The sequence below is a fragment of the Planobispora longispora genome (genome assembly GCF_016863135.1).
In the GTDB taxonomy this organism is placed as follows: domain Bacteria; phylum Actinomycetota; class Actinomycetes; order Streptosporangiales; family Streptosporangiaceae; genus Planobispora; species Planobispora longispora.
Window position 1 is genome coordinate 112325 of sequence record NZ_BOOH01000023.1, and the last position, 115343, is coordinate 227667.

The 115343-nt window shown below is 72.2% G+C and carries 102 protein-coding genes and 1 riboswitch (2 of these 103 running past the window's edge); of the genes, 36 read left to right on the plus strand and 66 right to left on the minus strand.

Annotation, left to right across the window (positions count from 1 at the left end; genetic code table 11):
- Both Plo01_RS16325 and Plo01_RS16330 read left to right on the plus strand, forming a co-directional pair.
- Positions 1–993 carry the 3' portion of a 6-phospho-beta-glucosidase gene (locus tag Plo01_RS16325; protein WP_203891439.1) on the plus strand. 267 nt of this gene lie to the left of the window's left edge, so the window shows 993 of its 1260 coding nt (coding positions 268–1260); its start codon lies beyond the left edge, outside the window; its stop codon occupies positions 991–993.
- Positions 990–1961 (plus strand): N-acetylglucosamine kinase, encoded by a 972-nt coding sequence (locus Plo01_RS16330; protein ID WP_203891440.1) that lies wholly within the window; start codon positions 990–992, stop codon positions 1959–1961. The genes Plo01_RS16325 and Plo01_RS16330 overlap by 4 nt, the downstream gene beginning before the upstream one ends.
- A gap of 107 nt (positions 1962–2068) precedes the next feature.
- On the opposite strand, the gene Plo01_RS16335 is transcribed toward Plo01_RS16330, so the two are convergent.
- Positions 2069–2431 carry a VOC family protein gene (locus Plo01_RS16335; protein ID WP_203891441.1) on the minus strand — a complete coding sequence of 121 codons (363 nt, stop codon included), beginning with the start codon at positions 2429–2431 and terminating at the stop codon, positions 2069–2071.
- 103 nt (positions 2432–2534) lie between these two features.
- Positions 2535–3686 (minus strand): FAD-dependent oxidoreductase, encoded by a 1152-nt coding sequence (locus Plo01_RS16340; protein ID WP_203891442.1) that lies wholly within the window; start codon positions 3684–3686, stop codon positions 2535–2537.
- Between the two features lie 86 nt (positions 3687–3772).
- On the opposite strand from Plo01_RS16340, the gene Plo01_RS16345 reads away from it, so the two are divergent.
- Positions 3773–4369, plus strand: a complete 597-nt coding sequence (locus Plo01_RS16345; protein ID WP_203891443.1) for a TetR/AcrR family transcriptional regulator — start codon at positions 3773–3775, stop codon at positions 4367–4369.
- 4 nt (positions 4370–4373) lie between these two features.
- Positions 4374–4814, plus strand: a complete 441-nt coding sequence (locus Plo01_RS16350) for a YkvA family protein (RefSeq protein WP_203891444.1) — start codon at positions 4374–4376, stop codon at positions 4812–4814.
- A 113-nt stretch (positions 4815–4927) separates the two neighbouring features.
- On the opposite strand, the gene Plo01_RS16355 is transcribed toward Plo01_RS16350, so the two are convergent.
- Positions 4928–5269, minus strand: a complete 342-nt coding sequence (locus Plo01_RS16355; RefSeq protein ID WP_239316455.1) for a DUF5713 family protein — start codon at positions 5267–5269, stop codon at positions 4928–4930.
- Between the two features lie 447 nt (positions 5270–5716).
- Here Plo01_RS16355 and Plo01_RS16360 point away from each other — a divergent pair, with 447 nt between their 5' ends.
- The 3 genes from Plo01_RS16360 to Plo01_RS16370 are packed head-to-tail and all read left to right on the plus strand — an operon-like array spanning position 5717 to position 7805.
- Positions 5717–6334: a TetR family transcriptional regulator gene (locus Plo01_RS16360; protein ID WP_203891445.1), complete on the plus strand. Its 618-nt coding sequence runs from the start codon at positions 5717–5719 to the stop codon at positions 6332–6334.
- Positions 6331–6522, plus strand: coding sequence for a ferredoxin (locus tag Plo01_RS16365; protein WP_203891446.1), 192 nt, complete (start codon positions 6331–6333; stop codon positions 6520–6522). The genes Plo01_RS16360 and Plo01_RS16365 overlap by 4 nt, the downstream gene beginning before the upstream one ends.
- 11 nt (positions 6523–6533) lie before the next feature.
- Complete coding sequence (locus Plo01_RS16370) at positions 6534–7805, plus strand: cytochrome P450 (RefSeq protein ID WP_203891447.1); 1272 nt, start codon at positions 6534–6536, stop codon at positions 7803–7805.
- A 120-nt stretch (positions 7806–7925) separates the two neighbouring features.
- Here the strand turns inward: Plo01_RS16370 and Plo01_RS16375 are convergent, their stop codons facing one another.
- The 5 genes from Plo01_RS16375 to Plo01_RS16395 all read right to left on the minus strand — a co-directional run bounded on the left by Plo01_RS16375 (position 7926) and on the right by Plo01_RS16395 (position 12469).
- Positions 7926–8915 (minus strand): RNA polymerase sigma factor, encoded by a 990-nt coding sequence (locus Plo01_RS16375; protein WP_203891448.1) that lies wholly within the window; start codon positions 8913–8915, stop codon positions 7926–7928.
- Positions 8916–8978: 63 nt separating this feature from the next.
- Positions 8979–9449, minus strand: a complete 471-nt coding sequence (locus Plo01_RS16380; RefSeq protein ID WP_203891449.1) for an Lrp/AsnC family transcriptional regulator — start codon at positions 9447–9449, stop codon at positions 8979–8981.
- A 46-nt stretch (positions 9450–9495) separates the two neighbouring features.
- Complete coding sequence (locus Plo01_RS16385) at positions 9496–10221, minus strand: response regulator (protein ID WP_239316457.1); 726 nt, start codon at positions 10219–10221, stop codon at positions 9496–9498.
- Positions 10191–11309, minus strand: coding sequence for a hypothetical protein (locus Plo01_RS16390; RefSeq protein ID WP_203891450.1), 1119 nt, complete (start codon positions 11307–11309; stop codon positions 10191–10193). Before Plo01_RS16390 ends, Plo01_RS16385 begins: the two co-directional genes overlap by 31 nt.
- On the minus strand, positions 11306–12469 hold the full coding sequence (locus Plo01_RS16395; RefSeq protein WP_203891451.1) for a sensor histidine kinase: 1164 nt from the start codon (positions 12467–12469) through the stop codon (positions 11306–11308). Before Plo01_RS16395 ends, Plo01_RS16390 begins: the two co-directional genes overlap by 4 nt.
- A gap of 233 nt (positions 12470–12702) precedes the next feature.
- On the opposite strand from Plo01_RS16395, the gene Plo01_RS16400 reads away from it, so the two are divergent.
- A complete protein-coding gene (locus Plo01_RS16400; RefSeq protein ID WP_203891452.1) occupies positions 12703–13467 on the plus strand; it encodes a PP2C family protein-serine/threonine phosphatase in 765 nt (254 codons plus the stop codon).
- A gap of 175 nt (positions 13468–13642) precedes the next feature.
- Positions 13643–13963 carry an STAS domain-containing protein gene (locus Plo01_RS16405; protein WP_203891453.1) on the plus strand — a complete coding sequence of 107 codons (321 nt, stop codon included), beginning with the start codon at positions 13643–13645 and terminating at the stop codon, positions 13961–13963.
- Between the two features lie 45 nt (positions 13964–14008).
- On the opposite strand, the gene Plo01_RS16410 is transcribed toward Plo01_RS16405, so the two are convergent.
- From Plo01_RS16410 to Plo01_RS16425, 4 genes are all read right to left on the minus strand, one after another.
- On the minus strand, positions 14009–14932 hold the full coding sequence (locus Plo01_RS16410) for an SMP-30/gluconolactonase/LRE family protein (protein WP_203891454.1): 924 nt from the start codon (positions 14930–14932) through the stop codon (positions 14009–14011).
- 112 nt (positions 14933–15044) lie between these two features.
- The gene (locus tag Plo01_RS16415) at positions 15045–15359 is read right to left on the minus strand and encodes a hypothetical protein (RefSeq protein ID WP_203891455.1); all 315 of its coding nucleotides are present in this window, start codon (positions 15357–15359) and stop codon (positions 15045–15047) included.
- A gap of 116 nt (positions 15360–15475) precedes the next feature.
- Positions 15476–16630 (minus strand): acyl-CoA dehydrogenase family protein, encoded by a 1155-nt coding sequence (locus tag Plo01_RS16420; RefSeq protein ID WP_203891456.1) that lies wholly within the window; start codon positions 16628–16630, stop codon positions 15476–15478.
- Positions 16631–16787: 157 nt separating this feature from the next.
- On the minus strand, positions 16788–17903 hold the full coding sequence (locus Plo01_RS16425) for a M24 family metallopeptidase (RefSeq protein WP_239316459.1): 1116 nt from the start codon (positions 17901–17903) through the stop codon (positions 16788–16790).
- 361 nt (positions 17904–18264) lie between these two features.
- On the opposite strand from Plo01_RS16425, the gene Plo01_RS16430 reads away from it, so the two are divergent.
- Entirely contained in the window at positions 18265–19155 is an 891-nt protein-coding gene (locus tag Plo01_RS16430) for a PP2C family protein-serine/threonine phosphatase (RefSeq protein WP_239316461.1), read from the plus strand.
- Between the two features lie 137 nt (positions 19156–19292).
- Positions 19293–20219 (plus strand): 5'-3' exonuclease, encoded by a 927-nt coding sequence (locus Plo01_RS16435; RefSeq protein WP_239316463.1) that lies wholly within the window; start codon positions 19293–19295, stop codon positions 20217–20219.
- A 58-nt stretch (positions 20220–20277) separates the two neighbouring features.
- Here Plo01_RS16435 and Plo01_RS16440 read toward each other — a convergent pair whose 3' ends face one another.
- From Plo01_RS16440 to Plo01_RS16455, 4 genes are all read right to left on the minus strand, one after another.
- On the minus strand, positions 20278–20532 hold the full coding sequence (locus Plo01_RS16440; protein WP_203891457.1) for a hypothetical protein: 255 nt from the start codon (positions 20530–20532) through the stop codon (positions 20278–20280).
- A gap of 155 nt (positions 20533–20687) precedes the next feature.
- Entirely contained in the window at positions 20688–21446 is a 759-nt protein-coding gene (locus Plo01_RS16445; protein ID WP_203891458.1) for an ANTAR domain-containing protein, read from the minus strand.
- Between the two features lie 165 nt (positions 21447–21611).
- A complete protein-coding gene (locus Plo01_RS16450) occupies positions 21612–22691 on the minus strand; it encodes a cellulose binding domain-containing protein (protein ID WP_203891459.1) in 1080 nt (359 codons plus the stop codon).
- 219 nt (positions 22692–22910) lie between these two features.
- On the minus strand, positions 22911–23879 hold the full coding sequence (locus tag Plo01_RS16455) for a S41 family peptidase (RefSeq protein WP_239316465.1): 969 nt from the start codon (positions 23877–23879) through the stop codon (positions 22911–22913).
- A 126-nt stretch (positions 23880–24005) separates the two neighbouring features.
- Here Plo01_RS16455 and Plo01_RS16460 point away from each other — a divergent pair, with 126 nt between their 5' ends.
- Positions 24006–25412: an RNB domain-containing ribonuclease gene (locus Plo01_RS16460; RefSeq protein ID WP_239316467.1), complete on the plus strand. Its 1407-nt coding sequence runs from the start codon at positions 24006–24008 to the stop codon at positions 25410–25412.
- A gap of 327 nt (positions 25413–25739) precedes the next feature.
- Here the strand turns inward: Plo01_RS16460 and Plo01_RS16465 are convergent, their stop codons facing one another.
- The 6 genes from Plo01_RS16465 to Plo01_RS40280 all read right to left on the minus strand — a co-directional run bounded on the left by Plo01_RS16465 (position 25740) and on the right by Plo01_RS40280 (position 33056).
- Complete coding sequence (locus tag Plo01_RS16465) at positions 25740–28469, minus strand: DEAD/DEAH box helicase (RefSeq protein ID WP_203891461.1); 2730 nt, start codon at positions 28467–28469, stop codon at positions 25740–25742.
- A gap of 131 nt (positions 28470–28600) precedes the next feature.
- A complete protein-coding gene (locus Plo01_RS16470) occupies positions 28601–29473 on the minus strand; it encodes a diacylglycerol kinase (RefSeq protein WP_203891462.1) in 873 nt (290 codons plus the stop codon).
- 17 nt (positions 29474–29490) lie between these two features.
- Positions 29491–30405 (minus strand): twin-arginine translocase subunit TatC, encoded by a 915-nt coding sequence (gene tatC, locus Plo01_RS16475; protein ID WP_203891463.1) that lies wholly within the window; start codon positions 30403–30405, stop codon positions 29491–29493.
- A 48-nt stretch (positions 30406–30453) separates the two neighbouring features.
- On the minus strand, positions 30454–30777 hold the full coding sequence (gene tatA / locus Plo01_RS16480; protein ID WP_203891464.1) for a Sec-independent protein translocase subunit TatA: 324 nt from the start codon (positions 30775–30777) through the stop codon (positions 30454–30456).
- Positions 30778–30998: 221 nt separating this feature from the next.
- Positions 30999–31958, minus strand: a complete 960-nt coding sequence (locus Plo01_RS40275; protein WP_239316471.1) for a helix-turn-helix transcriptional regulator — start codon at positions 31956–31958, stop codon at positions 30999–31001.
- Between the two features lie 138 nt (positions 31959–32096).
- Positions 32097–33056: a helix-turn-helix transcriptional regulator gene (locus tag Plo01_RS40280; protein ID WP_239316473.1), complete on the minus strand. Its 960-nt coding sequence runs from the start codon at positions 33054–33056 to the stop codon at positions 32097–32099.
- A 40-nt stretch (positions 33057–33096) separates the two neighbouring features.
- Between Plo01_RS40280 and Plo01_RS16490 the strand changes: the two genes are divergently transcribed.
- Positions 33097–34206, plus strand: coding sequence for a DUF3866 family protein (locus Plo01_RS16490; protein WP_203891465.1), 1110 nt, complete (start codon positions 33097–33099; stop codon positions 34204–34206).
- Here Plo01_RS16490 and Plo01_RS16495 read toward each other — a convergent pair.
- The 8 genes from Plo01_RS16495 to prcB form a co-directional block, all read right to left on the minus strand.
- Positions 34110–34628, minus strand: coding sequence for a DUF3291 domain-containing protein (locus Plo01_RS16495; protein ID WP_203891466.1), 519 nt, complete (start codon positions 34626–34628; stop codon positions 34110–34112). The genes Plo01_RS16490 and Plo01_RS16495 overlap by 97 nt on opposite strands.
- Before the next feature lie 32 nt (positions 34629–34660).
- Complete coding sequence (locus tag Plo01_RS16500) at positions 34661–35311, minus strand: helix-turn-helix transcriptional regulator (protein ID WP_203891467.1); 651 nt, start codon at positions 35309–35311, stop codon at positions 34661–34663.
- Positions 35312–35432: 121 nt separating this feature from the next.
- A complete protein-coding gene (locus tag Plo01_RS16505; protein WP_203891468.1) occupies positions 35433–36338 on the minus strand; it encodes an FKBP-type peptidyl-prolyl cis-trans isomerase in 906 nt (301 codons plus the stop codon).
- Between the two features lie 188 nt (positions 36339–36526).
- Positions 36527–37477, minus strand: coding sequence for an FKBP-type peptidyl-prolyl cis-trans isomerase (locus Plo01_RS16510; RefSeq protein ID WP_203891469.1), 951 nt, complete (start codon positions 37475–37477; stop codon positions 36527–36529).
- Between the two features lie 72 nt (positions 37478–37549).
- Positions 37550–38908: a Pup--protein ligase gene (gene pafA / locus Plo01_RS16515; protein WP_203891470.1), complete on the minus strand. Its 1359-nt coding sequence runs from the start codon at positions 38906–38908 to the stop codon at positions 37550–37552.
- A 125-nt stretch (positions 38909–39033) separates the two neighbouring features.
- Positions 39034–39546 (minus strand): hypothetical protein, encoded by a 513-nt coding sequence (locus tag Plo01_RS16520; RefSeq protein WP_239316522.1) that lies wholly within the window; start codon positions 39544–39546, stop codon positions 39034–39036.
- Between the two features lie 222 nt (positions 39547–39768).
- Positions 39769–40560 carry a proteasome subunit alpha gene (prcA, locus tag Plo01_RS16525; RefSeq protein WP_203891471.1) on the minus strand — a complete coding sequence of 264 codons (792 nt, stop codon included), beginning with the start codon at positions 40558–40560 and terminating at the stop codon, positions 39769–39771.
- A 27-nt stretch (positions 40561–40587) separates the two neighbouring features.
- Positions 40588–41406: a proteasome subunit beta gene (gene prcB / locus Plo01_RS16530; protein ID WP_203891663.1), complete on the minus strand. Its 819-nt coding sequence runs from the start codon at positions 41404–41406 to the stop codon at positions 40588–40590.
- Between the two features lie 214 nt (positions 41407–41620).
- On the opposite strand from prcB, the gene Plo01_RS16535 reads away from it, so the two are divergent.
- The 7 genes from Plo01_RS16535 to Plo01_RS16565 all read left to right on the plus strand — a co-directional run bounded on the left by Plo01_RS16535 (position 41621) and on the right by Plo01_RS16565 (position 51347).
- Positions 41621–43003, plus strand: a complete 1383-nt coding sequence (locus Plo01_RS16535; RefSeq protein WP_203891472.1) for an extracellular solute-binding protein — start codon at positions 41621–41623, stop codon at positions 43001–43003.
- Between the two features lie 242 nt (positions 43004–43245).
- On the plus strand, positions 43246–44196 hold the full coding sequence (locus Plo01_RS16540; RefSeq protein ID WP_203891473.1) for a carbohydrate ABC transporter permease: 951 nt from the start codon (positions 43246–43248) through the stop codon (positions 44194–44196).
- Entirely contained in the window at positions 44193–45017 is an 825-nt protein-coding gene (locus Plo01_RS16545) for a carbohydrate ABC transporter permease (RefSeq protein WP_203891474.1), read from the plus strand. The genes Plo01_RS16540 and Plo01_RS16545 overlap by 4 nt, the downstream gene beginning before the upstream one ends.
- Complete coding sequence (locus tag Plo01_RS16550) at positions 45014–46084, plus strand: ABC transporter ATP-binding protein (protein ID WP_203891475.1); 1071 nt, start codon at positions 45014–45016, stop codon at positions 46082–46084. Before Plo01_RS16545 ends, Plo01_RS16550 begins: the two co-directional genes overlap by 4 nt.
- 76 nt (positions 46085–46160) lie before the next feature.
- On the plus strand, positions 46161–47390 hold the full coding sequence (locus Plo01_RS40980; protein ID WP_203891476.1) for a CehA/McbA family metallohydrolase: 1230 nt from the start codon (positions 46161–46163) through the stop codon (positions 47388–47390).
- Positions 47381–48493, plus strand: a complete 1113-nt coding sequence (locus Plo01_RS16560) for a Gfo/Idh/MocA family protein (protein ID WP_239316478.1) — start codon at positions 47381–47383, stop codon at positions 48491–48493. The genes Plo01_RS40980 and Plo01_RS16560 overlap by 10 nt, the downstream gene beginning before the upstream one ends.
- Positions 48465–51347 (plus strand): glycoside hydrolase family 38 N-terminal domain-containing protein, encoded by a 2883-nt coding sequence (locus Plo01_RS16565; protein WP_203891477.1) that lies wholly within the window; start codon positions 48465–48467, stop codon positions 51345–51347. Before Plo01_RS16560 ends, Plo01_RS16565 begins: the two co-directional genes overlap by 29 nt.
- Positions 51348–51655: 308 nt before the next feature.
- Here Plo01_RS16565 and Plo01_RS16570 read toward each other — a convergent pair whose 3' ends face one another.
- Complete coding sequence (locus tag Plo01_RS16570) at positions 51656–51865, minus strand: ubiquitin-like protein Pup (protein WP_203891478.1); 210 nt, start codon at positions 51863–51865, stop codon at positions 51656–51658.
- A gap of 206 nt (positions 51866–52071) precedes the next feature.
- On the opposite strand from Plo01_RS16570, the gene Plo01_RS16575 reads away from it, so the two are divergent.
- The 4 genes from Plo01_RS16575 to Plo01_RS16590 all read left to right on the plus strand — a co-directional run bounded on the left by Plo01_RS16575 (position 52072) and on the right by Plo01_RS16590 (position 57346).
- Complete coding sequence (locus tag Plo01_RS16575) at positions 52072–52476, plus strand: hypothetical protein (RefSeq protein WP_203891479.1); 405 nt, start codon at positions 52072–52074, stop codon at positions 52474–52476.
- Between the two features lie 124 nt (positions 52477–52600).
- Entirely contained in the window at positions 52601–53395 is a 795-nt protein-coding gene (locus Plo01_RS16580) for a serine/threonine-protein kinase (RefSeq protein ID WP_203891480.1), read from the plus strand.
- A gap of 279 nt (positions 53396–53674) precedes the next feature.
- On the plus strand, positions 53675–54514 hold the full coding sequence (locus tag Plo01_RS16585; protein WP_203891481.1) for a serine/threonine-protein kinase: 840 nt from the start codon (positions 53675–53677) through the stop codon (positions 54512–54514).
- A 111-nt stretch (positions 54515–54625) separates the two neighbouring features.
- Positions 54626–57346 (plus strand): putative bifunctional diguanylate cyclase/phosphodiesterase, encoded by a 2721-nt coding sequence (locus tag Plo01_RS16590; protein WP_203891482.1) that lies wholly within the window; start codon positions 54626–54628, stop codon positions 57344–57346.
- Positions 57347–57448: 102 nt separating this feature from the next.
- Here the strand turns inward: Plo01_RS16590 and Plo01_RS16595 are convergent, their stop codons facing one another.
- The 10 genes from Plo01_RS16595 to Plo01_RS16640 all read right to left on the minus strand — a co-directional run bounded on the left by Plo01_RS16595 (position 57449) and on the right by Plo01_RS16640 (position 69966).
- The gene (locus Plo01_RS16595) at positions 57449–58798 is read right to left on the minus strand and encodes a cobyrinic acid a,c-diamide synthase CobB (RefSeq protein WP_203891483.1); all 1350 of its coding nucleotides are present in this window, start codon (positions 58796–58798) and stop codon (positions 57449–57451) included.
- A 236-nt stretch (positions 58799–59034) separates the two neighbouring features.
- Positions 59035–59637 (minus strand): cob(I)yrinic acid a,c-diamide adenosyltransferase, encoded by a 603-nt coding sequence (cobO, locus tag Plo01_RS16600; protein WP_203891484.1) that lies wholly within the window; start codon positions 59635–59637, stop codon positions 59035–59037.
- Positions 59638–59678: 41 nt separating this feature from the next.
- Entirely contained in the window at positions 59679–61943 is a 2265-nt protein-coding gene (locus tag Plo01_RS16605) for a VWA domain-containing protein (protein ID WP_239316480.1), read from the minus strand.
- A 155-nt stretch (positions 61944–62098) separates the two neighbouring features.
- Positions 62099–62713, minus strand: a complete 615-nt coding sequence (locus Plo01_RS16610) for a histidine phosphatase family protein (RefSeq protein ID WP_203891485.1) — start codon at positions 62711–62713, stop codon at positions 62099–62101.
- The gene (locus Plo01_RS16615; protein ID WP_203891486.1) at positions 62710–63507 is read right to left on the minus strand and encodes a CbtA family protein; all 798 of its coding nucleotides are present in this window, start codon (positions 63505–63507) and stop codon (positions 62710–62712) included. Before Plo01_RS16615 ends, Plo01_RS16610 begins: the two co-directional genes overlap by 4 nt.
- A 7-nt stretch (positions 63508–63514) precedes the next feature.
- Entirely contained in the window at positions 63515–63709 is a 195-nt protein-coding gene (locus Plo01_RS16620) for a CbtB domain-containing protein (RefSeq protein WP_203891487.1), read from the minus strand.
- A 2-nt stretch (positions 63710–63711) separates the two neighbouring features.
- Positions 63712–63856, minus strand: a riboswitch (adenosylcobalamin (AdoCbl) riboswitch).
- 224 nt (positions 63857–64080) lie between these two features.
- Positions 64081–65595 (minus strand): depupylase/deamidase Dop, encoded by a 1515-nt coding sequence (gene dop / locus Plo01_RS16625; RefSeq protein ID WP_203891666.1) that lies wholly within the window; start codon positions 65593–65595, stop codon positions 64081–64083.
- 86 nt (positions 65596–65681) lie between these two features.
- The gene (locus Plo01_RS16630) at positions 65682–66836 is read right to left on the minus strand and encodes an acyltransferase family protein (protein ID WP_203891488.1); all 1155 of its coding nucleotides are present in this window, start codon (positions 66834–66836) and stop codon (positions 65682–65684) included.
- A 255-nt stretch (positions 66837–67091) separates the two neighbouring features.
- Entirely contained in the window at positions 67092–68855 is a 1764-nt protein-coding gene (gene arc / locus Plo01_RS16635; RefSeq protein WP_203891489.1) for a proteasome ATPase, read from the minus strand.
- Between the two features lie 226 nt (positions 68856–69081).
- Positions 69082–69966 carry a tRNA (adenine-N1)-methyltransferase gene (locus Plo01_RS16640; protein WP_203891490.1) on the minus strand — a complete coding sequence of 295 codons (885 nt, stop codon included), beginning with the start codon at positions 69964–69966 and terminating at the stop codon, positions 69082–69084.
- A gap of 170 nt (positions 69967–70136) precedes the next feature.
- On the opposite strand from Plo01_RS16640, the gene Plo01_RS16645 reads away from it, so the two are divergent.
- Positions 70137–71255, plus strand: coding sequence for a GNAT family N-acetyltransferase (locus Plo01_RS16645; protein ID WP_203891491.1), 1119 nt, complete (start codon positions 70137–70139; stop codon positions 71253–71255).
- A gap of 78 nt (positions 71256–71333) precedes the next feature.
- Positions 71334–71885, plus strand: coding sequence for a hypothetical protein (locus tag Plo01_RS16650; protein WP_203891492.1), 552 nt, complete (start codon positions 71334–71336; stop codon positions 71883–71885).
- A gap of 118 nt (positions 71886–72003) precedes the next feature.
- Here Plo01_RS16650 and Plo01_RS16655 read toward each other — a convergent pair whose 3' ends face one another.
- Positions 72004–73239, minus strand: coding sequence for an aminotransferase class III-fold pyridoxal phosphate-dependent enzyme (locus tag Plo01_RS16655; RefSeq protein WP_203891493.1), 1236 nt, complete (start codon positions 73237–73239; stop codon positions 72004–72006).
- Positions 73240–73295: 56 nt separating this feature from the next.
- Positions 73296–74204, minus strand: coding sequence for a carbohydrate kinase family protein (locus Plo01_RS16660; protein ID WP_203891494.1), 909 nt, complete (start codon positions 74202–74204; stop codon positions 73296–73298).
- A 93-nt stretch (positions 74205–74297) separates the two neighbouring features.
- On the opposite strand from Plo01_RS16660, the gene Plo01_RS16665 reads away from it, so the two are divergent.
- Complete coding sequence (locus tag Plo01_RS16665) at positions 74298–75038, plus strand: TetR/AcrR family transcriptional regulator (protein WP_203891495.1); 741 nt, start codon at positions 74298–74300, stop codon at positions 75036–75038.
- On the opposite strand, the gene Plo01_RS16670 is transcribed toward Plo01_RS16665, so the two are convergent.
- Positions 75020–75811: a serine/threonine-protein kinase gene (locus Plo01_RS16670; protein WP_203891496.1), complete on the minus strand. Its 792-nt coding sequence runs from the start codon at positions 75809–75811 to the stop codon at positions 75020–75022. The genes Plo01_RS16665 and Plo01_RS16670 overlap by 19 nt on opposite strands.
- A 118-nt stretch (positions 75812–75929) precedes the next feature.
- Here Plo01_RS16670 and Plo01_RS40985 point away from each other — a divergent pair, with 118 nt between their 5' ends.
- Positions 75930–77921 (plus strand): cation:proton antiporter, encoded by a 1992-nt coding sequence (locus tag Plo01_RS40985; RefSeq protein WP_203891497.1) that lies wholly within the window; start codon positions 75930–75932, stop codon positions 77919–77921.
- 62 nt (positions 77922–77983) lie between these two features.
- Here the strand turns inward: Plo01_RS40985 and Plo01_RS16680 are convergent, their stop codons facing one another.
- The 4 genes from Plo01_RS16680 to Plo01_RS16695 form a co-directional block, all read right to left on the minus strand.
- Entirely contained in the window at positions 77984–79507 is a 1524-nt protein-coding gene (locus Plo01_RS16680) for an FHA domain-containing protein (RefSeq protein ID WP_203891498.1), read from the minus strand.
- On the minus strand, positions 79504–79941 hold the full coding sequence (locus tag Plo01_RS16685) for a hypothetical protein (RefSeq protein ID WP_203891499.1): 438 nt from the start codon (positions 79939–79941) through the stop codon (positions 79504–79506). Before Plo01_RS16685 ends, Plo01_RS16680 begins: the two co-directional genes overlap by 4 nt.
- Before the next feature lie 9 nt (positions 79942–79950).
- Positions 79951–81486 carry a hypothetical protein gene (locus Plo01_RS16690; protein ID WP_203891500.1) on the minus strand — a complete coding sequence of 512 codons (1536 nt, stop codon included), beginning with the start codon at positions 81484–81486 and terminating at the stop codon, positions 79951–79953.
- Positions 81487–81655: 169 nt separating this feature from the next.
- Positions 81656–82750 carry a site-2 protease family protein gene (locus Plo01_RS16695; protein WP_203891667.1) on the minus strand — a complete coding sequence of 365 codons (1095 nt, stop codon included), beginning with the start codon at positions 82748–82750 and terminating at the stop codon, positions 81656–81658.
- 212 nt (positions 82751–82962) lie between these two features.
- Here Plo01_RS16695 and Plo01_RS16700 point away from each other — a divergent pair, with 212 nt between their 5' ends.
- From Plo01_RS16700 to Plo01_RS16720, 5 genes are all read left to right on the plus strand, one after another.
- Positions 82963–83832, plus strand: a complete 870-nt coding sequence (locus tag Plo01_RS16700) for a RecB family exonuclease (RefSeq protein WP_203891501.1) — start codon at positions 82963–82965, stop codon at positions 83830–83832.
- Between the two features lie 169 nt (positions 83833–84001).
- A complete protein-coding gene (locus tag Plo01_RS16705) occupies positions 84002–85333 on the plus strand; it encodes a sensor histidine kinase (protein WP_203891502.1) in 1332 nt (443 codons plus the stop codon).
- Between the two features lie 9 nt (positions 85334–85342).
- Positions 85343–86026: a response regulator gene (locus Plo01_RS16710; protein ID WP_203891503.1), complete on the plus strand. Its 684-nt coding sequence runs from the start codon at positions 85343–85345 to the stop codon at positions 86024–86026.
- Between the two features lie 432 nt (positions 86027–86458).
- Entirely contained in the window at positions 86459–87280 is an 822-nt protein-coding gene (locus Plo01_RS16715) for a GNAT family N-acetyltransferase (protein WP_203891504.1), read from the plus strand.
- Between the two features lie 249 nt (positions 87281–87529).
- The gene (locus tag Plo01_RS16720; RefSeq protein WP_203891505.1) at positions 87530–89080 is read left to right on the plus strand and encodes a GGDEF domain-containing protein; all 1551 of its coding nucleotides are present in this window, start codon (positions 87530–87532) and stop codon (positions 89078–89080) included.
- Between the two features lie 38 nt (positions 89081–89118).
- Here the strand turns inward: Plo01_RS16720 and Plo01_RS16725 are convergent, their stop codons facing one another.
- The 13 genes from Plo01_RS16725 to metH all read right to left on the minus strand — a co-directional run bounded on the left by Plo01_RS16725 (position 89119) and on the right by metH (position 106445).
- Positions 89119–90159, minus strand: coding sequence for an ABC transporter ATP-binding protein (locus Plo01_RS16725; protein WP_275415398.1), 1041 nt, complete (start codon positions 90157–90159; stop codon positions 89119–89121).
- A 74-nt stretch (positions 90160–90233) separates the two neighbouring features.
- Positions 90234–91247, minus strand: coding sequence for an ABC transporter ATP-binding protein (locus Plo01_RS16730; RefSeq protein WP_239316482.1), 1014 nt, complete (start codon positions 91245–91247; stop codon positions 90234–90236).
- Positions 91248–91268: 21 nt separating this feature from the next.
- Complete coding sequence (locus Plo01_RS16735; RefSeq protein ID WP_203891507.1) at positions 91269–92171, minus strand: ABC transporter permease; 903 nt, start codon at positions 92169–92171, stop codon at positions 91269–91271.
- Positions 92172–92229: 58 nt separating this feature from the next.
- A complete protein-coding gene (locus Plo01_RS16740; RefSeq protein WP_203891508.1) occupies positions 92230–93234 on the minus strand; it encodes an ABC transporter permease in 1005 nt (334 codons plus the stop codon).
- A gap of 3 nt (positions 93235–93237) precedes the next feature.
- Positions 93238–94914, minus strand: coding sequence for an ABC transporter substrate-binding protein (locus Plo01_RS16745; protein ID WP_203891509.1), 1677 nt, complete (start codon positions 94912–94914; stop codon positions 93238–93240).
- Positions 94915–95164: 250 nt separating this feature from the next.
- The gene (locus tag Plo01_RS16750; RefSeq protein ID WP_275415396.1) at positions 95165–96262 is read right to left on the minus strand and encodes an ABC transporter ATP-binding protein; all 1098 of its coding nucleotides are present in this window, start codon (positions 96260–96262) and stop codon (positions 95165–95167) included.
- Positions 96259–97314, minus strand: coding sequence for an ABC transporter ATP-binding protein (locus tag Plo01_RS16755; protein ID WP_203891510.1), 1056 nt, complete (start codon positions 97312–97314; stop codon positions 96259–96261). Before Plo01_RS16755 ends, Plo01_RS16750 begins: the two co-directional genes overlap by 4 nt.
- Positions 97311–98324 carry an ABC transporter permease gene (locus tag Plo01_RS16760; RefSeq protein WP_203891511.1) on the minus strand — a complete coding sequence of 338 codons (1014 nt, stop codon included), beginning with the start codon at positions 98322–98324 and terminating at the stop codon, positions 97311–97313. The genes Plo01_RS16755 and Plo01_RS16760 overlap by 4 nt, the downstream gene beginning before the upstream one ends.
- Before the next feature lie 80 nt (positions 98325–98404).
- Positions 98405–100183, minus strand: coding sequence for an ABC transporter substrate-binding protein (locus tag Plo01_RS16765; RefSeq protein ID WP_203891512.1), 1779 nt, complete (start codon positions 100181–100183; stop codon positions 98405–98407).
- Positions 100184–100242: 59 nt separating this feature from the next.
- Positions 100243–101253: an ABC transporter permease gene (locus tag Plo01_RS16770; protein ID WP_203891513.1), complete on the minus strand. Its 1011-nt coding sequence runs from the start codon at positions 101251–101253 to the stop codon at positions 100243–100245.
- Between the two features lie 295 nt (positions 101254–101548).
- Positions 101549–102088: a cellulose synthase gene (locus Plo01_RS16775; protein ID WP_307837383.1), complete on the minus strand. Its 540-nt coding sequence runs from the start codon at positions 102086–102088 to the stop codon at positions 101549–101551.
- A gap of 146 nt (positions 102089–102234) precedes the next feature.
- Complete coding sequence (locus tag Plo01_RS16780; protein ID WP_203891514.1) at positions 102235–102888, minus strand: HAD family hydrolase; 654 nt, start codon at positions 102886–102888, stop codon at positions 102235–102237.
- Between the two features lie 92 nt (positions 102889–102980).
- Entirely contained in the window at positions 102981–106445 is a 3465-nt protein-coding gene (gene metH / locus Plo01_RS16785) for a methionine synthase (protein ID WP_203891515.1), read from the minus strand.
- A gap of 112 nt (positions 106446–106557) precedes the next feature.
- On the opposite strand from metH, the gene Plo01_RS16790 reads away from it, so the two are divergent.
- From Plo01_RS16790 to Plo01_RS16800, 3 genes are all read left to right on the plus strand, one after another.
- Positions 106558–107016, plus strand: a complete 459-nt coding sequence (locus Plo01_RS16790; RefSeq protein WP_203891516.1) for a universal stress protein — start codon at positions 106558–106560, stop codon at positions 107014–107016.
- Positions 107017–107081: 65 nt separating this feature from the next.
- A complete protein-coding gene (locus Plo01_RS16795) occupies positions 107082–107936 on the plus strand; it encodes a PAC2 family protein (protein WP_203891517.1) in 855 nt (284 codons plus the stop codon).
- A 364-nt stretch (positions 107937–108300) separates the two neighbouring features.
- Positions 108301–108918 carry a hypothetical protein gene (locus Plo01_RS16800; RefSeq protein WP_203891518.1) on the plus strand — a complete coding sequence of 206 codons (618 nt, stop codon included), beginning with the start codon at positions 108301–108303 and terminating at the stop codon, positions 108916–108918.
- Here Plo01_RS16800 and Plo01_RS16805 read toward each other — a convergent pair.
- The 5 genes from Plo01_RS16805 to Plo01_RS16825 all read right to left on the minus strand — a co-directional run.
- Positions 108863–110068 (minus strand): uroporphyrinogen-III synthase, encoded by a 1206-nt coding sequence (locus Plo01_RS16805; protein ID WP_239316484.1) that lies wholly within the window; start codon positions 110066–110068, stop codon positions 108863–108865. The genes Plo01_RS16800 and Plo01_RS16805 overlap by 56 nt on opposite strands.
- Before the next feature lie 58 nt (positions 110069–110126).
- Positions 110127–110492, minus strand: a complete 366-nt coding sequence (gene nirD / locus Plo01_RS16810; protein WP_203891519.1) for a nitrite reductase small subunit NirD — start codon at positions 110490–110492, stop codon at positions 110127–110129.
- A gap of 124 nt (positions 110493–110616) precedes the next feature.
- A complete protein-coding gene (nirB, locus tag Plo01_RS16815; RefSeq protein WP_203891520.1) occupies positions 110617–113064 on the minus strand; it encodes a nitrite reductase large subunit NirB in 2448 nt (815 codons plus the stop codon).
- A gap of 29 nt (positions 113065–113093) precedes the next feature.
- Positions 113094–114506: an FAD-dependent oxidoreductase gene (locus tag Plo01_RS16820; protein ID WP_203891521.1), complete on the minus strand. Its 1413-nt coding sequence runs from the start codon at positions 114504–114506 to the stop codon at positions 113094–113096.
- Positions 114503–115343 carry the 3' portion of a molybdopterin oxidoreductase family protein gene (locus Plo01_RS16825; RefSeq protein WP_203891522.1) on the minus strand. The gene runs 1280 nt beyond the window's last position, so only the last 841 of its 2121 coding nucleotides appear in the window; the start codon falls outside the window, past its right edge; its stop codon occupies positions 114503–114505. The genes Plo01_RS16820 and Plo01_RS16825 overlap by 4 nt, the downstream gene beginning before the upstream one ends.

Sequence of the window (115343 nt, forward strand, 5' to 3'; positions counted from 1 at the left end):
CGGAACGTGGACGAGACGCTCCCGCTGGAGTGCGGCTGCGTCGGCCAGGAGACCACCGGCGCGGGCGGCCTCGCCAAGGCCCTGCGCACGGTCCCGGTGGTGCTGGACATCGCCGAGAAGGTCCGCGAGCACGCGCCCGGGGCGTGGATCGTCGACTTCACCAACCCCGTGGGCATCGTCACCAGGGCCCTGCTGGAGGCCGGGCACCGGGCCATCGGCCTGTGCAACGTGGCCATCGGGTTCCAGCGCCGATTCGCCGCCAAGCTGGGCGTCGCGCCCGAGCGGATCTCCCTGGGCCACGTCGGGCTCAACCACCTGACCTGGGAGCGCTCCGTCCACCTCGACGGCGAGGACGTGCTGCCCGCGCTGCTGGAGTCGCACGGCCAGGAGATCGCCGACGACATCGGCCTGCCGGTCGATCTGATCCGCCGCCTGGGCGTGGTGCCCTCCTACTACCTGCGCTACTTCTACGAGCACGACCTCGTGGTGGAGGAGCAGAAGGCCAAGCCGTCGCGGGCGGCCGAGGTCGCGGCGATGGAGGACGAGCTGCTGAAGCTGTACGCCGACCCGTCGGTGACCGCCAAGCCCGAGCTGCTGGGCAAGCGCGGCGGCGCGTTCTACTCCGAGGCCGCGGTGGCGCTGATCGCCTCGCTCGCCGGCGACCGGGGCGACACCCAGGTGGTCAACCTCCGCAACGGGGGGACCCTGCCGTTCCTGGCCGACGACGCGGTCATCGAGGTGCCCGCCCGGATCACCGCCGCCGGGGCCGTGCCGCTGGCCGTACCGGCCGTGGAGCCGCTCTACGCCGGGCTCATCGCGCACGTCACCGCGTACGAGACGCTGGCCCTGGAGGCCGCGCTGCACGGCGGCGAGGAGCGGGTGGCCGACGCCCTGCTGGCCCACCCGCTGGTCGGCCAGGCGTCGCTCGCCGGCGACCTGGCCCGCCGCCTGATCGACGCCAACCGGCGGCACCTGCCCTGGGCGGGCGCGTGAGGACCGTCCTGGCCATCGACGGCGGCAACAGCAAGACCGACGTCGCGCTGGTCGGCGAGGACGGCTCCGTCCTGGCCACCGGCCGCGGCGCGGCCTTCGAGCCGCAGCGGGCGGGGGTGGGCGCCGCGATCGACGTGATCGCCGAGACGGTGCGGCGGGCGCTCGGCGAGCGGGCGGCCCCGCCGTACGCCGACCACGTGGCCGCCTACGTGGCGGGCGCGGACCTGCCGGTCGAGGAGGAGGCCCTCCGCGACGAGATCCTCGCCCGGGGATACGGGCGGGAGGCGGTCGTCGGCAACGACACCTTCGCGCTGCTGCGCTCCGGGGCCTCGGGGCCGTACGGCGTGGCCGTGGTCTGCGGGGCGGGGATCAACGCGGTCGGAGTCTCCCCCACCGGCGAGGTCGCCAGGTTCCCCGCCCTGGGGAAGATCACCGGGGACTGGGGCGGCGGCATGGGACTGGGCGAGGAGACGCTCTGGCACGCCGTGCGGTCCGAGGACGGCCGCGGCCCGGCCACCGGGCTGGAGCGCGCGGTGCGCGAGCACTTCGGCGCCCGCACCGTCGAGGAGGTCTCCCTCGGCCTGCACTTCGGCGACCTGCCCCACGCCAGGCTGCACGAGCTGGTGCCGGTGCTGATGACGACGGCCGCCGCGGGCGACGCGGTGGCGCGGTCCCTCGTGGCGCGCATGGCGGAGGAGGTCACCGTGCTCGCGGTGGTCGCCCTGCGCCGCCTGGACCTGCTCGGCGTCCCCATGGAGGTGGTCCTGGGCGGCGGTGTGCTGACCGCCCGCGACCCGCTGCTGAACGGCATGATCGAGGAGCTGTTCACCGAGCGGGCCCCGCAGGCCAAGCTGGTCGTGGCCGACGTGCCGCCGATCGTGGGCGCCGCCCTGCTCGGCCTGGACGCCCTGGACGCGAGCGAGGAGGCCAAGGCCCGCCTGCGGGCCCGTTTCTCCGCCGAGGTCTGAGTGCCGAGGACGCCCGGCCGCCGGGAGCACGGACCGAAGAGCGCCGGGGACGTCAGGGCCGGGAACGTGGGGCCGGGGACGTGGCGGCCGCTCACGCCCCGGCCGGCTCACGCCTCGGGCTCCCAGTAGGTCTCCACGCGATGGCCGTCCGGGTCGGCGCACTTGAACGCCACGTAGGCGGGTTCGTCGTAGTGCTCGCCGACCCCGACGCCGTCGGCCCGCATCCGGGCCAGCAGGGCGCGCACCTCCTCCGGCTCGCCCATCCGGAAGCCGAAGTGCAGGAAGGCGGGGAGCGGCCCCACCTCCTGCCCGCCGTGCAGGGCCAGGTCGAAGCCGTCGGCGTTGCGGACGATGACGGTGCCGTCCTCGTAGCGCCGGGCGGTGGCGGGGTCGAACCCGAAGTACGTCTCGTAGAAGCGCAGGCTGCGCCGCGCGTCGCGCACGGGCAGCCCGAGATGGCTCAGGTGCATGGGCACAGCGTGCGACTCCGCCCGCCGTGCCACAAGGTCTTTCTGCACACCCGTTCCTCCCACCGCCTCCCGGAGGCTTCTCCTCGTCCTCCCCGGACGATTCTCATCGCCCGCCCGCCCCGGCGGCGAGGTAGTCGCTGATCAGCCCGAGCCAGCGGGTGTAGGCCCAGCCCGCCAGCCGGTCGGGGAGGAGGCGGCTGAGGTTCGGGCGGTACTTGTCGGTGGATTCGGCGCCGGCCGCCCGGGTGACGCGGGCGGCTCGCGTGGAACGGCCGCGTTCGTATCGGCGCAGGGCGTCCGTCAATTCGGTGAGGTCGTGTCCGGCGACGTCGCGCAGCGCGCGGGTCAGCGCCCAGGCGTCTTCGAGCGCCTGATTGGCGCCCTGGGCCTGGGTGGGGGGCATGGTGTGCGCGGCGTCGCCCACCAGCGTGCCGCGGCCCCGCCCCCAGACGCGCGGGACCCGGTGCCGGTGGTGGGGGAAGAACTCGATCTCCTCGTCGCCGATCGCCGCCAGCACGTCGGGCACGGGAGCGGCCCAGTGGCCGAACCGCCGGCGCAGGTCGTCGGCGGCGGAGGCCCGCGCGGGCTCGCCGGGTTCCCACCGCCGGTCGAACCACCACTGGAGCAGGCCCTCGCCCGCGGGCATCAGCCCGCACACGCCCTCCCTGCCGACGATCAGCAACCCCTCGCGCCCGCCGGTGACCCCGATCGGAATGCGGCTCAGCCCCTGCCAGGTGGCCCAGCCGCTCGGCTCGGCCGGGTCCGCGCCCCACAGGCGCCGCCGCACCGCCGAGCGGTGACCGTCGGCGCCCACGAGCACGTCGCCGGTCGCGTCGCCGCCGTCGGCGAAGTGGGCCACCACCCCGCTCTCGTCGTGGGTCATCCCCGTGCAGGCGCGGCCGAAGGACACCGTCCCGCCGGGCAGGCCGTCGGCGAGACGTTCGATCAGGCGGCGGCGCGGCAGGGAGACGTGCGGCCGTCCGTAGCGCCGGGCGGCCCGCGCGACGTCGACGCGCAGCAGGCGCCGGCCGGCGGCCTCGCGCTGCTCCAGGATCTCGATCGGGCTGCCCGCGCCGTCCAGCGAGACCCCCAGCTCGGCGAGGATGCCCGAACCGTTGCTCCACAGCGTCAGGGCGGCGCCGCTCGTCCGCGGCGCGGGGGCCTTCTCGAAGACCTCGACGTGATGACCCGCGGCGAGCAGTCCCCGGGCGGCCGCGAGCCCGCCGACTCCGGCCCCGATCACGAGCACCCTCATCGCCACTCCTTTCACTACGATCGTTGTACTACTGGAACCGTAGCACTACGGCAGTTGTACAACCACAGCAGCGATAGGATCCGAGGGTGGCGCCACAGAACACGGAACGCCGCCGCGTCCTGGCCGACGCGGCGATCGACGTCCTCGGCCGGCAGGGCGTGCACGGCCTCAGCCACCGCGCCGTGGACGAACGCTCCGGCCTGCCCGCCGGGACGGCCTCCAACTACTTCCGCAGCCGGGACGCCCTGCTCGCCGCCGCCATGGACCGCGTCGCCGACCTGCACCACGCCGAGATGGAGGCCGCCGCCGCCCTGGAGACCGCGCCGATCGGACGCGCCCGGCTCATCGAGATGCTCGGCCTGTCGCTCCTGGCCGCCGCCGACCGGAACCGGATCCGCTACCTGGCGGTCTGCGAGCTCAGCCTCGAGGCGACCCGGCGGCCCGCCCTGCTGGAGACGCTGACGGCGATGAACGAGGCCTCGGTGCGGTTCACCTGCGAGCAGCACCGGGCGCTGGGCCTGGACACCTCCGTCGAGGACGTCCGGACCCTCATCCTGCTCTACGGCAACGCCCTGTTCGGCCTGCTGACCGGCCCCCCCGAGCGGATCACCCGGGAGACCGCGCTGACTCTGGCCAAGGCCCTCGTCGACGGCGTGCTCGGCCCCTCGCGATCCGAGGGCTGAGCCCATGACCGGATCATGGGCGTGGGACGTGGCGATCGGGATCGCGGTCGCGCTGCCGGTCACCTGGCTGGCGCTGATCGCCGTGCTGGTGATCGTCCGGCCGCGGGGCGGGCTGCTCCGGGAGGCGCTGCGGCTCCTGCCCGACGTGCTGCGCCTGGTACGCCGCCTGGCCGCCGACCGGGAGCTGCCCCGCGGGGTGCGCGTGCGGCTGGCGCTGCTCCTCGCCTACCTGGCCTCCCCCATCGACCTGGTGCCCGACTTCATCCCCGTCCTGGGCTACGCCGACGACGCCATCATCGTCGTCGCGGTGCTGCGCTCGGTGGTGCGCCGGGCCGGCCTGCGGGCGGTGCGCCGCCACTGGCCCGGCACCGACGACGGCTTCGCCGCCCTGACCCGCCTGACCGGCCTCGACAGACCACCCCCCGCCGCGCCTCCCACCGCCTGACCGGGCCCGTCGGACGCCTCCGCGCCTCTCGCCACCCGACCGGGCCCGCCGTTCACGCGCCGTCGCCCGAACCGGTGTCCGGCCTCGGCGAAGTCGGCGGCGGGACCGGCCGATCACCAGTCGCGGGTGGCGATCAGCTCCTCCACGTCCGCGTCCGTGAACCCGTAGGCCGAGGCCACGAACCAGAAGTCCTCGGCGATCACTTCGCGCGCCACGGTCTCGATCCCGCTGCCGGCCGCCTCGAACTCGGCCTCCAGCTCGTTGAACTCCTCCGTCGCCGCGTGCGTGAGGGCGTACAGCGCCGCGAGACCCGACGGCCGATCCGCCTCGATCCGCTCGCACAGACGCAACAAGATCTCTTTGCCCCTGTCGACGACATGATCGGGGTAGTAGCCGTCCCGGTACATGCCCTCGAGGAAGCTGTGACCGGCTATCTGCTGGTTGCTGGGGGGCACCCTGTTCTCCTGTCGCCGCCGTGACTCGATGTGCCGATACTGCACGCCACCACCGACAATCGCCCGAATGAGACGGGTGGTCACCGGCGAGTGATCCCGGCGGTGACGGCCGGGCCTCCTGCCGTATCCACGCCTCGGCGCGGGGCAGCCGGTCCTTCGCTCCCTCGTCCCAGATCAGAAAAGGGCGCCGGGTATGGCGGCGCCGAGAACGGGACGGCGGAGGTGCTGGGGGCCGATCATGACGCCGGTGACGCGGAGGGGGGTGAAGTCGGCATCGGACATGATCAGAAAGCTACCGGCAGGTGTGATGCCCTGTCTGCCCCGTCCAGGCCCCGCGCTTCCGCCGGCAGGCCGGCCCCGGGGCGACGCATCCCTCCCAGGGATGTGGTCATCGGATGCTTACTCCCACCTATTGACGAATCAAATGAACGATCTTTTAATTCGTTCATGGGACGCATCGCGGGCGTCACCGCCGCCGAGACGCGTGAACGGCTGCTGCGCGCGGCCGCCGAGGTGTTCGCCGAGCGCGGGTACGACGGCACGCGCGTGGCCGACATCGCGGCCTCGGCCGGGGTGAGCAACGGCGCGCTGTACGCGCACTTCGGCTCGAAGGCCGAGCTGCTGGTGGCCGCGCTGCGCGCGCACGGGCCGCGCCTCCTGGCCGACCTGCTCGCCGCCGATCCCGACCGGCGGATCTCGGATCTGCTCGTCGCCGTCGGCCGCAGGCTGCCCCACCGCCGCGAGGCCTGCGGACACCTCATCGTCGAGGCGCTGGTCGCGGCCCGCCGCGACGAGGAGGTCGCCCGCTCGATGCGCGGCTACGTCGGCGAGCGCGCCGACTGGCTCGCCGGGCTCGTACGGCTCGCCCAGCGCGACGGCGAGCTCGACCCCACGCTGCCGCCGGACGCGCTGGCCCACTTCTGCCTCCTGCTGGCGATGGGCAGCGCGCTGGTCACCTCGGATCTGCACGCGGTGGACGACGAGGAGTGGGCCGCCCTGCTCACCCGCGTCGCGGGCGTCCTCGCCCCCACCGACACCACAGCACAGAGGGGAGCACCGCGATGAAGGTGCGGATCGACTCCGAACGGTGCCAGGGACACGGTCGCTGCTACGACCTGGCTCCCGAACTGTTCGGCGAGGACGACGAGGGCTACGGGCACGTCCTCGGTGACGGCGCCGTACCGCCGGACGGGGAGCGCACGGCGCGCCTGGCGGTGTCCAACTGTCCCGAACGGGCGATCGAGATCCTCTAGGGAGATGTAACATGACCGTCGATGAACGCTTCAGCCGGGACCTCCGGGAGACGTTGAAGGACCGCCCCCTCGGCGTCCGCAACGAGATCGTCACCGGTCCGGTCTCCGACTGGGCGGCCGACTTCTCCCACACCGAGCCCGAGTGGGCGGCCGACCCCTACCCCATCCAGGACGAGCTGCGGCAGCGCTGCCCGATCGCGCACACCGAGCGGTTCGGCGGCGGATGGCTGCCGACCCGCTACGAGGACGTCGCGGCCGTCGCCTACGACACCGAGCGCTTCTCGTCCCGGGCGATCATCATGAGCAACTTCCGGCCGCCCCGTGAGATCGCCCCCATCGGCGGCGCGCCGCCCATCTCCTCCGACCCGCCCTTCCACCACCACGCGCGCAAGCTCCTGCTGCCGGCCTTCACCAAGGCCGCGGTCGCCAGGCGGGAGGCGGCGACCAGGGCGTTCTGCCACTCGCTCATCGACTCCTTCGCGGGACGGGACGTCGTCGACGCCGCCCACGACTACGCCCAGCACATCCCGATGCGGGTGATCGCCGACATGCTCGGATTCCCGCCCGAGGACGGGCCGCGCTTCCGCGAGTTCGTCGAGAACGCGCTCGAGGGCGTCAACTCCCCGCCGGAGGAGCGCGTCGCCCGGATGGAGAAGCTGTTCGACTACCTGTACGCGCAGATCCGCGACCACGTCGACAACCCGCGCGACGACCTCACCACCTACCTGATCAACGTCGAGCTCGGCGGCCACAAGCTCAGCCCGGAGCACGTGGCGGGCACGATGGGGCTGCTGCTCATCGCCGGCGTCGACACGACGTGGAGCGCGATCGGCGCCTCCCTGTGGCACCTGGCGAAGACCCCCGCCGACCGCGCGCGCCTGGTCGCCGAGCCCGGGCTGCTGCCGACCGCGATGGAGGAGTTCCTGCGGGCCTACGCCCCGGTCACCATGGCCCGGCTGGTCAAGGAGGACATGCGCTGGAACGGCGTCGACATGAAGGCCGACGACTGGGTCCTGCTCTCGTTCCCGGCGGCCAACCGCGACCCCGCGCAGTTCGACCGGGCGGACGAGGTCGTCATCGACCGAGAGGTCAACCGGCACGCCGCGTTCGGCCTGGGCATCCACCGCTGCGTGGGCTCGCACCTGGCGCGCATGGAGCTGCGGGTCGCGCTGGAGGTCTGGCTGGAGCGGATCCCGGACTTCGGCCTCGCCGACCCGGCGGCGGTGACCTGGTCCACCGGCCAGGTGCGCGGGCCGCGCACCCTGCCGGTCCGCATCGGCTGACCGCGGCGGCCGGAACAGGCGGGCAGGCGGGGCAGGCGGGGCTCCGCTCCCCGGCCGCCCGCCGCGGTGCGCGCCGCTCCCGGTCCCGCCCCGGTGTACGGCGGGACCGGGAGCGGCGGATCAGCCCTCGGTGAAGTCGAGGTTGCGCGGCCCTTCGGCCAGCGCCCGCCCGTAGTCCCCGGTCACCGGCACGTCCGGGGACACCTCCTCCAGGCTCACCCCCGCCACGAGCGCCTCTCCCCCGCCGGTCAGCAGCACGCCCAGCGCGACCGCGGTGGCCTCGGGGGCCACGTCGAGGACCACCTCGGCGTGGACCCAGCCGGTGGTGCCGGTGATCGGCCGGTTGCTCATGTTGTCGAAGGCGAGCGGCTGGTCCTCGGTGCCGTCGACCCGCATCCACAGCCCCATCTGGTCCGTGACGCCGCGGGCCTGGAGCCAGGCCGACACCCGCATGCGCCTGCCCTGGTACTTCTCGGGCCGGAACATCTGCATCGCCGTACCGAATCCACCGGGTTCGTCCACGGCGCACCGCAGGGACGCCACGGGCAGTCCCTCGTGCTTGTCCCCGGTGAGCTCGAACGTGTACTCCTGCGGGTGCGTCCCCGCCAGCATCCAGCCGATCACCACTGAACTCCTCGTCGTCTCGTAGGGTCGGAGAAGGCGGGCCAGCGTCCGGCGTCCCCGGTGCAGGGCGCTCTTCACCGTTCCGGGACTGATCTCCAGCAGCCGGGCGATCTGGGCGACTTCCAGGTCCTCGTAGTAGTGCAGCCTGAGGATCTGCCGCTGCCGGGGCGGCAGCGCCTCCATCGCCTCCGCGACCGTCGCCGTGCGGTGCCCCTGCCCGGGGCGCAGGGAGGCCAGGGCCGTGACGGCCCGCTCCTCCGCCAGCCGCCGGCGCACCTCCATCCGCGCGGCGTTGGTCGCCACGACGGCCAGCCAGCCGTCCCACGACTCGATGACCGCGCCTCCACGGGTGTGCTGCCAGGCCCGCACGACGGCCTCCTGCACGGCGTCCTCGCCGGACGCCCGCCCGGCGAAGCGCCGCTCCAGCCCCGCCGCGAGCCGTGGGAACGACTCACGCAGGTAACGTCGGATCTCCTTCTCGTCCATCGCACTGGAGATGCGCGGCGCACTCCCCCAGGTTGCCTCGGGCCGAAAATATCCGAAAAACCCTTATTCCTTCTCCACCGAGGTCTCCGCCGCCAGCAGCTCGGGGGGCCGGTGCTCGTACGGCGTGCTGAGGACGACGGTGGTCCGGGTGGAGACGTTGGCCGCGACGCGGATCTGGCTGAGCAGCTCCTCCAGCGCGCTCGGCGAGGCCACGCGCACCTTGAGGATGTAGCTCTCGTCGCCCGCGACGCTGTGGCAGGCCTCGATGGCGCTCAGGTGGGCCAGCCGGTCGGGGGCGTCGTCGGCGGCGGCGGGGTCGATCGGTTTGATGGAGACGAACGCGGTGAGCGGCAGGCCGATCTCGTCATAGTTCAGCAGCGCAGCGTAGCCGCGCACCACCCCGCGCTTCTCCAGCCGGCGCACCCGCTGGTGCACGGCCGACACCGACAGGCCGGTCTCCCTGGCCAGGTCGGTGAAGCTCATCCGGCCGTCCGAAGCCAGCAACGTCACGATCCGGCGGTCGATCTCCTCCACCCGCCCAAGGTAGCGTGATCCCGGCCGCCCCGTTACCGCGCGACGGTCACGATCCGGCTCCGGCGCCGGGTCCCTCTCCTGACCGCGCGGCCAGGGAGGTGTAGACGGTCACCTCGTCGGGACGGATGAGCCCGTCCTGGATGGCGCAGATGAGCAGCTTCTCCTTGGTGGGCGCGGGCCGGCCCGCCGCCGCGTACTTGATCCGGGCCCGGTCGATGTACTGGCGCACGGTCCGCTCCTTGATCCCCATCCGGGCCGCCACCGACGCCTTCGACATCGACTGGAACCAGAACAGCAGCGCGGCCCGCTCCTTGTCCGACAGCTGCGGCCGGTGCGGGCGCTCGTCCGTCGCGATCGCCTGGGCCATCGGCGGCGTCACGTTCGGCCTGTCGGCGGCCACGTCCATGATGGTCTCCAGGCAGGAGTCCCGCGTGGCCCGTCCCTTGCCGATGAACGCCGAGGCCCCCGCGTCCAGCACGGCGCGCACCGTCTCCGGCTCCTCGTGCTCGGAGAAGACGATGACCCGCTGCCCTCCCTGGCACAGCTCGGCGACCCGGCCGACGACCATGGTGCCGTTGAGGTTGAGGTCGAGCAGGAGCACGTCGGCGGCCGTGCCGAGGACGGACTCGATGGTGGGCCCCTGCGCGACCAGCTCCACCGGACCCGGCGGGGAGAACCAGGATCTGACCCCGTCGACCACGACCTGGTGGTCCTCCACCAGGGCGACCGTCACGGGCCCGGTCACGGGGCCTGCCAGATGCTGTTGACCCATACCTCTCCTCCCTGCCGCTGATAGGTCACGACGACGCCGCTGGGCTCGCGCACCGGGGTCGCGCTGACGGGCAGGTCGTCGTTGTCGGCCACGACGGCCACGCTCACCATGGTGGACATCGCGGACACCGTGACCCGGGCCCGCGATCTGGCCCCGTCCAGGGCCCGGACCGGCGCTCTGAGCAGGTCCTCCCGTACGGCCGCCGGCAGCTCGGGCAGGTTCCCGCCGAACGGCGGCGCCGTGACCAGGATCCTGCGCCGCTCGGCCGCGTCGATCCGCTCGCGCAGCACCGCCACCAGCGCGTCGGGCACCTCCTCCCGCTCGGTGATGAGCCGGCGCAGCCGCATGGCTCCGGCCGTGCAGTCCCGCCGCACGCGGTGGTCACCGGGGTCGGCGCCGTCGGCGAGCTGCTTCAGCAGCGATTCCGCCGCGTCGCGGATCGCGTCGTACCTGCGGAGCCGGTCGGCGTGGATGCGCCGGGCGGACTCCCGCCAGGCGTCGTCGGCGGCGAGCCTGCGGGCCAGCACCACGGCGTCCTCGGCGCGGGCGCGCAGGGTGTGGCAGCCCGCCGTGTAGCCGAGCTGCATGGTGATGCCGCCGACGATGACCACCAGGTACTTGGCGATGGAGACCCGGTCGAGCGTCCCGGTCACGACCATCGCCGCCAGCATGATGCCGGCGTTGGCGGCGAGGAACGCGATCAGCTCGGTCCGCCAGCGCGGCCGGTTCCACGCCAGCATGACGCCGAGCCAGCCCACCGATCCCCATCCCCAGTCGCTGACGCCGAGCAGGTCCCCGGGGCGGCAGGCCACGATCACCGCGACGTCCACGGCCAGCGCGGCGACGGCGAGCTCCCGTATCCTGGCCGGCCCGCGGGAGGTTCGCGCCAGCGACAGCGTGGCGATCACGGCGATCGCGGTGTAGACGATCCAGGCTGCCGCCGCCGCCACCGGCCAGCGGAAGTCCCGCCAGCCGGCGACCGTGACCGTCAGGTCGTAGCCGACGTGCCAGAAGCCCGCGATGACCGCGGCGCCGAGGGCGGTGTACCGGGCGTAGCGCTGGGCCACCTGCTCGATGTCCTCGATCACGGCCGCCACCACAGGCGCACCCGGGTGCCCTGCTCGCCGGAGGAGATCTCCGCGCCGCCGTTCGGCAGGGAGCGCATCGTGTCGAGGATCGAGCCGCGGACGCCGAACCGGTCGGGCGGCAGCCGGTGCTGGTCGAACCCGCGGCCCCGGTCGGCGACCTCCACGCGGATCCCGCCATCCCACCTGCTCGACACCAGTTCGGCCTCGCGCACCCCGGAATGCAGTGCGATGTTCGCCAGGGCCTCGGTGACGGCGCGGGCGAAGTGCTCCGCGACGTCCTCGGGCACGGTCTGCGGCGTCAGGCGCCTGCGCACCTCCAGGCCCGCGGCCCGCCCGGCCACCTCCTCCAGCAGGGAGTCCAGGGCGATGGGCCCGGTGACGGCGCGCGGCGCGTCGCGCAGGCCCTCCAGCGTCGCCAGGTCGGCCTCCGCCTGACCGCGCAGGACGGGCGAGGGCTCGTCGTAGACGCCCAGGCCGACCATCGTCAGCGTGTGCAGCGACGTCTCGTGGATGCTGCTGACCTGCCTCAGCTCGTCCTCGCGCCGCCGTCTCTCCACCATGAGCGCGATCCCGGCGTGCGCGCTCTCCCGCAGGAAGGCGTCGGCCGAGGCGGCGGAGCGGCGCAGCAGCGTCATCAGCACCGTGATCGCGAGGATCTGCACGAGGTGGATCGCCAGGGTGCCGGTCACGTCGTGGGAGGGCGAGGCCAGCCGTACACCGGCCAGATACGCGCCGGCCACGGCCAGCCCGGCGGGGACGGAGATCTTCGGCAGCCAGGTGGCCCCGGCGACGACGACGGTCATGGTGACCAGTCCCGCGATCCAGCTCGATCCCGTGTCGAGCGCCTCCCGCGCCACGAGGTGACGCTGCGCGAGGCACAACACGACGGTGGTGGCCACATCAGCGGCCACCAGCCAGGACGGCAGCGGTTCCCGCCGCCAGGCGAGGCGGAGGAACAGCACGGTCCACGCGAGATCGACCGCCAGCATGGGCGCCAGCCACAGGGCGGAGACCGGCGGGACGGCGCCGAGCACCGCGGCGACGACCGCAACCAGGCCCACCGTGCCCCGCGCGGCCGCGCCGGTACGCGCGACGGCCTTGTCCAGCTGCCTGGCCGCCGAGTCGTACCTCGTGGAACTCGTGGAACCGGGGTGAGCCATGTGCCGTCCGCCCGCAATAAGAGCACAAGACGGGTTTCACCCTAACGCGTCCGACATGAATGGGCAGAGTGGGAAAAAAGAAACAGGAATGGATTTCCCTACACTCTGGGCCGCCCACGGCCCCGCGGCACGACGGCTGATCGGCCGTCACCCCGGACGACGGCCGATCAGCCGTCAACCGCACCGCCTCGCGCGGGCGTGTACTGGGCTCGTGTCTCAGCGAGAGGGGAGCCATGACCTTCATCGTGATCACGATCCTGATCGGCTGTCTGTCCACGATGGCGGTCTACGGCCGGCGCGGGCCCTGGCCGCCCGGCACGCCGGCGGCCCGGCCGCGGCTGGTGGTGGCGGGCGGCACGTACGAGGGCTCGCAGGGCCGCCCCTCCGACGTGTACGTCCTTCAGGAACGACTGATCGCGGTGGCCGACGGCGGGGGCGCCACCCGGTTCGGCCACACCGCCGCAGCCCTGACCCTGGGCGCCGTCGTCGTCGCCCGTCCCCAGTACACGGCGCGGCGGGAGCAGGACATGGAGGACTGCGTCCAGGAGGCGCACCGCGCCGTGCGCACCACCGCGCTGCGCAACCCCGCCGTGTCCGGCCTGATCAGCACCCTGGACATGGTCGTCCTCGACCCGGGCGAGAACCCGTTCCTGCGCTACGCCCACGTCGGCAACGGCGCGATCTGGCACTGCCCGAAAGGCGGGCGGCCGAGGTCGCTCACCACGCCGCACTCCTTCGAGGGCGGCCCGCCGCTGCGCGCGATCGGCCTGGAGTCCGACCTCGCCTCCGACCTCGGCACGGTGCCGCTCCACCCGGGTGACCGCGTCGCCATCGTCACCGACGGCGTGATCAGGGCCGTCGGCGCCGCGCGCCTGGCCGAGTTCTTCTCCCGGGGCGCGTCCCCCGCCGCCTGCCTGGACGGGCTGTACGACGAGCTGGCCGCCGCGGAGCCCAAGGACGACGCCACAGTGGTCATCGCGGACTTCGTCACCGTATGACGTCGCCGCACGACGTCCACCGCATGAGGAGGCGGCCGACATGAGCCGGGGAACAACTCCGCCCCCGAATGCGTCATATAGAGATAGTCACGTAGACGCCGCCGCAGCGCGGCGCACCACCACAGGATGCCGGGGCGCAAGGACGCCCGGCGTTCCCCTTGATAGGAGGTCCCGCGTGGGCCTGTCCGTGACCGTACACGGCAACTCCACGATCCACCGGGTGACCGGCGACATCGACGTCTCCACCGCGCCCGCGCTCCGCACGCGCCTGCAGAACGCGCTGACCGCCGGCGGCGGGCTCCTCGTCGACCTGTCCGGGGTGACGTTCATGGACGCCCGCGGCCTCGGCGCGCTCGTCGCCGTCAACAACAGGGCGCGCGAGCTCGGCGGCACCGTCCAGCTCATCGGCGTGCCCGTCGCGGTCCGCCGGCTGCTCAAGCTGACCGGGCTGAACCGCCTGCTTCTGGGCGCGGAACCCGTCCCGCTCTGCGCCTGACGGGCGCGCACGCCCGTCAGGCGCGGAGCCCGGCGAGACGGACGATCACCGCCGGATGGACACCACGTCGTACGGGGTCGTCGGCGTGGGCGTGGTGGTGAAGCGGGCGTTGGGCAGGTAGAGCCGGTCCCCGAACACCGCGACCGTGGTCGGCACGTCGAAGTCCGGGTCGGTCAGCCGTTCGACGACCCGGCCCGACGACCCGTCACGGCTGATCTTGATGACGGCCACGGTGTTGAGCCGGTTCTGCACCACGTACAGGGTGCGGCCGAGCAGCAGCAGCCCGTCCCCGTTGGCGAGCGTCTCCCCGCCCAGGTCCACCCGCGTGGCGGCGCCGGTGGCGGGGTCCACGCGGAACAGCGTGCCGGTGTTGGACTGCACGATGAGCAGCGACCTGCTGTCCGGCGTCTCGACGATGCCGTTGGCGTTGGTGCCCGTGCCGTACACGATGTCCCCGGTGAGCGGGAGCGTCACCGCCTGGTCGGGCAGGGCGCCCCGGCGCCCGAGGGGCAGCCGGTACAGCACGGGGCTCCTCGAGTCGGTGAACCAGGCGGCGTCGCGGGTCAGGACGACGTCGTTGACGAAGGTCGTGCCGGTGGCGAGGGCGTAGGACTTGATCACCTCGCCGGTCCGGACGTCGACGACCCGCGCGTCGCCGCCGGTGCCCCCGGCGACGAACAGCCGCCCGCGCCGGTCGGTCTTCATCCCGAGCGACGGCGTCCCGGGTCCCTCGCTGACGATCCGGCCCTCGCCGGTCCTCAGGTCGGCGCGGTAGATGTCGCCGGTGGCGCGCGATCCGAAGTAGGCCACCGGGCCCGGGCCGATCGCGATCCCCTCCGGCTGGAACCCGTCGGGCAGCGGGAAGTTCTCCGGGAAGGGCGCCACGCCATCGGCCTGCGCGGGCGCGGCCACGCCCATGAGGGCGACAAGCAGCGTGAGCAGCGCGGTTGTAACGGCTCCTGGTCTCATACGATCACCATCCCCGTCCCCCCTGCGCCGGGAAAGATCTGAATCCTCTCTCCCAGCACTTTCCCAGGATCCTGCGGAGCATCCGGCCGCCGCGTCAGACGCGGCCGGGACGTCAGACGGTGAGCCAGCGGTTGCGCGGGCGGATGGCGCCGCGGTGGTACAGGGCCTGCGCGGCGCGGCGGGCCAGCAGGCCGAGCTGGTCGTCGGTCAGCGAGACCGGGGTGGCGGCCAGCTCCGCGCGGAGGATCCGGGTGACGTCCTCCAGGAGGGACGGATCGTCCGGACCCCGCGGGGCGGGCGCGATCTCGCCCCGGTGCAGGGACCGGTCCGCGGGGTCGACCGCCACACCGCAGACCCAGCAGACCGTCTCGGCCTCCAGGGCGGAGTCGATGCGAGGACGATGGTTGAAGACGAACGTTACGGACATCTCGGTCACACCTCACCATCAGGGTAACCGGGTCGCCCGGAAATCTCCCGGCCCGCGGCCGCGGACCGGACGTCCGCACCGGGCCGGGTCCCGGGCGGCCGCCCTGGACCGGAACCTCAGAGGCGGTCGTGCTTGGCGATGGCGCGGCCGATGACCAGGCGCTGGACCTGGTTGGTGCCCTCGACGATCTGCAGGACCTTGGCCTCGCGCATGTGACGCTCGACCGGGAAGTCCTCCACGTAGCCGTAGCCGCCGAGCACCTGCACGGCGTCGGTGGTGACCTTCATGCACATGTCGGTGGCGAACAGCTTGGCCATCGCCGCCTGCGTGCCGTACGGCCGCCCCGCGTCGCGGGCGCGGGCGGCGTCGAGGTAGAGGGCGCGCGCGGCGGCGATCTGGGTGGCCATGTCGGCCAGCATGAAGCCGACGCCCTGGAAGTCGACGATGCGGGAGCCGAACTGGCGGCGCTCCTTGGCGTAGGAGGCGGCGGCGTCGAAGGCGGCCTGGGCCAGGCCGACGGCGCAGGCGGCGATGCCGAGCCGGCCGCCGTCCAGGGCCGCCATCGCGATGCGGAAGCCCTCCCCCTCCGCGCCGATCAGCGCGTCCGGCGCGAGCCGTACCCCGTCGAAACGGACCTGGGCGGTCGGCGAGGACTTCATGCCCATCTTCCGCTCGGGCTCGCCGAAGGACAGCCCGTCGGCTCCGGCGGGCACGTGGAAGCAGGAGATGCCGCGGGCCCCGTCGGCGGAGGTGCGGGCCATGAGCGTGTAGAAGTCGGCGGCGCCGCCGTGCGTGATCCAGGCCTTCACCCCGTCCACGGCGTAGCCGTCGGCGTCACGGACGGCCTTGGTGGTCAGGGCCGCGGCGTCGGACCCGGAGTGCGGCTCCGACAGGCAGTAGGCGCCCAGCAGCCGGCCGCCGAGCATCGCGGGCAGCAGGCTCTCGCGCTGCGCGTCCGTGCCGTAGGCGGCGACCGGGAAGCACGACAGCGTGTGCACCGACAGGCCGAGGCCGACCGCCAGCCAGCCCGCGGCGAGCTCCTCGATCACCTGCAGGTAGACCTCGTACGGCTGCGCCGCCCCGCCGTGCTCCTCGGGGTAGGGCAGGCCCAGCAGCCCGGCCGCGCCGAGAGTGGCGAACACCTCGCGCGGGAAACGCCCGGCGGACTCGTCGGCCGCCGCCCGGGGCGCGACCTCCTTGCCGATCAGGTCACGGACCAGGTCCAGCAGGTCGTGGGCCTCGGGGGTCGGAAGGACACGCTCGACGGGCATCGCCGCACACTCCAGATCATGGCGTGGAACAAAGAGGACGGGGTGACCGGGATCGCCGGTCACCCCGATTGTGGCATCCGACCCGATTGTGACATCTGCCAGACGTCGCGGGCGTCACGGAACGCTCTCGGGCGCTCCCCCGGAACGGTCCGGGATCTCAGATGACGACGAGCTCCCGGGGACGGTGGTTGACCCGCTCGCCGCCGCCTTCGGTGCAGATCAGGATGTCCTCGATGCGGGCGCCGTGCGTTCCGGGCAGGTAGATTCCCGGCTCGACGGAGAAGGCGAAGCCCTCCTCCAGCGGCTCGGTGTTGCCCGCCACGATGTACGGCTCCTCGTGGCTCTCCAGGCCGATGCCGTGGCCGGTGCGGTGGATGAAGTACTCGCCGTACCCCTCGGCGGCGATCACCTCGCGGGCGGCGGCGTCGATCTCCTCGCACGGGACGCCGGGCCGCACGGCGGCGCAGGCGGCCTCCTGGGCGCGCTGGAGCACGTCGTAGTACTTCTGGAAGCCGGCCGGCGGCTCCCCGACCGAGTAGACCCGGGTGGAGTCGGAACGGTACCCGCTGGGCATCCGGCCGCCGATGTCGACCACCACCGGCTCACCGGCCTGGATGACGCGGTCGGACAGCTCGTGGTGCGGGCTGGCGCCGTTGGGCCCCGAGCCGACGATGACGAAGTCGACGGTCACGTGCCCGGCGGCGAGGATCGCCTCGGCGATGTCCGCGCCGACCTCGCGCTCGGTCCGCCCGGCCTTCAGGAGGTCGGGGACCTGCGCGTGGACGGCGTCGATCGCCGCGCCCGCCTCGCGCAGGGCGGCGATCTCGGCGGGACTCTTGCGCATGCGCAGCTCGCGCAGGACCGTGCCGGCCAGGACCTGCTCGGCGCCGGGGAGCGCGTCACGGAAGCGCAGCGACTGCATCGCCCACATCAGGTCGGCCAGCCCGACCTTGCCGACCTTGCCCAGGCGGGCCGCCACGACGGCGTAGGGGTCGTCGGTCTCGTCCCAGGCGACGAACTCGACGCCGAGCCGCGAGGCCGGGGAATGCTCGGCCGCCGGCAGTTCCAGCCTCGGCACCATCATGAAGGCGTCGCCCCGCGCGGGCAGCACCAGGCAGGTGAGCCGCTCCAACGGCAGCGCCTCGTAGCCGGTGATGTAGCGCAGGTCGGGGCTGGGGGTGAGCAGCAGGGCGTCGAGCCCGGCGGCGGCGGTCGCCTCCTGGGCGGCGGCCAGGCGGGCGACGGGGTACAGGTCAGAGGACTCCTTTGTCACGTGGACCAATCTAGTGCCGCGCCGACGGCTCCGGGATCACCATGAGCCGGACCGGTGATCCCGGGCGGGATCCCCAAGGGTTGGCAGTTGAGCGAACACGTCACTACACTCCGTGTAATGGCGCTCACGTTTTGTCGGCCGTCCCGCCGGCAGAGCGTCCGATCAGCCCGCAATCCCTCCCGCCCCTCCCTCAGGACGGGACCACCACCCCCATAGGCGAGCCGCAGGCATCCTCCACCGGTATCCCGCTTCTCCGGCGTGCCGGCGGCCACGCCCCCCGGTACGAACGAGGAACGACCATGCAGACCGTACGCCCGATCCTCCCCGGTCTGGCGATCGTGACATCCTCGGCGGTGGCCGGGTGAACGGTCCGGTGCCGCCGGGCGCGGCCCGGACGATGCGGCGGCCCCACGACGAACCGGGCGAGCCCGTCCCCGCCGAGAACGTCCTCCTCAACGCCCGCCTCGCCCTGGCCGAGCAGACCGCCTCGGACTCCCGGCGCATGCTGCTGGAGGTCAGCGAGCAGGCCGCCGCGGAGCGGAACGTGAGCGCCGCGCTGCGCGACGCGATCATCCCCGGCGCGGGCGCCCACGTCGACCTGCCCCACGCGCGGGTCATGGCGCGCTACGTCCCGGCGGGGGCCGGGGCCGGTCTGGGCGGCGACTGGTACGACGCCGGTTCCCTGCCCGACGGCCGGGCGGTGCTGGCCATCGGCGACGTGGCCGGGCACGGTCTGCCCGCGCTCGCCCGGATGGCCCAGCTCAGGCACGCGCTCGCCGGGCTCGCCATGAGCGGCGCGCCTCCCGGCCGGCTGCTGTCCTGGCTCGACGACCTGGTCGTGCACCGGATGCCCGAGACGACCGCGACCGCGATCGTCGGCCACCTCGACCCGGACACCTCCGTGTTCACCTGGGGGCAGGCCGGGCACCCCGCGCCGATCCTGGTCCGCGACGGGACCGCCACCCGGCTCGCCCCGCCGCAGGGGGTGCTGCTCGGGGTCGGCGCGGGCCTGCCGTACGAACCGGCCGAGGTGCGCCTGCGGGAGGGCGACCTGCTGCTGCTGTTCACCGACGGTCTGGTGGAGCGGCGCGGCCGCGACATCGACGAGGGGGTCGCGCTGGCTCTGGAGGCGGCGGCCCGGCTGCCCCGCGGCGGCGGCCTGGACGCCGGGCTGAACCAGATGATCGAGGCCGTGTGCGGAAGCGCCCCCGAGGACGACGTGTGCCTGCTCTCGGTCGAGATCCTCGGCTGACGGCCGCCGGGCGCCAGGGTCTCGGCGGGGGGCGTTCAGCTCCACCGGGCGCCAGGGTCTCGGCGGGGGACGTCCGGCTCCGCCGGGCGTTGCGATCGGCGCGCGGATTGTCGGCGTCGCTTGGTTGAATGGGGGTCATGCCCGGACTGATGATCCTTGACACGCCGTCCCTCTACTTCCGCGCGTTCTACGGGGTGCCGGAGTCGGTCACCGCCCCCGACGGAATGCCGATCAACGCGGTCCGCGGGGTCATCGACATGATCGCCTCCCTGGTCCGGGAGCACTCCCCCGGCGAGCTGGCCGCCTGCATGGACGCCGACTGGCGGCCCGCCTTCCGGGTGGCGGCCATCCCCTCCTACAAGGCCCACCGGGTCGCGGCCGAGGGCGGCGAGGAGGTCCCCGACACGCTCTCCCCGCAGGTGCCGGTGATCGAGCAGGTGCTGGACGCGGCGGGGATCGCCCGGGTCGAGGCGGCCGGTTACGAGGCCGACGACGTCATCGGCACGCTCACCGCCCGCGCCTCCGGCCCGGTGGACATCGTCACCGGCGACCGCGACCTGTTCCAGCTGGTGGACGACGCCCGGCCGGTCCGCGTCCTCTACACGGTGCGGGGGATCAAGAACATCCAGCCCGTCGACGAGACCGTCGTCGCCGAGCGGTACGGCATCCCCGGCCGCTCCTACGCCGATTTCGCCGTCCTGCGCGGCGATCCCAGCGACGGGCTGCCCGGCGTCGCCGGGATCGGCGAGAAGACCGCCGCCTCGCTGATCACCCGGTTCGGCTCGCTCGAAGCGCTGCTCAAGGCCGCGGACGACGAGAGCGCGGAGAGCGGCCTGACCAGGGGACAGCGCTCCAAGCTGGCCGCCGCCCGCGACTACCTCGCCGTCGCCCCCGCGGTGGTCCAGGTGGTCCTCGACGTGCCGCTCCCGGAGCTCGCGGAGCCCGCGCGGCTCACCCTCCCGGCGGAGCCCCGCGATCGGGAGGCGCTGGAGGCCCTCTCCACCCGGTACGGCCTGAGCGGCCCGCTCAAGCGCCTGTCCGACGCCCTGTCCTGGAGCGCCTGAGCCGGACGGTCCCGGGTGACGTCCGGCGTTCACCGCCGGCCGGTGGCGCCTACCTGCGTCAGGCGGTGGGGAAGGGGCCCTGGTACTCGGTGTAGTCGGAGACGCCGTCGCCGTTGAGGTCGACGCGCACCTCGTCGGTGTAGCCGTCGCCGTTGTGGTCGAGGTAGACCACGTCGGTCACGCCGTCGCCGTCGGCGTCGTAGCGCTCCTCGTCGGCCACGTAGTCGCCGTCGGTGTCGATGAGCTGGACGTCGGTGCCGCCGTCGCCATCGGTGTCGTAGTAGTCGGTGGTGGTGACGTAGAACTCGCTCATCGGGGTTTCCCTCGTCCTTTTCGTTCGTGCCGGTTCGTCAGATAAGAGGGGCGTTCCGGCCGGATGGTTACAGCGACTTCCACGATTTTTTCGCAGCCCGTCCCCGCCGGGCGGAGAGGCGGCGGGACCGGCTCATCCATCCTCCCCGCCCAGGATCAGGGCATCCTCGGCTGACCGCCGCCCTGCTCCAGCCACTCGCGGGGCGACACCGGGATGATCTCTCCCTGGATGAGGGCGCGGCTGAGCGCGGTCAGCTTGAGCTGGTGCGCGCGGGCATAGTCGCGCAGCAGCACGAACGCCTCATCGGGGGTCACCCCCAGCTGCCCGGCCAGCAGACCCTTGGCCTGCTCGATCAGCACCCGGCTGTTCAACGCCAGGCGCAGTTGCCCGGTGACGGTCTCGTGGTGGCGCACCGCGCGCCGGTGCGCCAGGCCGATGGCGGCCGCCTGGGCCAGGTCCCCGGCCAGACCGGCGGTCGCGGCCTCCAGCGGGAGCGGGACGGTGTGCAGCAGGATGAGCGCGCCGACGGCCTGGTCGCGACAGCCCATGGGCAGCGCGTGCACGGCGGCGAATCCGGCTGCCGCCGCGGCCGAGGCGAAGTTCGGCCAGCGCCCGGCGGCGGCCGCGAGATCGGGGCAGCTCACGGGGGTCCGGCCCTGGTGGGCGTCCAGGCCGGGACCTTCCTGGTACTTGAGCTGGGACAGCCCCACGATGCGGGCCGGCTCGCTGGAACCGGCCACCATGCTGAGCGGGCCGGCGGGATCGGCCAGCAGCACCGCGCACGCGGTCACCTCCGCCACTTCGGCTCCGTGGCAGGCGAGATTGTCCAGGTAATCGACGATGTCGAAGTCGTCGGCCAGAGTGTCGGCCAGTTCTATGAAGATGCGGCCCATGCGCCGTCCGGGGTGCGCCATCTCCTCCTCCCCGCGTCTGCCGCCGCGTGAGGCAGTCCCCTGCCCTGCAATCAGCTTTTCAGACGAAACTCTCCCTGGGAGGGGGTTAAGCCTGTATCCCCGGACGAGGTTGAGCGACCCCCGGCGCATGGGCCGGCACGGCCGGAGCGGAGAGGCCGGGTGGGGCTATCCGGCCGAACAGGTGGGGACGGGCGGGTTGTTGACGCCGTTCCAGGAGGCCAGGAAGCCGAAGGCGGCCGAGCCGCCGGGGGGCAGGTCGCCGTTCCAGCCGAGGCTGCGCACGCTGACGGCGGGACCGCTCACGCTCAGCGTGCCGTTCCACATCTGGCTGATCCGCTGGCCGTCGGCGAAGGCCCACCGGACCGTCCAGGCGCTCATCGCGGCGGTCCCGGTGTTCTCGACCGTGACCTCGCCCTGGAAGCCGCCCGGCCACTGGCCGATGTTCTTGAACGTCGCCGTGCACCCGCCCACGGGCGTGACCGTGGGGGTGGCGGTGGGGGTCACGGTGGGAGTGACCGTGGGAGTGACGGTGGGCGTCGGGGTGGCGCCGGACAGGAGGTCCGCCAGCGCCGGGTACCACCGGTCGGAGATCTTCTGGTTGCCCGCCTCGTTCGGGTGCACCCCGTCATAGGTGTCGGTGGCCGTGTCGAATCCCGTCCACTGGTCGACGACCACGACCGGCGACTGCGGGGTGGAGACGGCCGAGGCCCAGGCCGGGATCGCGTCGTTGAGGTTCACGGCCCGCTGCCCGCACTCGGCGCAGGTGGCCGGGTTCATCGGAATGATCTTGGCGACCAGGATCCTCATCGCGGGGTTGCTCGCCCGCATCTGGTTCACCAGTGTGGTGTACGCGCTCAGGATCGTCGCGGGCGGGATGTTGCTCCACACGTCGTTGGTGCCGAAGTGCATCATCACGATGTCGGGCCTGGCGGCCGCCAGCCAGGCGGGCAGCTGGTTCTGGCGGGCCACGCTGGTGGCCAGGAAGCCCCCGTGGCCCTCGTTGTCGCCGTCGTGGGCCACCCCGCAGCCCTGCGCGGGCAGGGTCCCGACGAAGTCGATGTCGGTGTGACCGGCGTTCTGCAACCTGTTCCACAGCAGGGCGCGCCAGCAGCCCGGGGATCCGGTGATCGAATCCCCCAGGGGCATGATCCTGACGGTGGCGGCGCTGGCCGGTGCGGCGGTCAGGACCACCGCTCCCGCGGCCAGCGCCAGCAGCGCCGCCAGAAAAGCGCTGATCCTCTGCATCGTCTGCTCCCGTCGTCGGCTGCGCAGATCGTAGGAGCGGGCCGTGCGGACGGGAAGGCGGACGATCATCGGGCGCGCGCCACCTGCGGCGTCGCCGGAGCCGGCGTGTAAATTTCAGGATCGGGAGCCGGAGACGGCGGGGCGCCTCCCGCCGGCCGCACCTCCCCGCCGGCCGCGCCGTACGGCCGCCGCGATTCAGGGAACGGCCCCGCCGGATCGTCAGGCCAGGCGGCCGAGCGCCTCCTTCGCCTCGGCGGCCACCCCTCGGCGGGCGCCCTCCTCGCCGAGTTCCAGGACGTGCCGGAGGGCCAGGCCGTAGGCGTGGACGAAGGCGTGCTCCGCGGGGAGGTCGATGTCGGGCACGATCCCGGTGCCCTCCCAGTTCGTCCCGGTGACCGGGTTGATCGCCCGGCCGCAGGGCACGGCGGACTTCAGGTGGGCGCCCACCCGGTAGCGCACGCCGGGGTGGGCCCCTCCCCTGGTGCGCTCGCCGACGACGGTCGCGCGCTTCCTGCTCTGCAGGTCGTAGGCGAACTCCTCGGCCCCGGAGAACGTGAACCCGCTGGTGAGCACGTAGACCGGCTTGTCCGCGCCGAACCGCGGCCCCGGCACGAAGGGCAGCGTCCAGAACTGGGCGGTGCTGTCGCCCGGGCGGTCGTAGATGTCGTTGAGGTGGGTCGGCTCGTCGAACAGGTAGCTGCACAGCAGCGCGACCATCCCCGGGTCGCCGCCGCCGTTGCGGCGCACGTCGACGATCAGCGCGTCGTTGAAGGCCACCAGGTTCATCGCGGCGGTCGCCGCCTGCCCGGCGATGCCGGGGTCCGCCATCTGCCGGATGTCGAGATAGCCGACGTTGCCCTCGAGCCGTTCGACGCGCGCGAAGCCGTGTCCGCCGAGCTGGGTCTCGGCGCGGTAGAGGGCCAGGTCGAAGAACTCCTCGGCATCCTGCTCGGGGATCGGGTCGACGCTGTGCAGGAGGCGCAGGTGCTTGTCCCCGTTGACCGACTGCAGGTCCTCGGTCACCGCGGCGGCGAAGTCCTCGTCGCGGTCCAATTCCGCGTAGCGTCCCTCGGCCAGGCGGGCGCGGAGCACGTCCGCGATTTCCCGGGCCGCATCGGGGAAGACGTAGTACCTCAGCAGCTGGGCGCAGAGGATGTCAATGTGAAGGGATCGGTCAGCGTTGGTCACGATCGATGACCCTATGGGGCATTCAGTGGAGATGACGAGTCGATTACCACGTCGTTCAGGGTGTCCGATAGGGGCGGCACGTCAGAGAACGGTAGGTTGATCGCCGTGCCGTACGCGAGCATTAAAGTGTCCGGGGAATCCCGTCTGCGCCTCGACGATGGTTTCGAGCGCATCCGCCGGGAGCTGAAGCTGCCGGAGGAGTTCCCCCGTAGCGTGATCGACGAGGCCGAGTGGGTGGCCGAGGTTCCCCGGCTGCCCCGGCTCGACCGGACCGACCTACCGCTCATCACCATCGACCCGCCCGGCTCCATGGACCTGGACCAGGCCATGCACCTGGAGGAGCGGCCCGGCGGCTACCGCGTGTGGTACGCCATCGCCGACGTCGCGGCGTTCGTCCGCCCGGACGGGGCCATCGACCGCGAGGCGCGCCTCCGGGGTGAGACCGTCTACCTGCCCGACGGGCGGGTCCCGCTGCACCCGCCGGTCCTGTCGGAGGGCGCGGCCAGCCTGCTGCCCGGCCTGACCCGGCCGGCCGCCCTGTGGTGCGTGGACCTGGACGCCGAGGGCCGGACCGTGGGCGCCGACGTGACGCGGGCGCTGGTGCGCAGCCGCGAGCGGCTCGACTACGACTACGTCCAGACGGCCGTCGACACCGGGACCGCGGACGGCACGCTGCGGCTGCTGGCCGAGATCGGCAGGCTGCGCCTGGCGCTGGAGCGGGACCGGGGCGGGGTGGCGCTGCCCACCCCCGAGCGCGAGGTGATCCCGGACGGGGACGGCTACCGGGTGGCGGTCCGGGCCCCGCTGGCGGCCGAGGAGTGGAACGCGCAGATCTCGCTGCTGACCGGCATGGCCGCCGCCTCGATGATGCTGGATGCCGAGATCGGCCTGCTGAGGGTGCTGCCGGCCGCCCCGGCCGAGGAGGTCGCCCGGGTCCGGCGGATGGCCGCCGCCCTGGACATCCCGTGGCCGGAGGAGGCCCCCTACGGGGAGGTCGTGCACGGTCTCGACCCGAAGACCCCCGGGCACGCCGCCTTCCTCCAGGAGTCGGTGGTGCTGCTGCGCGGGGCCGACTACGTGGCCTTCAACGGCGAGCCTCCGGCCGAGGCCGCCCACGCCGCGGTGGCGGCGCCGTACGCGCACGTGACCGCCCCGCTGCGCAGGCTGGCCGACCGCTACGCCTCAGAGATCTGCCTGGCGATCGCCGCGGGCGAGCCGGTGCCCGAGGAGATCCAGCGGGTCATGGTCGAACTGCCGGAGGTCATGCGGGCGACCGGGCGGCGCGCGAGCGCGGCGGCGCGGGCGTGCGTGGACCTGGTGGAGGCGTTCGTGCTGCGTGAGCGGGTGGGCCAGACGTTCGACGCGGTGGTGATCGACGTGGACGGGGAACGGCCGGGCGGTCAGGTGCAGATCGACGAGCCCCCGGTGGTGGCCCGCTGCGACGGCGGGCGGCTCCCGCTGGGCGACAGGGTGCGGGTGCGGCTGACGCGCGCCGACCCGGCCACCCGGGAGGTGCGCTTCACCCTCGCCTGATCACGCCCTGCGGCCGCTCCCGCCCGGTCGGGCGCGCCGAGGCTCCCCGATCTCCGCCCGGTACGGCCGAGGCCGCGTCCGGACTCTCCGGGCGCGGCCTCGCCAGCGGGGCGGGAACCTTGTCGGGGTGCTCCTTTCGCGGGCGGATCGGACGTGGACGGACCTTCGTTGGGAACGACCCGGTGGAGATGATTCTTCTGGGGTGGGCTCCAACGGTTCGTGACATGAAAAATTTCCGTCCGCGCCCCCGGGAAAACAGACGACACGGTTACGTTCCGCACACCTTCCGTCACACGGGATTGACCTGACGGTCAGGTGGCCGGCGGGTCAGCCGACCGAGGAGTAGGCCACCACCCCGCGCCGGAGCGCGTCCATCGCCTTGCCCGCGCTCTGCCTGACCTTGCTGTCGCGCGGCGAGGCGTCGGAGATCTGGCCGAGCAGGTCGAGCAGCTGCTTGACCCAGCGCACGAAGTCGCCCGCGGCCAGCTCGGCGCCGTTGACCCCGTCGCTGAGCACGGCGTCCAGGGTGTGGCCCTTGGCCCAGCGGAAGGCCGCCCAGGCGAAGCCCGCGTCGGGCTCCCGGGTGAAGGACAGCCCGTGGTCGCTCTCGATCGCCTCCAGGTCGGCCCAGAGGCGGATCATGGACGCCAGCGCCTGCTGCGCGCCGCCCGCGGGGATGCGGGGCTGGCGCGCCTCGTCGCCCTGCCGGGACTCGAAGATCAGCGAGGACACGCACGCGGCCAGCTCGGCGGGGTCGAGATCGTTCCAGAGCCCGGCCCGCAGGCATTCGGCGGTGAGCAGGTCCAGCTCGGTGTAGAGCTGGGACAGCCTGCGGCCCTCGGCGGTGACGGCCTCGCCGTCGAGGTAGCCGAGCCGGTCCAGCACCGCGCAGACCTTGTCGAAGGTGCGCGCGATGACGTGGGAGCGGCCCTCGACCCGGCGGCGCAGCCCCTCGGTCTCGCGCAGCAGCTTGTAGTAGCGCTCGGCCCAGCGGGCGTGGTCTTCCCGCTCGTCGCAGCCGTGGCAGGGGTGCCGGCGGAGATCCTTGCGCAGGCGCAGGATCTCGTCGTCCTCGACCGCGTGGTCGCGAGCCCGCTCGGGCTTGCCGAGGTCGCGGTCGCCGATCTTGGCGTGCATGGAGGAGACCAGGTTGGCCCGTTCCTTGGGCGAACGGGCGTTGAAGTGCTTCGGGATGCGCATGTGCTCGACCGGCTCCACCGGGACCGGGAAGTCGGCCGGCGACAGTTTCTTGACCTGCTTGCCGATGGTCAGCACCAACGGGGAGGGGCCCTCGCCCCGGGAGTTCAGGCCCGGGTCCAGCACGACCGCCAGGCCGGCCCGGCGGCCGCCGGGGATGCGGATGATGTCGCCCGGCCGCAGCGCCTCCAGCGAGCGCAGCGCCTGGAGTCTGCGCGCCGCGCCGCGCTGGCGGGACAGCTCGGCCTCGCGGTCCGACAGCGCCCTGCGCATCGCGGCGTACTCGGGGAAGTCGCCCAGGTGGCAGGTCATCGCCTCGCGGTAGCCCGCCAGCGCCTCCTCGTGCCGGCGCAGCTGCTTGGCGATGCCGACCACCGCCCGGTCCGCCTGGAACTGCGCGAAGGAGGACTCCAGCAGGGTTCTGGCCCGCTCCCTGCCGACCTGGCCGACGAGGTTGACGGCCATGTTGTAGGAGGGGCGGAAGCTGGAGCGCAGCGGGTAGGTGCGGGTGCTGGCCAGGCCCGCGACGTGCAGCGGGTCCATGCCCGGCTGCCAGAGCACCACCGCGTGGCCCTCGACGTCGATGCCGCGGCGCCCGGCCCGGCCGGTGAGCTGGGTGTACTCGCCGGGGGTGAGGTCGGCGTGGGTCTCGCCGTTCCACTTGTCGAGCTTCTCGATCACCACGGACCGGGCGGGCATGTTGATGCCCAGGGCGAGGGTCTCGGTGGCGAACACGGCCTTGACCAGGCCGCGGGTGAACAGCTCCTCGACGACCTCCTTGAAGGTCGGCAGCATGCCCGCGTGGTGGGCCGCCAGGCCGCGCTCCAGGCAGTCGCGCCATTCGAGGTAGCCGAGCACGGCCAGGTCCTCGTCCGGCAGGTGCGCGGTCCGCTCGTCCACGATCTGCCGGATCTCGTGGCGTTCGTCGTCGGTGGTGAGCCGGATCCCGGCGTGCAGGCACTGCAGGACGGCGGCGTCGCAGCCGGCCCGGGAGAAGATGAAGGTGATCGCGGGCAGCAGGCCGTCGGCGTCGAGCCGCTCGATGGCCTCGGCCCGGTTGGGCGGGCCGGGCCTGCGCGGACGCGCGTAGCCGCGGCGGCCCCGGCCGTAGGCCTGGCGCTCCTCGTCGCGGGCCATCCTGAGCAGGTTGGGGTTGATCAGCGGCCTGCCGCCGTCCTCCTCGGTGAGGAAGAGGTCGTAGAGACGGTGGCCGACGAGCATGTGCTGCCAGAGCGGGACCGGGCGGTGCTCGTCGACGATGACCGAGGTGTCGCCGCGCACGGTGCCGAGCCACTCGCCGAACTCCTCGGCGTTGCTGACCGTGGCCGACAGCGCGACCAGCCGCACCGACTCGGGCAGGTGGATGATCACCTCTTCCCAGACGGCCCCGCGGAACCGGTCGGCCAGGTAGTGGACCTCGTCCATGACCACGAAGCCGAGGCCGGCCAGGGTGCCCGACCCGGCGTACAGCATGTTGCGCAGCACCTCGGTCGTCATGATGACGATCGGCGCCTCGCCGTTGACGCTGTTGTCACCGGTGAGCAGGCCGACCTTGGCGGCGCCGTACCGCTTGACCAGGTCGTTGTACTTCTGGTTGGAGAGCGCCTTGATCGGGGTGGTGTAGAAGCACTTGCGGCCCTCGGCCAGCGCCAGGTGGACCGCGAACTCGCCCACGACGGTCTTGCCCGACCCGGTGGGAGCGGCCACGAGGACCCCGTCGCCCGCCTCCAGCGCCCGGCAGGCGTCGAGCTGGAACTCGTCCAGTTCGAAGTCGTACAGAGCCCGGAACGAGGTCAGCGCCGGCCCGCTCTCGGCCTGGCTCTGACGGAAGGCGGCGTAGCGTTCCGCAGGCGTCGTCATGGCTTCAGCCTACCGATATCGCAATTCCGGTCCGTCCGGCGCGTGCTCAGCGTGCCGGGTAGCCGCCGAGGCCGTGCTCCGGCAGATCGAAGGTGAGTCGGGGCGCGGCGAGGGGTGCGACCGGGGGCGCGTCAGCTCAGGACGCGCAGGGCTCCGGGGACGGCCTCGCAGGTGAGGGGGGTCGGGCCGATGCGCTCGCCGTCGGCGTAGGCGATCGCGTCCGGAGCCTCCAGCGTCACCTTCCTGGCCCGCCGCATGGTGACCAGGGGGTGGCCGGCGTGGGTGCCCCGGTAGACCTTGGGGAAGGCGCGCAGGAACCGGCCCCGGGGACCGGCGTCGATGATCGTCACGTCCAGCAGGCCGTCGTCGGGCAGCGCGCCCGGGCAGACGCGCATCCCCGCGCCGTAGGAACGGGTGTTGCCGATCGCGACGAGCATGGCCTCGCGCTCGATCACCTCCCCGTCGAGGTCGATGCGGAACGGGATCGGGGTGAAGCTCCGCAGTTCCTGAACCATCGCGACCAGGTACTTGGCCATGCCGGGCGGCCAGGACAGCCGGTTGGCCCGCTCGTTGACCCGGGAGTCGAAGCCGCAGCACAGCACGCTGGCGAACCACTCGTCCTGGCCGATCCGCGCGGCGTCGACCGTACGGCACCGGCCCCGCGCCACCACGTCCGCGGCGGCGAGCGCGTTCTTCGGCAGGCCGAGGGCGTCGGCGATGTCGTTTCCGGTCCCGGCCGGGATGATGCCCAGCGGCACGTCGGTGCCGGCCACCGCCTGGACGGCGAGGTGGACCAGGCCGTCCCCGCCGAAGGCCACCAGCGCGTCGGGCCCCTCGGCGACGGCGGTGCACGCGCGCTCCAGGGCGTCCTGGGCGGACTCCCCCAGGATCACCGATACTTCGGCGCCGTCCCTTCGGAGGCGCTCCAGGACCGGGGCGAGCAGGCCGCGCGAGCGGCCGCCACGGGCGGTGGGGTTGACGAGGACGGCGATCTCTCCGGACACAAAACGGAACTTATCGCCTATCTGGCCCGGTCAGCATCGCTCGTATTCAAATCGAGAGAAGAGTCGTCATCCGGAAGGTCCGTGACACTCGAGATCTCAGATGCCTCATCATCCGACAAGTGGGAGAAGTCATCGTCCTTGCGGCGCCTGTCCCGCAGGTACATGATCCCCTCAGCGAGGGCGAACAGGACCACCATCGGCAACGCCAGCGCCAGCATCGAGAACGGGTCGGTGCTCGGGGTCGCGACCGCCGCGAACAGGAACATGATGAAGATGACCATGCGCCGGTGCTTGGCCACCGTCGCGTGGGACAGCACGCCGATCACGTTGAGGAACACCATCAGCAGGGGCATCTCGAAGGAGATGCCGAAGATGACGAGCATGACCAGCGCGTAGCTGAGGTAGTCGTCCATCTCCAGCAGCGGCACGGCGTTCCCCGGCGCGAAGCCGAGCAGGATCGCCAGGCCCTTGTCCATGACGAAGTAGGCCAGCGCCGTACCCGCCAGGAACAGCGGGATCGCCAAGCCGAGGAAGATGATCGAGTAGCGCTTCTCGTTGCGGTAGAGACCGGGCGTGACGAAGGCCCAGACCTGGTAGAGCCAGAGCGGCGAGGAGACCACCAGGGCGAACATCGCCGCGACCTTCAGGTTGACGAGGAACGCCTCGAAGACGCCGCGGATGGCGAACGTGCACTCGCCCTCCCGGAGGATCTGCGAGGCCTCCAGGCTGCAGTAGGGCGCGGTGATGAAGTCCCAGATCGGATCGAAGAAGACGAATCCGACGATGATGCCGGCCACCAGCCCCAGCAGGGCGATGACGATCCGGTTGCGCAGCTCACGGAGGTGCTCCATGAGCGGCATGCGTCCCTCGGCCGCGTCCTCGGGTGACACGGACCCGTTACGGCCCGGCTTGGGCCATTTCAGCAGTGCCATTCGTGAATCCCGGTCCGAGGAGTGAGGTGATCAGGTTATGTCCGCAGCCTACTGCTGCTTCTGGACACCCGCCTGCGCGCGCAGCTTGGCGGCCTGCTCTTCCAGGGCCCGGGCCTGCTCCTCGGCGGAGGGCTCGGCGACCGGGGCCGGAGCGGCGATCGGCTGCGGGGTCACGGGCGCCTGCTGGGGCTGCGCCTGCACGACCGTGGCGGTGACCTCGTCGTCGTCGCGAAGCTTGGAGGTCTCCGCCTTGAAGATGCGCAGCGACCGGCCGATCCCGCGCGCCGCCTCCGGCAGCTTCTTGGCGCCGAACAGCAGCACCAGGATCACGCCAATGATGATCAGTTCAGTAGCTCCGATACCGGCGGGCATGGCACATCCTTAACCAGACGAAGTGCAATCTCAGTGCCGATCGTACGCTGCCGCGGACGCACTCTCATCCCTTCAGCGTCCGAATCGTCCTTTTACTCGCAACGAATCCCGTCCGTACGTGCTCCGGAAATCAGCGGTAAAGATTCCGTACGGGGTCAGGCCACCGGTTCGCGAGGCCGTAGCGGGGAACGGCGCGGCCCGCGGGGCCCCGGCGGGCCGGATCAGGAGACCGACTCGTAACGGTTCAGCGCCGCCGCCGCGGCCTCGCGCACCGCCCCGGCCAGCGAGGGCGGCGAGACGACCCGGCCGGTGTCGCCCAGCCGCAGCGCCAGCCGGAGCAGCCAGCCCTGGTCCCGGGCGCGCAGCGCCACCCGCAGGCGGCCCTCGCCGAGCTCCTCGACGCCCTCGCAGGGGTAGTACTCCGCCACCCACCGGCCCGCCGCGGTCACCTCCAGCTCCACCAGCTCGTCGGTGGGCGAGGGACGGAACACCCCGGGGGTCACCTCGTCGGGCACCGCGTCCTCCGGCGGGGCCGCGAGCACGTCGAGCACCTCGACCGAGAGCATGCGGTCCAGCCGGAACAGGCGCACCGCCTCGGCCCGGTAGCACCAGCCCGACAGGTAGGAACGGCCGTCCACCACGACCAGCCGCATCGGGTCGACCTCGCGCGGGGTGATCTCGTCACGGCCCGGCACGTAGTAGCGCAGCGACAACCGCCGGCCGCGCCGCAGCGCCTCGTTGACGACGGGCAGCGCGTCGGAGACGGCGCCGTCCACCTCGACGGCGACCTGGCTGCTGATCGCGGCGGCGCCCTCCCCCGCGGCCTGCTCGAACTTGGCGATCACCCGCGAGAGGGCGTCCCGCTCGCCGAACTCCGGCATCTCGGACAACATCCGCAGCGCCACCAGCAGCGCGCTCGCCTCGTCCACGCCCAGGCGGAGCGGGCGGGCGATCGTGTCGGCGTTGTCGATGACGATCTCGCCGCCGTCCCAGGAGACGTCGATCAGGTCGCCGGGGGTGTGACCGGGCAGCCCGCACATCCACACCAGCTGCAGGTCGTCGATGAGCTGCTTCTCGGTCAGCCCGAAGATCTTCGCGACCTCGGGCACCTGCGCCCCCGGATGGGACATCAGGTAGGGGACCAGGGCCAGCAGCCTCGGCAACCGGTCGGCCGTGCTCATCGGTCGCTCACTCCGCTCACCAGTCCGTCGTCCGCCACGCGGCCCGCTCGTCCCCCACGACCCACTCCGCTCACTCCGTCGGGCCCGATCCGGCTCATCGGTCGCTCACCACTCCATCATCCGCAGCGCCGTACCGGATCATGCCAGAACTCCCTTCAGCCGGCGGATCACCGCGTCACGGGCGTCCGGCGGCCCGACCACCACGGCGTCGGCGGCGAACCCGGCGACCCATCCGGCCAGCCGTTCGGGGTCGGCGAAGGTGATCTCCAGCTCGTCCCAGCCCTCACCCGCGGGCCGTACGGCCCCCGCCACCTGGCGCAGGCCCTGGCAGGCGCCCTCGCGGACCCGGATGACGGCGGTGCGCCGCTGGACCGGGCCCTCGTCGCGGGGGGCGACCATCGCCTTGACGTCGACGTCCTCGGGCACCGTCACGGTCCCGGGGCGGCCCGCCGGGACGACCGGCCCGCTGATCCGGCTGAGCCGGAAGACCCGGGGCGCCTGACGGTCGCGGTCGTGGCCCACGACGTACCACTTGCCGCGGCGGCTGACCACGCCCCACGGCTCGACCGTGCGGGTCAGCACGCTCTCCCCGGCCGCGACCCGGTAGGGGAAGCGGACCGGGTGCCGGTCGCGGACCGCCTCCCAGAGCGCGGGGAAGGCGGGGTCCTGGGTGTCGACCCGCAGCTCCAGCGCGCCGCCGAGCATCCCGCCGGTCTCGTCGGTCTCCACGCCCCCGGCGCGCAGCTTCAGCAGCGCCCCGCTGGCCGCCTCGGCCAGGCTCGCGCGCTGCCACACCCGGGCGGCCAGGCCCACCACGGCCGCCTCGTCGGGCTCCAGCGTGATCTCCGGCAGCTCGTAGGCCTGGCGGACGATCCGGTAGCCGGGATCCTCCTCCCAGGGGTCCTTCTGGACCTCGATCGGGATGCCGATCTCCCGCAGCTCGTTCTTGTCCCGCTCGAACATCCGCTGGAAGGCCTCGTCGTTGGCCGAGTCGTAGCCGGGCACCGCCTGGCGGATGTGCTCGGCGGTCAACGGCCGCCGCGTGGCGAGCAGGCAGATCACGAGGTTCAGCAACCGCTCGGTCTTCCGGCGCGACATCCGGCCTCCCTCCCTGTTCAAATGACGCTACTCTGCCCCCGTGATCAGATGGCGCAGGGGCGAGGTGTTGCGGATCCGGCGCGAGTGGCCGGGGGCCGTGGAGCTCGACGTCCGGACCGAGGAGGGCGAGGCGCGCGCGCTCGCCTATCCCGCCCTGGTAGGACGCCCAGAGCCCGGCGACGCGGTCCTGCTGAACACGACCGCGCTCGCGATGGGCCTCGGTACGGGAGGGTACGCCATGGTGGTGGCGATTCCCGACCGATTGCCAGAAGATCCAGACGGACCCGGACATCTGGTAAAGGCACGCTACACCCCGTTGCAGGCCACCGTTCTCGGCGCCGACGAGCAGGACTCCCCGCACCACGAGATCCTGCGGGAGGCCGACTCCCTCGACGGCATGCCGGTTGTGGTCGCCGACCTGCACTCGGCGCTCCCGGCGATCCTGTGCGGGCTGTACGATTCGCGCCCGCGGGCCCGCGTCGCCTACGTGATGCTGGACGGCGGCGCGCTGCCCGCCTGGTTCTCCATGTCCTGCGCCCGGCTGAGGGAGGCGGGCTGGCTGGCCGGGACGGTGACGGTGGGCCAGGCCTTCGGCGGCGACGTGGAGGCCGTCACCACGCACACCGGGCTGCTGGCGGCCCGGCACGTCCTGGAGGCCGACATCGCGATCGTCACCCAGGGGCCGGGCAACCTGGGCAGCGGCACCCGCTGGGGGTTCTCCGGCGTCTCGGCCGGAGAGGCGGTCAACGCCGCCGCGGCGCTCTCCGGCCGCCCGGTCGCGGCGCTGCGGGTCAGCGAGGGCGACCGGCGCGAGCGGCACCTGGGGGTCTCACACCACTCCCTGACCGCCTACGGCCGGGTCGCCCTGGCCCCGGCCCTCGTCGCGGTGCCGGAGCTGCCGGGCGACTTCGGCAGCCGGGTGGCCGAGCAGGTCCGGCCGCTGGGCGGCCGGCACGAGCTGGTCCCGGTCCCCGTGGACGGCCTGCACGAGGCGCTGAAGGGTTCGCCGGTGCGGCTGTCCACCATGGGCCGGGGGCTGGACGAGGACCCGGCCTACTTCCTGACCTCGGCCGCCGCCGGCAGGCTGGCGGCCACGCTCCCGGCCCCCGGGGAGCCCCCGGAGGCGGAGACGCCCGCGGGAGCGTCGTAGAAGTCCTTGAAGGTGAAGGCCTCCGGGGTGGGGCCTTCCCGCCGGAGCAGCTCCAGCCGCTCCATCCCCTCCGCCAGGGAGGGGATGTACCCCTCGGGGATCCACCACATCACGGAGTACGGCTCCGCCACGCGCAGGAACCACTCCCTGCGCCGCTGCAGCACCGGCAGGTGGGCGCTGCGGTAGACGAAGTTCCACAGCTCCTCGCGCGACGCCCAGACCGAGAAGTTGATCACCAGGTGGTCGCCGTAGTCGTGGTCGACCGTCTCCCGGGGGTCGTCGCCCGCCTTGAGCCGCCACACGAAGCCGGGCGCGGCGTCGGAGAGCTCGTTGATCGGTTCGAGGAGGTCGACGAAGTCGGCGAGCTCGGGGGAGTCCAGGGGCGCCCGCAGGTGGGCGACGTTCAGCTGTGCCAGGTGCATGACATCAGCAGACCATCCCCGCGCCTTCTATGTCAATTCTCATTATTTATAGAGAGGCTCACGCAGCACTCCCCCGGTCTCGGGTCCAGCCGGGCCCGCGCCGGATCCTGACCGAGCCCCTCCAGCAGCCCCTGGCAGAGCGAGAGGTTCATCGAGCACACCAGCAGCGGATGCTGCTCGGCCAGCACGTGGAACGGGCAGTTGCGCAGCCGCAGGCGTCCCTCCTCCTCGTAGGGCTCGTAGCCGCGCCGCCGCAGCGTCTCCTCCAGCTCCTCCCCCGGCTCCACGCGCTCCGCGAGCCTGCCGCCCGCCCGCCGCGCGGCCTCCTCCGCCCGCTCGTCCCCGCCCAGCAGGTCCACCGCCTCGGCCAGCACCAGCGCGAGCGTGCGGTAGTCCCGGGCCGGGACGCTCACCTGCCACTCCCCCGGCGCCCGCCGGTAGACCTTCGCCGGGCGCCCGCTCCCCGGCCCGGTCTTCTCGCCCAGCCGCTTGAAGCCCGCCTCCAGCAGCCCGGCCTCGACCAGCTTGTCCAGGTGGAACGCCGCGAGCGTGCGCTGCACCCCGGCCGCCTCGGCGGCCTCGTTGCGCCCGACCTCGCGCCCCTGGGAGATCACATATTCGTAGACCGCCCGCCGTACCGGATCGTTCAGGGCCGCCACCACGCCGAGGTCATCGCTGCTCACAGCCGCGAGTCTAGGCCGTGCCGGATCCCGTACGGCGAGCGGCGGAACCGGATGACGGGACGACCGTTGACGCCGGCGGCGACCGTCCGCGGCGACGTGCCGGGCCGGATGGACCGGCGGCTCAGTAGGCGGCCAGGACGTCCACGACGAAGACGAGGGTGTCGGAGGGTTTGATCAGCGGGGGCAGTCCCTTGTCGTAGCCGAGGTCCGGAGGGACGATCATGACGACGCGGCTGCCGACCGGGACGCCGATCAGGGCCCGCTCCCAGCCCTTGATGACGCCGCCGCCGCCGACCCGGAAGGCCCTGGGCTGCCGGGCCCGCCAGGTGGACTCGAAGGAGGAGTCCGCACCCCAGACCCTGCCCTCGTACTGGGTGACGACGAGCTGCCCGGCCTGCACCCGGGCCCCCTTGCCCTGGATGAGGACCTTGCTCCGGAACCCGGAGGGCGGCGTGCCGCGCGGCGCCGTGACGACCGGGCGCTCGCCCGGGCCGCCGCCGACCTCGACGCCTGCCAGGGAGCCGGGTCCTCCGGCGCCCGTCGCGGTCGCCCCGGGCGGGAAGGCGCCGAGCACGTCGATGACGTAGAACAGCGCGCTGTCGGCGGCCATGCCGTCCGGCGGGTTGGGACCGAAGCCCTCCCCCGGGGGGATGGCGGCCACGACGCGGCTGCCGACCCGGTGTCCCCGCAGCGCCTTGCTCACGCCGGTGAGCGACTGGCTCAGCGGGAAGGAGGCGGGGGCGCCCTGGTTGAAGCTGGAGGCCAGCAGGGGGTTGTCCGCGCCGTCCCACACGTGCGCGGTGTAGTGGGCGACGACCAGGTCGTCGGATCCGACCACCGCGCCGGTGCCGGTCATCTGCTCGCCCACCTGAAGGTCCACCGGGGGGTCGCCCTCGGGGAAGGTGATCGTCGGCTTGGCTCCGAAGGAGCTCTCGGCCCGCACGCTCTGGGCCGCCTCGCCGTCACCGGCGGTGCAGCCGACGGCGGGCACGAGAAAGAGCACGGTGAGCAGCGCGCGAATACGCATCCGACTCCCCTGGTCCGGCGGATACGGACACACATTAGCGCCCTATTAGGAAAAATGTCAGTAGCGTCGGGAAAGCGGAGAGCCCGGTCACGCCGAGGGCGTGACCGGGCTCTCCGGCCGATGAAACGGACCTCTCGCGGCGCCCGCCCGCAGGCTCGGGGAGCCCGCCCGGACGGGCCAGGCGGCGGTCAGTAGGCGCCGACGATGTCCACCAGGAAGACCAGGGTGTCGGTGCCCTTGATGCCCGCCTGCGGGCTGCCCTGCTCGCCGTAACCGAGGGCCGGCGGGATGCTCACCAGCACCCGGGTGCCGACGGGCAGGCCGACCAGCGACTGGTCCCAGCCCTTGATGACCTGTCCGGTGCCGATCCCGAAGGTGGCCGGATCGCCCTTGCCCCAGCTGCTGTCGAACTCCTTGTCGGTGCCCCAGATCTTGCCGATGTAGTGGGCCATGAGCTGCTGCCCGGACTTCACGACCGGGCCGGTGCCCTTGATGACGACCTTGGTGACCAGCTCCTTGGGAGCCTTCTCATCGGTCTTCGTGGTCAGCACGGGGGTCTTGCCGGGGCCCGGGTTCTCCACCTTGACGCCCTTGACGCCGGGGTCGACGGCCTTGCCGTCGACGGTCACCGGCTTCGGCTTGACCCCCACCATGTCCAGCACGAGCACCTGGGTCAGCTTGTCCTGGCCCTGCTGCTTGGCCTGCTCCAACTGCTCCTTGGTCAGGCTGTCCGGGGCCACCACGGCGATGTGCCGCCCGCCGGGCTTGGCGCCGACGAAGGCCTCCCGCAGGACGCTCGGGAGGTCCTGGCTGACCGTGATGGTCTCCGGGCTGCCCGCGTCGTAGGTCGACCCGACCGTGGCGTTGCTCTTGCCGTCCCAGTTGAAGACCGTGTAGTTGACGATGACGCTGTCGCCGACCTTGAACTCCGTGCCGGAGCCGTCCTTGACCGTCTCCTCGGACGACTTCGCGGCGGGCGAGCCCGACGGGAAGGTCACCGACGGCTTCTTGCCGACCTCACCGGTGACCTTCAGACCGCTGCCGCCCGTGGCGGCCTTGCTGTCACCCCCCTCGGTGCCGCAGGCTGCGGCGAAGAACAGGGGCACTGCGGCCAGTACGGCCAGGCTGCGGCGGCGCATTCGGTCATCCCTCGGGCAGACATCAGTTCGCGCAACCTTATCCGAAGCGCGCATACAGCCGAGGTAAAGGGATCACATTCCCGCGATCAGCTTGTCCACCCTCTCGTCCACGCTGCGGAAGGGGTCCTTGCACAGCACGGTGCGCTGTGCCTGGTCGTTGAGCTTCAGGTGCACCCAGTCGACGGTGAAGTCGCGCCGCTTCTCCTGCGCCCTGCGGATGAACTCCCCGCGCAGCCGGGCCCGGGTGGTCTGCGGCGGCACCGACTTCGCCTCGAAGATCTTCAGGTCGGACGCCACCCGCTCCACCGCACCGCGCTTCTGCAGCAGGTAGAACAGGCCGCGGCGGCGGTGCACGTCGTGGTAGGCCAGGTCGAGCTGGGCCACCCGGGGGCTGGACAGCGGCAGGTCGTACTTCTTGCGGTAGCGCTCGATCAGCTGGTACTTGGTGACCCAGTCGATCTCCCGGGCGACCAGGTCCAGGTTCCCGGTCTCCACCGCGGTGAGCGTGCGCTCCCACAGCTCCAGCACCCGGTGGCTGATGTCGTCGGCGCCGCGCCGGTCGACGAAGTCGCGCGCCTTGGCGAGGTACTCGTGCTGGATCTCCAGCGACGACGCCTCCCGCCCGTTGGCCAGGCGCACCCGGCGGCGCCCGGTCATGTCGTGGGAGACCTCCCGGATGGCCCGGATCGGGTTCTCCAGCGACAGGTCGCGCATCACCGTGCCCGCCTCGATCATGCGCAGCACCAGGTCGGTCGCGCCGACCTTGAGCAGCATGGTCGTCTCGCTCATGTTGGAGTCGCCGACGATGACGTGCAGGCGGCGGAAGCGCTCGGCGTCGGCGTGCGGCTCGTCGCGGGTGTTGATGATCGGACGGGAGCGCGTGGTGGCGGAGGACACGCCCTCCCAGATGTGCTCGGCCCGCTGGGAGACGCAGTAGACCGCCCCGCGCGGCGTCTGCAGCACCTTCCCGGCCCCGCAGACGATCTGCCGGGTGACCAGGAAGGGGATCAGCACGTCGGCCAGGCGGCCGAACTCGCCGTGCCTGCCCACCAGGTAGTTCTCGTGGCAGCCGTAGGAGTTGCCGGCGGAGTCGGTGTTGTTCTTGAACAGGTAGATGTCCCCGGCGATGCCCTCTTCGCGCAGCCGCTTCTCGGCGTCCACGAGCAGGCCCTCCAGGATGCGCTCCCCCGCCTTGTCGTGGGTGACGAGCTCCACGACGTTGTCGCACTCGGGGGTGGCGTACTCCGGATGGCTGCCCACGTCGAGGTAGAGGCGGGCGCCGTTGCGCAGGAAGACGTTGCTCGACCGCCCCCAGGAGACGACCCGGCGGAACAGGTAGCGCGCGACCTCGTCGGGGGACAGCCGCCGCTGCCCCCGGAACGTGCAGGTGACGCCGTACTCGTTCTCAAGCCCGAAGATGCGACGATCCATTGCCTCACACTATTCGCCGAACCCCTCTCGCGGGAGGGATCAGTGGGGTTTTCGGTCGTCAGGCTTATGCCCGGATGATCAGCGTCGTAAGCGGGTTCCGGGGGCGGAGATCTCCCGGTTCTTGCTCAGGGGGTGTAAATCTCCTGAACCTTCACGATCCGACCGCGGTAGACGGTGATCAGCGAGGGCTGCCCGTGCTTCGCGGCGCGGGCCAGCAACTGCTTGCGGGAGCAGCGCTTGTTGCCCAGGCCGGTGTTCCGGTCCACCGTGAACCCCGCCATGTTCGCGCCGCAACCGAACGCGCTGAGGAAGACGACGTCCGCCGCCACCGGGGAGGCGTACGCCATGACGTCGCCCTCCGGCGGGCCCACGAAGCGCCCTTCGGTGTGCTTGCCGGGCTTCCACCTGATCGGTTCGTACTCCGCCGTGCCGCGGCGCACGTGCGTGATCCAGCCGCGCAGGATGCCGTCCTTACGAGAGTGGATCTTCTTGGAGAAGTCGTGCCCGGGGTCGGGCTGGAAGGTCTTGCCGAAGATCTTCGGCTTGGGGAAGTCGGGGACGGCCGCGGCCTCGGCGGAGGCCGTTCCGGCCAGGACGAGGGCGGGCACGACGGCGGCGGCGGTGAGGAAGCGCTTCATGAACGTCACGACGGATACGACGGCACCGCCGATGGTCTGGTTGCCCGGCGTCCGGTGATCCGGGTCACATCACGCGGATCCGGGTCACATCACGCGGATCCGGGTCACATCACGCGGATCCGGGCCACCGCGGGTCCGGGCCACCGCGGGTCCGGGCCGCATGACACGGCGGAGCGCCGCGGCCCGCCGGGGCCGCGGCGCTCCGGAGGCGCCGGGCGGAGGTCAGGCGCCGGAGCCGGTGTCGATGTCTCCCTCGGGCGCGGTGGCCGGGCTGTCGCCCGTTCCCGGGGCCGCCTCGGCCGTCTCGGCCGCGGGGGCGGCCGACGCGGCCGCGCCCTCGGCCAGCAGGCGCTCCAGCCTCGGGCCGGCCAGCCGCAGGAACTTGCGGTGCGGCCGGTTGCGGTCGAGCACCGCCACCTCCAGCTGGCCGGCCGGGGGACGCTCGCCGCCCGGCTCGGTCAGCGCCGTCAGCGCCGTCTCCAGCGCCTCGGCCAGCCCCATGCCGTCGCGGTAGCGCTCCTTGAGACGGGTGGCGACCGCCTCGGCCTGGCCGCCCATCGCGGCCGTGCCGTGCTCGTCGAAGACCGAGCCGTCGAAGGTCAGCCGGTAGATCGCGTCGGCCTCGGGGGTGTCGCCGACCTCGGCGACGACCACCTCCACCTCCATCGACTTGATCGACTCGGTGAAGATCTGCCCGAGGTTCTGCGCGTACAGGTTGGCCAGACCGCGCGCGGTCACGTCCGTGCGGTCGTAGGTGTAGCCGTTGATGTCGGCGTAGCGGATGCCGCCCAGCCGCAGCGCCTCGAACTCGTTGTAGCGGCCGACCGCGGCGAACCCGATCCGGTCGTAGATCTCACTGATCTTGTGCAGCGCCCGGGAGGGGTTGGGCGCGACGAACAGGATGCCGTCCTCGTACTGGAGAACGACCACGCTGCGGCCCCGCGCGATGCCCTTGCGCGCGTAGTCCGCCTTGTCCCGCATGATCTGCTCGGGGGAGGCATATCCAAAAGGCATGGTCACCGGAGTGGTCTTCCTCTCGTGTTAGCGCAGCGGGGCGACGGGGCCGTCGGGGTTGTTCATCCGGCCGTCCACCGTCGTGCGCACGTACTGGGCGACCTCCTCGTCGGACAGGCGGCGGAACCCGTCGGCGGTGATCACCGCGACCACCGGCCAGATCCGGCGGGTCACGTCGGGGCCGCCGGTGGCCGAGTCGTCGTCGGCCGCGTCGTAGAGGGCCTGGATGAGCGTCAGGACGGTGTCCTCGGGCGAGGCTCCCTCGCGGTAGAGCTTCTTCAGCGCGCCGCGCGCGAAGATCGAACCGGAGCCGATCGCGTGGTGCTGGTACTGCTCGTAGGGGCCGCCGCCGACGTCGTAGCCGAAGATCCGGCCGCCGTCGACCTCCGGGTCGTAGGCCGCGAACAGCGGCACCACCACCAGCCCCTGCATCGCCATCGCGAGGTTGCCGCGGATCATCGTGGCGAGCCGGTTGGCCTTGCCCGCCACGGAGAGGGTGCGGCCCTCCATCTTCTCGTAGTGCTCCAGCTCGACCCGGTAGAGCCGGGCCATCTCGATGCCGGTGCTCGCCGCCCCGGCGATGCCCATGCACGAGTAGTCGTCGGTGCGGAAGACCTTCTCGATGTCCCGCTGGGAGATGATGTTGCCGGAGGTCGCACGGCGGTCGCCGGCCATCACCACTCCTCCGGCGCAGGTGGCCGCGACGATCGTGGTGGCGTGTGGAATCCGGTCGCCGACCGGGGTCGCCAGGGTGTCGTTACGGCCGGGCAGCAACTCCGGCGCGTAGGACCCGACGAACTCGGTGAACGAGGAGTTTCCGGTGTTCGTGAAGAGATGGTTCACCATGCCGGCGGGCAGGTCCCTGTGCGATGCCACGCGACTCCCTCCAAAGGTGCTTCCTTTACGGTCCGACCCTACTCACGTTGCCGTGTTGCATGCACTTCCCTCGATCAGCTCAGCGCGAACCACTCCCGGCCGGCCCCCTGAATCTTTACGCGCGAGTATGCCCGTGTAATTGTCGAGTTGTCGTGACATTCCGCCGCCTCCCGAGGAGGTCGCCGTGAGACTCTCCCCCCGACCCGCGCTGACCGCGGCCCTCGCGGCGACGCTGCTCGCCCTGGCCTCCTGCGGATCCGACACCCCGGCGGAGGACGGTTCCATCACGTTGACCATCACCGCCAACGCGATCCCCGGAGGCAAGAACTCGGCCAGCGCCGACTGGATCAGGCAGTGGGTGATCCCCCGGTTCGAAGCCGCGCAGAAGGCCGCCGGGCGCGACGTGCGGGTGCTGTTCCAGCCCAACGGCGTCGACGACGAGCAGTACAAGACGAAGATCGCGCTGGATCTGAAGTCGAAGACCGGCGCCGACGTGATCGACCTCGACGGGATCTGGGTCGGCGAGTTCGCGCAGGCCGGATACGTCAAGCCGCTCTCCGAGGTGGGCGGGCCCGGCGTGGACGCCTGGGAGGGCTGGTCGCAGATCCCGCAGGCCGTCCAGGGCCTGGGCATCTTCGACGGCAAGAAGTACGGCCTGCCGCAGGGCACCGACGGCCGGGTCCTGTTCTACAACAAGGAGCTGTTCGCCAAGGCCAGCCTGCCCGAGCCCTGGCAGCCGACGAGCTGGCAGGACATCATCGACGCGGGCACGGCGCTGAAGAAGCTGCCCGGCGTCACCCCGATCCAGATCAACGCCGGCACCGCGATGGGCGAGGCGACCACGATGCAGGGCGCCCTGCCGCTGCTGGCCGGGACCGGCACCGAGATCTACGCGGGCGGCAAGTGGACCGGCGCCTCCCAGGGGGTCAAGGACGTGCTCGGGTTCTACCGGCAGATCTACGGCGGCGGCCTGGGCGACCCCAAGCTGCAGCAGGAGGCCAAGGGCCGCGACAAGTCCTTCGCCGAGTTCGCCGACGGGAAGATCGGCATCCTCGCCGAGGGCGACTACTTCTGGCGGGCCGTCGTCGAGCCCCAGGCCGGCGTGGCGCCGATGGCCGACCGGGACCGGGTCGTCGGCTACGCCAAGATCCCGGCCAAGGAGCCCGGAGCCGGGGTCCGCGGCCAGGACTTCGTCAGCATGTCCGGCGGGGCCGTACGGGTGCTGAACCCCTTCTCCAAGAACCCCCGGCAGGCGTGGGAACTGCTGGCGTTCATGCACTCGGCCGAGGCGATCAAGGCCGAGCTCGCCGGCGCGGCCCGCGTCACCTCGCGCACCGACGTCAACGACGAGGTCCTCGCCAACGACCCGATGCTGACGTTCATCGCCAAGGAGATCCTGCCGATCACCGCCTACCGTCCGGGCCTGGCCGTCTATCCGCAGGTCTCCACCGCCCTGCAGGAGGCCACCGCCGCCGTCGTCTCCGGCACCGGCCCCGAGGAGGCCGCCGACGCCTACCGGACCAAGGTGGAGGGAATCGTCGGTGGCGCCGGCAACGTCTCCAACTGACCCGGCGAGGGAACCGCGAGGGGGCGCCGGTGCACCGGGCTGAGGAGCGAAGGAGCGAGGAACGAGCGGATGGGTGATGAGGGCCGCGAGGGGGCGCCGGTGCGCTGGACTGGGGAGCGCGCGCTGCGAAGCGAGCGCGTGACGAGGGAAGGCACCGGTTACCGGCCCCCGAGCCGCCGTGCGCAGCACGGCCATCAACACAGCCGGTCATCAGCCCCCGGGCCGCGACGCGCAGCGTCGCCATGAGCACTGACGCGGCGGGGCTGGGCAGGAGCAGAGCGGTCGGGTTCGTGCTGCCGGCGCTGGTGCTCATCGGGGTCTTCCTGGTCTTCCCCGCGCTGTGGACGATCTACCTGGGGCTCACCGACTACCGCCTGACCGGGCTGGCCGCCGCCGACCCCCAGGTGGTGGGGGCCGACAACTACACCGCCGCGCTCGGCGACGACCGCTTCCGCACCTCGCTCTGGCTGAGCGTGCAGTACGTGCTCGGCTCGGCCGTGATCGGGCAGGCCGTGCTGGGGTTCGCGATCGCGTGGACGCTGCGCGACCGGCGCGGGCCGGTGCGGCGGATCGTCGAAGGACTCGTGCTGCTCTCGTGGATCCTGCCGAGCTCGGTCGTGGCGTTCCTGTGGATCGCGCTGCTGGACCGCGACGGCGGCACCCTCAACGCCCTGCTGAACACCCCCGGGGCCGCCTGGCTGCTCGACCACCCGATGTTGTCGATCATCGTGTTCAACACCTGGCGCGGCACCGCGTTCTCGATGATGCTCTACGCCGCCGCGCTCGAGAACGTCCCCCCGTCGCACCTGGAGACCGCCCGCCTGGCCGGGGCCTCGACCTTCCAGCAGCTGCGCGACGTGGTCCTGCCCCGGATCAAGGGCCACATCCTGACCAACATGCTGCTGATCAGCCTGTGGACCTTCAACGACTTCACCCCGTTCCTGATCACCGCGGGCGGTCCCGAGGGGCGCTCGGAGATCCTGCCGTTCTACGTCTACACCACCGCCCTGCGCGGCGGGCAGCTCGGCTTCGGCGCCGCCGTCTCCTTCCTGATCCTGCTGATCAACCTCGTCTTCGCCCTCGCCTACCTGCGCCTGCTCCGCACCCGTGACCGCGCCCATGATCGCGGGGACGACGGCGGCCACGACGACGAGCCCGGCGCCGATCCCGCGATCCGGGGGACCGCCGCGTGAACGCCGTCCGCCACGCCCTCGGCCGCATCGCCTCCGCCGTCTTCCTCTCCGTCGTCGGCGCGTTCTTCGCGCTGCCGATGCTCTGGCTGGCCTCCGCCCCCTTCGACGCCACCCCCTCCATCACCGTCTCCGTCCCCGAGTTCACCCTCGCCAACTTCCGCGCCATCCTCGACAACCCCTACGCGCTCGGCTCCATCGGCAACTCCGTCATCCAGGCCGGCGGCGCGGCGGCCGTCGTCGTCGTCCTGGCCGCGCTGGCCGCCTACGCCCTGTCCCGGGTACGGGTGCCGGGCCGCGACGTCCTGCTGTACGTGCTGCTCCTGCTCTCCTCCGTCGTCACCGGCACCGCCGCCATGGTGCCGATCTTCGAACTCGCCACCCGCCTCGACCTGATCGACACCCACCTCGGCGTCATCCTCGTCGTCTCCGGCGGCCTGCTCCCCGCGGCGATCTTCATCCTGAAGGACTTCATGGACGCCACCCCGACCTCCTACGAGGAGTCCGCCCGGGTGTTCGGCGCCTCGCCGCTGCAGATCCTGCGGCACATCGTGGTCCCGGTGGTCCGGCCCGGCCTGGCCACCATCGCGGTCTGGGCCGTGGCCAGCGTCTGGGGCGGCTTCCTGATGCAGTACATCCTGCTGCGCGACCCGGAGAAGTCCCCCAGCGCGGTGATCCTCTACACCCTCTACACCGAGGGCGGCCAGCCCAACCTCGACCTCATCTCCACCTTCTCGCTGCTCTACTCGCTGCCCGTGGTCCTGATGTACCTGTTCGTCAGCGGCCGGTACGGCTTCCGCTTCCACGGAGGGATCAAGCAGTGACGATCTCCCTGCACGGCCTGACCAAGGTGTTCCCCGGCGGGGCCCGCGCTCTGGACTCCCTCGACCTGGACATCGGCGAGGGGGAGTTCTTCGCCCTGCTCGGCCCCTCCGGCTGCGGCAAGACCACGCTGCTGCGCAGCATCGCCGGGCTGGAGACCCCGTCCTCCGGGACCGTCTCCATCGGCGGCGCCGACGTCACCGCGCTGCCTCCCGGCCGCCGCGACGTCGCCATGGTCTTCCAGGACTACGCCCTCTTCCCGCACATGGACGTCACCGCCAACATCGCCTACCCGCTGCGCATCCAGAAGGTTCCGCGCTCCCGTCGCGAGGCCGCGGCCGCCGAGGTCGCCGGGCGGCTGAGCCTGTCGGAGCTGCTCCGCCGCCGCCCGGGACAGCTCTCCGGCGGGCAGCAGCAGCGCGTCGCCCTCGCCCGCGCCATCGCCTGCCGCCCCAAGGTCTTCCTCTTCGACGAGCCCCTGTCCAACCTCGACGCCCGCCTGCGACTGGAGGCCCGCACCTTCCTCAAGCGCCTGCAGGGCGAGCTCGGCGTCACCACCGTCTTCGTCACCCACGACCAGGGCGAGGCTCTGGCGCTGGCCCACCGCGTCGCGGTCATGGACGCCGGGCGGATCACCCAGGTCGGCGCCCCCGCCGAGATCTTCCACCGGCCCGCCACCACCTTCGTCGCCTCCTTCATCGGCTCCACCCCGATGAACCTCCTGCCCGGCAAGGTCGCCGGGGACGCCCTGCACGTCGCCGGGGCCGTCCTGCCCGCCCCGCCCGGCCTGCCCGACGGCGAGGAGATCGTGTACGGCGTCCGCCCCGAGTACGCCGACCTGTCCGCCGCCCCCCGCGACGACGCCTTCCCCGGAACCGTCGCCGTCCTGGAGAACCTCGGCACCTCCACCCTGGTCACGCTGGAGGGCGGCGGGGACGACGGCGACCTGCTCGTCCAGGTGGTCGTCCCCGAGGGGGAGGAGCCCCCGGCCGGCACGGCCGCCTGGGCCGTGCCCCGGCCGGGCCGGGCCCTGATCTACCACGGCGACCGGCTGATCCACCCGGCATGAACACCGCGGTCCGCGGACGGGGACGCCGGTGCGGGAGCGGGGACCTCGGACAGGAGCAGGGGATGGGGGCACCGGAATGAGAGCGCTGCGCCGTACCGGCCACTGGACCGTCGCCGACCGCGCCGCCGGCCCGGTCCGCGGCGTCCCGTTCGAGCTGCCCGCCGACGCCCGCGCCTTCACCGTCCGCCTCGCCTACGACCGCTCGGCGGGCGTGCTCGACCTGGGCTGCCTCGGCCCGCGGGGATTCCGCGGCTGGTCCGGCGGGGCCCGCTCCGAGTACACGCTCACCCCGGGCTGGGCCACCCCCGGCTACCTGCCCGGCGAGCCCGAGCCCGGCGTGTGGCACGTCCTGCTCGGCCTGTACCGGATCCCGCCCGAGGGCCTGCCGTACCGGCTGCGGATCATCCCGCACCTGTCCCCGCCCGCCGTCCCCCCGCCGCTCCGGCGCGGCCTGCGTCCCCCTCCCCCGCCCCGCGAGCCCGCCGCCACCCGGCGCGGCCTGCCCTCCCTCGGGGGCCTGCGCTGGCTCGCCGGCGACCTGCACGCCCACACCGTGCACTCCGACGGCTCCCTCACCGTCGCCGAGCTGGCCTGCCTGGCCGCCGACCGGGGCCTGGACTTCCTCGCCGTCACCGACCACAACACCGTCAGCCACCACGCCGAGCTGCCCGCCGCGGCCGCCTACGCCGCCATCTCCCTCCTGCCCGGCCAGGAGATCACCACCGATCTCGGCCACGCCAACGCCTTCGGCGACCTCGGCTGGATCGACTTCCGCGAGCCGCCCGGCGTGTGGGCGGCCGCCGTACGGGAGAGGGGTGGAGTGATGTCGATCAACCACCCCGTCGCCGCCGACTGCGCCTGGCGCCATCCCACGCTCGGCACGGACGTGCGGTCGCCGGTCGTCGAGACCTGGCACTGGAGCTGGCTGGACCGCTCCTGGGGCGCCCCGCTGGCCTGGACCCAGGCGTGGACCGCCGCCCCCATCATGATCGGCGGCAGCGACTACCACCGGCCCGAGGAGGGACACCCCCCGGGCGAGCCGACCACCTGGATCCTCGGCGGCGACACCCCCGGCGGGATCCTCGACGGGATCCGCGCCGGGGCCACCTCCGTCTCCGCCGCGCCCGGCGGGCCGCTCCTGCTGCGCCACGGCGACGACTTCCTCGTCCTGGACGCCGACGGCCTCCTGCTGTGGGGCCCCGACACCCGCCGGGTGATCGTCGGCGACCGGGTCGTCCTGCCCGCCCGGCCGGGCCCCCACCGGCTGGAGACCTTCCGCAACGAGGTGATGGCCCTGTGCAGCTGACCCCCGGCGCCGAGGTCCCGGTGAACGTCGCGATCGCCGGGCTCGGCGTGGCCGCGCAGGTGATGTACCTGCCGCTGCTGGCCAGGCGGCCGGAGCTGTTCCGCGTCACGGCCGTCTGCGACCTCGACCCCGAACAGGTCGGCCGGGTGGCCCGGCGCACCGGCGCCCGTCCCTTCTCCGATCCGCACGCCATGCTCGACGCCGGCGGGTTCGACGCCCTCATCGTGCTCACCGCCGGAACCCACGGCGGGATCGTCGCCGCCGCGCTCGCCGCCGGACACGCCGTCCTGTGCGAGAAACCCCTCGCCTACAGCCGCGCCGAGGTGAGCGCGCTGCAGAACCGGGACCGCCTCATGGTCGGCTACATGAAGCAGTACGACCCCGCCGTCCGGCGCGCCGCCGCCCTCCTCGGCGGGCACGCCGTCCGCCACCTCGACGTCACCGTCCTGCACCCCGCCGGCGAGGCCCAGCTCGCCTTCGCCCGCGTCCGCCCCTCCCGGCCCGGCCCGCAGGCCCTGGAGCCCTGGCTGCGCGCCGACGAGCGGGCCCTGGACGCCGCCCTCGGCCCCGCCTCCCCCGCACCCTGGCGGTCCCTCTACGCGAACGTCGTCCTCGGCAGCCTCTGCCACGACCTGGCCCTCATGCGGACCTTCAGCGGCCCGCCCGCCACCGTCGAGCACGCCGCCGTCTGGGACGGTCCCTCCGTCGAGGTCTCCGGCGCGCTGGAACACGGCCGGTACGGCCTGCGCTGGCACTACCTGCCCGGCCACCCCGCCTACCGCGAGACCGTCGCCGTCCACCACGAGGAAGGCTCCCTGGAGCTCGTCTTCCCCTCCCCCTACCTGATGAACGCCCCCACCGTCCTGACCGCCGCCTCCCGGTCCGGAACCACCGAGGTGCGGGCCGCGCACCTCGACGTGACGGAGGCGTTCGAGCTCCAGCTGGAGGCCTTCCACGCGCTGGTCACGGAGGGCGCGCCCCCGCTCACCGGACTCGACGGCGCCCTCGCCGATATCGTGACAGCGCAGCGGATCATCGCGGCGGCCGCCGGAGACGCCATCGGAGGCGAGGCCAATGAGGCACACCAGTCACACGACGCCTGACCCCGCCGGGCACGCCCCCGGCCCGGAGATCGTCGTCGTCCCGCACACCCACTGGGACCGCGAGTGGTACCTGCCGTTCCAGCGCTTCCGCCTCGGCCTGGTCCGCATGCTCGACGAGGTCCTCGACACCATGGCCGCCGACCCCGGCTACCGCTTCACCATGGACGGCCAGCTCGCCGCCCTGGAGGACTATCTGGAGATCCGCCCCGAACGGCTCCCCCAGGTCACGGCCCTGGTCACCGAGGGCCGCCTGGCCGCCGGCCCGTGGCTCATCCTCGCCGACGAGTTCCTGTGCTCCGGCGAGACCCTCATCCGCAACCTGGAGTACGGCGTCCGCGGCGCCGACGCCCTGGGCGGCGCGATGCGCGTCGGCTACCTGCCCGACCAGTTCGGCCACTGCGCCCAGATGCCGCAGATCCTCCGCCAGGCCGGGTTCGAGCACGCCTGCCTGTGGCGCGGCGTGCCCGCCCGGCTCGACCGGGACGCCTTCGCCTGGGTCGGCGCCGACGGCACCGCTATCCGCACCCAGTACCTGCCCGGCGGGTACGGCAACGCCGTCGCCCTGTTCAGCGGCCCCGCCGAGGCCCTGCCCGACCGGCTCGCCGCCTTCACCGAGACCCTGCGCCCCTGGCACCCCGACGGCCCCCTGCTGGCCATGTACGGCGCCGACCACACCGCCCCGGCCGCCGACATCACCGCCGCAGGGCTCCGCCTGGCCACCCTCGGCGAGTACGTCACCGCGCAGGACCCGTCCACCGCCGGCCTGCCCGCCCTCACCGGCGAGCTGCGCTCCCACGCCCGCGCCAACATCCTGCCCGGCGTCATCTCCGCCCGCGTCCCCGCCAAACGGGCCATGGCCCACGCCGAACGCGTCGTCACCCGCTACGCCGAGCCCCTGGCCGCCCGCTGGCTGCCCGGCGACACCGCCGCCGCCAGACTCCTCGACCTGGCCTGGCGCCGCCTGATCGCCTGCAGCGGCCACGACTCCATCACCGGCTGCGGCGCCGACGACACCGCCCAGCAGGTCGCCGCCCGCATCGCCGAGGCCGGGCAGATCGGCCAGGCCGTCGTCGACATGGTCGGCGCCTCCCTCGCCGCGCAGGCCCCACGCGACCACATCGTCGTGGTCAACCCCTCCCCCGTCGCCCGGACCGCCCTCGTCCTCGCCGACCTCCCCGAGAGCCGCGCCCGCCTGCTCGCCCCCGGCGGCGAACCGGTGCCGCTGCAGCGGCTCGAACTGGCCCCCACCCTCCTCGACGAGACCGTCATGGACGACCTCACCCGCCTCCTCGGCCGCGTGCACGAGCGCGAGCTGTTCGGCCTCCAGATCGTCTCCTGGAGCGCTCCCGGGCCCGCCTCCGACGCGCCCCCGGACGCCTCCGCGACCTTCGCCGAGGGCGCCGTCCCGGGCATCCCCGCGACCTTCAGCATCGTGGTCGGCCGCCACGCCACCACCGGCTACGACTACGCCGACCTGCGCCGCGCCGTCCTGGAGGCCGCCGCCTCCCGGCCCGGCCCGTGGCTGGTGCAGACCCTCGCCGAGCCCGTCGTCACCGTCGCCGCCCGGGTCACCGTCCCCCCGCTCGGCCGCACCGTGCTCGCCTCCGCGCCCTGGACCGCCGCCGGAACGCCGGAACCGGCTGAGAACGCCGCCTCCCCCGGGGACACCGGAAACGCCGACGACCTCCCCTCCACGCTCACCGGGGACACCGCACCGGCCGCCGGGGGCGCCGTCCTCGACAACGGCCTGCTCCGGGTCACCGTCGCCCCCGACGGCTCCCTCTCGCTCCGCTCCGGCGGGAGCGAGGTCCACGGGGTCGGCCGCGTCGTCGACGGCGGCGACGCCGGGGACACCTACAACCACGCGCCGCCCCGCCACGACGTCCTCGCCGACGCCCCGTCCTCCGTCGAGATCGAGAGCGTGTACGCGGGCCCCCTGGTCTCGGTGCTGGAGATCCGCCGCACCTACGACTGGCCGGTCGAATCCTCCGAGGACGGCCGCGCCGCCACCACCGAGACCGTCGCCGTCACCACCCGCGCCGAGCTCCGCGCGGGCGAGCCGTACCTGCGGCTGGAGACCTCCTTCGACAACCGCACCCGCGACCACCGCGTCCGCTGGCACGCGCCCCTCCCCCGGGCCGCCGCGGAGTCCTTCGCCGAAGGGCAGCTCGCGGTCGTGCGGCGCGGCCTGACCGCCGAGGGCGGCTGCGGCGAGAAGCCCCTGCCCACCTACCCCGCCGAGGGCTTCGTGGCCGCCGGAGGACTCGCCGTCCTCCTCGACCAGGTCACCGAGTACGAGCTGACCGGCGGGGAGCTCGCCCTCACCCTGCTCCGCTCGGTCGGCCACCTGTCCAGGAACCGCAACGCCTACCGCGACGAACCCGCCGGACCCCAGCTGCCCACCCCGGACGCCCAGTGCCCCGGCCCCACCGGCATGCGCTTCGCCGTCCTCCTGCACGACGGCTCCTGGGACGAGGCGGGCCTGCCGCGGCTGGCCGAGGAATATCGCCACGAGCTGCTGGCCGTGCCGGGCTCGGGCGGCACGCCCCCCGGCGGAACCGCACCCGCGCCGGCGCGCGCCCAGGACGCGTCCTCCGGCCCCCCGGACGCCCCCCTGGAGGTCGAGGGCACCGGCGTGCTCCTCACCGCCCTGCGGGAACGCGACGGCGCCCTGGAGCTCCGTGTCGTCGCCGAGCACCCCGCCGCCACCGAGGCCGTCGTCCGCGGCCCCTTCACCGCCGCCCGCCGCGCCGGAATCCTCGGCACGGCGGGCGAGCGGCTGGAGATCACCGGCGGCGCCGTACGGCTGCCGCTGCGCCCCTTCGAGATCGCGACCGTCCATCTGACGCGCTGAACACGGGCCCGGGCGGTTCCGCGGCGTGATTTCGCGGCGGCTTCGGACGGCATGACGTCAGGGGATCGCTCCGGACGCCCACGGATTCTCCGTCCGATCAGCTCTTGTCGTTTGAATGCCCATAGAGCATGAAGTGAGATTAAATCCATCGTCCGCCGGTGAAAGCGGTCTCGCCGCGATAAAGCAAGACCGCCGGACGATCGCCCATGGCGCCGGAATTCATCGGCATGCCTCCACACCCCGGCCCTCGCGGGCCTTCCGCCCTCCGAGTCGTCCGACGGGCCCGCTCGACCCTGCCTGCGCCCTCCTTACTCGCCGCCCTTCTGGACGTACGACCTGACGAACTCCTCCGCGTTCTCCTCGAGAACCTCGTCGATCTCGTCCAGGATCGCGTCCACGTCGTCCGTGAGCTTCTCGTGGCGCTCCTGAACGTCAGCAGACTCTTCGACCGCGGTCTCCTCGACCTCGCGGTCGGTCCGGCCGGTCTGCTTCTGCCCGCCGGTGTCCTTGCTCGCCATATGTGGCACCTCCGCCTGGGGGACGTCTGTACTTCATATCTTCCCCGAAGTGGCAGACATTTCGCGCGGATCACCTCGCGATCTTCAGCCGCCTCGGACCCTGCCGCCAGACAACCTCCCCCACCGGCTCCGAGGCAAATCCCGCCTTGACTAGATAGTAAGACTATCCAATAATTGGCTAGCGCCACTATCCAAATGGAGGAGTCATGTCCCCGTCATCCCTGAGCACCGCCGGGGTGCTCCTGATCACCGTGCCCGCCGTCGCCTTCGGCGGGGTCTCGCTGCTCGCGCACATCATGCGCAACATCCCCGGATACCTCGACAACCCCGTACGGCGGGGCCTGTGGCGGGCCGGGCACGCCCACGCGGGCGTCCTGGTGCTCTTCGCCCTCGTCGCGCTGCTCTACATCGACCAGGCCGACCTGTCCGAGGGGATCAAGAGCCTCACCCGGACCCTCATCGTGGCGGCGCCGATCCTGATGCCGCTCGGCTTCTTCCTGTCGGTGGTGCGCCCTTCGGACACCCGGCCGAGCAAGCTGATCTGGCTGGTCCCGCTGGGCGGGGTCTCCCTGGCCGCCGGGACGCTCCTGCTGGGGATCGGTCTTCTCTGACGTGCCGGGGAGCGGCCCCGACCCGGCTTCTTTACAAAGTAGATCTATACCTATCCGGTCCGTTTCACCGATCCGGGGACGACCCGAGTAGGCCTTCGGCCCCGATTACTGAGATCATGCCCGGATGAGCAGCATCGTCGCCGATCGTTATCAACTCCTCGCTCCCGTGGGCAAGGGCGCGACAGGCGTCGTGTGGCGGGCCTACGACCAGCTGCTGGAGCGGGATGTGGCGCTCAAGGAGATCGCCCTGCCGCCCGGCCCCGAGGCGTCCCACCGGCGTCGCAAGGTGGTGCGCGAGGCCCGCATGGCGGCGCGGCTCAGCCACCGGGGCATCGTGACGGTGCACAACCTGGTCGAGGAGCCGGAGCGGCTCTGGATCGTCATGGAGTTCCTGGAGGCGCTGACGCTGCACGACACGGTGGTGCAGGCCGGCCCGCTCCCGGTCGACCTGGTGGCGAAGCTGGGCCGGCGGCTGCTGGAGGCGTTGCGGCACGCGCACGACGGCGGGGTGGTGCACCGGGACATCAAGCCCGCCAACATCATGCTGACCGGCGACCGCGTGGTGCTGGCCGATTTCGGTTTCGCAGCGTTCGAGGGCGCGGCCACGACGTCGATGCGCGGCACCCCGGCGTTCATCGCGCCGGAGGCGCTGCAGGGGCTGGGCGGGACGCGCGAGGCGGACATGTGGTCGTTCGGGGCGACGCTGTACATGGCGGTGGAGGGCAGGACCCCGTTCCGGACGGTGAATTCCATAGCGGCGCTGATAGAGGCGCTGCGCGAGCCTCCGCGGGCGCCGCGCCGGGCGGGCGTCCTGGAGCCGATCCTGCGGGGACTGCTGCGCAAGGATCCGGCGTCCCGGCTCAGTTCGGCGCGGGCGCACGAGATGCTGATGGATCTGCGCCGGCACAGCGCCGCCTGAGACACGGAATGCGCGTTTCGGTCGCTTTATCGCTTCTTTAACGGCGCCCGGAAGCCTGAAAACATCCTTCCGTCAATGTATCGCGCGTGTATGCGGTTGAGGCTCATGCGACCGATGCATATGCGACTGAATTGTTATGTGCGCTCTGCGGCATCGGCAGTTGATGCACCGTTCCAGATGAAAACATGAATCGACGGGGATTCGATCGCTACGCGCGACGGGTGGTTCATGGGAAAGGAACTGGGAAAACCGCGATTACTCGGGGGCCGTTACCGGCTGATGTCGCCGCTGAGCAGGGACAGCGCGGGCATCATGTGGCGGGCGCACGATCTGCGGCTGCGCAGGGATGTTTCGATCAAGGAGGTCCAGCCGCCGTTCCGGGGCAACGGCGCCGATCTGGGCCACGCGCGGCGGCGCGCGCTGCGTGAGGCGCGTTCGGCGGGGCGGCTGAGCCATCCGGCGGTGATCTCGGTGCACGACCTGCTGGAAGAGCGGGGCCGCCTGTGGATCGTGATGGAGATGCTGGAGGCGCTCACCCTGCGGGAGACCGTCGAGCACCTCGGGCACCTGCCGATCCGCTGGACGGCGTGGATCGGCTTCCAGCTGCTCGCGGGGCTGCGGCACGCGCACGGGGCGGGTGTCCTGCACCGGGACATCCATCCCGGGAACATCCTGCTGACGGGTGAGCGGGTGGTGCTGTCGGGGTTCGGCATCGCCGCGCTGAACGGGGACCCGAGCGTGTCGACGACGATCCCGATCAGTTGCTCCCCGGCGTACGTCGCGCCGGAGCGGCTGCGGGGCATGCCCGCGAGCCCGGCGGCGGATCTGTGGTCGTTCGGGGCGAGCCTGTACTTCGCGGTGGAGGGCCGCGCGCCCTATCCGGAGTCGGACGGGCTGTCGGCGCTGGAGAGGGTGACGGGCGGGGAGCCGGACCCCCCGGTCAGGGCCGGGCCGCTCCTGCAGGTTCTGGAAGGGCTGCTGCGGCGCGATCCGGGCGGGCGCGTCATCGCCGACCACGCGGCGCGCCTGCTGTCGCAGGTGCTCCGGACGGAAGGGGTGGTGGTCGGCCCACCCCAGCTCCCGGTGACACGGCTGCCGCCGGACGCCTTCACGGTGTAGGCCGACGGGTAATCCCTCAAGACCGGCTCTCCCCCGCCGATGGGGCACCAGAGGGAAAATCCGCGTTACGGGGGAAGTCACGGCATGAGAATCGGTCAGCGGGGACGCGCCATGCTGTCATACGCCGCCCTGATCCGCACCTTGACAGAACCGGTCACAGCCGTTCTCGCGGTGCTCGCGGTGTTCTCCACGGCGTGGTTCGCCCTCAGTTTCGCGCGTCCCCTCGCCCCGCCGATCGTGGCGTGGGTACCGGTGCCGCTCTCCTTCGGCCTCGCCGCCCTGGCAGCCGAGCGGGTGGCGCGGACCGCCGCCCTGGCCGCGCCGACGCGCCTGTTCTGGCGCCGCCTCGCCGTCGCCCTGGGCGTCATGACGCTCGCGCTGATCAGCAACGGCCACGACGCCCTGTCCGGTCCCGGCGCACCGCACCAGCAGGTCGAGCCGCTGACCATCCTGATGTACCTCGCCGGTCTCATGGTCGCGCTCTGGGCCCTGCTGCGGCTGCCCGGCGCCCCGCGTTCGCGCAAGGTGCGGCTGACCCTCGGCCTCGACTCGGGTGTCGTCATGCTGGCCGGCGGGCTGTTCGTGGGCTACTTCACGGTGTACGGCTCGCCGGAGGCGCTCTCCGCCACCGGCTCGGCCTGGTGGGCCCTGACGGTCATCACGCTGGGCTTCCTCACGATCCTGGCCGTGGTCAAGCTGGCGCTGTCGGGCAACGGCACGCTGGACCGCGGCGCCCTGTCGGTCCTGGGGCTGGCGGCCCTCGCCGGCGCGCTGGGCGGCGCTCTCATGCCTGTGATCCAGTCCAAGCCCTACCTTCACGTCGGGCACGTCAGCGTCCCCGCCGCCGCGTTCCTCGCCGCCGTCTCGGCCGGGCTGCAGCGGCGGACCGGGACGGCGCAGGTCCCCCTCCCCCGGCCGCGGCGGCCGTTCAGCCTGCTGCCGTACGCCGCGATCGTGGCGACGGACGCCCTGCTGCTGTTCGCGACCCGGTCGGCGAGCTCGCAGATCCGCCTGGTGGTGATCGGCACGATCGCCCTCACCGCGCTGGTCGTGATGCGCCAGATCGCCGCCTTCTACGACAACGCCAACCTGCTGGCCCGGCTGGACGCGAGCATGCTGGAGGTGAGCCGGCACGAGCAGCGGTTCCGGTCGCTGGTGCAGAACTCCTCCGACGTCATCACGATCAACGACGTGGACGGGAAGTACGTCTACATCAGCCCGAGCGTCGAGGCCATTCTCGGCATCTCGGTCCGCCAGTGGCTGGGCCGTCCGGTGCACGACTTCGTCCACCCGGACGACCGGGACGCCCTCATGGAGATGAGCCACAGGCTCCGGGAGCGTCCCGGCGTCACGGCCACCTGCCAGGTCCGCATGCGCCACGCGGACGGCGGCTGGCGCTGGGCCGAGGTCGTGAGCACGAACCGGATGGACGACCCCACCGTCCGCGGCATCGTGAGCAACACCCGCGACATCACCGAGACCAAGCGTTTCCAGGACGAGCTCGCCCATCAGGCCACCCACGACGCCCTGACCCTGCTGGCCAACCGGACCCTCTTCACCGAGCAGGCGTCGGGCGCGCTGTCCGCCGGGGGCGGCGTCTCGCTGGCGCTGATCGATCTCGACGACTTCAAGACGATCAACGACCGGCTGGGGCACGCGGTGGGCGACGCCGTCCTGGTGGCCGTGGCCGGCCGGCTGCGGAAGTGCGCCCGGCCGGGTGACTCGGTCGCCCGGCTGGGCGGCGACGAGTTCGCCGTACTGCTGCGGGACGTCACCCCGAAGCAGGCGGACCGGATCGTCGAGCAGATCATCACGGTGCTCGGCGCCCCCGTCAACGTGGAGGGGCACGACCTGCTCGTGCAGGCCAGCATCGGTCTGGTGGACGGCGAGCCGGGCATGGGCTCCAGCGAGCTGCTGCGCCGCGCCGACGTCGCCATGTACGCCGCCAAGGAGCAGGGCCGCAGCCGCTGCGTGCGCTACGCCGCGGAGATGGACCTGCGGGCGATCGAGTACGCCCAGCTCGGGGCCGAGCTGCGGCGGGCCGTGGACTCGGGCGAGCTGTTCCTGATGTACCAGCCGGTCGTCACGCTGCCGGCCGGCGAGGTGTCGGCGGTGGAGGCGCTGGTGCGCTGGCAGCACCCGGAGCGCGGGCTGGTCTCCCCGGCGGAGTTCGTCCCGGTCGCGGAGCGCAACGGGACGATCGTCCAGCTCGGCGCCTGGGTGCTGCGGGAGGCGTGCCGGCAGATGGTCGAGTGGCGGCAGACGTACGGCGACGCCGCGCCCTCCCGGGTGGGGGTGAACGTCTCGGCCCGCCAGCTGCGGGAGCCGGGGTTCGCCCAGACCGTCGCGGACGTGCTGCACGAGACCGGGCTGGGGCCGGGCGACCTGCTGGTGGAGATCACCGAGACCGCCGTGTTCGACGGCGGGCCCGCCCTGGAGGCCGTGCACGCCCTGCGCGAGCTCGGCGTCAGCGTCGCCCTCGACGACTTCGGCACCGGCCACTCCTCGCTCGGCCTGCTGCGCACCTGCCCGGTGGACGTGCTGAAGGTGGACAAATCCTTCGTCGACGGCGTGACCGGCACGGTCGAGCAGGCGGCGATCGCCACCTCGCTGGCGCACATCGCCCAGGCGCTGCGGCTGCGGGCGGTGGCCGAGGGCGTGGAGACCGCGGCCCAGGCCAAGCGGCTGTACCAGCTGGGCTACCGACTGGCCCAGGGCTTCCACTTCGCCCGGCCGCTCTCCCCCGAGGACGTCGGCTCCCGCCTGTCCGCCCGCGCGGACGCGGAGAAGGAGTCTCCCGACTCCTGGGACCCGCCCGCCCTGGCCAGCTGAGCACGGACGGCCTCGCCCCGGCCCGCGGACGCGCCCTTCTCCGGAGGGGCGCCCCGCGGGCCGCGGCCTTCCCGGGGGATGCGCCGGGGTGCGGCGGGGCCGCTAAGGTACGGCCCGGCGCCGGCACTCCCCGGCGAACCGGGCGGCCAGGTGCGGCTCGCCCGCCCAGTGCAGGTGGAGGTAGGAGGCGGCGACCCGGTCGTCGGCGAACCCGTCGGCCCCGTCCCGCCAGCGGAACAGCGGCCGGTCGGGCGCGGGGCGCACGGCGGTGCGGTGGAACTCGTGCCCGCGGTACCGTTCCCCGTTCCTGGTGAGCACGGAGTCCCGGACGGCCACCGCGTCGCGGTAGCCGAGGGTGAGCGTGCCGGTCATCTCGGCCTCGGCGGCGACGATCCCGCACATCGGCAGGCCGTCCAGCGAGCGCGCCAGGTACAGCAGTCCCGCGCACTCGGCCGCGATCGGCCCGCCGAACGCGGCGATCTCCTTGCGCAGCGGCTCGTTGGCGGCCAGGTCGGCCGCGTAGACCTCCGGGAAGCCGCCGCCGATGATGATCCCCCGGGTTCCGGCGGGCAGGGCCTCGTCGGTGAGCGGGTCGAAGGCGGCGAGCTCGGCCCCGGCCGCGGCCAGCAGCTCGGCCTGCTCGGTGTAGCCGAAGGTGAAGGCCCGCCCGGCGGCGACGGCGATCGTGGTCCCGTCCCGCGCGGAGCCCCGCGCGGCGACGGCGGACGCCGGGTCCCAGGGGCGGGCGGCCAGGGGCGGGGCCGTGCGCGCCAGCCGTACGACCGCCTCCAGGTCGCAGGAGGCGGCGACGAGCGCCTCGGCGGCCTCCATCGCCTCGCCCGCCGGGGTGCGGCGCTCGGCGGCGGGGACCAGGCCGAGGTGGCGGGAGGGCGTGGCGACGGCGTCGCTGCGGCGGATCGCGCCCAGGACGGGGACGCCGCTCTCGGCGAGGGCCTCGCGCAGCAGGTTCTCGTGCCGTTCGGAGCCGACCCGGTTGAGGATGACCCCGCCGAACCTGAGCCGGGTGTCGTAGGAGGCGAAGCCGTGGACCAGGGCCGCCACCGAGCGGCTCTGCCTGGCCGCGTCGACGACCAGGACGACCGGGGCGTCCAGCAGCCGGGCCACGTGCGCGGTGGAGGCGAACTCCCCGGCGCCCGCGCCGTCGTACAGGCCCATCACGCCTTCGACGACGGCGATGTCCGCCCCGGCCGCCCCGTGCAGGAAGAGCGGCGCGACGAGGTCCTCCCCGGTCAGCCAGGGGTCGAGGTTGCGCCCGGGGCGCCCGGTGGCCAGGGCGTGGTACCCGGGGTCGATGTAGTCGGGCCCGACCTTGTGCGCGGAGACGGCGAGCCCGCGGCGGGTCAGGGCGGCCATGAGGCCGGTCGCGACCGTGGTCTTCCCCGCGCCCGACGCGGGCGCTGCGATCACCAGCCTCGGCGTCCCGACGTTCATCCGCCCATCCCTTCCACGCCACTCACCGCAACCACTCCGCACTCACACCCCGCTGCCGGTGACCACCCGCACTCAGCCCGCACCGGCTCACACTCACCCGACCACCCCACGCCCGTCTCCCCGCCGGTGACCACCCGCGCCGCACCCGCCCAGTCAGGTGCGCACACTTCCCGGCGCCGGTACGGCGAGGCGGGGTGCGGGCGTCTCCGGCGCCGCCGTACGGCGCGCACGCCGGATCACCACTCGATGCCCTTCTGGCCCTTCTGCCCGGCGTCCATGGGGTGCTTCACCTTTCCCATCTCGGTGACGAGGTCGGCGGTCTCGATCAGGCGCGGATGGGCGTCCCGGCCGGTGATGACGACGTGCTGGCCGCCCGGGCGCGCCGCCAGGGCCGCGACCACGTCCTCGACGTCGATCCAGCCCCACTTCACCGGGTAGGTGAACTCGTCCAGCACGTACAGGCGGAAGGTCTCGGCGGCCAGGTCGCGTTTGATCTGCTCCCAGCCCTCGCGGGCGTCGGCGGCGTGGTCGGCCTCGCTGCCGGGCCGCTGGATCCACGACCAGCCCTCCCCCATCTTGTGCCAGGAGACCGGCCCGCCCTCCCCCGACGCGCCGAGGACCCGCAGCGCGCGCTCCTCGCCGACCCGCCACTTGGCGGACTTGACGAACTGGAACACCCCGATCGGCCACCCCTGGTTCCAGGCCCGCATGGCCAGGCCGAAGGCCGCGGTGGACTTCCCCTTGCCGGGCCCGGTGTGGACCATCACCAGCGGCCGGGTACGGCGCTGCCGGGTGGTCAGGCCGTCATCGGGCACGCTGGCCGGTTTTCCCTGGGGCATGTCACGCCTTTCCTGTGCTCACAGCTGCTCGTGTCGTACGGTCACGCGGCGGTCCGCTGCCGGATCATCCCGGCGAGGTCGGTGAGGTCGTCCAGGCGCACGGTCTCGGCGCCCATCCGGCGGGCCAGGGAGGCGGCGAGGCCGAGGCGGACGTAGCCGCTCTCGCAGTCCACGACCACGCTCGTCACCCCGGCCAGCAGCGCCGCCGCGCGGTGCGACTCCTCGACGGTGCCGGAGGTGGCCCGGCCGTCGGTGACCAGGACCAGCAGCGGCCGCCGGGACGGGTCGCGCAGCCGTTCCACCCGGAGCGCCTCCGCGGCGCGCAGGAGCCCGGCGGCCAGCGGGGTGCGCCCGCCGGTGGGCAGCTCGCGCAGCCGGGCGGCGCCCGCCTCGACGGAGGAGGTGGGCGGCAGCACGAGATCGGCGCGGGAGCCGCGGAAGGTGATGAGGCCGACCTTGTCGCGGCGCTGGTAGGCGTCGAGCAGGAGGCTGAGCACGGCAGCCTTGACGGCGCTCATGCGCTTGCGGGCGGCCATGGACCCGCTGGCGTCGACGACGAGGAGCACCAGGTTGCCCTCGCGGCCCTCCCGGACGGCCTCGCGCAGGTCGTCGCGGCGCAACAGCAGCCCGGGGCCGCTCCTGCCGCGTTCCCGCTGGTACGGCGCCGCGGCGAGGACGGTGGCCGTCAGGTGGACCGAGGCCGGGCGCCCGCCGGGGACGCGGGCCCCGGTGGTGCGGCCGAGCGGGGTCCTGGCCCGGGATCGGCGGCCGGGGGCTCCGGCGCCGACCCCGGGGACGGTGAACACCCGGGCCGGGCGGAGCCGGCCGGGCGCCTCGACCCGCTCACCGTCCCCGCCCTCGGCCCCCGGCCCCGGATCCGCCGCGCCCCCGGCGGGCGGGTGACCGTACGGGCCGCCGGACCGATCCTCCGGGGCCCGGGGGTCATCAGGCCCACCGTGCCCGCCCGATGCGTGGCCGTGCGGACCGCCGGACCGGCCCTCCGGGTCCCGGGGATCATCAGCTCCGTCACCGCCCTCGGCCCCCGGCCCCGGATCCGCCGCGTCCCCGGCGGGCGGGTGACCGTACTCGCCGGATGCTGGGTCGCGTGGATCGCCGCAGGAAGGGGGGGCGTCCCCGGGGCCGCCGCTCTCGGGGCCGCCGCTCTCGGGGCCGCCGCCGTCGGGGTCGTCGTCCTCGGGATCGTCGTCCTCGGGATCGTCGGGGATCCGGGCGAGGAGGGCGTCGAGTCTCGCCTCGTCCAGGCCGGGGGCGTCGAAGGGGTCGCGGCGGCGGCGGTGCGGGAGGGCGAGCCTGGCGGCCTCGCGGACGTCCTCGGCGGTGACCCTGCTCCGCCCCCGCCAGGCGGCGTGCGCGATGGCGGCGTTGGCGGTGACCAGGTCGGCGCGGAGACCGTCCACGTCGAACCCCGCGCAGACCGTGGCGATCCGCCGCAGCGCGGAGTCCGGCAGGACCACCTCCGCGACGCGGGCCCGCGCCTCGGCGATCCGGGCGGCCAGCTCCGCCTCCCGGCCGGCCCAGGCCGCGGCGAAGGCGGCCGGATCCGTCTCGAAGGTCAGCCTGCGCCGGACCACCTCGGCCCGCTCGCCCGGCTCCCGCGAGGCCCTGACCTCGACGGTGAGGCCGAACCGGTCGAGGAGCTGCGGGCGCAGCTCGCCCTCCTCGGGGTTCATGGTGCCCACCAGGAGGAACCGGGCGGCGTGCCGTACCGAGACGCCTTCCCGCTCGACGTAGCAGGTGCCGAGCGCGGCCGCGTCCAGGAGCAGGTCGACGAGGTGGTCGTGGAGGAGGTTGACCTCGTCGACGTACAGGACCCCGCGGTGGGCCGCCGCGAGGAGGCCGGGTTCGAAGGCTTTCACGCCCTCGGTCAGGGCGCGCTCGATGTCCAGGGAGCCCGCCAGGCGGTCCTCGGAGGCGCCGACCGGGAGCTCGACCAGGCGGGCGGGGCGCGAGGACCCCGCCCCGACGCCCCCGCCGATCGCGGCTCCGCCGTCCGCCTCGGTGGGGTGCGGCCCGTCGGGGCAGCCGGGGTCGGGCGCGGCCGGGTCGCAGGAGAAACGGCAGCCGGGGACGACCGCGACGGGCGGCAGGAGCGCGGCGAGCGCGCGCACGACGGTGGACTTGGCGGTGCCCTTCTCACCGCGGACGAGCACGCCGCCGACGCGGGGCGAGACGGCGTTGAGGATCAGGGCGAGCTTGAGGTCCGCGAGCCCCACGACCGCGGTGAAGGGGTAGCGCGGCGCCTCCCGCGCCGCCGGAACCGCCGCCGGGGACGGCGTCAGGACCACCGGGGAGGTGCCGGGCGCCGCCGGGGATGTCCGCCGAGCCGCTTCCGAGGCCCCTTCCCGGATGTCTGCCGAGGTCCCTCCCCGGGGCCCTGCCGGGATCTCCGCTGGGGTCTCTGTCGAGGTGTCGGGCACCGTCGGTGTCTCCTTGTGGTTCGTCATTCGGGGTAGCTCAACCGCCAGCGTCCGCCGCGCCCGGTGAGGGAGACCCGGGCCAGCGGCGCGACGTCGACACGCCAGAAGGAGCGGGCGGGGGCGCCGAGGGCGTGGACGACGGCGGCGCGGACGACCGCGGGGTGGGTGACCGCGACGGTCCGGCCCGGCCCCGCGGCGGACAACCAGCCGTCCACCCTGGCCAGGAGGTCCAGGAGCGGCTCGCCGCCGTGGGGCGCGGCGGCGGGGTCGGAGAGCCAGGCGGCGAGCGCCTCGGGTTCGGCCGCCTCGACCTCGGCGAGCGTCATGCCGCGCCAGCGGCCGTAGTCGCAGTCGGCGAGCAGCGGATCGGGGTCTCCCGCCGTCTCCAGGCCGAGCGCCCCGGCGGTCTGGACGCAGCGCCGCTCGGCGGCCCAGGCCACCCGGACGCCGCCGGGTCCGGTCCGCCCCTCCCGGCTCCGTCCCGCCTCCGCCGTCCCCACGAGGGGGGCCAGGGCGGCGGCCCGGCGCAGGCCGCGCTCGTCGAGCGGCTCGTCTCCGGGGAAGGCGGCCCTGGCGGTCGCCCGGGTCGAGGCGTGGCAGACCAGCAGCAGGCGGGTGGTCCCGCCGGACGTCGTCACGCCGGGGCGGGCGCAGGCGGTGCCGTGGTCCGCTCGCGTACGGCGAGGGCGAACAGGGCGCCGACGCCGAGCCAGAACACGGCCTGGGTGCCCAGGGAGGCGACCCGGAAGTCCCACAGCAGGTCGGCGGGGAACCCGGCGGGCACCTCGGCGATCTCCGGAAGGAAGGCCCAGGCGGCGGCCACGGGCAGCAGCGTCGCCGCGCCCGCCGCGAGCCAGCGCAGCGCGGGGTCCGATCCGGCCGCCACACGGTGGGCGGCGGCGCCCGCGGCGGCGGCGAGGATGCCGATGACCACGGCGACCAGGTAGAGCACGGTGCGCTGGTTGATCGTGCCGGGGTCGCCGACGGCGGGCGGGTTGGCGGGATATTTCAGGAACGGGACCAGGACGACGGCGGCGAACGCGGTGACCGCCAGGACGACCGCGAGCACGGGCGCCGAGCGGGGTCCGGCCCGGCCGCGCACGGCCGCGTGCACGAGGGCGAACAGGCCGCCGAGCGCCACGCCGTACAGGGCCAGGGCGAGGAAGAGCCCGAATCGCTGCCCGCCCCTGCTGACGAGGGCCCCCTCACCGTGGGAGTGGTCCCCTTCGGAGGCTCCGCCGTGGGAGTGGTCCCCTGCGGGCGTACCCGCGTGGGAGTGCTCTCCGGCGCCGTCCGAGCCGGTCGCGGCCGCCTCCTCCAGCGCGATGGCCCGCTCGATCTGGGGCTCGCCCACGACGTAGGCGAAGCCGGCCGCGAGCAGCCCGGCGAGCAGTCCGGCGAGCATGCCCCGGACCAGGAGTCTGGTGATCACGTGTGGCTCAGTGGCAGGGGACGCCGAGCAGGTGGCGCCCGTCGTGCATGAGCTCGTGCAGGTAGTTCCCGGCCTGCGAGATCGCGCCCTGGTCGAAGGCCGCCAGGTAGGCGACGAGGAGCAGGACCGGGACGGCGAGCAGCCAGGGGGTGAGCGAGGCCCACGGAACGGGTCGGGTCTGCGGAGCCGAGATCTGGCTCACGGCTACCTCCTTCAGGGATTGCGCGTCCCTCTCGTAGGTGGTGGCGGCCGAGTGACCTGGCTCCCGGCCGCGAAGGGCCGGTTACAGTGGCGCGACCGCACCGGAATCTCACCGGATTTCCCTCGCGCCGCCACAAAACATCCGGAACCTATCCCGTGATCCTCTTCTCCGTCAATCTCCTGACCCATCACACGACGGATATATCCACAGAAAGCATCTGAACGCTCTCAATTTCCTGCGATACCGGACGCAGGTGCCGTCCGCGCGGGCAGGCGAAAGCCCGGGGCCCTTCTCGAGGCCCCGGGCACGCCTTCACGGCCGGGCGCCGCTCCGCGGCCCGCGCGGCCTCACGCCGCCCGGGTGGCGCTCCGTCACTCGCCGGTGAGCGCGGTGACCAGCTCGCTGGCGGTGCGGCAGCGGTCGAACAGCTCGCCCACGTGGGCCTTGGTGCCGCGCAGCGGCTCCAGGGTCGGGACCCGCTGCAGCGACTCGCGGTCGGGGATGTCGAAGATCACCGAGTCCCAGGAGGCCGCGGCGACCGAGTCGCTGTACTGGCTCAGGCAGCGGCCGCGGAAGTAGGCGCGGGTGTCGCTCGGCGGGACCTCGACGGCGCGCTGCACCTCCTCCTCGGTCACCAGGCGCTGCATCCTGCCCCGGGCGACCAGCCGGTTGTACAGGCCGCGGTCGGGCCGGATGTCGGAGTACTGCAGGTCGACCAGTTGCAGGCGGGGGTGCGACCAGGGCAGCCCGTCGCGGCTGCGGTATCCCTCGAGCAGCTCCAGCTTGGCGACCCAGTCGAGCTCCCCGGACAGCTGCATGGGGTCGTCGGCCAGGCGGGTCAGGACCGACTCCCAGCGGTCCAGGATGTCCTTGGTCGGCTCGTCCACGCCGTTGCCGCTGCGGGTCTCGGCGTACTTCCTGGCCAGCTCCAGGTACTCCATCTGGAGCTGGACCGCGGTGAGCCTGCGGCCGTCGCGCATCGGGATCTCGTAGCGGAGCGTGGGGTCGTGGGAGACCGCGCGCAGCGCCTGAACCGGGTTCTCCACGGCGAGGTCGCGGGTGAAGAAGCCGTCCTCGATCATGGCGAGGATCAGGGCGGTGGAGCCCAGCTTCAGGTAGGTCGAGATCTCCGACATGTTGGCGTCGCCGATGATGACGTGCAGCCTGCGGTACTTCTCCGGGTCGGCGTGGGGTTCGTCCCGGGTGTTGATGATCGGCCGCTTGAGCGTGGTCTCCAGGCCGACCTCGACCTCGAAGAAGTCGGCCCGCTGGCTGATCTGGAAGCCCTCGCCGCGTGAGTCCTGGCCGATGCCGACCCGGCCGGCGCCGGTGACGACCTGCCGGGAGACGAAGAACGGCGTCAGGTGCCTGACGATGTCGGCGAACGGCGTGGCCCGCCGCATCAGGTAGTTCTCGTGGCAGCCGTAGGAGGCGCCCTTGTTGTCGGTGTTGTTCTTGTAGAGCTGGATGGGGGCGTTGCCGGGCATCGCCGAGGCGCGGACCGCGGCGTCGTGCATGACCCGCTCTCCGGCCTTGTCCCAGATCACCGCGGCCCGGGGGTTGGTGCACTCGGGCGTGGAGTATTCGGGATGGGCGTGGTCGACGTACAGCCGCGCGCCGTTGGTGAGGATCACGTTGGCCAGGCCGAGGTCCTCGTCGGTGAGCTGACTCGCGTCCGCCACCTCCCGCGCGAGGTCGAAGCCTCGCGCGTCGCGCAGCGGGTTCTCCTCCTCGAAGTCCCACCGGGCGCGTCGCGCCCTGGCCGCCGAGGCGGCCAGGTAGGCGTTCACGACCTGGGAGGAGGTCACCATCGCGTTGGCCCCCGGCTGTCCGGGCACGGAGATGCCGTACTCGGTCTCTATGCCCATCACCCGCCGTACCGTCATGCGCACCTTCTGTTCGTCAGGGGCTGTCATGTCCGCTGTGTATATGCCCGAGCCTAGACCTTTCACCATGCCCTGTGGCCAGACAGTTATGGCACCGAAGCCTTTTCGCCCAGGCTGTGTGGCGCCGCGGAGACCCTTTCCCAGGAGGGTTCCGGCGCGGGGCCGCGCCGCCGCCGCCTGGCCTTGACGAACTCCTGGACCGGCCGTTCGGCCACCCGGTAGACGAGATAGGAGAAGGCCGTCACGGCCAGGACGGTGACGACGGCGGTCAGCCAGGGCGGCAGCGTGTCCCGGAGCGCGGGGATGATCAGCACGGCGCCCGCGGTGTGGAACAGGTAGACGGGGTAGGTGACGGCGCCCAGGACGACCAGGCCGCGCCAGCGCAGCCGGCCGAGCCAGCCGAGCGCCACCATCGCCATGAGGGCGTAGAAGGCGATCACGGTGGCCACGACGGCCCACTCGGGCACGGGCATGGCGGCGTAGCCGACCAGTTCGATCCGGCCGGCCACCCGGTCCAGGGCGGCGTTGACCGCGAGCCCGGCGCTGACCCCGGCCACGCACCACAGGATCAGCCGGGGGCCGTACCTGGTCATCAGGTAGAAGGCCATGCCGCCGACGAAGTAGGCCGCGTACTTGGGCATGATCAGCAGTTCGACCCAGTAGTCGTCGCTGCCCGTGAAGAACCCGGCCGCCAGCAGCCAGACGCCCATGAAGACCAGGCAGCGGCCGAGCGTCGCCCCGAAGATCACCAGGACGGAGATCAGCAGGTAGAAGCGGAGCTCGACCCAGAGCGACCAGTAGACGCCGTTGGCGTCGTAGACGCCGAACAGGCGCTGGAGCATGGTCAGGTTGACCGCGTAGCCGCCGGAGTCGAGCTTGGGGTCCAGGGCCGTGGCCGAGGTGAGGCCGTACAGGGCCGCGGTGACGCCGACGCTGACCCAGTAGGCCGGGTAGAGCCGGACCACGCGGGAGAGCGCGAAGCCGCCCAGGCCCCGTCCCCAGATGCTCATCAGGATGACGAAGCCACTGATCATGAAGAACAGTTCGACGCCGAGGATGCCGAGGCCGGAGATCGTGGAGATCGCCGGGAACAGCTCGGCGGGCGTCTCATCCCATACGGAACGGAAGGCGACGAAGTAGTGGAAGGCGAGCACCGCCATGGCGGCGACGAAGCGCAGGAGGTCCAGTTCGGCGAGGCGGCCGCCGCCCTCCGCCGCTCCGCGCGACCTCGTGCCGGTCAACGGACGACCACGCCGAAATATTCACACACGCCCCTTGGACGGCGAACCGATCACTTGGGTTCCAAGTGATGACATTTCACTTTTGTGACTGGTGGGAGAACGCCGGACCGCGCCGCCGGACCGCGCCGCCGCCCCGCTCACCCGCCGGCCCACCGGTCCGCTCATCCGCCGGCCCCGGACACGCGCGTGGCGCGCTCCCCGGCCGGGGAGCGCGCCACGTGGATGTGCCGCCGGACGCGCCAGGGATCGGACGCGTCAGAGGTACTGACCGGTGTTGGCCACCGTGTCGATGGAACGGCCGGCCTCGGCGCCCTGCTTGCCGGAGACCAGGGTGCGGATGTAGACGATCCGCTCGCCCTTCTTTCCGGAGATGCGGGCCCAGTCGTCGGGGTTGGTGGTGTTGGGCAGGTCCTCGTTCTCGGAGAACTCGTCCACGCAGGCGGTCAGCAGATGGTTGATCCGCAGACCCTTCTGCCCGGTCTCGAGGAACTGCTTGATCGCCATCTTCTTGCCGCGGTCAACGATGTTCTGGATCATCGCGCCGGAGTTGAAGTCCTTGAAGTACAGGACCTCCTTGTCGCCGTTGGCGTAGGTGACCTCCAGGAAGCGGTTCTCCTCGCTCTCGGTGTACATCCGCTCGACGACCCGCTGGATCATGCCCGCGATGGCGCCCTCCCGGCTGCCGCCGTTCTCGGCGACGTCGTCGGGGTGGAGCGGGAGCTCGGGGATGAGGTACTTCGAGAAGATGTCCTTGGCCGCCTCGGCGTCCGGCCGCTCGATCTTGATCTTGACGTCCAGACGGCCGGGCCGCAGGATCGCCGGGTCGATCATGTCCTCGCGGTTGGAGGCGCCGATCACGATGACGTTCTCCAGGCCCTCGACTCCGTCGATCTCGGACAGGAGCTGGGGGACGATCGTGTTCTCGACGTCGGAGGAGACGCCCGAGCCGCGGGTCCGGAAGATCGAGTCCATCTCGTCGAAGAACACGATCACCGGGGTGCCCTCGGAGGCCTTCTCACGAGCCCGCTGGAAGACCAGGCGGATGTGCCGCTCGGTCTCACCGACGTACTTGTTGAGAAGCTCGGGACCCTTGATGTTGAGGAAGAAGCTCTTGCCGGACTGGCCGGTCTTCTCCGCGACCTGCTTGGCCAGGGAGTTGGCGACCGCCTTGGCGATGAGCGTCTTGCCGCAGCCGGGCGGGCCGTACAGCAGCACGCCCTTGGGCGGACGGAGCTTGTGCTCGCGGAAGAGGTCGGCGTGCAGGTAGGGAAGCTCGATCGCGTCCCTGATCTGCTCGATCTGCCGGCTGAGGCCGCCGATCTCCTCGTAGGAGATGTCGGGCACCTCCTCCAGGACGAGCTCCTCCACCTCGGACTTGGGGATGCGCTCGTAGACGTAGCCCGAACGCGGCTCCAGCAGCAGCGAGTCGCCGGCCCGGATCGGCTGGTCGAGCAGCGACTCGGCGAGCTTCACCACCCGCTCCTCGTCCGCGTGCGAGATCACCAGCGCCCGCTTGCCGTCCTCGAGGAGCTCCTTGAGCATCACGATCTCGCCGAGATCCTCGAAGCCGAGGGCCTCGACGACGTTGAGCGCCTCGTTGAGCATCACTTCCTGGCCGCGCTTGAGATCGTCGACGTCCACCGCCGGACTGACGTTCACGCGAAGCTTGCGACCGCCGGTGAAGATCTCCACCGTGCCGTCTTCTCTGGCCTCCAGGAAGACGCCGAACCCGGATGGCGGCTGCGCCAGCCGGTCGACTTCCTCCTTGAGGGCGACAATCTGATCCCTGGCTTCCTTGAGGGTCGCCACCAGGCGTTCGTTCTGCGCGGTGACGGCCGCGAGATTCGCCTGCACCTCATGGAGACGCTCTTCAAGGACCCTGGCCTGCCGGGGAGACTCCGTCAATTTCCGACGTAGCGCGGTGATCTCCTCCTGCAGGAAGGAGACCTGTGTTGTGAGGTCAGCGACCTCCCGTTCGCGCTGCGCGGCTCGAGCCTCAGCGTCGTCGCGAGCTGCCACGCCGTCACCTCCTTCCCAGTCGAGACCGACTACTCAAGACCCTACCCATCTGAGGGCTCTGCGTTACCTGACCGAGCAGTGTTCGTGTGGCTACTCTAAGTGTTCAGTGATTAATCCCTTATGGTGTGTTTAGCACTAAGAGCAGGAGAACACGACGTTCTGTTCCCGTGTCATACCCCGGAATACGTCGCGACCGAATCGTCGTGCGGCGGCTGCCGCCGAACTGTTATACGACGGACTCCTGCCCGGCGGATGCCGCGGACTCCTCGCCATACGCCCCCTTCGCCGGACGTCTGCGGCGGGGCGGCGGCGTCACCCCGTCGGCCATGCGACGGGCGGTGACGAGGAAACCGGTGTGGCCGACCATCCGGTGGTCGGGCCGTACGGCGAGTCCTTCGACGTGCCAGTCGCGAACCAGGGTCTCCCACGCGTGGGGCTCGGTGAAACTCCCGTGCTCGCGCAAAGTCTCGACCGTGCGGGACAGCTGGGTCGTGGTCGCCACATAACAGCAGATGACGCCGCCCGGGGTGAGCGCCTTGGCGGCGGCGTCCACGCACTCCCACGGGGCGAGCATGTCGAGGATGATCCGGTCGACGTCGGTCTCGTCGAGCGCGTCCACGAAGTCGCCCACCACCAGGCGCCACTGGTCCATCGGGCCGCCGTAGAACTTCTCCACGTTCTTGGTGGCGACCTCGGCGAAGTCCGCGCGGCGCTCGTAGGAGGTGACCTTCCCCTCCGGGCCGACGGCGCGCAGCAGGAAGCAGGTCAGCGCGCCGGAGCCGACGCCGGCCTCCACGACGCGCGCGCCCGGGAAGACGTCCGCCATGGCGACGATCTGCGCCGAGTCCTTCGGGTAGATCACCGCCGCGCCGCGCGGCATGGACAGCGTGTAATCGGAGAGCAGGTGCCTGAACGCGAGGTACTGGGTGCCGCCGGAGGAGCGCACGACCGAGCCCTCAGGCTTGCCGATCAGGTCGCTGTGCGGGATGAACCCCTTGTGCGTGTGGAAGACCCCGTCTTCCTTCAGCGTCACCGTGTGGCGCTTGTTCTTGGGGTCGGTGAGCTGAACCTGATCCCCGGCCTGAAACGGCCCATGCCTGCGAAAACCCATGTCCGCAAGGGTATCGGCGCGCGGACGCCGCCCGGTCCCCTCCGGAGCCCGCCCCCCGCACCCCTCCCGCTCCGGCCGGAGGGGTGATCCTCCGGAAACCCGGCCCGGGGGGAGGATGATCCCCGGAAAAGGGTTTCGCCTCCTCCTCGTCCTCTTGATACCACTGGAGGATGTTCCCCAGAGAGACCGTCCCGGCGGGTCCCGTCGTGCTGCGCGAGCTGACCGCCGGCGACGCCGACGCGATCGTCCGCGCCTGCGCCGATCCCGAGATCGTCAGGTTCCTGCCGGCCCTGCCGGTGCCGTACACCCGCGACGACGCGTTCGCCTTCCTGAAGTCCTCCGAGCGGGAGTGGGAGGCGGGCGGCGCGACGTTCGCCGTCGCCGACCCGGGCACCGGCGCGTGGCTGGGCAACGTCGGCCTCAAACCGCCCGGCCCGCGCGGAGGCGTCGAGATCGGCTACCTGATCGCGCCGTGGGCGCGGGGACGCGGGGCGGCCACCGCCGCCGCCCGGGCGCTGACCGAGTGGGCGTTCGCGCACGGGACGCACCGCGTGGAACTGCTGGCCGAGGTGGAGAACCTGGCCAGCCAGCGGGTCGCCCTCGCCGCCGGGTTCGCCCACGAGGGCATGCGGCGCGGGGACCACCCCATGCGCGACGGATCCCGGGGCGACCTGGTGTCCTTCGCCCGGCTGCGCGCCGACTCCGGTGAGCGGGTCCGGCCGTACCTTCCGCCCCTGCCCGGCGGGTCGCTGTCCGACGGGGTGGTGCGGCTGACGCCGCTGACCGCCGCGGACGCCGCCGACCGCCTCGCCCTGGAGAGCCTGCCGGACGTCATGGAGCACCACGTCCCGCCGGAGGTCCCGGACCCGGCCGAGAACGAGACGTTCTGCCGCGAGGCGGGCATGCGCTGGCTGGCGGGCTCCCGGGCGGAGCTGGTGATCCGCGACGCGGCCGGCGGCGCGTTCGCCGGGAGCATCCAGCTCGCCATGATCCTTCCCCCGCTGGGGCAGGCCATGACCGGCTACAGCCTGCGGCCGGAGTTCCGCGGCCGGGGCTTCGCCACCCGGGCGGTGAACCTCCTGGTGGAGTGGGCGTTCACGCACACCGGCCTGGCCCGGATCGTCGCCGGCACCGACCCGGGCAACACCGCCTCGCACCGGGTGCTGGAGCGGGCGGGCTTCACCCGTGACGCCGTCCTGCACGGGTTCCTGCCCGGCCCCGGGGGCGTCCGGCGCGACGACCTCCAGTGGTACCGCCTCCGTCCCGGGGGTGGCCAACCCGGATTCTGAGGGTGATACTCCAAATCGCGCCACCCTCCGCCCGCCGTCTCCGGCAGGGCGTCCCGATTCGACGGAGAGAGGGATGGGATGAGCATCACCCATCAGATCGGCCTGGACTCCGGTGCCCTGCTCTGGTGCGGAGCACCGGGAGACTCCCTGGAGAGCCTGATCGAGACCTTCGCCGGGCACGACGCCGACGACCTGATCGAGCGGGTCGTCGCCGCGGCCGCGACGGTGTGCTCGACCGGCTACGCGGGGCTGGTGGAGGTCGATCCGGTGGAGGAGAGCGCGGTCCCGGTCCACGTGCACGTCCCGCCCGGCGATCCGCTGCGGGTACGGCGCTGGCTGCGTGACGGCGCCGTGCTCAAGACCCTGGCGACCCGATGCCGCCCCGTCTTCCTCCCCCGGGACCCCGCCCTGGGACATCCCGGTTTCCTGGCCGTCCCGGTGCCGCTGGCCACCGTCGGCCAGGCGTACCTGTGGGTGGCCGGGCGCCCCTTCGACCACCGGGACGAGGATCTGCTGGTGCGCTTCGCGACCGCGGCCGGGCGGGCCCTGGAGGCGGCCCGGGGGTTCGAGGCCGCCACCCGGATCCTCCGCTCGATCCACGCGTTCAACCGGCCCCGCGCCCGGTCCTGACGCCCGGTCCCGGGACGCGGCCGGGCCGGGGACCGGCCCGCTCCGGACTCGTGCTCGCGGTCCGGCCCGCTACGGCTGGAACCTGTCGTCCGGCCCGTCCCGGAACCGGGCCGCCGGGTCAGTCCGCCCCGAACCGGGCCCTGAGCCGGGCGAAGGCCGCGTCGGTGCCCTGCAGGGCGCGGTCGATGTCGTCGTCGGTGTGCGCGGCCGAGATGAACCAGTTGTGCCAGGGGTGGAGGTAGACGCCCTCCGCCAGGCAGGCCGCGGACCAGAACATGCCCTTCTCCAGCGTCGCGTCGCCCTCGAAGGACAACCACGGGATCTGGACCGGGCCGGTCTGGTTGATCGTGAAGCCGTGGGCGGCGGCCTGCGCGGCCAGGCCCTCGCGCAGGCGTGCGCCCGCGCGCTCCATGAGGGCGACGCCGCCGATGGCGTGCAGCGTCTCGATGGTGGCCTTCGCCGCGGCCATCGGGGCGGCGTTGAACCAGAACGACCCGGTCGAGTAGATCGTCTGGGCCGGCCCGCGCAGGGCGTCCACGCCGGTGACGGCGGCGATCGGGTGGCCGTTGGCCATGGCCTTGCTGAAGGCGTACAGGTCGGGGCGGACGCCCAGGGTCTCCCAGGAGCCCCCCAGGTCCAGGCGCCAGCCGCCGCGCACGTCGTCGATCACCAGGGCGGCGCCGATCCGGTCGGCCAGCGCGCGCAGGCCCCGGGCGAACTCGGGCGCGGCGAGCTCCTGGTCCTCGAAGGAGTCGTGCTTGAACGGCGTGACGATGATCGCGGCGACGTCCGACCCGCCCGGTCCCTCCGCCTCGGCCGCGGCGGCCTCGGCGCTGGCCAGGTCGTTGTAGGTGAACTCGATCAGGTCGGCGCGCTCGCTGGGCGTGGTCCCGGACGGGCTGGGCGTGCACCAGGGGTCGGCGCCGTGGTAGGACCCGTGGGCCATCAGGACCTTGGTCCGGCCGGTGGCCGCGCGGGCGACCATCAGGGCCTGGGTGGTGGCGTCGGTGCCGTTCTTGGAGAACATCACCCAGTCGGCCTGCGGGATGGTCTCCACCATCAGCTCGGCGAGCTCCACGAAGACGGGGCCCGGGCCGTTGAGGCAGTCGCCGGCGGCGAGCTGGGCCGCGACGGCCGACTCCACGGCCGCGTGGCGGTGGCCCAGCACGATGGGACCCCAGGAGCACATCAGGTCGATGTACTCGCGGCCGTCGGCGTCGAACTGGCGGCAGCCCTCCCCGCGCACGAAGAACTGGGGGTAGGCCGGGCCGTGCAGGGGGGCGTTGAGGTGACCGTACATGCCGCCGGGGACGACCTTGGCGGCGCGGTCACGCAGATTCGCATCGATCGACATTTTCGGGAACATCACCTTTCACGGGTGCCATCGGGCCGGGACGGGCCGAGGTCTTCTCAGAGCCGGGACAGGTCGAGGCCGTCCAGCCCCGCGTCGGAGCCGAGGCCTCCGGCGACGCGGGCGGCCACCGCGGTGCCGAGCCCGGCGGCGGCGAGCACGTCCCTCCCGCCGGCCAGACCGGCGATGAACCCGGCGCAGTAGGCGTCGCCGCAGCCGGTCGTGTCGATCACCGGCACGTCGAGGGCGGGCACGCGGGCGATCCCGGCGGCGGTGGCCACCAGGCTGCCCTCGCCTCCCAGCGTGACCAGCACGCCCCGGGGGCCTTCGGCCAGCAGTTCGGCGGCGGCCTCCTCGGCGGTGGCCGCCCCGCTCATCATCAGCGCCTGCTCCTCGTTGGGCAGGAGATAGTCGACGTGCGGGAGGAAAACACGCGCTCCCTGCATCAGGTCGGGCATGTTGGACAGGAGGTCCATCGTGACGACCGTTCCGCCGGCCCTCGCCTCGTCCAGGAGGGCGAAGAACCCGGGGTCGTGCAGCCCCCAGGTCACGTCCATGCCGCCCAGGTGCAGGACCTCCGCCGCCTTGATCCGGGCGGGGTCCAGGTCGGCCGGTGACAGGACGAGGTTGGCGCCGGGCACGTGGAAGGAGGGGCGGCCGCCGTCGGGCCGGATCGGCAGGATCGAGGCGGCGGTCTGCTCGCCGGGCTTGCGCACGATCCCGCTGACGTCCACCCCGTGGCGGGCCATGACCATGAGGAGGAAGTCGCCCAGCTCGTCGTCCCCGGCCGCCCCGGCCGAGGCGACCTCGACGCCGAGCTTCGCCAGGGCGACGGCGGTCCCCGCCGCCGCGCCCGCCGCGGTGATCCGGATCTGCTCCAGCAGGTGGGTGTCCTGGCCGGCCGGGATCGACTCCACGGGCCGGGCGAGCACGTCCACGATGTGCACCCCGAGGGTGACGACGGCCATGGCGAGCCCTCCTCATGTCTTGACGGTCTTAGCGGATAATAGACGGGCGTCCGAATACCATGTCAACGTGTGAGCCGGGGAGGAAAGGCAACCGTGCCGAAGATCGTCAATCACCGGGAGCGCCGCGAGGAGGTCGTCGAGGCCGCCCGCCGCGTCATCCTCCGCGACGGCATCGAGGCCGCCACCACGAGGGCCATCGCCAAGGAGGCCGGTTACTCCAACGGCGTGCTCACCCACTACTTCGCCGACAAGGACGACATCATGTTGTCGGCGCTGCGCTCGTCGCACCGGCGCATCGTGGAACGGCTGCGCGCCAAGCTCTCCGGCCGCGCCGGACTGGCCGCGCTCCGCGAACTCCTCCTCGACAACCTGCCGCTGGACGACGAGCGTGCCCAGGAGAGCGGCCTGGAGGTGGGATTCTGGAGCCGGAGCCTGACCAGCCCCGCCCTGCTGGCGGCGCAGCGCGCCGAGGCGGAGGAACTGCGCTACCTGGTGCGGAGCCTGCTCGGCGCGGCCGCCGACGCGGGCGAGATCGCGACCGCCGAGGACCTCGACGACGTCACCGAGCGGCTGCTCGCCCTGGTGGACGGCCTCAGCCTGCACCACCTGCTCTATCCCGGCCGGGTCGGCGCCGGGCGGCTGGAACGGCTGCTCCACGCCGAACTGGACCGCCTCCGCCTCCCCGTCGCCCCCGCGGGCGGCGCTCCACCCGCGGACGACGCCTCACCCGCGGAAACCGCCGGGACCCGGGACGGCGCGGCTCAGGACAGCAGCACTGCTCAGGACAGCGGCACTGCTCAGGACAGCAGCACTGCTCAGGACAGCAGCGCGTAGATCCGGTCGGCCACTCCCCTGGCCGTGGGCCGCTTGGCCACGTCGCCGATGCAGACCCCGACCAGCTCGGCCAGCTCCGGCTCCAGCCCGGTGTCGATGGAGGGCGCGATGCTGTTGATCTTCCGCAGGGTCAGCAGCGGGTCGTGGACGGGAAGCTCGCCGTACAGGCCGGTGCCGCTCGCCGCCCAGTGCAGCGTCGCGCCGAGCGACCACACGTCCCCGGCCGGGGTGGGCCGATCCCCCTGCAGCAGCGCCGGGTCGACGAACTCCACCGACCCGATCCCGCCCATGCCCGTCACCGTCGCCCCCGGTGTCAGCACCTGCGACAGGCCGAGGTCGGACAACTTGCCCCCGGTCTCGGTGAGCAGCACGTTCCCGGGGTTGATGTCGCGGTGCACGATGCCCTCCTCGTGGAGCGCCTGCGCGGCGTGCGCGGCGCAGGCGACCGCGCGCAGCGCCCTGTCCCGCGGCACCGGCTCGGCGGGACGGCTCAGCGAGCCGCCCGGCAGGTACTCCATCGAGTAGTAGAACACCCCGCCGTGCCGGCCCGCGTCATAGAGCGTCACGAGGTACGGCGAGCGCACGGCGGCGAACGCCTTCAACTCCCGGGTGGCCCGGCGGAACGCGTCGGCCCCGGTGCCCTCGGTGAGGACCTTCACCGCGACGAACTCGGCCTCCACCGGCAGCCGCTCCGGTTTTCTGGCGAGGTAGAACTCCCCGTGGTTCCCCTCCCCCAACGACCGGACGAACTCGTAGTCGGCGATGCCCTCCACCGGCGGTCTCCTTCCCATCGCATGACCCTCGCGGCGGCTTCCCGCACACGGTAACGTCACCATGGCCATTGTCGGAGCTTTCCTTTACTCCCGGGAGGCGGGCTCTCCGGTGCTCCATATGGACATCCTCCTGCTCGACCTGGTGATCGTCCTGACGGCCGCCCGCCTGTTCGGGGCCGCCGCCAAACGGCTCGGGCAACCACCCGTCGTCGGCGAGATCCTCGCCGGCATCCTCCTCGGCCCCACCCTCCTGGGGCCGCTGCTGGGCGACACGCTGTTCGGCAGCGAGATGAAGCCTCCGCTGCAGGCCCTGGCCAACGTCGGCCTGGTGCTGTTCATGTTCGTCGTCGGCCTGGAGCTGGACCAGAAGCTGGTGCGCGGCAAGGGCCGGCTCGCGGTCACCGTCGCGCTCGGCTCCACGGTGCTGCCGTTCGCGCTCGGCTGCGCGCTCGCGCTCTTCATCGCCGACGAGCACGTCGGCGGCGCCAAGACCCTGCCGTTCGTGCTGTTCATGGGCGCCGCCATGGCCGCCACCGCGTTCCCGGTGCTGGCCCGCATCCTCACCGACCGCGGCATGCAGCGCATCACGCTCGGCGGCCTGTCGCTGGCCGCCGCCGCGGTGATCGACGTCCTCGCCTGGACCGTGCTGGCGGTGGTGGTGGCCATCGCCGGGGCCGGGGACGCCGAGGGGCAGTGGAAGGTCTTCCTGGCGCTGCCGTACGCGCTGGTGATGTTCCTGGTGGTGCGGCCGCTGCTGGCCCGGCTGGTGCCCTCCTACGAGCGGGCCGGGCGGCTGACGCCGGGGCTGCTCTCGCTGGTGCTCACCGGCCTCATCGCCTCGGCCTGGGTGACCGAGTGGATGCACGTGCACTTCATCTTCGGCGCGTTCCTGTTCGGCGCGGTGATGCCGAGGGAGGGCGCCGAGCGCCTCAACCACGAGATCCTGGAGCGGCTGGAACAGCTCGCCGTCCTGCTGCTGCTGCCGATGTTCTTCGTGGTGGCGGGGCTCAACGTGAACCTGCGCGTGCTGGACCTGTCGAGCCTGGGCACGCTGGCCGCGATCCTGGCGGTGGCCGTCGGCGGCAAGATGCTGGGGTCCTACGCCGCGGCCCGGACCCAGCGCCTGCCCTCGCGGCAGTCGTGGGCGCTGGCCACCCTGCTGAACACCCGGGGGCTGACCGAGATCGTCATTCTCACCGTGGGGTTGCAGAAGGGCGTGCTCGACAACGAGCTGTACTCGCTGATGGTCGTGATGGCCCTGGTCACCACCGGGATGACCGGCCCGCTGCTGCGGAAGATCTACCCCGACCGGCGGGTGGCCCGCGACATCGCCGAGGCCGAGCGGGCCGCGCTCGGCACGACCGCCGCCCACCGGGTGCTGGTCGTGACCCCCGACCCGCCCGCCGGGCAGGGCCCCCTGGTGGATCTGGCCGCCACCCTGGCCCGCGCGGCGTCCCCCTCCGAGGTCGCCCTCGTCCACCTGCGCCCCTACCCGGGGGGCCGGCTGGAGGTCGGCACCGGCCTGTCGTCCGAGCTCGCCGAGATGGCCGAGACGCTGCACGATCTGGAGGTCCTCGCCGAGACGGCGCGCGCCCAGGGCTCGGAGTCCCGGGTGGTGAGCCGGTTCGCCACCGACGTGGCCGCCGAGCTGCCCGAGGTGGTCACCGGGGCCGCGCCCGACCTGCTCGTGCTCCCGGCGGACGCGCCCGGCCACGCCGCGCTCCACGCCGCCGCGACCTGCCGCGTGGTGACCGTCCTGGCCCCCGAGCAGCCCGAGGTGGCCGACTTCGGGGCCGGGCCCGTCGCGGTGCGGCACGGCTCCGACGCCGCCACGCACGTGGCGCTCGTCCTCGCGCTGGCCAGGGAGCGGCCGCTGGTCGTCACCGGCGGCGGCCGGGCCTCCTCCCTGGCCCAGCGGCTGGCCCGGCTCGGCGTCGCGGCCACCTCGGGCGAGGCTCCGGCCGGAGCGCTGGTCGTGGCGCCCGACAACGGGACCGTCCCGGCCGGGACGCACCTGCTGGTCCGCGCCGAGCAGGACGCCGATCCGGTCGACTGGGCCGTCGCGGTCGCCGCCCTGCGGGCCGCTCAGACGCCCGTGGCGCAGCCCTGACACTCCCCACCCCGGCCTGACACGCGGGTCGGGGCACGGCACGCCGTACCCCCCGGATCCGCTCAGTTGTTGCGGTGCGACTCGTAGCGCATGGTGCGCGAGACGCCGATCCGCACGGTCGTGCCGGGCATGATCGTGACCGGCTCGTTCGGCGGGATGTCGTAGAAGTTCTGGTCGCCGGGCGGCTGGATCTGGGTGCCGTTGACCGAGCCCAGGTCGACCAGGTTGACGTCCCAGCCGTCCAGCGCCACCCGCAGGTGACGGCGGGACACCGAGCCGTCGGGGCTGGTGACCTTGGCCGGGCGGACCGAACCCTCGGCGACCTCCGGGGCCCGCTCGGGGTCGCGGCCGAGCAGGTAGTCGGTGTCGAGGCGGAGCGTCATCCCGTCGTCCAGCAGGAGCACGCCCAGCGGCGGGCGCGGGCCCTTGTACGGCACGAGCGTGCGCTGCACCAGAGCGATGCCGCAGACCGCGCAGTAGGGCACCCTGGGGTCGTTGAAGTGGTCGTTCTTGCAGTCCACCCCGTAGACCAGGGGCCGGGAGTCGGGCTCGGGCGCCGACGGCAGGAGGTCGGGCGCGGTGTGCGAGGGGCCGCCGGAAGCGCCGGGGCCGAGCAGCTCGTACTCGAACGAGTCGTTGCGGCCGTCGATCGGGTCGCCGCCGATCCCGTTCGCCCGGGCCGTCTCCACGTCCTCGTGCGGCGTCATGACCGGGGCCGGACCGGACATCGGCCCGGGGACCGCCGGCATGGGCTCGGAGTTCCAGCCCTGCTGCTGGTAGGGGTTCGCCGGGCCGGGACCCAGCGGGTACGGCGGCGCGGGCGGCGCGTCCATCGCGTGCGCGGGCCGCTCCATGGGCGGCGGGCCGGGCTCGGCCGGGGGCGGCCCCCAGTCGGGGACCTGCGCCGGGCCGGGCGGGGCGGGCTCCGCGTGGCGGGGCTGCTCGGGCACGGGCGGCATGGGCGCCGGGGTGGGCGCGGAGGGCATGGACGGCATTGAGGGCATGGAGGGCATGGACTGCGCGGAGGGCGCGGACGGCTCCGCCGCGTGCTGCCCGTGGTGCGCGGGCTGCGCGGCCGGCTCGGCCGCGGGCCTCGCATGCGGCAGGGCCTCCCCCGCCTCGGACGGGTCGCACTCGACGCCGCCGCCGACGATCACGCCGCTGTCCAGCCGGGTCAGCCGGTGCGCCGACCCCGTGTCGGCCAGGCGCAGCTCGACCCGGGTGACCGGGCCCGGCACCAGCCGGTCGGACCAGGTGAGCGCGTCACGCCCGGCGAGCCGGACCTCTCCGCCCGAGCCGGTGACCGATGCGAACGCCGGACCGCTGACCAGCACGGCCACCCCCCCGGTCACGGGACCGGCGACGGCGCACGCCACGGACTCGCCCATCATGGCCGCCAGCACCTGCGCGACGCGGCGGGCCAGCGCCCGTCCGTCCCCGCCCGAGGCGGCCGTCTCCCGCACCGCCCCCAGCAGGTCCTCCGCCACGGCCTCGGCCGCGTCGCACACCAGCAGCAGCCCGCCCACATGGGCGACCAGCCCGTTGCCCGGGATCGGACGAACCACCCCGAAGCCCTGGTCGGTCACAGAACTCTCCCTCCGCGGAAACGCCACCGGATGAACGGGACCCTCATCGGCCCGTTCGCCACCAGCCACATCGATACCCAGACGACGGTGAAGTGCGTCCAGAAAGTGGACGATGGGATCGGATCGATGAAACCAATCGCACCGGACCGTAGCAAAAAGTACAGCAGAAGACCTTCAGGAACGAGCGTCAGCAAACCGAACGAAGTCGGCCAGTCCTTCTCCCACCTGAACTGCATGAGAAGGTGATAGATCAACTCCCAGCCGATCCCCAATATTCCCACCGCCGCCAGGACCAGCAGGCCGGTGACGTAGAGATCGCCCAGGGGCGCGTCCGTCCCGGGCACGATGGGCATGATCAGCAGGGTCATGACCACACCGACGGTGGCGAGCAGGAACAACCGGGTCTGGATGCGCCCGATCAAGGTCGGAACCATGGGAACTCCTTACACCGGCGAGTTGAAAACCCACTTGAACCACTGCGACGTCGAGCGCAGCGGACCCATCTTCCGCACGAACCCGCGCCCGGCGAGGTCGTCGGCGATCTCCTGGGCCGCGATCTGCAGCCCGAGGAAGGTGTCGACGCCCGGGAAGTAGCCGCCCAGGGTGGCCGACCCGGAGGCGTAGAGAGCGCCGTCGCCGCTGGCGGTCCCCTTCACCTCGAAGTGGCGCTCCACCTCCAGCCGGCCGACCGGGTTGCGGTAGGCTCCGCCGTACTGCAGCAGGTCGGCGAAGACGCGGTGCTCGGCGATGTCCGCCTCCAGGCCCGTGCAGTCGATGATGTAGTCGGCGACCGGCTCGCGGATGATCCCGTCGCTGCTGCGCACGTAGCTGACCAGGCGGCCGTCGGGGGTGGGCTCCACCCGATCCACCGTGCCCTGCACCGCGTGGTAGTAGCCGCCCGCGCGCCCGGCGCGCATCTGCTCCTGCCAGCGCCGCCGCTTGGGGGTGTTGGTGCCCCCCATCTCCTTGTACTTCGCCGCGCGCTCGGCGCCCTCCAGCTTGCGCATCTGCGCCTTCAGCTGACCGCCCCAGACCGACTTGGGGTAGTTGAAGCCCTGGTAGGCCCAGCCGTCGCCGCCCTTGCGCCGGGCCCAGATGTGGGGCCCGTGGGAGCCCGTGATGAAGGTCCGGAAGATGTGGATGATCTGCGTTTTCAGCCCGTACTTCTCCCGGTCGTCGAACAGGCGCTGCAGCACCCGCGAGGCGACGATGCCGCCGCCCCGGATGACCACCGTGCCGGGCCGGGTCTTGAGGAACTCGTAGACCTGCTCGTGCGGCTCGTAGGCGTTGACGACGTGCTGGTAGTCGGAGTATTTCGTACGGAACTCCTGCAGGTCGGGCAGGAACTTCAGGCCCGGATAGCCGATCGCCAGGTGCACGAACCGCGAGCGGAAGACGATGCGCTTGGTCGGCGCGGCGCCCTCCGGCGGGGTGACCACGGTGAAGTAGCCGCCGCCCGCCCTCTTGCGCACCATCCGGACCTGGCCCTTGACCAGCATGTCCCAGTAGCGGATGCGCTTGGCCTCGCGCTCCAGGTTCGCGAAGACCGTGCCGGCGCGCGGCGTCCAGTAGTCGTTCAGGATCGGCTCGGTGAGCAGCTGCCACAGGTAGATCGGGTTCTTCTCCTTCCACGCCTCTTCGAGGCCGTAGGAGGGGAAGCCCCAGATGTTGTCGGGACGGGAGGAGGAGTCGGAGCGGATCCGTTCCGGCCGGGGGATCTGCGAGCACCGGGTGAGGAACTCGTAGGTCTGCCAGGGATGGTCGATGTTGGAGACGACCTTCATCTGCCCGGTGGGAACACCGTAGATCCTCAGGTAGTCGAGGGTCACGAAGGATCCGATGCCCCCGCCCACGGTGAGGAAGGGCACGTCGTACATGGGTATCCCGGCCGCCGCGACCATCTGGTCCGTCCACTGCGGGGTGCCGAGGAGTTCGGGTGTGAGGTCGCCGGCCTCGGCCGGCTTTCGGGGGGCTGCCACTGATGCGTCCCTAACTGCGGGGCCAACCGGTTCAGTTGACCAGAACACTAGTCTTAAGGGCGCCCCGAAGACGAGAGGGCGGACCGCACGGCCGTCCCCCCCGCAACCGGTGCGTCCCCGTTGCTTCCCGTGCACCCGTTGAGACGCCTGAAAGCCCCGCCGGGTTCGCTCACACTCCGGTGAACAGGCGGTTCACATCGGCGGTGGAGAGCACGCCGAATATCTCCCCGCCGCGCTCGACGAGGAGATACTCCCCGGCGGGGGCCTCGCGCATGGCGTCGATCAGAGGCTCCCCCCGCAGGTCGGCGGCGAGCACCAGGGACGGTTCGAGGCTGCGCGCCAGCGAGCCGACCGCCACCCAGGGACGGCGCCCCTCGGGGGTGGCCTCCACCGCGACCTCGTTGACGATCCCGGTCGGGCGGCCCTCGTGGTCCACCACGACCATGGCCCCCGCCTCCGCCTCGGCCTTGCGGCGCAGCGCCTCGGCCAGCGGCACGTCGGCGGTGACCACGATGGCCCTGCGGGCCAGGGCCCGGGCGTCCACCTGGGGGATGCGGGCCCGCATCCGGGCCGTGCGCAGCGCCTGCGTGGCGCCGAACCAGATGAAGGAGGCCAGCAGCACCGACCAGATGAGCGGCATCCCCAGGTTCGGCTCCTGCCCGCTCACCAGCGCCAGCACGAGGGGCCAGGCGACCAGCAGGACGGCCAGGCCGCGGCCGGTCCAGGCCGCCGCGATCGTCCCCGAGCCGGAGCTGCGGGTGATCTTCCACACACCGGCGCGGAGCATGCGGCCGCCGTCCAGCGGCAGGCCGGGCAGCAGGTTGAAGATCCCGACGATCAGGTTGGCGGCCCAGAGCTGGAAGGTGAGAACGCCCACGACGGTCTGCGGGTCCAGGAACAGCGCGGTCGCGTATCCCGCGCCGGCGAGGCCCAGCGAGAGCAGCGGCCCGGCGAAGGCCACCATGAACTCCCTGCCGGGGGTCTCCGGCTCGCGCTCGATCTCCGAGACGCCGCCGAGCAGGTAGAGCGTGATGCGGCGGACCGGCAGGCCGTACATCTTCGCGACCAGGCAGTGCGCCAGCTCGTGCAGGAGCACCGACGCGTACAGCAGCACCGCGAAGGCGAGCGCCACCAGGTAGGACACCTCGGTGCTCAGGTGGGGCAGCCGGCTCTGCATCACGGGCTGGAAGCTGAAGGTGATGAACGCCGCCACGATGAACCAGGTCGGCGAGACGTAGACCGGGATGCCGAACGGCCGTCCCATGCGCAGACCCGGGTTGTCCCGGCGCGGGCTCTCGCTGCTCACCGCTGGCTCACCACTCCTCGACGTGCCGGGCTTCCGGACCGCGATGCCTTACAGACCTTGATGTTACGCGCCCGGACACCGGCCCGGCGGTGTCGTCAAGCCACCGCGGGCGTGAACCCGTCCCGTCGTCCGGGGCGCGAACTGTCGCCGGGGTGACCTACAGTGCGGACATGTCACTGACCGAGCCCACGATCATCGGAGCGTTGTCGCCGTCCCGCGCCGGCGACTTCATGACGTGCCCGCTGCTCTACCGGTTCCGGGTGATCGACAGGCTCCCCGAGCCGCCGTCCCCCGCCGCCGTCCGCGGCACGGTGGTCCACTCGGTCCTGGAGCGCCTCTACGACCTGCCCGCCCCCGCGCGCACCGTGGCCGCCGCCCTGGATCTGCTGGAGCCCCAGTGGAACCGGCTCCTGGCGGAGGAGCCCGCCTACGGCGAGATGTTCGCCGGCGAGGAGGAGCAGGCCGCGTGGCTGGCCCAGGCCCGCGCCATGCTGCAGCGTTACTTCACCCTGGAGGACCCCAGCCGCCTGGAGCCCGCCGAACGGGAGCTGTACGTCGAGGCGGTGCTCGACAGCGGCCTGATGCTGCGGGGCTACATCGACCGGCTGGACGTCGCGCCCACCGGCGAGGTCCGCGTGGTCGACTACAAGACCGGCAGCGCGCCCGGGCCCTCCTTCGAGGCCAAGGCCCTGTTCCAGATGAAGTTCTACGCGCTCGTGCTGTGGCGGCTGCGCGGCTCGGTGCCCCGCCTGCTCCAGCTGATGTACCTCGGGGGCGGCGGCGAGATCCTCCGCTACGCACCCGACGAGGCCGACCTGCGCGCCACCGAGCGCAAGGTGCAGGCCCTGTGGCAGGCCATCGAGCGGGCCCTGGACACCGGTGAGTGGGTGGCCCGGCCCAGCCGCCTGTGCGACTGGTGCAACTACAAGGAGCTGTGCCCGGAGTTCGGCGGCACGCCCCCGCCGCTGCCGGAGCGCCAGCCGGGCGACACGGTGCGCAGAACCCGCCGCGTGCCCCGGGCCGCCACCGACGAGATCTGAGCCCGGCCCGCCCTCGGGCGAGGTCGCCGGGGAGGCTCCGGCGGTCTTCCGCTCCGGGGCGCCCGGCCGTCCCGGACGGGGTCATCTCGGACGGGGTCATCCCCGGGGATGAGGAGGATTTCCCCCCTCAGCAGGGTGGCCCGGAGTGCCGGACGCCTAAATTGATTGTGTGCGCAACACCCTCGGCGGCCTGCGACCCTGGCTCCGCGACCATCCCCTGATCACGGACGCGGTCCTCGCGATGCTGCTGACGGCCGTCGCGGTCCTCTTCGCCCACGGCGCCGAGCCCGCCGGGGGCCCGCCCGGGCCGGACGACCCCACCGGGACGGCGCTGGCCCTGATCGTCGCCGGATGCCTGATGACGGCGCTGCGCCGCCGCCGCCCGTTCCTCATCCTCTGCCTCGTCATCGTCATCGACGTGACCCTGGCCGCCCTGTCGCGCAGCGGCTCGCTCTGGCTCGCCACCCTGCCGCTGGTCTACACGATCGCCGCCCACCGCGGCCTCGCCCTGAGCCTGTGCGCGCTCGCGGCGGGCTTCTCCGGCCAGTTCGTCTCCGGGACGGCCAGGGGCGACCTCGGCGACTGGACCGCGCACCTGCTCATGGCCGCGCTCACCATGACGCTCTGGCTGATCGGCCGGAGCCTGCGCCTGCGCCGGGCCTACCTGTCGGAGCTGCGCGACCGCGCCGAGCGCATGCACCGGGCCCGCGAGGCCGACACCCGGGCGGCCAGAGCCGAGGAGCGCTCCCGCATCGCCCGTGAGCTGCACGACGTCGTCGCCCACCACGTGAGCGTGATGACCGTCCAGGCCGCCGCGGCCCGCCGGGTGCTGGCCAGCAACCCCGACGGGGCCCGCGAGGCGCTGTCGGCCATCGAGGAGACCGGCCGGGCCGCGATGGCCGAGATGCGCAACATCGTGGGCGTGCTCCGGACCGGCCCGGCCGTCCCCGCCGAACGGGGGCCGCAACCCGGCCTGCGGGAGATCGCGACGCTGGTCGAGCAGATGCACGAGGCGGGCCTGCCCACGTGCCTGCGGTTCGAGGGCGCCGGGGGCGCCGAGGCGACCCCGGACGGGGTGCCGCCGCTCCCCCCGGGCGTCGACCTCGCCGCCTACCGGCTGGTCCAGGAGGCGCTCACCAACAGCCTGCGGCACGCCGGGGAGGGCGCCAGCGCCTGGGTGACCGTACGGCACGAGCCCGGCGAGCTGACCGTCCACGTCGAGGACGACGGCCGGGGTTCCCGGGGTTCCCGGGGTTCCCGGGGTTCCCGGGCCGCCGCGGCCCGGAGCGAGGCCCCCCGGAGCGAGGCCCCCCGGAGCGAGGCCGCCGGCGACGCGGCCGACCGCACCGCCTCCGGCCTGGGCCGGGCCGCGGCTGAACGGATCGGGCACGGATTGGTCGGCATTCGCGAGCGGGTCGCCCTCTATGGTGGAATTCTGAGGATCGGCCCGCGTCCCGGGGGCGGATTCGAGGTAAAGGCCCGCTTCCCTCTCAAGGACTGACGTGATCTGATGACGATCAGAGTGCTGCTGGTGGACGACCAGCCACTGCTGCGCACCGGTTTCCGCCTCATCCTGGAGGCCGAGCCGGACATCACGGTGGTCGGCGAGGCGGGTGACGGCAAGGCCGCCCAGGACCAGTCGCGGGCGCTCCTGCCCGACGTGGTGCTGATGGACATCCGGATGCCGGGCGTGGACGGCATCGAGGCGACCCGGCGGATCGCCCGCGAGGCCGCCGCCGGCGCCCATGTGCCCCGCGTGCTGGTGCTGACGACCTTCGACCTGGACGAATACATCGTGGAGGCCCTCCGCGCCGGGGCCAGCGGCTTCCTGCTGAAGGACGTCCCGCCGGACGAGCTGGTGCAGGCCATCCGGGTGGTCGCCGCGGGGGACGCCATCGTCGCCCCGAGCGTCACCCGGCGGCTGCTGGACAGGTTCAGCACCCGCCTGCCCTCGGCCAGCCCGCAGTCCGCCCCGGCCCGCCTGGACCGGCTCACCGAGCGCGAGCTGGAGGTGCTGCGGCTGATCGCCCGCGGAATGTCCAACGCGGAGATCGCCGCCGAGCTGGTGGTCAGCGAGACGACGGTCAAGACCCACGTGGGCAACGTGCTCACCAAGCTGGGCCTGCGCGACCGCGTCCAGGCCGTGGTCCTCGCCTACGAGACCGGCCTGATCACCCCCGGCGCCATCCCGTAACCCCGTTCCGGCGCGGGGCTCGGGCGGGTGCGCAGCCGGACGAAGCGCCGGATCCCACATGACGCGCTGGTACCAGACGGCACCGGCCTCCCCGAAGGTGATCCCGAGGAAAGGGCTGCTGACCGGGACTCTCATCACCCGCCGCGCACTGCCCTGAACGACGAGCCGGTACGGCGCCGCCCTGGCGGCACAGGACGGCGCCCTCAGCGCGAACAGCAGCGCGGGTCGTACTGCGGGAGGGATCCGACGCCGACGAACGGATAAACCATTCCCATCCATTACTTTGACGATATTTCCTGGCTCGCAGGAGTGCGCACCTCCATGCCGGATCCGGCACGGCCGCAAACCGTTGGCGCTGGGAGCGGACGGTCATCGAGAATCTCCGCACGGCGGAACCGCCGGAACGCTGATGATTTTTGGAGGACCGCGACGATGGTGATCCGTGAGCTGACCCTCGACGACCTGGACGCCTGCCTGGACCTGGCGGACAGCCGCAACTGGGGGCGGGAGGAGCGCAAGTGGCGGTTCCTGCTGGAGGTCGGGGAGGGCTACGGGATCACGGACTCCGCGGGTGACCTGGTGGCCACGACGATCCTGACCCGGTACGGCTCCGGCGCGGCGGCGGTCAGCATGGTGCTGGTCGCCGAGCGATACGGCAGGCAGGGGCTGGGCGGACGGATCATGGGCCACGTGATGGAGCGGGCCGGCGGGGCGACCGTGTTCCTGAACGCGACCTCGATGGGACGCCCGGTCTACGAGCGGCTCGGCTTCCGGGTGACGGGCGGGGCGGCCATGCACGTGGGCGTCTTCACCGGGCGGGCGGCCGGGGCGTCCCGCGTGGCCGTACCCGGGGACCTGAAGGAGATCGCGGCTCTCGACGCGGAGGTCGTCGGCGCCGACCGGTCGGAGACCCTGACGAGGTACACCGGCTTCGCCGAGGAGATCCGGGTGATCGACGACGGCCGCGAGATCATCGGCTACGCCGGGATGTGGCGCAACCTCACCAACACGGTCGTCGGTCCCGTGATCGCCGCGGACGCCGCCGCGGCCCGGGCTCTGATCGCCGACCTCGCGTCCCGGGCGGGCCGCCCGGTCCGGGTGGAGGTCGGGGAGGACCGCCCGGAACTGGCGGCGTGGCTGGACGGTCACGGCGTGACGGCGGGTATGCGGACCTCGGACATGGTGCTGGGCGACGGGCCGCTCCCGGGTGACCGGAGCCGCCTCTTCGCCCCGATCATGTCGGCGCTGGGCTGAGACGAACCCGATCACACCGCCCGGACCGGGAGACACCCGTCATCCCGGCACCGGGCCGGGACACGGCCTGTCATGTCGGTGCCGGACCGAGGAGCGCGGGACGCCGGCCTGAGGGAGCGGGACGCCGGGCAACCGTTCCGCAACCGTCCCGCTACCGTCAGTGCTACCCGCCGTTGATCCCATGGACCTCCCGTCGTACGAGTGCGCGGCCTTCACCCGGTGGTCGCGGCACCGCCTGGACACGAGGCCATGAACCCTTCACTCACCACACCCGCACCCGTACCCGCGCGGGGAAGTGCGCGACGGCGCAGGCCTCCCGCATGGATCTCCTGGCTCCTCATCGGCTCCGCCCTGTCCGGGTTGCACTACGCGCTTCCCGTGCTGGGCGCGTCCGACGTGTCGCAGGCGGTGGTGTACTGCCTGGTCAGCGCGGGCGGCGGGATCGCCATAGCGATCGGGATCCGGTTGTGGAGACCCCAGGCGGCCTCCGCCTGGTGGCTGTTCGCGGCGAGCCAGGCGATGTTCACCGGCGGCGACATCTCCTATTACACGCTCACGGTGCTCGGCGAGGAGGCCGACTACTCGCTGCTGCCCAACATCCTCTACCTCCTGCAGTACCCCCTGCTGGGGCTGGCCCTGATGGTGTTCTCCAGAAGGCGCACCGCCGGGCGCGACATCCCCGCGGTGATCGACGCGGCGATCATCACGGTCAGCGCCACTCTGCTGTACTGGATGTTCCTGATCGGCCCCATGGTGTCCGCCGCGGACATGCTCCCGATGGAACGGCTCGCCACGGTGGTGTTCCCGGTGATGGACCTGCTGGTGCTGACGGTGGCGCTGCGCCTGATGTTCGGCGGGGGCTCGCGCGGCTGCTCGTACTACCTGCTGCTCGGTTTCCTCTGGCTGGTCCTGCTGGCCGACAGCTTCTACGGGATGCAGACGCTGATCAGCGACTACATCCCCGGCAGCTGGGTGGACATGATCTGGCTGGCGGGCTACATATCGCTCGGCGCCGCCGGCCTGCACCCGTCGATGGCGCGGCTGGGCGAGCGGCCGCACGAGCACCGCCCGGTGGACGCCACCGGCTACCGGCTGGCCCTCCTGGCGAGCGCGACCCTCGTGGCCCCCATGGTCCTGGTCGTGCAGTACTTCCAGCGGGGCGACCTGAACCTGCTGGTGGTGGCCTGCGCCTCGGCCATCCTGTTCCTGCTGGTCGTGGCCCGCATGGCGGGGCTGCTGGCCGCCCAGCGGCGGCTGGCCTCGACCGACGTGGTCACCGGCCTGAGCACGCGGCGCTCGCTGCAGGAGCGGATGGCGCGCGAGTCGTCCCGGGCGGGCCGCCGCGGCACCGCGCTGGGGCTCCTCCTCGTCGACGTGGACCACTTCAAACGGGTGAACGACACCTACGGGCACCCGGCGGGTGACGAGGTCCTCGCCGAGACGGCCCGGCGCATCAGAGCCTCCTGCCGCGCCCAGGACCTGCCGGCCCGGTTCGGCGGCGAGGAGTTCGCGGTCCTGGTCCCGCAGAGCACGCCCGAGGGCCTGGTCCGGCTCGCCGAGCGCATCCGCGCCGCGGTGGCGGCCGAGCCGGTGACCGTCGACGGGTCCGTCCACGTGTCCGTCACCGTCTCCGTGGGCGGCGCGGCCATGCCGCCGCACGCCCGGACGGTGGAGGATCTCGTCCAGACGGCGGACGGCGCGCTGTACGCGGCCAAGCACTCGGGCCGGAACCGGGTCCTGATCGGCCAGGTCACCGGCGGGACCGGCGCCGCGGACCGCCGGTTCCACCCGGCGGCCTGAGGCGGCCCGGGGCGGCCGGGGCCAGGCGCTCCGGACGGTCAGGACGAGGGCGTGCCCACCTCGGTGGCGGTGGGGTCGTGGGCGCTCGCGGCGGCCCGGATGGCGCCCGCCGCGATCTCCTCGGCCCAGTGGCAGGCGACCTTGCGGCCGGGGCGCATCTCCCGCAGGTCGGGTGACTCGTCGGCGCACCGGGTGGGCTGGCGGAACGGGCAGCGGGTGTGGAAGCGGCAGCCGGGCGGGACGTCGACCGGGGACGGCAGGTCGCCGGTGAGCAGGATCCGCCGCCGGCGCTCCTCGACCTCGGGATCCGGGATCGGGATCGCGGACATCAGCGCGATCGTGTAGGGGTGCAGCGGCTGGGCGTACAGCTCGTCGGAGGACGCCTCCTCCACCAGCGCGCCCAGGTACATCACCCCGATGACGTCGCTGACGTGCCGGACGACGGCCAGATCGTGGGCCACGACGACGTAGGTGAGGCCGAGCTGGTCCTGCAGGTCCTCCAGGAGGTTGACGATCTGCGCCTGGATCGAGACGTCCAGCGCGGAGACGGGCTCGTCGGCGATGATCAGCTCGGGGTTGAGGGCGATCGCCCTGGCGATGCCGACGCGCTGGCGCTGACCGCCGGAGAACTCGTGCGGGTAGCGGGCGGCCGCCCCCGCGGGCAGCCCCACCAGGTCGAGCAGTTCCCGCACCCGCCGGGAGCGGTCCCCGGCGAAGCCGTGGGCGCGCAGCGGCTCGGAGAGCACCGACTCCACGCTCTGCCGGGGGTCGAGGCTGGCCAGCGGGTCCTGGAAGACCATCTGCATGTGCCGACGGAGACGGCGCATGCCCTCCCGGCTCTGCCCCGCGACGTCGACGCCGTTGAAGCGGACGGTCCCGGCGGTGGGCTCCACCAGGCGCAGCACGGCCTTGCCGAGCGTGCTCTTGCCGCAGCCCGACTCCCCCACCAGGCCGTAGGTCATGCCGCGCCCCACGTCGAGGTCGACGCCGTCCACGGCGCGCACGTAGCCGGTGACGCGCTGCAGCAGCACGCCCTTGCGGATGGGGAAGTGCACTTTGAGCCCGCGGACGGACAGCAGCGGCTCGCCGGGCGCGGCGGAGCCGTCCGGCGGGCCCCCCGGGGAGCCCGGCACGGCGGGGCCGGTCGGAGTGTTCACCGGGGCACCGCCTTCGTCGCCGGCTGGTCGGATCGGAGCGGGTTGACGCAGCGCAGCCCGTGGCGGTCGCCCAGGAGCTCGGGGGCCACGGGGGTGCACTCCTCGACCCGGTTGGGGCAGCGGGGGGCGAACGCGCAGCCCCGCGCCCACGGGATGACGTCACGGGGCGAGCCCTCGATGGGCTGCAGGCGCACCCCGCGCGGCTGGTCCAGGCGGGGCACCGAGGCGAGCAGGCCGCCGGTGTAGGGGTGGCGGGGCTCGGCGAAGAGCTCGTGCCGGGGCGCCCGCTCGACGATCCGGCCGCCGTACATGACGTGGACGGTGTCGCACGTCCCGGCGACCACCCCCAGGTCGTGGGTGATCAGGATGAGGGCGGTCCCCGACTCCGCCACCAGGGTCTTGAGCAGTTCCAGGATCTGCGCCTGGATGGTGACGTCCAGGGCCGTGGTGGGCTCGTCGGCGATGAGCAGCCGGGGGCGGCAGGCCAGCGCGGCGGCGATGAGCGCGCGCTGGCGCATGCCCCCGGACAGCTGGTGGGGATACTCCCGCAGCCGCCGGGACGGGTCGGGGATGCCGACCCTGCGCAGCAGGTCGGCGGCCTCCTCGCGGGCCTCGCCGTTGCTCAGGCCCCGGTGGCGCGTCAGCACCTCGGTCACCTGCGTGCCGATGGGGACGACGGGGTTGAGCGAGGTCATCGGGTCCTGGAAGACGATGGCCAGGTCCCGGCCGCGCAGCAGGCGCAGCTTGTCGGGGGGCAGGGAGAGCAGGTCGGTCCCGTCGAAGGAGACACCGCCCTCCACCCGCACGCCGCGCTTCGGGAGCAGGCCCATGATCGCCAGGGAGGTGACGGACTTGCCGCAGCCCGACTCCCCCACCAGGCCGACGGTCTCGCCCGGCGAGACGGAGAAGCTGACGCCGTCCACCGCGCGCACGTCGGCGCGGCCGCGCTGCCGGAAGACGACGCTCAGATCCTCGACCTCCAGGAGGCTTCCCCTGCTCGCCGGGTTCACCGGTCTCATCGGATTCACTGGTCACCGCCGGTACTTGGGGTCGAGGGCCTCGCGCAGCGACTCGCCCAGCAGGGTGAAGCCGAGCGCGGCGATGACGATGGCCAGGCCGGGGAAGACCGCCAGCAGCGGCGCGCTGGACAGGTAGCGCTGGGTGTCGGCGAGCATCCGTCCCCACTCGGGGATGCTCGGGTCGTTGCTGGACAGGCCGAGGAAGGCCAGCCCGGCCGCGTCCACGATCGCGGTGGCCAGGGTCAGGGTGCCCTGCACGATCACCGGGGTCAGCGAGTTGGGCAGGATGTGGCCGAGCACGATCCGCCGTCGCCGCACCCCCACCGACGTGGCGGCCAGCACGTAGTCGGAGCGGCGCTGGGCCAGCATCTGGCCGCGGAGCAGCCGCGCGAAGATCGGCATGTTCACCACCGCGATGGCGATCATCACGGCGTCCAGGCCGGAGCCGAGCATCGCGGCGACGCCGATGGCGAACAGCAGGCCGGGGACCGAGAGCATCATGTCGACCACGCGCATCACGACGCCGTCCACCCAGCCGCCGAAGGCCCCGGCGAGCAGGCCCAGCAGCAGCCCGCCCGCCATGCCGAGCAGGAGCGACACCACCCCGATGACCAGAGACCAGCGGGCTCCCCACAGCACCCGGGTGAACTCGTCGCGGCCCAGGTCGTCCAGGCCGAACCAGTGCTCGGCCGACGGTCCGGGGATGGAGACGGGGGTGACCTGGCCGACGGGCTTGTCCGGCGGGTACGGCGCCAGCCAGGGGGCCAGCAGCGCGACCACGACGAACAGCGTGACCAGCAGCGCGCCCGCGATGGCGACCGGGTTGCGGCGCAGCCGCCGCCAGGCATCCCTGCCGAGGCTCCCGCCGGTCTCCTCCGGGGCGACCGCGACCGTCTCCGCCTGGGACAGGCTCATGCGCCGCTCCTTCCCCGGGGAGTCCCGCGGCCTTCCCCGCGTCCTCGCCGATACCCGCTCACGCGGTCCTCACCCTCGGGTCGATGAGCCCGTAGGCGATGTCCACCAGCAGGTTGACCAGCACGAAGATCACCGCGGTGAACAGGATGAAGCCCTGCAGCACCGCGTAGTCCCTGGCGGTGATCGAGTCGGCCATGAACTTGCCGAAGCCGGGGAAGGCGAAGACGGTCTCGGTCAGCACCGCCCCGCCCAGCAGCAGGCCGACCTGGAGGCCGACGATCGTGACCACCGGGAGCAGGGCGTTGCGCAGCACGTGCCGCCCGCGGATCGTGGCCGGGCGCAGGCCCTTGGCCTCGGCGGTGCGCACGTAGTCCTCGTGGAGCACGTCCAGCACCGACGCCCGGGTGATGCGGACCACGATCGCCAGCGGGATGGTGCCCAGCGCGATCCCCGGCAGGATCAGGTGCGCCAGCGCGTCCAGGGCGGCCTCCGGGTTCCCGGTCACCAGGCCGTCCAGCACGTAGAAGCCGGTCGGGTGCTCGGCGTCCATCAGCGGGTCCTGGCGTCCGGCGGTGGGGAGGATCCCCAGTTTCTCGGCGAAGGCGAACTTCAGCATGTAGCCGAGGAAGAACACCGGGATCGTGATGCCGAACAGCGATCCGGCGACCGAGGCGTGGTCGAGCCAGGTGCCGTGGCGGCGCGCGGCGAAGTAGCCGAGCGGGACGCCCACCCCCACCGCGAAGATCATCGCGGTGAGGGCGAGCTCCACCGTGGCGGGGAAGGTGCGCAGCAGCTCCTCCAGGACCGGGTGCTGGGTCCTGGTGGAGACCCCGAGGTCGCCCCGGAGCACGTTCCCCACCCACCTGAGGTACTGCTCGTACCAGGGCCGGTCGAGGCCGTAGAGCCGTTGGACCCGCTCCACGGCCTCGGGGGTGGCCCGTTCCCCGAGCAGGGCCTCGGCGGGCCCTCCCGGCAGCGCCCTGACCCACAGGAACAGCAGGATGGACAGTCCCACCAGGATCGGCACGAGCAGCGCCAGCCGCCTGACGACGAACCTCAGCATCGATCAGTTCAGCGAGATCGAGGCGAGCTTGTCGTTGAGCACCGGGCTCGGCACCCAGCCCTGGACGTTCTTGGCCGCGGCCGAGAACGACGGGCTCTGCGCGTACGGCACGCCGGGCACGAAGTCGGCGATCAGGGTGTTGGCCTGCTTGTACAGCGCCTCCCGTTTGGCCTGGTCCGGTTCCTTCTCCGCGTCGCTCAGCGTCTTGAAGATCTCCTCGTTCCGGAACGACCACTGGTTGGAGAAGGACTGGAAGAACGTGCCGAGGAAGTTGTCCGGGTCGCCGAAGTCGCCGTTCCAGCCGAGCAGGAAGAGCGGGCAGTCGCCGGCCTGGGTGCTGTTGAGGTAGTCGGGGCTCCACGGCGAGGTCTTCGGCGTGACCTTGAAGCCCGCGGCCTCCAGGTCGGCCTTCATCAGCTGGAAGTTGCCCGCCGGGTCGACCATGTAGGCGCGGCTGACGCCGCTGGGGTAGCAGAACTCCAGCGTCGGGTTCGACACGCCGGACTCGGCGATGAGCTGCTTGGCCTTGTCGACGTTGTAGTCGTACTTGGTGAAGTCCTCGCTGTAGCTCCACAGGCTGTCCGGCATGAACGCGTTGGCGACCTTGGCGCCGGCGGCGTACTTGGTCTTCACGACGTTCTCGCGGTTGATCGCGTGGGCGATCGCCTGCCGGATCTTCTGGTTCTTCATGATGTCGGTTCTCTGGCTGAAGCCGAGGTAGCCCATGTTGAACGGCGCCCGCTCCAGCACCTGGGCCCCGGCGCTCTTCAGCGACTCCAGGTCGGCCGGGTCGGCGTAGTCGAAGGCGTGGACGGACCCGGCGCGCAGCGCCTGGGCCCGGTCGGCGGCCTTCTCGATGGGCTGGAATATGATCTTGCTGAGCTTGGCCTTCTCGCCCCAGTACTCGTCGTTGCGGACGAGCTCCAGCTTGTCGCCGCGCGTCCAGCTGCCGAACTTGAACGGCCCGGTGCCGACCGGGTGCTCGGTGCCGAAGGTCCCGGTGAACTGCGGCGACTCGGCGGTCCCGCTCACCTCGTCGGCCTTGTAGTCCTTGAGCGCCTTGGGGCTGGCGATGCCGAAGGACGACAGCGTCAGCGCCGACAGCACCACGGCGGACGGCTCGGTGAGCTTCAGCTCGACCGTGCCGTCGTCCTTGGCCGTGCAGCCGCCGTACAGGCTCTTGCCGAGGGTGTCGGCCTCGTTCTTGGCGAAGCCCCGGAAGACCGTCACCCAGTAGTAGGAGACCGAGTCCGACTGCGCCAGGCCGGTGAAGTTGTACCAGCGCTCGAAGTTGGCGCACACGGCCGCCGCGTTGAACGGCTCGCCGTCGTGGAACTTCACGCCCTGGCGGAGCTTGAAGGTGTAGGTCCTGGCGTCCTCGCTGACCTCCCAGCTCTCCGCGAGCCCGGCCACGACGTCGGTGCCGCCCTCCTCGGTGGCCACGAGCGTCTCGAAGATCTGGTTGGTCACCCGGGAGGACTCGCCGTCGCTGTGGAAGGCCGGGTCCAGGATGGCCGGGTCCGCCGAGGAGGCGAAGATCAGGGTCGAGCCCCTCGCCGCCTCCGTCCCGCCGGTCCCCGGAGTCTCCTCGTCTCCGCCGCAGGCCGCCGCGGACAGGACCAGGACAAGGCCCGCCGTCACCGCCATCGTCCTGCGCAGGGGCATACCGTATCGTCGCATGCTGCACCTCATCGCCGTCTTACGGCCGGGTCCCGGCCGCCGTGCGGACTCCCCGTGATCGCAGGATCTACGCGGACGGCAGCGCTGACCACCCCCGGCGTGAGGCTGTGGCGTAAATGTGACAGTCGGTTGACCGGAACGGTAAACAGGCGTTTCACAGCGGACGGCGCGCGCCGGCAGAGCGGCGCGCGCCGTCGGGAGGTGCGGGGCACCCGGTGGACGCGCGGGGCGCCCGTGCGGCGTCAGCCGTTCAGACGACCGGCTTCTTCGGGTGGAGGGCTTCCTCCACGTTCTGCGCGACCTTCGCCGCGGCCGGGGCCGTCGCCTGCTCCACGTTCTCCGGGAAGTGGCAGGCCACCTGGTGGCCGGGGGCCAGCTCCGCCAGCGGCGGCTCCTCCGTCTTGCAGATCACCTGGGCCTTCCAGCACCGGGTGTGGAAGCGGCAGGCCGGCGGCGGGTTGAGCGGGCTGGGCACGTCGCCCTGGAGACGGATGCGCTCGCGGTCCTTGCGCCGCGCCGGGTCCGGGATCGGCACGGCGGACAGCAGCGCGTTGGTGTACGGGTGCATCGGCGAGTCGTACAGGCTCTTCCGGTCGGCCAGCTCGACGATCTTGCCGAGGTACATGACCGCGACCCGGTCGCTGATGTGCCGGATGACCGACAGGTCGTGCGCGACGATGACGTAGGTCAGGCCGAGCTCGTTCTGCAGGTCCTCCAGGAGGTTGACCACCTGGGCCTGGATCGACACGTCGAGCGCGGAGACCGGCTCGTCCGCGATGATCATCTTCGGCTTGAGCGCGAGCGTGCGGGCGATGCCGATGCGCTGGCGCTGGCCGCCGGAGAACTCGTGCGGGTAGCGGTTGTAGTGCTCGGGGTTGAGGCCGACCAGCTCCAGGATCTCCTGGACCGCCTTCTTGGTCCCCTGCTCGGTCTGGACGCCCTGGATGCGGAAGGGCGCGCCGACGATGGCGCCGACCGTGTGCCGCGGATTGAGCGAGGAGTAGGGGTCCTGGAAGATCATCTGGATGTCGCGGCGGAGCGGCCGGATCTTCGACTGCGACATGTGGGTGATGTCGTGGCCCTCGAAGAAGATCTTCCCGGCGGTCGGCTCCATCAGCCGGGTGACCAGGCGGCCCGTGGTGCTCTTGCCGCAACCGGACTCGCCGACCAGGCCGAGCGTCTCGCCCTGGCGGACGTCGAAGCTGACCCCGTCGACCGCCCTGACCGCGCCGATCTGGCGCTTGAGCAGGCCCTTGGTCACCGGGAAGTGCTTCTGCAGGCCCTGGACGGACAACAGCGCTTCGGGAGCGTTCACGCCCTCGCCCCCCTTGTCGGCCCTGTGGCTCACTGGACCTCCATCATCGGCTTGATCTCGTTCTCCCAGATGGCCCGCCGCTCCTCGCGCGGCAGGTGGCAGCGGACCAGGTGCCCGCCTTCGGTCTCCAGGAGCTGCGGCACCTCGGTGGTGGCCTTGCCGCCGGTGCGCTCCCGGTAGGGGCACCGCGGGTTGAAGGCGCAACCGGACGGCACGTTGATCAGGGAGGGCGGGGTGCCCTTGATCGGCATCAGCCGCTCGGTGGGCTCCCGGTCCAGCCGGGGCATCGATCCCAGTAGACCCCATGTGTAGGGGTGCTCGGGACGGTAGAAGATGTCGTCCGCCGTGCCGTACTCGATGCACTTGCCGCCGTACATCACCAGGATCTCGTCCGACAGCTCGGCGACCACGCCGAGGTCGTGGGTGATGACGATCAGCGCGGAGTTGAACTCGCGCTGCAGGTCCAGCATGAGGTCCAGGATCTGCGCCTGGACCGTCACGTCGAGGGCGGTGGTCGGCTCGTCGGCGATCAGCAGCTCGGGGTCGCACGACAGGGCCATGGCGATCATGGCGCGCTGGCGCATGCCGCCGGAGAACTCGTGCGGGTAGCTGTCCACCCGCCTGTCGGGCTGCGGGATGCCGACCCGGCCGAGCATGTCGATCGCGTGCTTGCGGGCGACCGCCTTGCTGACGTTGTGGTGGATCCGGTAGGCCTCGATGATCTGCTTGCCGACCGTGTAGAACGGGTGCATCGACGAGAGCGGATCCTGGAAGATCATCGCCATCTTCTTGCCGCGCAGCGTCCGCACGTGGTCCTGGCTCGCGCCGACGAGCTCCTCGCCGTCCAGCCAGATCTCGCCGGAGATCTTCGCCCGGCCGCCCTTGTGCAGGCCCAGGATGCCGAGGCTGGTCACGCTCTTGCCGGAGCCCGACTCGCCCACGATGCCCAGGGTCTTGCCCCGGTCCAGCTTGAAGGACAGGCCGTCGACGGACTTGACCAGGCCGTCCTCGGTCGGGAAGTGGATGCGCAGATCGCGCAGTTCCAGGAAGGAGCCGGGCGCAGGAGAAGCAGACCCCGTGGTCATGAGAGCCTCACCCTCGGGTCGACCACCGCGTACAGAACGTCCACGATGAGGTTGGCCAGGACGATGAAGAACGCCGCGAACAGGGTGACGCCCAGCACGACGGGCAGGTCGTTGCCCCGGATCGCGTCGATGACCAGCTTGCCGATGCCGGGGATGGAGAAGGTGCTCTCGGTGAGCACCGCGCCGCCCAGCAGCAGGCCGAGGTCGAGGCCGAAGATGGTGAGGATGGGGGTGAGCGTGGCGCGCAGGGCGTGCTTGGTGACGACCGTGCGCTCCTTGAGGCCCTTGGCGCGGGCCGTGCGGATGTAGTCCTCGCCCATGGTCTCCAGCATGCCCGCCCGGGTGAGCCGGGCGTACAGGGCGGCGTAGAGGAAGGCCAGGGTGATCCAGGGCAGCACCAGCGCCTGGAACCACATCAGCGGGTTCGTCGTGATGGGCGTGTAGCTGCCGCCGCCGGGGAAGATGCCGAGCGTGTAGGCGAACAACGCGAGCGAGACCAGGCCGGTGAAGTAGATCGGCAGCGAGACTCCCGCCAGCGCCACCGTCATCGCCGCCCGGTCGAGCACGGTGCCGCGTTTCAGCGCGGATATGACGCCGATGGAGACGCCTGCCACGACCCAGATCACCGCCGCGCCGATGGCCAGCGAGATGGTCGCGGGGAGCCGGTCGAGCAGGGTGGGCCAGACCGGCTGGTTGTTGTTGAAGGAGAAGCCGAAGCAGGGCGCCGGGCACTCTGCCTTCCGCGGCCCGAGCGAGTAGTCCTGGCCCGCCACGATGCCCTTGGCGAAGCGCCCGTACTGCACGATGAGCGGGTCGTCCAGGTGGAGCCGCTTGACGGCGCCCTGGATCGCCTCGGGTGTGGCGTCCCGCCCGACGTAACGCGACGCCATGCCCTCGGGGGTCTGTCCCAGGGCACGCGGGATGAGGAAGAAGATCGCGAAGGTCGCCACACTGACGATGACGAGCATCAGCACGGCGGCGATCACGCGGCGGACGATGAAAGCGACCACGATCGTTCGGCCGGGGCGCCCGGGAGGATCGCTCCCGGGCGCCCTAGGCCTTCACCTGCCTTTGGCTAGCTAGAGAAGGACTACTGCTGGACGCCGAGCCACGTGTAGTCGTACATGCCGTAGGCGGGGTGCACGTACACGTTGGTCAGGCTGGCCGGACGGAAGATCAGAGTCTTCTCGTAGACGAACGGCAGGAACGCGGCCGACTCCATGACCTTCTTGTCGACCTCGGCCCAGATCTTGTTGCGCTCGGCCGGGTCGGTGGTCTGGATGCCCTTGTCGAGCAGCTCGTTCACCGCCGGGTCGTTGAGCTCCATCATGTTGTAGTTGCCCGAGGGCTTGATGAAGCGGCCGTCGACGATCTGCGACAGGAAGCCGAAGCCCGAGGGCCAGTCGGCGCCCCAGCCGGCGATCATGATGCCCAGCTTGTTCTGGTGCACGAAGTCCGGCTTGCCGGCGTACTGCGCGCTCCAGTCACCCGAGGGGTACTTCTTGATCGTGGCCTTGATGCCGACCTTGTCCAGCGAGGCCTGCAGGGCCTCGGCGACCTGGACCTCCTTGACCCGGTCACCGCGGACCGCGATGTTGGTCTCGAAGCCGTTCGGCTGGCCGCAGGCCGTCAGGGCCTCCTTGGCCTTGGCCACGTCGCCCTTGTTGTCGGCGCCGTTCGGGAACAGGTCGTACTGCTGGTAGCCGACCGTGGTCGGGGTCATCAGCGTGCTGCCGATGTCACCGCCGAGCGGGCCGCCCCACGGCGCCTGGGTGGCGACCTGGTCGGTGGCGTACTGCACGGCCTTGCGGCACTCGATGTTGTCGAACGGGGCGACCTTGGTCGACATCATCGCGTAGCGGTTGAAGGGGGTGTACGGGTTGTCCGTCGAGTCCTTCAGCTTGGCGTCGGCGACGATCTTCGCGCGGGCGGCCGGCTGCACACCGGTGCCGCCGAGGTCGACGTGGATCTGCCCGGCCAGCAGGCGCTGGTCGATGTCCTCGCCGCTCTGCTTCATCTGGACCTCGATGCGGTCCGGAAGCTGCTTGCGCGTGGTGTCGGTGGCCGGGTCCCAGTTCTCGTTCTTCACGAGGTTGAACTGCTTGCCGACCTCGTAGCTCTCGATCTTGTAGGGGCCGGTCGAGGCGACGGTCTTCTCGTACTCCAGGCCGGTGTCCTTGGCCTGCGGCACCGGAGCCGACTGCGGGTTGGCGACCAGGAAGTCGAACTCGGAGAACGGCTTCTTCAGCTTGAAGACGACCGTGTAGTCGTCCGGGGTCTCGACGCCCTTGAAGTTGTCGAGGTTCTTGTCCTTGTAGGGACCCTTGTAGTCACCGGAGTCGAGGTACTCGGCGAAGTACTTCGGACCGTCGGTGAGCTCCTCGCTGAAGTTGCTCCGGGCGATGGCGTACTTGACGTCCGCGGCCTTGACCTCCGTGCCGTCGTCGTACTTGATGCCCTTCTTGAGCTTGTACGTCCAGGTCAGGCCGTCCTCGCTGGCCTCGCCGAGACCCTCCGCCAGGTCGGGGACCAGCTTCAGGCCCTCCTCACCGGGAGCGGCGGCGTAGGTCAGCAGCGGGCGAGCGTACAGACGCGTGAAGTTCCAGTTGAACGCGTAGTAGGTGTTGCCCGGGTCCATCGAGTCGGGCTCGTCGGAGTAGGCGAACTTGAGCGTCCCGCCCTTGGCGTCCGAGGGGTTGACGACCTTGGTGTAGCCGTCGTTGTGCTTGGCGGCGGAGGTCCCGGCACCGGTGTTGCCCGTCCCGGTGTTGTTGTTGCCGCCACCGCCGGCGGTACCGCCGCAGGCCGCGAGGCCCATGGTGAGCGCGGTGCCCAGTGCGGCGAGCGCGAGGGCTTTGGTCTTCCTCATCGTGGTTGTACACCCCTTGTCATGAGTGACGGTGATATCGAGGGACGGAAGCGTTGCCGCTAACGAGCTCGGGGGTCGAGGGCGTCCCGGAGCCCGTCTCCCAGAAGGTTGAAGGCCATCACGGTAATGAAGATCGCGAGACCCGGGACGAGCATGAAGTGCGGTGCGATCTGGTAGTAGTCCACCGCGCGGGTGAGCATGCCTCCCCAGGAGGCCTGCGGTTCCGCCACGCCCACGCCGAGGAACGACAGCGCGGCCTCGAAGAGGATGTTCGTGGGGATGAGAAGCGTGGAGTAGACCAGGATCGGCGCCGCGAGGTTGGGGAAGACCTCACGGAAGATGATGTAGCGGTTGCCCGCGCCCAGCGACCGGGCGGCGTCGACGAACTCGCGCTCGCGCAGCGAAAGGGTCTGGCCGCGCACGATTCGCGCGATGTACGGCCAGTTGAAGAACCCGATGATGAACACGATCACCGCCACCCGCAGGGCGTTGCCCTTGAGGCCGAGCGCCTCGTCGGGGACGGCGCCCACGATGGCGATCGCGAACAGCAGCAGCGGGAAGGCGAGGAAGACGTCCATCAACCGGCTGATGATCGTGTCGACCCAGCCGCCGAAGTAGCCCGCCAGCACGCCCATCAGCGAGCCGATCACCACGGACAGCAGCGTGGCGAGGAAGGCGACCAGCAGCGAGATCTGAGCGCCGGACAGGATGCGGGCGAACAGGTCACGGCCGTTGACCGGCTCGAGACCGAGGGGATGCTCCAGGCTGATGCCGCCCCAGGCGCCGATCGGCGCGCTGGTCATGGGATCGACGAGATCGTTGTTGGGCACGTTCGGCGAGTCGCCGAAGAGCGCGATCAGCCCGCCGAACGGACGTTCGGCGAAGACGGCGACCAGCGTCAGGAACAGCACGACATAGAAGCCGACGAAGGCGGCCTTGTCACGTTTCAGCCGCATCCATGCGATCTGACCGAGCGAACGGCCTTCGATGGCCTTTCCGCCCGCCCCTTCAAGCACGGCCTCCGGCTGGGCCTCCAAGGCCTGCCCGGAGACATCGAGCGGTGCGGTCATACAGTGGCCCCCTGGATCCCAGACGACGTTGTCCGATGAACGCGTCCCCCGGGTCGGGGTGTCGCGCCCTGAGTCTACGGTTCTGTTTCTTCAGTTCCGTTCCGCAGAATCTATGGGCTGAACTGCACTTACCAGACCTTTGGCGGCCTATGTGGCTTAAATGTGATTCACGTGAAATTCATTCGTTTTGATCTTGATCTGAATGTCCCCGGGAGGTTCCGTTTCTGTCTTGATTTTGTGACACAACCGTGGCCGCCCCGGGCACCCCCGTCACACGGCGTCCGAGACCCGCGCCTCACCCGATCCCGCGGCGCTTGAGGATCGCCTCGATGTCGGAGAAGTCGTCGTCCTCCGCGGGCTTGGCCGCCGGCTTGCTCCCCGGCTTGAGCGCTCCCGGCCTGGCCGCGGCCCCGGGAGTGCGCTGCGGCAGCGGCTGGGTGACGGTGGCGCCGGAGCCCTGACCGGCGGCGCCGCGCGCCGCGGCCGGGACCGCCGGAGTCCCCGGGGCCGCGGTCCGGGCCGACGACAGACGGCGGGCCCTCAGCACGCCCGAGACCAGGAACAGCACCACCGACAGGCCGGCCACCGCCACACCTGCCCACACCTTCGGATTGAACACCAGTCCGGCGACGAAACCGGTGACCGCCGTGCCGATGTCCCACAGTGTCGGCAGCGCGTCCGTCAGATAGGCCGCCACCGGCAGCAGCGACCACGCCGCCATCCGCAACCCGGCCGCGGCCCCCCGGCGGCGCAGCATCAGGAAGCTCACGACCAGTCCCACCCCGGTCAGCCCGGCGCAGAGCGCCAGCCACGGGATATCGGCGAACGTCAGCATGGTGGAATCCCCTCGTATTCGGTTGCCTGTTTTCCATCCTGGCACGCCGATACGCGAGTGCTCCTCCTCCTTTGGGAGGGATGACCCCCTAAGGGCTCCGAGAGGGCCGATCCCTAAGGGTCTCCCCGGGACGGCGAGCGAAGCCCCTACGGCTCCCCGGCCGACAGTTCCCGCAGCGTCTCGACGTCCACCTCGCGCAGCGAGGACACGACGAGGCGGCCGGGGGCGTGCGGGATCGGCAGCACGCTCGGCACCGCCACCACCCGGCAGCCCGCCGCGGTGGCCGCCGTCACCCCGTTCGGGGAGTCCTCCAGCGCCACGCACCGGGCGGGGTCCACGCCCAGCAGGGCGGCGGCCGTCAGGTAGGGCTCCGGGTCGGGCTTGGTCCGCGTCACGTCGTCGCCGGTCACCACACGGTCGAAGTTGTGCCGGCCGATCGCGCCCGACAGGCACGCCTCGGCGATCTCCCGGGCCGAGGAGGTGACCAGGGCGGTGGGCAGGCCCGCCCGCCGTACGGCGGCCAGCAGCTCGGCGGCGCCCGGCATCATCTCCACCCCGCCGGAGAGCTTGGCGATCATGCCCTCCAGCATCCAGGCCGCCACGTCGGCCGGGTCGGCGGACGCCCCGGAGACCCGGAGCATGTAGGCCACGGTGGCCGGCATGGAACCGCCCACCAGGTGCTCCTGGTCCTGCGGCCCCCAGTCGCCGCCGAGCCGCTCCATCACCTCGGTCTCGACCTGGAACCACACCTTCTCGCTGTCCACGAGCAGGCCGTCCATGTCGAAGAGGACCGCGTCCATCCCCCGAGAAGTCCTCTCCCGATCACACGCCGGGCAGCCGCCCGGCGTCACGCCGTAGAAACCGTGCAAAACCGCAGAAGCCGCGGGAACCGTCAGACGTTGAAGTACTTGGCCTCGGGGTGGTGGACGATCAGCGCGGAGGTCGACTGCTCGGGGTGGAGCTGGAACTCCTCCGACAGCTTCACGCCGATCCGCTCCGGGGAGAGCAGCTCCATCAGCTGGACCTGGTCCTCCAGGTTCGGGCAGGCCGGGTAGCCGAAGGAGTAGCGGCAGCCGGCGATGTTGACCTTGAGCATGTCCTCCAGCGACTCGTCGCCGCCGATGCCCAGCTCGGAGCGGACCCGGGCGTGCCAGTACTCGGCCAGCGCCTCGGTGAGCTGCACCGACAGGCCGTGCAGCTCCAGGTAGTCGCGGTAGGCGTCCTTGGCGAACAGCTCGGCCGCGGCCTCGGAGACCTTGTTGCCCATCGTGACGACCTGGAAGGCGACCACGTCGACCTCGCCGGAGTCCTTCGAGCGGAAGAAGTCGGACAGGCACAGGTGCCGGTCGCGGCGCTGGCGCGGGAAGGTGAACCGGGTGCGCTCGCCGCCCGCCTCGTCGAGGATGATCAGCGAGTCGCCGTCGCTGACGCACGGGAAGTATCCGTAGGCGACGGCCGCCTCCAGCAGGCCCTCGGTCTGCATGCGCTCCAGCCACATCCGCAGGCGCGGCCGGCCCTCGGTCTCGACCAGCTCCTCGTAGGACGGCCCCTCGCCGCGGCGCGCGGCCTTCAGGCCCCACTGGCCCATGAAGGTCGCCCGCTCGTCCAGGAAGGCGGCGTAGTCGGCGAGCGGGACGCCCTTGATCACGCGGTCGCCGAGGAAGGGCGCCACCGGGACCGGGTTGTCGGCGGCCACGTCGGAGCGGGCGGGCAGGTCCTCCACGGCGGTGCGCTCCAGGACCGCGCCGGTCTTGACCCGGCGCTGGCGCAGCGGCGGCAGGGAGGCGCCCTCCTCGCCGCGCTTGACCGCCATGAACGCGTCCATCAGGCGCAGTCCCTCGAAGGCGTCGCGGGCGTAGCGGACCTCTCCGCGGAACAGCTCGGCGAGATCCTGCTCGACGTAGGCGCGGGTCAGGGCGGCCCCGCCGAGCAGCACCGGGAACCGGTCGGCGATGCCCCGGGCGTTCATCTCCTCCAGGTTCTCCTTCATGATCACCGTGGATTTGACGAGCAGGCCGGACATGCCGATGACGTCGGCGCCGTGCTCCTCGGCGGCCTCCAGGATCGCCGAGACCGGCTGCTTGATGCCGAGGTTGACGACCTCGTAGCCGTTGTTGGACAGGATGATGTCCACCAGGTTCTTGCCGATGTCGTGCACGTCGCCCTTGACGGTCGCCAGCACGATGCGGCCCTTGGTCTCGCCCTCGACCCGCTCCATGTGCGGCTCCAGGTAGGCCACGGCGGTCTTCATCACCTCGGCCGACTGGAGCACGAACGGCAGCTGCATCTCGCCGGAGCCGAACAGCTCGCCGACGGTCTTCATGCCGTCCAGCAGCACGTCGTTGACGATCTCCAGGGCGGGGCGCTGGGCGAGCGCCTCGTCCAGGTCGGCCTCCAGGCCCTTGCGCTCGCCGTCGATGATGCGGCGCTTGAGCCGCTCCCACAGCGGCAGCGCGGCCAGTTCCTCGGCTCTGCCTGCCTTCATCGCGGCCGCGTCGACGCCCTCGAACAGCTCCATGAACCGCTGCAGCGGGTCGTAGCCCTCGCGCCGCCGGTCGTAGACCATGTCCAGGGCGACCTGGCGCTGCTCGTCGGGGATGCGCGCCATCGGCAGGATCTTGGAGGCGTGCGCGATCGCGGAGTCCAGTCCCGCGTTGACGCACTCGTTGAGGAACACGCTGTTGAGCACCATGCGGGCGGCCGGGTTGAGGCCGAAGGAGATGTTGGACAGCCCGAGCGTGGTCTGCACCGCCGGATAGCGGCGCTTGATCTCGGCGATGGCCTCGACGGTCTCCAGGCCGTCGCGCCGGGTCTCCTCCTGGCCGGTGGCGATCGGGAAGGTCAGGCAGTCGACGACGATGTCCTCGACCCGCATGCCCCAGTTCCCGGTCAGGTCCTCGATGAGGCGGGTGGCGATGCGGACCTTGTGCTCGGCGGTGCGCGCCTGGCCCTCCTCGTCGATGGTCAGCGCGACCACGGCGGCGCCGTGCTCCCGGACCAGCTTCATGATCTTGGTGAAGCGGGAGTCGGGGCCGTCGCCGTCCTCGTAGTTGACCGAGTTGATGATCGCGCGGCCGCCGATCGCCTCCAGACCGGCCTCCAGCACGGCGGGCTCGGTGGAGTCGAGCATGATCGGCAGCGTGGAGGCCGTGGCGAAGCGGAACGCCAGCTCCCGCATGTCGCCCGCGCCGTCCCGGCCGACGTAGTCGACGCACAGGTCGAGCATGTGCGCGCCGTCGCGGGCCTGGGCCCGGGCGATCTCCACGCACTCCTCCCAGTTGCCGGCGAGCATGGCCTCGCGGAACGCCTTGGAGCCGTTGGCGTTGGTCCGCTCGCCGACGGCCAGGTAGGAGGTGTCCTGCCGGAAGGGCACGTGTTGGTAGAGCGAGGAGGCGCCGGCCTCCGGGCGGGGGCGGCGCGGGGCGGGAGCCTGACCGCGGACCCGCTCGACCACCTTGCGCAGGTGCTCGGGGGTGGTGCCGCAGCAGCCGCCGACGATCGACAGGCCGTAGTCGCGGGCGAAGGTCTCATGCGCGTCGGCCAGCTCGCCCGGGCTGAGCGGGTAGTAGGCGCCGTCGGAGGTCAGCACGGGCAGGCCGGCGTTGGGCATGCACGACAGCCGGACCCGCGCGTGCCGGGCGAGGTAGCGCAGGTGCTCGCTCATCTCGGCCGGGCCGGTGGCGCAGTTGAGCCCGATGACGTCGACGCCGAGAGGCTCGATCGCGGTGAGCGCCGCGCCGATCTCCGAACCGAGCAGCATCGCGCCGTTGGTCTCGATGGTGACCTGGGCGATGATCGGCACGTCGCGGCCCGCGTCGGCGATGGCCCGGCGCGCGCCGACGACCGCGGCCTTCACCTGGAGCAGGTCCTGGCAGGTCTCGATGATCAGCGCGTCGGCGCCGCCGGCGACCAGCCCGGCCGCGTTGTCGTAGTAGGCGTCGCGCAGCTCGGCGTACGGCTTGTGCCCGAGGGTGGGCAGCTTGGTGCCGGGGCCCATGGAGCCCAGGACGAAACGCGGGTGATCCGGGGTGGACCAGCGGTCGGCGGACTCGCGGGCGACCCGGGCGCCGGCCTCGGAGTAGGCGAAGACGCGCTCGGAGATGTCGTATTCCCCGAGCGCGGCGAGATTGGCGCCGAAGGTGTTGGTCTCCACGCAGTCGACGCCGACCTCGAAGTAGGCGTCGTGCACGGCCCGCACGATGTCGGGACGGGTGACGTTGAGCACCTCGTTGCAGCCCTCGTGCCCCTCGAAGTCGTCGAGGCTGACGTCGTGGGCCTGGAGCATCGTCCCCATGGCCCCGTCGGCGACCAGAACGCGCTCGGCAAGGACGTCACGGAAAGACGGTGCGTTTGTCATGGGGGAATCCTACTGGGAACGACTCAGGCGCTTATCGTTCATGATATTAATTGTACTCACGGTCCAATTAACCTCCGAGAGTGCTCACGCCCGACCCCCTGCGAGGTTCCCGATGGCGTCCTACCGCACCATTCTCGTCGGCACCGACGGCTCCGCCTCCTCCTTCCGTGCGGTCTCGGCCGCCGCCGCCCTCGCCGGCGCGACCGGTGCCGTCCTGGTCCTTGCCTGCGCCTACCTCCCCATGCGGGAACGCGACCGCAACGTCGCCGCCGACGCCCTGGGCGAGCTGGCCTACAAGGTGAGCGGGTCCACCCCGGCCGACGACGCGCTGCGCGCCGCCCGGGAGCACGCGGTCGCCGCGGGCGCCCAGCGGATCGAGCTGGCCGCCGCGGAGGGGGACGCGGTGGACGCGCTGATCTCCCTGGCCGCCGAGCACGACGCCGACCTGCTGGTCGTCGGCAACCGGGGGCTCAACAGCCTCGCCGGGCGGCTGCTCGGCTCGGTGCCGTCGGCCGTCTCCCACCGCGCGGGATGCGACGTATTGATCGTTCACACCACCTCCGGGAGGTGACGCGAGGCCCCTCCGAGCGCATAGGCTTAGCCGGAGGTACGGCGAGGCGACTAGGGAGGCTGCGCGTGATCGAACTCGAAGGTCTACCTGAGCTCGTCGACCCCGTGCTGATCGCCGCGTTCGAGGGGTGGAACGACGCAGGCGAGGCCTCGAGCGGCGCGATCGCGCACCTCGAAGCCGAGTGGAAGGCCACCGAGCTGGCCTCCTTCGACCCCGAGGACTACTACGACTTCCAGGTCACCCGCCCCATCGTGGAGGTGGGCGAGGGGCTGACCCGGTCGATCACCTGGCCCACCACGAGGCTCTACGTGGCCAGGCCCCCGGGCGCCGACCGCGACGTGATCCTGCTGCGCGGCATCGAGCCCAACATGCGCTGGCGCTCGTTCTGCGCCGAGATCATCGAGCTCTGCCAGAAGCTGGGCGTGGAGCTGGCCGTGCTGCTGGGCGCGCTGCTCAACGACTCGCCCCACACCAGGCCGGTGCCGATCGTCGGCTCGGCCAGCGACGAGAACCTCGCGCGGGCGATCAACCTGGAGCTGAGCCGCTACGAGGGGCCGACCGGCATCGTCGGCGTGCTGCAGCAGGCCTTCGGCACGGCGGACATCCCCGCGGTCTCGCTGTGGGCCTCGGTGCCGCACTACGTGGCCCAGCCGCCCAGCCCCAAGGCGACGCTGGCGCTGCTGAGCCGGATGGAGGAGCTGCTCAAGATCCCGATGCCGCTGGGCGAGCTGGCCGAGGAGGCCAGGGCCTGGGAGCACGGCGTGGACGAGCTGGCCGCCCAGGACAGCGAGGTGGCCGACTACGTCAGGGAACTGGAGGAGCGCAAGGACGCCACCGAGCTGCCCGAGGCGAGCGGCGACGCCATCGCCGCGGAGTTCGAGCGCTACCTGCGCCGCCGCGATCGCGACGGGGACGGCTGACCCCACGACGGGGTCGGCTGACCTCGCAATGGAGCCGGTTCACCCCACGACGGGACCGTCTTTCACCTGGCCGCCGCGGCGGCGCCCGCCCGTCACACGGCCGCTGACCTGCCCGTAGGGGCCGCCGGCCGGGCCGTCACGGAGACGATCGAAACACACAGCGCATAGTTACCGTCGTTTACCCCATTTCTCACGGGTTTCGGGTAATAATCGGTCTCCAACCGTTCCGACCGGATCGCACCGAGTTGGGACCCCCGCTCGCAACAGTTCCATCATCAGGAGAAAAACGGCTCGGTAAACATCGCTGAATGGCGCCATCACCACGCCGACCCTTGTCCATGTGACTGCGCACGTAAGGGCAACCATGGCGACTCCCCAGCTCGACCCGCACCAGAAAGCACAGGAGACGCGACGCCGCGTTCTCGAGATGGCCGTATTCATGAAACGCCAGGACGGCGAGGCCGTTCCCTATTCGGGCCTGCGAGGTCCGGGGACCCCCGGACAGGCCGTCGACATGTTCCTCGCCCTGCTCCAGGACAGGCTCCCGCTCTGGCTGAAGATCCTGGACGACCTCATGCACCTGGTCGGCAAAGGGCGGGTGAACGACAACCTGCTGCCCATCGCCAGAGCGGGCATCGACTACTACGCGGAGGTGCAGTCGGCGGCGCTGCCCGCCTTCACCTCCCCCTCGGTCACGGTCCGCTTCCGCGAGGCCATGAAGGACACCAGGCTCGGCCCCACCTCGGAGGTCGTCCCGCTGACCGAGTACCTGGCGGCCGAGCAGCGGGAGGGACGCGTCTCCTCCCACGTCGACCCGGTCGCCAGCGCCCGGCTGCTGCTCGCGGGCTGCTTCCGGCACGCCTACTACGAGCTGTTCGTCGGCACCGACTTCGTCCCCTCCCGGGACGAGAGCGCCGAGGAGATCGTCAGAGAGCTGCGGCTGGAACCTCCCGCTCGCACGCCAGGCGATAGCCCCGCTTGACGACCGTCTCGACGATGCCCGCCGGCCCGAGGGCGCGGCGCAGCCGGGTGATCGCCATCTCGACCGCGTGCTCGGCCGGGTCGCGGGACGGGCCGCCGGGCAGGACGGTCCGCAGCTCGGAGCGGGCCACCACGTGGCCCGGTTTGTCGGCCAGGCGCTTGAGCACCGACATCGGGGCCGGCGGCAGCGGCTTGAGCTCGCCGTCCACGACGGCGGCGTGCCCGCGGATCTCCAGCTCGTGGCCGCCCGCGACCAGGCGGGTGACGCCGTGGGCGGGCAGGTGCCGGGCGATGGTGCGGGCCAGCGCGCCGAGCCGGGCGCGCTCCGGCTGCACGACCGGCACGCCGCGCTCCAGCAGGGGCGCGGCGGTGACCGGGCCCACGCACGCCGCGACGACGGGGCCCGCGAAGGCCGCCAGCAGCGCCTCCTCCAGTCCTTCGGCGCGGGCCGCGTTCAGCATCGCCAGGACGGCCGGGGCGCTGGTGAAGGCCACGGCGTCCACGCCGCCGGAGACCGCCTGACTGATCAGGCGGCGCAGCGGCGAGGGGTCGCGGTACGGCAGCCACCGGTAGACCGGCACCTCGATGACCTCCGCGCCGGCCTCGCGCAGCGCGGCCACGAAGCCGGTCAGCGGCTCCCCGTGCAGCTGCACCGCGATCCGGCGGCCCCGCAGGTCCTGGGCGAGCAGATACTGCTTGATCTCCTCGCACGACTCGGTCGCCGCGGTCCAGTGGTCGTTCAGCCCGGCCGCTCTGACCGCGCCGCGGGCCTTGGGCCCCCGGGTCAGCAGCCGGGCGGCGGTCAGGTGCCCCATCAGGTCCGCAGACAGGCCCCAGCCCTCGGCGGCGGCCACCCAGCCGCGGAAGCCCACCCCGGTGGTGATCACCACGTCGTCGACCGGGGCGGCCAGGGCCTCCCGGGTCGCGGCCAGCAGATCGGCGTCCTCGGCCAGCGGCACCAGCCGGATCGCCGGAGCCCGCACCACCCGAGCGCCCCGCCGTTCCAGCAGGGCGCAGAACTCCTCGCGCCGCCGGGTCGCGGTGACGCCGATCGTGAACCCCGCCAGCGCGTCGGGCGCCGTCTCGGGGGCCTCCCGAGAGGACTCCGGGAGAGCCCCGGAGAGGGGCGCGGAGAGGGGCGCGGAGCTCACGCGTCCTCCTCCGCCGGCCGCCGCGTCCGCCGTGCCGCCGTGTCCGTGGCCCGCCCGCTCACGCAAGGCTCACCTCCACCGTGCCCGCGGCGACACGGATCCGGTAGGTCGGCACGGACACCGCGGGATCGTCCAGGCACACGCCCGTCACCAGCGAGAAGACCTCCTTGTGCATGGGCGAGGCCACCGTCGGCTCGTTCCCCCGGGTGCCCACGATGCCCCGCGAGAGCACGTAGGCGCCGCTGAACGGGTCGCGGTTGCCGATCGCGTACAGGCCGCCGTCGAAGGTGCGGAACAGCGCGACCTGGTGCCCGTCCACCAGGGCGCAGGCGCCGCGCTCGGGCATCAGGTCGGCGTAGGCGCACACCCGGGTCCAGCCGGTCTCCTCCAGTCCGGCGCTCAGGTTCTCGCTCAGCACTGTCATCGGGCAGAGCCCTCCTTCTCGGGTCGGGTCGGGTCGGGATCGGGTCGAGGTCGGTTGGGAGCCGTGAGGGGCGGGGCGGCCCCGTCCGGGGACGGGGCCGCGACGGCCGGGGCCGCCGGGGCGGTCAGGCCCGCACCGGCTCCAGCGGGATCAGGACCGGCTTGACCTGCTCGCGCTCGGGTTCGAAGGCGATCGACGGGTCCGGGGTGCCGGGCGCGTTGACGAAGGAGACGAAGCGCCGCAGCCGGTCCGGGTCGTCCAGGACCGCGCGCCACTCGTCGGCGTACCCCGCCACGTGCCGTTCCATCTGCGCCTCCAGCTCGGCGCAGATCCCCAGGGAGTCCTCCAGGATGACCTCCTTGACGTAGTCCAGGCCCTGGTTCTCCAGCCACACCGAGGTGCGCTGGAGCCGGTCGGCGGTACGGATGTAGAACATCAGGAACCGGTCGATGATCCGGATGAGCTCGTCGGTGGACAGGTCGGAGGCGAACAGGTCGGCGTGCCGCGGGGTGAAGCCGCCGTTGCCGCCGACGTAGAGGTTCCAGCCCTGCTCCGTGGCGATGATCCCGAAGTCCTTGCCGCGGGCCTCGGCGCACTCGCGGGCGCATCCGGAGACGGCCGACTTCAGCTTGTGCGGCGAGCGCAGGCCCCGGTAGCGCAGCTCCAGCGCGACGGCCAGGCCCACCGAGTCCTGCACGCCGTAGCGGCACCAGGTCGAGCCGACGCAGGACTTCACCGTGCGCAGCGCCTTGCCGTACGCGTGCCCGGACTCGAAACCGGCGTCGACCAGGCGCTTCCAGATCAGCGGGAGCTGCTCCACCCGCGCCCCGAACAGGTCGATCCGCTGCCCCCCGGTGATCTTCGTGTAGAGGCCGAAGTCGCGGGCGACCTCGCCGATCACGATGAGCTTGTCGGGGGTGATCTCCCCGCCGGGGATCCGCGGGACCACCGAGTAGGTGCCGTTGCGCTGGATGTTGGCCAGGAAGTGGTCGTTGGTGTCCTGCAGGGCGGCCTGCTCGCCGTCCAGGATGTGGCCGTTGCCGAGGGAGGCCAGGATCGAGGCGACGGTGGGCTTGCACACGTCGCAGCCCCGCCCGGCGCCGTGCTCGGAGATGAGCTGCGAGAACGTCGTGATGCCCCGCACCCGGACGATGTCGAACAGCTCGGCCCGGCTGTAGGCGAAGTGCTCGCACAGGGCCTTGGACACCTCGACGCCGGACTTGATGAGGAGCTGCTTGAGCATCGGCACGCAGCTGCCGCAGGCGGTGCCCGCGCGGGTGCACGACTTGATCTCCGCGACGTCGGTGAGGCCCTTGTCCGCGATGGCGGAGCAGATCTGGCCCTTGGTCACGTTGTTGCAGGAGCAGACCTGCGCGTCGTCGGGCAGGTCCATGTTCGCCGGGCCGCCGGTGAACAGCAGCTCGCTCGGCGAGCCGGGCAGCTCGCGGCCGACGAAGGGCTTGAGCGAGTTGTACGGCGTGGCGTCGCCGACGCAGATCCCGCCGAGCAGGGTGCGGGCGTCGTCGCTGACGAACAGCTTCTGGTAGACGCCGGTGACCGGGTCCATGAACGTCACGTCCAGGGCGCCGTCCATGGCGCCGAACTGCGCCACCTCCACACCCAGCAGCTTGAGCTTGGTGGACATGTCCGCGCGGGCGAAGGCCCCCTCGCCGCCGAGGATGCGGTCGGCGGCGACCTCGGCCATGGTGAAGCACGGCCCGACGAGGCCGTACACCATGCCGTCGTGCAGGACGCACTCGCCGATCGCGTAGATCGCCGGGTCGCTGGTGCGCATGCCGTCGTCCACGACGATGCCGCCGCGCTCGCCGACCGCCAGCCCGCTGGACCTGGCCAGCTCGTCGCGGGGCCGCACACCCGCGGAGAAGACCACGACCTGCGCCTCGATCGTCTCCCCGTCCGGCTTGACCAGGCCGGACACCCGGCCCTCCGGCCCGGCGACGATCTCCTTGACCCCCGCGCCGGTGTGCACGCCCAGGCCCAGCGCCTCGATGTGGCCGCGCAGCACGGCGCCGCCGCCCTCGTCGACCTGACGGGGCATGAGCCAGCCGCCCATCTCCACCACGTGCGTCTCCAGGCCCAGGCCGCGCAGCGCGTCGGCCGCCTCCAGGCCGAGCAGGCCGCCGCCGATGACGATGCCGGCGGTGGCGCCCCGCGAGGCCTCCCGGATCGCGTCCAGGTCGTCGATGGTCCGGTAGACGAAGCAGCCGTCGAGGTCCTTGCCCGGCACCGGCGGCACGAACGGGCTCGACCCGGTGGCCAGCACGAGGACGTCGTACGGCTCGGCGTGCCCGTCGGCCGTCGTGACGACCCCGGCCTCCCGGTCGATCCCGGTCACCCTGGCGTTCAGGCTCAGCGTGATGCCGTCGGGAACCGGGTAGGTGAGGTCCTCGGCGGTCTTGCCGGTCAGGTAGGAGGTCAGCGCCACCCGGTCGTACGCGGGCCGGGGCTCCTCCCCCAGAACCGTGATCCTCCCGTCGAAGCCGCGGTCCACCAGGGTCTCGATCAGCCGGTAGGCCGTCGGCCCGTGCCCCACCACAACCAGCCGCGTCATGGTCGCGCTCTCCTTCTCCGTAATCCTGGTCACGCCGAGACCCCTTCCTGCTCACAGAGCCAGCCGACGATGCCCTCGACCGCGTCGAGGCAGCCGCCGCAGCCGGTCGTGGCCCGGGTGGCGGCGGCCACGGCCGCCACGTCCCGGGCTCCGGACTCCCAGCAGGCCCGGATCTGCCCCTTGGTCACGTTGTTGCACTGGCAGACCTTGGCCGCGTCCGGCATCCGGACGGGGCTGTCGGCGACCGCCGCCCCGGCCAGGCCGGGGAAGAGCAGGCCCGCCCGGTCGCCGGGCACCGGCCCGCCCCGGTCGAACAGCTGGGTGACCGTTCCCACCGCCGCCGTCTCGCCGAGCAGGATCGCTCCGACCAGGCGTCCGTCGCGGATGACGAGCTTGCGGTAGGTCCCGCGGGCCCGGTGGCTGAAGCGCACCACCTCGGCCGAGGTGTCGGACGTCTCGTCCACGTGGGTCTCGCCCATCGCCGCCAGCTCCACGCTCTTGGCCTTCAACCGGGTCACCAGGCGCGATCCGTGGTAGCGCGCCTCCTTGTCGGCCCCGGTCAGCAGGTCGGCGACCACGGCGGCCTGCTCCCAGGCCGGGGCGACCAGCCCGTAGACGGTGCCCCGGTGCTCGGCGCACTCGCCGATCGCGTAGACGGCCGGGTCGCTCGTGCGCATCTCGTCGTCGACGACGACCCCGCGCCCCACTTCCAGTCCCGCGTCCACGGCCAGGCCGGTCACCGGGCGGACCCCGCAGGAGAGCACCACCAGGTCGGCCTCGACCGTCTCGCCGTCCGCCAGCCGTACCCCGCCGTCCACGATCTCCTCGACCACGACGCCGGTCCGGCTCTCCACGCCCAGCCCGGCCAGGGTCTCCCCCAGCACCATCCCCGCCTCGGGGTCGAGCTGGCGCTCCATCAGGTGGCCGGCCAGGTGCAGCAGGGTCACCGGGAGCCCGCGCCCGGCCAGTCCGCGCGCCGCCTCGATGCCGAGCAGGCCGCCGCCGACGACCACCGCGCGCCGCGCCGTACCGGCCGCCTCCAGGATCGCCTGGCAGTCGTCCAGGGTCCGGAACGCGATGGCGCGCCCGGCGCCCGGCACCGGCGGCACGACGGCCTCGCTCCCGGTCGCCAGCACGAGCACGTCGTACGGCTCCCGCTCGCCGTCGGCCGTGACCACGACCTGCGCCTCCCGGTCGATCGCCGTCACCTCGACGCCCGGCCTGGCCGTCACGCCGTGGTCGGCGTACCAGGAGGGGTCCAGCAGCCGCACCTGGTCGGGCAGCATGGTCCCGGCCACCACGTTCGACAGCAGCACCCTGTTGTACGGCTGCCACGTCTCGGCCCCGAACACGGTGATCTCGATGTCCTTGTCACGGGCGCGCACCTCGTTCACCAGGCGAGCGCCCGCCATCCCGTTGCCCACCACAACCAGCCTGGTCATCCGACACGCTCCAGTCTCACGGCGCACACCTTGAACTCCGGCATCCTCGACACCGGATCGAGTTCGGGGTTGGTCAGCAGATTCGCTCCCGCCCAGTGGAACGGCATGAACACCGTGTCCGCCCGGATCGCCGGGTTGACCCGGACCACGCCCTCGGTCTCGCCCCTGCGGCTGATCACCCGCAGCGTCTGTCCCGGCGCCGCCTCCAGCCGCTCGGCCAGGTCGGGGTGGAGCTCCACGAAGGTCTCGTCGACCACCGCGTTGAGGGCGTCGATCCTGCGGGTCTGGGCGCCGCTCTGGTAGTGGGCCAGGACCCGGCCGGTCGTCAGGTACAGCGGGTACTCCTCGTCGACGTCCTCGCCCGGCGGGCGGTGGTCGACGGGGACGAACCGGGCGCGGCCGTCGGGGGTGGCGAAGCGGTCCAGGAAGGGGCGGGGCGTGCCGGGGTGGCCGGTGTCCGGGCAGGGCCAGAAGACCCCGGTCTCGGCGGCGATGCGCTCGTAGGTGATGCCCGCGTAGTCGGCGACGCCTCCGGCGCTCGCCCGGCGCAGCTCGTCGAAGACTTCGCGGGGCTCGGTGGAGAAGGCCCGCGCCATGTCCGGCCCGCCGGGGACGGGGCCGCCCAGCCGTACGGCCAGGGCCTGGAGGATCTCCAGGTCGGTCCGGACGCCGGCCGGCGGGGGCAGGGCCCGGCGGCGGAGCAGGACCCGGCCCTCGAGGTTGGTCATCGTGCCCTCCTCCTCCGCCCACTGGGCGGAGGGGAGCACGACGTCGGCGAGGGCCGCGGTCTCCGACAGCACGAGGTCGGAGACCACCAGCAGGTCCAGGGAGCGCAGC

Bases quoted from the DNA above. Each gene is read 5' to 3' on its own strand.
- Plo01_RS16765 (WP_203891512.1), bottom strand. From the start codon at position 100,183: ATGAGGAAGACCAAAGCCCTCGCGCTCGCCGCACTGGGCACCGCGCTC.
- Plo01_RS16695 (WP_203891667.1), bottom strand. From the start codon at position 82,750: ATGGGACGGCCGTTCGGCATCCCGGTCTACGTCTCGCCGACCTGGTTC.
- Plo01_RS16655 (WP_203891493.1), bottom strand. From the start codon at position 73,239: ATGTCGATCGATGCGAATCTGCGTGACCGCGCCGCCAAGGTCGTCCCC.
- Plo01_RS16700 (WP_203891501.1), top strand. From the start codon at position 82,963: ATGTCACTGACCGAGCCCACGATCATCGGAGCGTTGTCGCCGTCCCGC.
- Plo01_RS16375 (WP_203891448.1), bottom strand. From the start codon at position 8,915: ATGGACGAGAAGGAGATCCGACGTTACCTGCGTGAGTCGTTCCCACGG.
- tatA (WP_203891464.1), bottom strand. From the start codon at position 30,777: ATGCCCGCCGGTATCGGAGCTACTGAACTGATCATCATTGGCGTGATC.
- Plo01_RS16365 (WP_203891446.1), top strand. From the start codon at position 6,331: ATGAAGGTGCGGATCGACTCCGAACGGTGCCAGGGACACGGTCGCTGC.
- Plo01_RS16540 (WP_203891473.1), top strand. From the start codon at position 43,246: ATGAGCACTGACGCGGCGGGGCTGGGCAGGAGCAGAGCGGTCGGGTTC.
- Plo01_RS16770 (WP_203891513.1), bottom strand. From the start codon at position 101,253: ATGACCGCACCGCTCGATGTCTCCGGGCAGGCCTTGGAGGCCCAGCCG.
- nirD (WP_203891519.1), bottom strand. From the start codon at position 110,492: ATGACAGTGCTGAGCGAGAACCTGAGCGCCGGACTGGAGGAGACCGGC.
- Plo01_RS16745 (WP_203891509.1), bottom strand. From the start codon at position 94,914: ATGCGACGATACGGTATGCCCCTGCGCAGGACGATGGCGGTGACGGCG.
- Plo01_RS16685 (WP_203891499.1), bottom strand. From the start codon at position 79,941: ATGGTTCCGACCTTGATCGGGCGCATCCAGACCCGGTTGTTCCTGCTC.
- Plo01_RS40275 (WP_239316471.1), bottom strand. From the start codon at position 31,958: ATGAGCACGGCCGACCGGTTGCCGAGGCTGCTGGCCCTGGTCCCCTAC.
- tatC (WP_203891463.1), bottom strand. From the start codon at position 30,405: ATGGCACTGCTGAAATGGCCCAAGCCGGGCCGTAACGGGTCCGTGTCA.
- Plo01_RS16820 (WP_203891521.1), bottom strand. From the start codon at position 114,506: ATGACCAGGCTGGTTGTGGTGGGCAACGGGATGGCGGGCGCTCGCCTG.
- Plo01_RS16645 (WP_203891491.1), top strand. From the start codon at position 70,137: ATGTTCCCCAGAGAGACCGTCCCGGCGGGTCCCGTCGTGCTGCGCGAG.
- Plo01_RS16740 (WP_203891508.1), bottom strand. From the start codon at position 93,234: ATGCTGAGGTTCGTCGTCAGGCGGCTGGCGCTGCTCGTGCCGATCCTG.
- pafA (WP_203891470.1), bottom strand. From the start codon at position 38,908: ATGGATCGTCGCATCTTCGGGCTTGAGAACGAGTACGGCGTCACCTGC.
- Plo01_RS16400 (WP_203891452.1), top strand. From the start codon at position 12,703: ATGACCTTCATCGTGATCACGATCCTGATCGGCTGTCTGTCCACGATG.
- Plo01_RS16735 (WP_203891507.1), bottom strand. From the start codon at position 92,171: ATGAGCCTGTCCCAGGCGGAGACGGTCGCGGTCGCCCCGGAGGAGACC.
- Plo01_RS40985 (WP_203891497.1), top strand. From the start codon at position 75,930: ATGGACATCCTCCTGCTCGACCTGGTGATCGTCCTGACGGCCGCCCGC.
- Plo01_RS16435 (WP_239316463.1), top strand. From the start codon at position 19,293: ATGCCCGGACTGATGATCCTTGACACGCCGTCCCTCTACTTCCGCGCG.
- Plo01_RS16710 (WP_203891503.1), top strand. From the start codon at position 85,343: ATGACGATCAGAGTGCTGCTGGTGGACGACCAGCCACTGCTGCGCACC.
- prcA (WP_203891471.1), bottom strand. From the start codon at position 40,560: ATGCCTTTTGGATATGCCTCCCCCGAGCAGATCATGCGGGACAAGGCG.
- Plo01_RS40980 (WP_203891476.1), top strand. From the start codon at position 46,161: ATGAGAGCGCTGCGCCGTACCGGCCACTGGACCGTCGCCGACCGCGCC.
- Plo01_RS16565 (WP_203891477.1), top strand. From the start codon at position 48,465: ATGAGGCACACCAGTCACACGACGCCTGACCCCGCCGGGCACGCCCCC.
- Plo01_RS16495 (WP_203891466.1), bottom strand. From the start codon at position 34,628: ATGCACCTGGCACAGCTGAACGTCGCCCACCTGCGGGCGCCCCTGGAC.
- Plo01_RS16340 (WP_203891442.1), bottom strand. From the start codon at position 3,686: ATGAGGGTGCTCGTGATCGGGGCCGGAGTCGGCGGGCTCGCGGCCGCC.
- Plo01_RS16445 (WP_203891458.1), bottom strand. From the start codon at position 21,446: ATGGCGCACCCCGGACGGCGCATGGGCCGCATCTTCATAGAACTGGCC.
- Plo01_RS16415 (WP_203891455.1), bottom strand. From the start codon at position 15,359: ATGTCCGTAACGTTCGTCTTCAACCATCGTCCTCGCATCGACTCCGCC.
- Plo01_RS16585 (WP_203891481.1), top strand. From the start codon at position 53,675: ATGTCGCCGCTGAGCAGGGACAGCGCGGGCATCATGTGGCGGGCGCAC.
- Plo01_RS16590 (WP_203891482.1), top strand. From the start codon at position 54,626: ATGCTGTCATACGCCGCCCTGATCCGCACCTTGACAGAACCGGTCACA.
- Plo01_RS16520 (WP_239316522.1), bottom strand. From the start codon at position 39,546: ATGAAGCGCTTCCTCACCGCCGCCGCCGTCGTGCCCGCCCTCGTCCTG.
- Plo01_RS16420 (WP_203891456.1), bottom strand. From the start codon at position 16,630: ATGCCCGTCGAGCGTGTCCTTCCGACCCCCGAGGCCCACGACCTGCTG.
- nirB (WP_203891520.1), bottom strand. From the start codon at position 113,064: ATGACGCGGCTGGTTGTGGTGGGGCACGGGCCGACGGCCTACCGGCTG.
- Plo01_RS16410 (WP_203891454.1), bottom strand. From the start codon at position 14,932: ATGAGACCAGGAGCCGTTACAACCGCGCTGCTCACGCTGCTTGTCGCC.
- Plo01_RS16720 (WP_203891505.1), top strand. From the start codon at position 87,530: ATGAACCCTTCACTCACCACACCCGCACCCGTACCCGCGCGGGGAAGT.
- cobO (WP_203891484.1), bottom strand. From the start codon at position 59,637: ATGCCCCAGGGAAAACCGGCCAGCGTGCCCGATGACGGCCTGACCACC.
- Plo01_RS16360 (WP_203891445.1), top strand. From the start codon at position 5,717: ATGGGACGCATCGCGGGCGTCACCGCCGCCGAGACGCGTGAACGGCTG.
- Plo01_RS16370 (WP_203891447.1), top strand. From the start codon at position 6,534: ATGACCGTCGATGAACGCTTCAGCCGGGACCTCCGGGAGACGTTGAAG.
- Plo01_RS16715 (WP_203891504.1), top strand. From the start codon at position 86,459: ATGGTGATCCGTGAGCTGACCCTCGACGACCTGGACGCCTGCCTGGAC.
- Plo01_RS16450 (WP_203891459.1), bottom strand. From the start codon at position 22,691: ATGCAGAGGATCAGCGCTTTTCTGGCGGCGCTGCTGGCGCTGGCCGCG.
- Plo01_RS16575 (WP_203891479.1), top strand. From the start codon at position 52,072: ATGTCCCCGTCATCCCTGAGCACCGCCGGGGTGCTCCTGATCACCGTG.
- Plo01_RS16580 (WP_203891480.1), top strand. From the start codon at position 52,601: ATGAGCAGCATCGTCGCCGATCGTTATCAACTCCTCGCTCCCGTGGGC.
- Plo01_RS16660 (WP_203891494.1), bottom strand. From the start codon at position 74,204: ATGGCCGTCGTCACCCTCGGGGTGCACATCGTGGACGTGCTCGCCCGG.
- metH (WP_203891515.1), bottom strand. From the start codon at position 106,445: ATGACAAACGCACCGTCTTTCCGTGACGTCCTTGCCGAGCGCGTTCTG.
- Plo01_RS16440 (WP_203891457.1), bottom strand. From the start codon at position 20,532: ATGAGCGAGTTCTACGTCACCACCACCGACTACTACGACACCGATGGC.
- Plo01_RS16395 (WP_203891451.1), bottom strand. From the start codon at position 12,469: ATGGCTCACCCCGGTTCCACGAGTTCCACGAGGTACGACTCGGCGGCC.
- Plo01_RS16505 (WP_203891468.1), bottom strand. From the start codon at position 36,338: ATGCGTATTCGCGCGCTGCTCACCGTGCTCTTTCTCGTGCCCGCCGTC.
- Plo01_RS16780 (WP_203891514.1), bottom strand. From the start codon at position 102,888: ATGGACGCGGTCCTCTTCGACATGGACGGCCTGCTCGTGGACAGCGAG.
- Plo01_RS16755 (WP_203891510.1), bottom strand. From the start codon at position 97,314: ATGACCACGGGGTCTGCTTCTCCTGCGCCCGGCTCCTTCCTGGAACTG.
- Plo01_RS16385 (WP_239316457.1), bottom strand. From the start codon at position 10,221: ATGGGTCAACAGCATCTGGCAGGCCCCGTGACCGGGCCCGTGACGGTC.
- Plo01_RS16465 (WP_203891461.1), bottom strand. From the start codon at position 28,469: ATGACGACGCCTGCGGAACGCTACGCCGCCTTCCGTCAGAGCCAGGCC.
- Plo01_RS16335 (WP_203891441.1), bottom strand. From the start codon at position 2,431: ATGCACCTGAGCCATCTCGGGCTGCCCGTGCGCGACGCGCGGCGCAGC.
- Plo01_RS16595 (WP_203891483.1), bottom strand. From the start codon at position 58,798: ATGAACGTCGGGACGCCGAGGCTGGTGATCGCAGCGCCCGCGTCGGGC.
- Plo01_RS16800 (WP_203891518.1), top strand. From the start codon at position 108,301: ATGGCGACTCCCCAGCTCGACCCGCACCAGAAAGCACAGGAGACGCGA.
- Plo01_RS40280 (WP_239316473.1), bottom strand. From the start codon at position 33,056: ATGTCGCGCCGGAAGACCGAGCGGTTGCTGAACCTCGTGATCTGCCTG.
- Plo01_RS16570 (WP_203891478.1), bottom strand. From the start codon at position 51,865: ATGGCGAGCAAGGACACCGGCGGGCAGAAGCAGACCGGCCGGACCGAC.
- Plo01_RS16650 (WP_203891492.1), top strand. From the start codon at position 71,334: ATGAGCATCACCCATCAGATCGGCCTGGACTCCGGTGCCCTGCTCTGG.
- prcB (WP_203891663.1), bottom strand. From the start codon at position 41,406: ATGGTGAACCATCTCTTCACGAACACCGGAAACTCCTCGTTCACCGAG.
- dop (WP_203891666.1), bottom strand. From the start codon at position 65,595: ATGACGGTACGGCGGGTGATGGGCATAGAGACCGAGTACGGCATCTCC.
- Plo01_RS16510 (WP_203891469.1), bottom strand. From the start codon at position 37,477: ATGCGCCGCCGCAGCCTGGCCGTACTGGCCGCAGTGCCCCTGTTCTTC.
- Plo01_RS16640 (WP_203891490.1), bottom strand. From the start codon at position 69,966: ATGGGTTTTCGCAGGCATGGGCCGTTTCAGGCCGGGGATCAGGTTCAG.
- Plo01_RS16775 (WP_307837383.1), bottom strand. From the start codon at position 102,088: ATGCTGACGTTCGCCGATATCCCGTGGCTGGCGCTCTGCGCCGGGCTG.
- Plo01_RS16790 (WP_203891516.1), top strand. From the start codon at position 106,558: ATGGCGTCCTACCGCACCATTCTCGTCGGCACCGACGGCTCCGCCTCC.
- Plo01_RS16350 (WP_203891444.1), top strand. From the start codon at position 4,374: ATGACCGGATCATGGGCGTGGGACGTGGCGATCGGGATCGCGGTCGCG.